Source organism: Neoluteolibacter marinus (genome assembly GCF_014904755.1).
Taxonomy (GTDB): domain Bacteria; phylum Verrucomicrobiota; class Verrucomicrobiia; order Verrucomicrobiales; family Akkermansiaceae; genus Haloferula; species Haloferula marina.
Window position 1 is genome coordinate 1 of record NZ_JACZFQ010000090.1, and the last position, 115,343, is coordinate 115,343.

General features: G+C 65.5%; 81 protein-coding genes and 1 pseudogene (1 of these 82 running past the window's edge). 49 read left to right on the forward strand and 33 right to left on the reverse strand.

The genetic code is table 11. The annotated features are described in order from the left end of the window. The 4 genes from IG178_RS16785 to IG178_RS16800 form a co-directional block, all read left to right on the forward strand. Positions 1 to 1,670, forward strand: a 1,670-nt coding sequence (locus IG178_RS16785) for a LamG-like jellyroll fold domain-containing protein (RefSeq protein WP_226895519.1), incomplete at its 5' end; no start/stop codon positions are given. 63 nt (positions 1,671 to 1,733) lie between these two features. Beyond that, a complete protein-coding gene (locus tag IG178_RS16790; protein WP_193213731.1) occupies positions 1,734 to 2,096 on the forward strand; it encodes a hypothetical protein in 363 nt (120 codons plus the stop codon). A 78-nt stretch (positions 2,097 to 2,174) separates the two neighbouring features. Then, positions 2,175 to 2,858 carry a tetratricopeptide repeat protein gene (locus IG178_RS16795; RefSeq protein ID WP_193213732.1) on the forward strand — a complete coding sequence of 228 codons (684 nt, stop codon included), beginning with the start codon at positions 2,175 to 2,177 and terminating at the stop codon, positions 2,856 to 2,858. Positions 2,859 to 2,862: 4 nt separating this feature from the next. Further along, positions 2,863 to 5,118, forward strand: a complete 2,256-nt coding sequence (locus tag IG178_RS16800; RefSeq protein ID WP_193213733.1) for a ComEC/Rec2 family competence protein — start codon at positions 2,863 to 2,865, stop codon at positions 5,116 to 5,118. Here IG178_RS16800 and trmB read toward each other — a convergent pair. Continuing rightward, positions 5,089 to 5,706, reverse strand: coding sequence for a tRNA (guanosine(46)-N7)-methyltransferase TrmB (gene trmB / locus IG178_RS16805; protein ID WP_193213734.1), 618 nt, complete (start codon positions 5,704 to 5,706; stop codon positions 5,089 to 5,091). The two genes, IG178_RS16800 and trmB, sit on opposite strands and share 30 nt — an antisense overlap. 174 nt (positions 5,707 to 5,880) lie before the next feature. Between trmB and accB the strand changes: the two genes are divergently transcribed. From accB to recA, 9 genes are all read left to right on the forward strand, one after another. After that, on the forward strand, positions 5,881 to 6,348 hold the full coding sequence (gene accB / locus IG178_RS16810; protein ID WP_193213735.1) for an acetyl-CoA carboxylase biotin carboxyl carrier protein: 468 nt from the start codon (positions 5,881 to 5,883) through the stop codon (positions 6,346 to 6,348). Positions 6,349 to 6,402: 54 nt separating this feature from the next. Continuing rightward, positions 6,403 to 7,755 (forward strand): acetyl-CoA carboxylase biotin carboxylase subunit, encoded by a 1,353-nt coding sequence (gene accC / locus IG178_RS16815; protein ID WP_193213736.1) that lies wholly within the window; start codon positions 6,403 to 6,405, stop codon positions 7,753 to 7,755. 49 nt (positions 7,756 to 7,804) lie between these two features. After that, a complete protein-coding gene (thiE, locus tag IG178_RS16820; protein ID WP_193213737.1) occupies positions 7,805 to 8,452 on the forward strand; it encodes a thiamine phosphate synthase in 648 nt (215 codons plus the stop codon). Between the two features lie 62 nt (positions 8,453 to 8,514). Next, a complete protein-coding gene (locus IG178_RS16825) occupies positions 8,515 to 9,450 on the forward strand; it encodes a PfkB family carbohydrate kinase (RefSeq protein ID WP_193213738.1) in 936 nt (311 codons plus the stop codon). Positions 9,451 to 9,492: 42 nt separating this feature from the next. After that, positions 9,493 to 9,876 carry a hypothetical protein gene (locus IG178_RS16830; RefSeq protein WP_193213739.1) on the forward strand — a complete coding sequence of 128 codons (384 nt, stop codon included), beginning with the start codon at positions 9,493 to 9,495 and terminating at the stop codon, positions 9,874 to 9,876. A gap of 228 nt (positions 9,877 to 10,104) precedes the next feature. After that, on the forward strand, positions 10,105 to 11,085 hold the full coding sequence (locus tag IG178_RS16835; RefSeq protein WP_193213740.1) for a hypothetical protein: 981 nt from the start codon (positions 10,105 to 10,107) through the stop codon (positions 11,083 to 11,085). 44 nt (positions 11,086 to 11,129) lie between these two features. Next, positions 11,130 to 11,735 (forward strand): PEP-CTERM sorting domain-containing protein, encoded by a 606-nt coding sequence (locus tag IG178_RS16840; protein ID WP_193213741.1) that lies wholly within the window; start codon positions 11,130 to 11,132, stop codon positions 11,733 to 11,735. A 345-nt stretch (positions 11,736 to 12,080) separates the two neighbouring features. Next, the gene (locus IG178_RS16845; protein ID WP_193213742.1) at positions 12,081 to 13,028 is read left to right on the forward strand and encodes a thioredoxin family protein; all 948 of its coding nucleotides are present in this window, start codon (positions 12,081 to 12,083) and stop codon (positions 13,026 to 13,028) included. Between the two features lie 245 nt (positions 13,029 to 13,273). Continuing rightward, entirely contained in the window at positions 13,274 to 14,308 is a 1,035-nt protein-coding gene (recA, locus tag IG178_RS16850) for a recombinase RecA (protein ID WP_193213743.1), read from the forward strand. Positions 14,309 to 14,475: 167 nt separating this feature from the next. On the opposite strand, the gene IG178_RS26445 is transcribed toward recA, so the two are convergent. The 6 genes from IG178_RS26445 to IG178_RS16885 are packed head-to-tail and all read right to left on the reverse strand — an operon-like array spanning position 14,476 to position 21,325. Beyond that, positions 14,476 to 15,309: an NUDIX domain-containing protein gene (locus tag IG178_RS26445; RefSeq protein WP_226895521.1), complete on the reverse strand. Its 834-nt coding sequence runs from the start codon at positions 15,307 to 15,309 to the stop codon at positions 14,476 to 14,478. 4 nt (positions 15,310 to 15,313) lie between these two features. Then, positions 15,314 to 16,306: a protease modulator HflC gene (gene hflC, locus IG178_RS16865; RefSeq protein WP_193213744.1), complete on the reverse strand. Its 993-nt coding sequence runs from the start codon at positions 16,304 to 16,306 to the stop codon at positions 15,314 to 15,316. Positions 16,307 to 16,313: 7 nt separating this feature from the next. Beyond that, the gene (gene hflK / locus IG178_RS16870) at positions 16,314 to 17,318 is read right to left on the reverse strand and encodes an FtsH protease activity modulator HflK (protein WP_193213745.1); all 1,005 of its coding nucleotides are present in this window, start codon (positions 17,316 to 17,318) and stop codon (positions 16,314 to 16,316) included. Positions 17,319 to 17,349: 31 nt separating this feature from the next. Continuing rightward, the gene (locus tag IG178_RS16875; protein ID WP_193213746.1) at positions 17,350 to 18,297 is read right to left on the reverse strand and encodes an AAA family ATPase; all 948 of its coding nucleotides are present in this window, start codon (positions 18,295 to 18,297) and stop codon (positions 17,350 to 17,352) included. Continuing rightward, a complete protein-coding gene (locus tag IG178_RS16880) occupies positions 18,294 to 20,252 on the reverse strand; it encodes a hypothetical protein (protein WP_193213747.1) in 1,959 nt (652 codons plus the stop codon). The genes IG178_RS16875 and IG178_RS16880 overlap by 4 nt, the downstream gene beginning before the upstream one ends. Then, positions 20,249 to 21,325, reverse strand: coding sequence for a M42 family metallopeptidase (locus IG178_RS16885; RefSeq protein WP_193213748.1), 1,077 nt, complete (start codon positions 21,323 to 21,325; stop codon positions 20,249 to 20,251). Before IG178_RS16885 ends, IG178_RS16880 begins: the two co-directional genes overlap by 4 nt. A gap of 244 nt (positions 21,326 to 21,569) precedes the next feature. Here IG178_RS16885 and IG178_RS16890 point away from each other — a divergent pair, with 244 nt between their 5' ends. Then, entirely contained in the window at positions 21,570 to 24,089 is a 2,520-nt protein-coding gene (locus IG178_RS16890; protein ID WP_193213749.1) for a PKD domain-containing protein, read from the forward strand. A 105-nt stretch (positions 24,090 to 24,194) separates the two neighbouring features. After that, positions 24,195 to 25,913 (forward strand): adenylate/guanylate cyclase domain-containing protein, encoded by a 1,719-nt coding sequence (locus tag IG178_RS16895; protein WP_193213750.1) that lies wholly within the window; start codon positions 24,195 to 24,197, stop codon positions 25,911 to 25,913. On the opposite strand, the pseudogene IG178_RS16900 reads toward IG178_RS16895, so the two are convergent. Further along, positions 25,910 to 26,359, reverse strand: a pseudogene (locus tag IG178_RS16900) (anthranilate synthase component II); the annotation flags it as partial. The gene IG178_RS16895 and the pseudogene IG178_RS16900 overlap by 4 nt on opposite strands. A 148-nt stretch (positions 26,360 to 26,507) precedes the next feature. Between IG178_RS16900 and IG178_RS16905 the strand changes: the two are divergent. Then, positions 26,508 to 29,984, forward strand: a complete 3,477-nt coding sequence (locus tag IG178_RS16905) for an NACHT domain-containing protein (protein WP_343225999.1) — start codon at positions 26,508 to 26,510, stop codon at positions 29,982 to 29,984. Between the two features lie 14 nt (positions 29,985 to 29,998). Here the strand turns inward: IG178_RS16905 and IG178_RS16910 are convergent, their stop codons facing one another. The 9 genes from IG178_RS16910 to IG178_RS16950 all read right to left on the reverse strand — a co-directional run bounded on the left by IG178_RS16910 (position 29,999) and on the right by IG178_RS16950 (position 46,226). Next, positions 29,999 to 30,562, reverse strand: a complete 564-nt coding sequence (locus IG178_RS16910; RefSeq protein WP_193213753.1) for an anthranilate synthase component II — start codon at positions 30,560 to 30,562, stop codon at positions 29,999 to 30,001. Positions 30,563 to 30,567: 5 nt separating this feature from the next. Beyond that, on the reverse strand, positions 30,568 to 32,067 hold the full coding sequence (trpE, locus tag IG178_RS16915; protein WP_193213754.1) for an anthranilate synthase component I: 1,500 nt from the start codon (positions 32,065 to 32,067) through the stop codon (positions 30,568 to 30,570). A gap of 96 nt (positions 32,068 to 32,163) precedes the next feature. Next, positions 32,164 to 32,985 carry an MOSC domain-containing protein gene (locus IG178_RS16920; RefSeq protein ID WP_226895522.1) on the reverse strand — a complete coding sequence of 274 codons (822 nt, stop codon included), beginning with the start codon at positions 32,983 to 32,985 and terminating at the stop codon, positions 32,164 to 32,166. A 39-nt stretch (positions 32,986 to 33,024) separates the two neighbouring features. Beyond that, positions 33,025 to 34,353, reverse strand: a complete 1,329-nt coding sequence (locus tag IG178_RS16925) for a BPL-N domain-containing protein (RefSeq protein ID WP_193213755.1) — start codon at positions 34,351 to 34,353, stop codon at positions 33,025 to 33,027. A gap of 132 nt (positions 34,354 to 34,485) precedes the next feature. Further along, a complete protein-coding gene (locus IG178_RS16930) occupies positions 34,486 to 35,709 on the reverse strand; it encodes a hypothetical protein (protein WP_193213756.1) in 1,224 nt (407 codons plus the stop codon). A gap of 84 nt (positions 35,710 to 35,793) precedes the next feature. Next, complete coding sequence (locus IG178_RS16935; protein ID WP_193213757.1) at positions 35,794 to 37,944, reverse strand: PQQ-dependent sugar dehydrogenase; 2,151 nt, start codon at positions 37,942 to 37,944, stop codon at positions 35,794 to 35,796. A gap of 105 nt (positions 37,945 to 38,049) precedes the next feature. Then, on the reverse strand, positions 38,050 to 41,109 hold the full coding sequence (locus IG178_RS16940; protein ID WP_193213758.1) for an alpha-amylase family protein: 3,060 nt from the start codon (positions 41,107 to 41,109) through the stop codon (positions 38,050 to 38,052). Then, positions 41,106 to 45,143 (reverse strand): alpha-amylase family glycosyl hydrolase, encoded by a 4,038-nt coding sequence (locus IG178_RS16945; protein ID WP_193213759.1) that lies wholly within the window; start codon positions 45,141 to 45,143, stop codon positions 41,106 to 41,108. Before IG178_RS16945 ends, IG178_RS16940 begins: the two co-directional genes overlap by 4 nt. A gap of 117 nt (positions 45,144 to 45,260) precedes the next feature. Further along, entirely contained in the window at positions 45,261 to 46,226 is a 966-nt protein-coding gene (locus IG178_RS16950; RefSeq protein WP_193213760.1) for an SRPBCC family protein, read from the reverse strand. A 137-nt stretch (positions 46,227 to 46,363) separates the two neighbouring features. Here IG178_RS16950 and IG178_RS16955 point away from each other — a divergent pair, with 137 nt between their 5' ends. The 5 genes from IG178_RS16955 (at position 46,364) to IG178_RS16975 (ending at position 59,653) form a co-directional block, all read left to right on the forward strand. Beyond that, the gene (locus IG178_RS16955; protein WP_193213761.1) at positions 46,364 to 48,628 is read left to right on the forward strand and encodes an MGH1-like glycoside hydrolase domain-containing protein; all 2,265 of its coding nucleotides are present in this window, start codon (positions 46,364 to 46,366) and stop codon (positions 48,626 to 48,628) included. Between the two features lie 23 nt (positions 48,629 to 48,651). Then, on the forward strand, positions 48,652 to 49,266 hold the full coding sequence (locus IG178_RS16960) for a sigma-70 family RNA polymerase sigma factor (RefSeq protein WP_193213762.1): 615 nt from the start codon (positions 48,652 to 48,654) through the stop codon (positions 49,264 to 49,266). Between the two features lie 48 nt (positions 49,267 to 49,314). After that, a complete protein-coding gene (locus IG178_RS16965; protein WP_193213763.1) occupies positions 49,315 to 51,582 on the forward strand; it encodes a serine/threonine protein kinase in 2,268 nt (755 codons plus the stop codon). Positions 51,583 to 51,777: 195 nt separating this feature from the next. Next, on the forward strand, positions 51,778 to 56,310 hold the full coding sequence (locus IG178_RS16970; protein ID WP_193213764.1) for a beta strand repeat-containing protein: 4,533 nt from the start codon (positions 51,778 to 51,780) through the stop codon (positions 56,308 to 56,310). Positions 56,311 to 56,404: 94 nt separating this feature from the next. Then, a complete protein-coding gene (locus IG178_RS16975) occupies positions 56,405 to 59,653 on the forward strand; it encodes a DUF7133 domain-containing protein (protein WP_193213765.1) in 3,249 nt (1,082 codons plus the stop codon). Here IG178_RS16975 and IG178_RS16980 read toward each other — a convergent pair. Beyond that, on the reverse strand, positions 59,626 to 60,654 hold the full coding sequence (locus tag IG178_RS16980) for an endonuclease/exonuclease/phosphatase family protein (protein WP_193213766.1): 1,029 nt from the start codon (positions 60,652 to 60,654) through the stop codon (positions 59,626 to 59,628). The two genes, IG178_RS16975 and IG178_RS16980, sit on opposite strands and share 28 nt — an antisense overlap. A 92-nt stretch (positions 60,655 to 60,746) precedes the next feature. Here IG178_RS16980 and IG178_RS16985 point away from each other — a divergent pair, with 92 nt between their 5' ends. Continuing rightward, positions 60,747 to 61,241, forward strand: a complete 495-nt coding sequence (locus IG178_RS16985) for a hypothetical protein (RefSeq protein WP_193213767.1) — start codon at positions 60,747 to 60,749, stop codon at positions 61,239 to 61,241. Between the two features lie 28 nt (positions 61,242 to 61,269). On the opposite strand, the gene IG178_RS16990 is transcribed toward IG178_RS16985, so the two are convergent. Then, positions 61,270 to 61,689, reverse strand: a complete 420-nt coding sequence (locus tag IG178_RS16990; protein ID WP_193213768.1) for a hypothetical protein — start codon at positions 61,687 to 61,689, stop codon at positions 61,270 to 61,272. A gap of 313 nt (positions 61,690 to 62,002) precedes the next feature. Here IG178_RS16990 and IG178_RS16995 point away from each other — a divergent pair, with 313 nt between their 5' ends. Beyond that, complete coding sequence (locus IG178_RS16995; protein WP_193213769.1) at positions 62,003 to 63,232, forward strand: aspartate kinase; 1,230 nt, start codon at positions 62,003 to 62,005, stop codon at positions 63,230 to 63,232. Between the two features lie 30 nt (positions 63,233 to 63,262). On the opposite strand, the gene IG178_RS17000 is transcribed toward IG178_RS16995, so the two are convergent. Beyond that, the gene (locus tag IG178_RS17000; protein WP_193213770.1) at positions 63,263 to 66,061 is read right to left on the reverse strand and encodes a DUF2339 domain-containing protein; all 2,799 of its coding nucleotides are present in this window, start codon (positions 66,059 to 66,061) and stop codon (positions 63,263 to 63,265) included. A gap of 169 nt (positions 66,062 to 66,230) precedes the next feature. Here IG178_RS17000 and IG178_RS17005 point away from each other — a divergent pair, with 169 nt between their 5' ends. Continuing rightward, a complete protein-coding gene (locus IG178_RS17005; RefSeq protein WP_193213771.1) occupies positions 66,231 to 66,737 on the forward strand; it encodes a TlpA family protein disulfide reductase in 507 nt (168 codons plus the stop codon). Positions 66,738 to 66,795: 58 nt separating this feature from the next. Here IG178_RS17005 and IG178_RS17010 read toward each other — a convergent pair whose 3' ends face one another. Further along, positions 66,796 to 67,656, reverse strand: coding sequence for a hypothetical protein (locus IG178_RS17010; protein WP_193213772.1), 861 nt, complete (start codon positions 67,654 to 67,656; stop codon positions 66,796 to 66,798). A gap of 163 nt (positions 67,657 to 67,819) precedes the next feature. Between IG178_RS17010 and kbl the strand changes: the two genes are divergently transcribed. The 4 genes from kbl to IG178_RS17030 all read left to right on the forward strand — a co-directional run bounded on the left by kbl (position 67,820) and on the right by IG178_RS17030 (position 75,848). After that, complete coding sequence (gene kbl / locus IG178_RS17015) at positions 67,820 to 69,016, forward strand: glycine C-acetyltransferase (RefSeq protein ID WP_193213773.1); 1,197 nt, start codon at positions 67,820 to 67,822, stop codon at positions 69,014 to 69,016. Between the two features lie 185 nt (positions 69,017 to 69,201). Beyond that, positions 69,202 to 69,954 (forward strand): PEP-CTERM sorting domain-containing protein, encoded by a 753-nt coding sequence (locus tag IG178_RS17020; protein WP_193213774.1) that lies wholly within the window; start codon positions 69,202 to 69,204, stop codon positions 69,952 to 69,954. Positions 69,955 to 70,075: 121 nt separating this feature from the next. Next, positions 70,076 to 74,959: a GDSL-type esterase/lipase family protein gene (locus IG178_RS17025; RefSeq protein ID WP_193213775.1), complete on the forward strand. Its 4,884-nt coding sequence runs from the start codon at positions 70,076 to 70,078 to the stop codon at positions 74,957 to 74,959. A gap of 67 nt (positions 74,960 to 75,026) precedes the next feature. Continuing rightward, positions 75,027 to 75,848 (forward strand): fructosamine kinase family protein, encoded by an 822-nt coding sequence (locus tag IG178_RS17030; RefSeq protein ID WP_193213776.1) that lies wholly within the window; start codon positions 75,027 to 75,029, stop codon positions 75,846 to 75,848. 3 nt (positions 75,849 to 75,851) lie between these two features. Here the strand turns inward: IG178_RS17030 and IG178_RS17035 are convergent, their stop codons facing one another. Beyond that, complete coding sequence (locus IG178_RS17035) at positions 75,852 to 77,105, reverse strand: NupC/NupG family nucleoside CNT transporter (protein ID WP_193213777.1); 1,254 nt, start codon at positions 77,103 to 77,105, stop codon at positions 75,852 to 75,854. A 107-nt stretch (positions 77,106 to 77,212) separates the two neighbouring features. Between IG178_RS17035 and rnhA the strand changes: the two genes are divergently transcribed. Then, positions 77,213 to 77,677 carry a ribonuclease HI gene (gene rnhA / locus IG178_RS17040; protein WP_193213778.1) on the forward strand — a complete coding sequence of 155 codons (465 nt, stop codon included), beginning with the start codon at positions 77,213 to 77,215 and terminating at the stop codon, positions 77,675 to 77,677. Positions 77,678 to 77,752: 75 nt separating this feature from the next. Here the strand turns inward: rnhA and IG178_RS17045 are convergent, their stop codons facing one another. Then, entirely contained in the window at positions 77,753 to 80,404 is a 2,652-nt protein-coding gene (locus IG178_RS17045; RefSeq protein WP_193213779.1) for a LamG-like jellyroll fold domain-containing protein, read from the reverse strand. A 299-nt stretch (positions 80,405 to 80,703) separates the two neighbouring features. Beyond that, positions 80,704 to 81,732, reverse strand: a complete 1,029-nt coding sequence (locus IG178_RS17050; RefSeq protein WP_193213780.1) for a hypothetical protein — start codon at positions 81,730 to 81,732, stop codon at positions 80,704 to 80,706. Between the two features lie 73 nt (positions 81,733 to 81,805). Between IG178_RS17050 and IG178_RS17055 the strand changes: the two genes are divergently transcribed. Then, a complete protein-coding gene (locus IG178_RS17055; protein ID WP_193213781.1) occupies positions 81,806 to 83,095 on the forward strand; it encodes a hypothetical protein in 1,290 nt (429 codons plus the stop codon). Between the two features lie 4 nt (positions 83,096 to 83,099). Here the strand turns inward: IG178_RS17055 and IG178_RS17060 are convergent, their stop codons facing one another. Then, entirely contained in the window at positions 83,100 to 84,248 is a 1,149-nt protein-coding gene (locus IG178_RS17060) for a hypothetical protein (RefSeq protein ID WP_193213782.1), read from the reverse strand. 206 nt (positions 84,249 to 84,454) lie between these two features. Between IG178_RS17060 and IG178_RS17065 the strand changes: the two genes are divergently transcribed. Beyond that, positions 84,455 to 86,548: a TonB-dependent receptor plug domain-containing protein gene (locus IG178_RS17065; RefSeq protein ID WP_193213783.1), complete on the forward strand. Its 2,094-nt coding sequence runs from the start codon at positions 84,455 to 84,457 to the stop codon at positions 86,546 to 86,548. A gap of 42 nt (positions 86,549 to 86,590) precedes the next feature. On the opposite strand, the gene tdh is transcribed toward IG178_RS17065, so the two are convergent. Beyond that, entirely contained in the window at positions 86,591 to 87,616 is a 1,026-nt protein-coding gene (gene tdh, locus IG178_RS17070) for an L-threonine 3-dehydrogenase (RefSeq protein ID WP_193213784.1), read from the reverse strand. A 314-nt stretch (positions 87,617 to 87,930) separates the two neighbouring features. Here tdh and IG178_RS17075 point away from each other — a divergent pair, with 314 nt between their 5' ends. The 9 genes from IG178_RS17075 to IG178_RS17115 all read left to right on the forward strand — a co-directional run bounded on the left by IG178_RS17075 (position 87,931) and on the right by IG178_RS17115 (position 96,216). Beyond that, positions 87,931 to 90,738 (forward strand): outer membrane protein assembly factor BamB family protein, encoded by a 2,808-nt coding sequence (locus IG178_RS17075; protein ID WP_193213785.1) that lies wholly within the window; start codon positions 87,931 to 87,933, stop codon positions 90,736 to 90,738. Between the two features lie 992 nt (positions 90,739 to 91,730). Continuing rightward, complete coding sequence (locus tag IG178_RS17080) at positions 91,731 to 92,147, forward strand: hypothetical protein (protein WP_193213786.1); 417 nt, start codon at positions 91,731 to 91,733, stop codon at positions 92,145 to 92,147. 9 nt (positions 92,148 to 92,156) lie between these two features. Next, a complete protein-coding gene (locus IG178_RS17085) occupies positions 92,157 to 92,498 on the forward strand; it encodes an immunity 53 family protein (RefSeq protein ID WP_193213787.1) in 342 nt (113 codons plus the stop codon). Between the two features lie 143 nt (positions 92,499 to 92,641). Further along, complete coding sequence (locus tag IG178_RS17090; protein WP_226895523.1) at positions 92,642 to 93,073, forward strand: hypothetical protein; 432 nt, start codon at positions 92,642 to 92,644, stop codon at positions 93,071 to 93,073. Positions 93,074 to 93,450: 377 nt separating this feature from the next. Continuing rightward, positions 93,451 to 94,023 (forward strand): TetR/AcrR family transcriptional regulator, encoded by a 573-nt coding sequence (locus tag IG178_RS17095; RefSeq protein WP_193213789.1) that lies wholly within the window; start codon positions 93,451 to 93,453, stop codon positions 94,021 to 94,023. Positions 94,024 to 94,151: 128 nt separating this feature from the next. Then, positions 94,152 to 94,745 (forward strand): carboxymuconolactone decarboxylase family protein, encoded by a 594-nt coding sequence (locus tag IG178_RS17100; RefSeq protein ID WP_193213790.1) that lies wholly within the window; start codon positions 94,152 to 94,154, stop codon positions 94,743 to 94,745. Positions 94,746 to 94,802: 57 nt separating this feature from the next. Beyond that, positions 94,803 to 95,237 carry a nuclear transport factor 2 family protein gene (locus tag IG178_RS17105; protein ID WP_193213791.1) on the forward strand — a complete coding sequence of 145 codons (435 nt, stop codon included), beginning with the start codon at positions 94,803 to 94,805 and terminating at the stop codon, positions 95,235 to 95,237. Next, positions 95,234 to 95,692 (forward strand): DUF5069 domain-containing protein, encoded by a 459-nt coding sequence (locus IG178_RS17110; RefSeq protein WP_193213792.1) that lies wholly within the window; start codon positions 95,234 to 95,236, stop codon positions 95,690 to 95,692. Before IG178_RS17105 ends, IG178_RS17110 begins: the two co-directional genes overlap by 4 nt. Before the next feature lie 59 nt (positions 95,693 to 95,751). Continuing rightward, on the forward strand, positions 95,752 to 96,216 hold the full coding sequence (locus IG178_RS17115; protein ID WP_193213793.1) for a hypothetical protein: 465 nt from the start codon (positions 95,752 to 95,754) through the stop codon (positions 96,214 to 96,216). Positions 96,217 to 96,297: 81 nt separating this feature from the next. Here the strand turns inward: IG178_RS17115 and IG178_RS17120 are convergent, their stop codons facing one another. Beyond that, positions 96,298 to 97,365, reverse strand: a complete 1,068-nt coding sequence (locus IG178_RS17120) for an acyltransferase family protein (RefSeq protein ID WP_193213794.1) — start codon at positions 97,363 to 97,365, stop codon at positions 96,298 to 96,300. A gap of 59 nt (positions 97,366 to 97,424) precedes the next feature. Next, on the reverse strand, positions 97,425 to 100,322 hold the full coding sequence (locus IG178_RS17125; protein ID WP_193213795.1) for a PVC-type heme-binding CxxCH protein: 2,898 nt from the start codon (positions 100,320 to 100,322) through the stop codon (positions 97,425 to 97,427). 377 nt (positions 100,323 to 100,699) lie between these two features. Here IG178_RS17125 and IG178_RS17130 point away from each other — a divergent pair, with 377 nt between their 5' ends. The 5 genes from IG178_RS17130 (at position 100,700) to IG178_RS17150 (ending at position 105,348) form a co-directional block, all read left to right on the forward strand. Beyond that, positions 100,700 to 101,560, forward strand: coding sequence for a LytTR family transcriptional regulator DNA-binding domain-containing protein (locus IG178_RS17130; protein ID WP_193213796.1), 861 nt, complete (start codon positions 100,700 to 100,702; stop codon positions 101,558 to 101,560). Between the two features lie 47 nt (positions 101,561 to 101,607). Next, positions 101,608 to 102,714 carry a ribosome small subunit-dependent GTPase A gene (rsgA, locus tag IG178_RS17135; protein WP_193213797.1) on the forward strand — a complete coding sequence of 369 codons (1,107 nt, stop codon included), beginning with the start codon at positions 101,608 to 101,610 and terminating at the stop codon, positions 102,712 to 102,714. Positions 102,715 to 102,775: 61 nt separating this feature from the next. Beyond that, a complete protein-coding gene (locus tag IG178_RS17140) occupies positions 102,776 to 103,165 on the forward strand; it encodes a rhodanese-like domain-containing protein (RefSeq protein WP_193213798.1) in 390 nt (129 codons plus the stop codon). Then, positions 103,162 to 103,881 (forward strand): SGNH/GDSL hydrolase family protein, encoded by a 720-nt coding sequence (locus IG178_RS17145; protein WP_193213799.1) that lies wholly within the window; start codon positions 103,162 to 103,164, stop codon positions 103,879 to 103,881. Before IG178_RS17140 ends, IG178_RS17145 begins: the two co-directional genes overlap by 4 nt. 573 nt (positions 103,882 to 104,454) lie before the next feature. Beyond that, positions 104,455 to 105,348: an alpha/beta hydrolase gene (locus tag IG178_RS17150; protein ID WP_193213800.1), complete on the forward strand. Its 894-nt coding sequence runs from the start codon at positions 104,455 to 104,457 to the stop codon at positions 105,346 to 105,348. Positions 105,349 to 105,358: 10 nt separating this feature from the next. Here the strand turns inward: IG178_RS17150 and IG178_RS17155 are convergent, their stop codons facing one another. From IG178_RS17155 to IG178_RS17175, 5 genes are all read right to left on the reverse strand, one after another. Beyond that, positions 105,359 to 107,710 carry an FG-GAP repeat domain-containing protein gene (locus IG178_RS17155; RefSeq protein ID WP_193213801.1) on the reverse strand — a complete coding sequence of 784 codons (2,352 nt, stop codon included), beginning with the start codon at positions 107,708 to 107,710 and terminating at the stop codon, positions 105,359 to 105,361. A 63-nt stretch (positions 107,711 to 107,773) separates the two neighbouring features. Beyond that, positions 107,774 to 108,670 carry an ornithine carbamoyltransferase gene (gene argF, locus IG178_RS17160; protein ID WP_193213802.1) on the reverse strand — a complete coding sequence of 299 codons (897 nt, stop codon included), beginning with the start codon at positions 108,668 to 108,670 and terminating at the stop codon, positions 107,774 to 107,776. Between the two features lie 17 nt (positions 108,671 to 108,687). Beyond that, positions 108,688 to 109,929, reverse strand: a complete 1,242-nt coding sequence (locus tag IG178_RS17165; RefSeq protein WP_193213803.1) for an acetylornithine transaminase — start codon at positions 109,927 to 109,929, stop codon at positions 108,688 to 108,690. A gap of 26 nt (positions 109,930 to 109,955) precedes the next feature. Further along, positions 109,956 to 110,879, reverse strand: coding sequence for a DMT family transporter (locus IG178_RS17170; protein WP_193213804.1), 924 nt, complete (start codon positions 110,877 to 110,879; stop codon positions 109,956 to 109,958). Positions 110,880 to 111,163: 284 nt separating this feature from the next. Continuing rightward, complete coding sequence (locus IG178_RS17175) at positions 111,164 to 112,093, reverse strand: YncE family protein (protein ID WP_193213805.1); 930 nt, start codon at positions 112,091 to 112,093, stop codon at positions 111,164 to 111,166. A 230-nt stretch (positions 112,094 to 112,323) separates the two neighbouring features. On the opposite strand from IG178_RS17175, the gene lepB reads away from it, so the two are divergent. The 4 genes from lepB to IG178_RS17195 all read left to right on the forward strand — a co-directional run. Further along, positions 112,324 to 113,538, forward strand: coding sequence for a signal peptidase I (lepB, locus tag IG178_RS17180; protein ID WP_226895525.1), 1,215 nt, complete (start codon positions 112,324 to 112,326; stop codon positions 113,536 to 113,538). A 64-nt stretch (positions 113,539 to 113,602) separates the two neighbouring features. Then, complete coding sequence (locus IG178_RS17185) at positions 113,603 to 114,442, forward strand: phytoene/squalene synthase family protein (protein ID WP_193213807.1); 840 nt, start codon at positions 113,603 to 113,605, stop codon at positions 114,440 to 114,442. 33 nt (positions 114,443 to 114,475) lie between these two features. Continuing rightward, positions 114,476 to 114,883 (forward strand): hypothetical protein, encoded by a 408-nt coding sequence (locus tag IG178_RS17190; protein ID WP_193213808.1) that lies wholly within the window; start codon positions 114,476 to 114,478, stop codon positions 114,881 to 114,883. A gap of 118 nt (positions 114,884 to 115,001) precedes the next feature. Then, positions 115,002 to 115,343 carry the 5' end (the start) of a c-type cytochrome gene (locus IG178_RS17195; RefSeq protein ID WP_193213809.1) on the forward strand. Its footprint extends 528 nt past the window's final position, so 342 of the gene's 870 nt are visible here — the first part of the coding sequence; it begins with the start codon at positions 115,002 to 115,004; its stop codon lies off the right edge, out of view.

Consider the following 115,343-nt stretch of genomic DNA (forward strand, 5'->3'; position numbering starts at 1 on the left):
AGGCGAAAAACATCGGCGACAGCAGCGCGAGCCTGGAAGAACGGGTGCGCTCGTATTTGGACTCGAACTGCGCGCAATGCCACCGGCCGGGAGGGGTGCGAGCGTTCTTCGACGCGCGCTTCACGACGCCGCTCAACGAGCAGCAGCTGATCCGCGGTGCGGTGGAGGCGCCGCTCAGCGGCCCCGGCGACCGGGTGATCGTGCCCGGGGACCTGGCGGGGTCGGTGCTGCGGGTTCGTCACGGGACGACGGGATCGGTGAAGATGCCGCCGGTGGCGAAGAACCAGGTGGACGAAGCGGCGGCGGGGGTGATCGCGGAGTGGATCCTGTCGCTGCCCGACGCGCCGGCGGTGAGCCTGGAAGCACCGCCATCGGCGGGCGGGCCGTTCGAGGTCGCCGTGCACTTCTCGGAGCCGGTCAGCGGCTTGAGCGCGGATGATTTCGTGGTGAGCGGGGGAACGGCGGAAAACCTGAGCGGCGGTGGTGCCGACTACACGTTCACCGTGGTCCCGGCGGGATTCGGAGAGGTCGTCATCCAGCTGCCGGCCGGCCGGGTGCAGGGTGCGGGTGAAGGCAACTTCGCGTCCGCGGAGCTGCGGGTGGGAGTGGTCGATCCGGATCTCCTGGCCTGGCTGAAGCTTGATGAAGGCAGCGGCAACTCGGCCAACGACAGTTCACCGCATGAGACTCATGGCACCCTGGTCGGGATGGAGCCGGAGGATTGGACGACGGGCCGGATCGGCGGCGGCCTGCATTTCGACGACAGCGACGAGCGGGTGACCTTGCCGAATGTCGCGCCCGGGGATTTCACCCTTTCGTTCTGGATGCGCACCAGCCGCCCCTTCACCACCACCGACACCCCGTCCGGCGGTCTCGCCATCGCGGCGGCGGACAGCCCGGGGGCCCGCAACGACTTCATGATCACCGGCACCCGCGGCGGCGGGGTGAACCGGATTTCCTTCCAGACCGGTCATGCCGACCAGTCCCCGAACACGGCCTTGCACGGCACCGTCGAGGTCAGCACCGGGGAGTGGGTCCATGTCGCCGTGACGCGGGCGCGGGCCACCGGAGAGATGCAGCTTTTCATCAACGGCCAGTTCGACGGATCGATCGCCGGCGGCAGCGATTTCCTCGATTCCAATCCGGTGCTGTCGCTCGGCGGCAATCCTGCCGGTGCCGCGGTCAGCTTCGAAGGGGACCTCGATCAGTTCCGCATCCACTCGCGGGTGCTGTCGGCGGGGGAGATCGAAGCCCTTTCCCAGGAGACCGGCGCGGTGGCGCCCTACCTCGCCTGGCTGGAGGAATGGCTGCCGGGCCTGAGCCACCTGCACGGGATGGATCTCGACATCGAGCACGACGGCCAGAGCAACTTCGCGGAGTTCGCCTTCGGCGGCGATCCCTTGCGCCCGAACGTCTTCCCGATGCCGCTCGAGCGGGCGGCGGACGGCCGGGTGACGCTGAGCTTCACCGCCCGCAAGGCGCCCGCCGGGGCGGTCTATCAGGTTCAGGTCGGCGACGACCTCAGCACCTGGGAGGACGCCGATCCGGGCATCACGGACGTGATCCGCGAGGACTACCCGGGGACGGACTACGAGAGGGTGACGGTGACCTACGAGCCGCCCACCGGGGCGGGCACGCGGTTCTTCCGGATCGAGGCGCTGCCGGAGTGAAATCCCCGCGAGGGCTTGCATTTGAGGTTTGGAATTTGGTCGACCCGGTTCCACGCTGCCCCCGTGTTCCAGATCGTTTTCAACGAAATCAGTGCGGCCGAGATTTCCCGCCTCGACACCCTCGAACAGCTCGAGCTGCTCGATGAGTTCAAGGTCACCGAAAAGGACCTGGAAGACTTCGACGGCGAGCGCTTCGGCCGGATCGAGCGCGACGGGCGGACTTTGTACCGCTTCCGGGCCAAGGACTGGCGCTTCTATTTCGAGGTCAAGGAGGGGGTGGTGATCGTTCACCGGGTGCTGCACAAGGGCACCTTCACCGACTTCGCCTTCCGTTCGAAGATCCCGATGGCCGAGGACGAGGAGCTGGCCAAGTCGAAGCACTTCTGGAAGCTCATCGACGAAGGCCGTGCGGCGCGGCGCCTTTGAGACGGGCCTTTCCGATCCGGCTCCTGTCCGATTTTGTGCTTCCCGCGGGGCGCGCCGCATTGATTAGTCTTTCGACATATGAAGTGGGGCATCTATGCGGTGATGGCGATCGTGGTGGCGTTCTCCTGGATGAAGTTCATCGATTCGGGGAAAAAGATCGAGGAGGACAAGGTGGCGCTTCAGGAAATGAAGTACGCCGACGAGCCGGAGGACGACATCAAGAGCTTTCAGGCCGACATCGAGGGACGTGAAGGGGAGAAGGTCTTCGTGGGGATCCTGCTGGCATTCCTGACCGCCGGCCTGGTGGGGATCGTTTTCGTCATCCACGTGCTGCCGGCAATCGCCCAGCGTTTCACCCACGCCGTCTACGACAGCGCCGAGATGGTCGAGCAGGACGCGATGCACAACGCCCGCGCCAAGGTCGCGCAAGGGGACTGGGAAGGGGCCATCGAGGAGTTCCGGGCCGCCGCCGCGGAGGATCCGCTCAACCGCGTCCCGTATGTCGAGATTTCGAAGATCCAGATCGAGCACCTGGAAGATGTCCAAGGAGCGGTGCAGACGCTGCGCCACGCGATCGAGGACCAGGAGTGGCAGGAGAACGATGCCGCCTACCTGATGTTCCGCCTGGCGGAGATCTACGAGACCCAGCTGGAAGACCACGCTTCGGCGGGGACGATCATGCAGCAGGTCATCGAGCAATTCCCGGAATCCCGTCACTCGGCCAACGCCCGCCACAAGCTCCGCGAGTGGGGCATGGCCTGATCCGATGAGGGCAGGGCTCCGCCAGACGGTGGAGCGCCACCCGCTGCTCTGGGCCGCGGTTCTGGCGGTCGCAGCGGTGGTGGCGGCCGACGGCAAGGTGATCGCGGGATCGCTGGCGGCTGCCATTGTCCTGGGACTGTTCCTGGTGGCCGGCCGGCCACGGGTGGCGATCTCGGCCATGCTCTGCGCGGCTGCGGCGGCCGGCTTGCATGGCTGGCGGACGATGCCGCAGGACGCCGCGCGGCGTTGGATCGAGGCCGATCGCAGCCATCCCGCGAAAGTGGTGGCGCAGGTGATTTCCGAGCCACGGTCGTCCGGCCACGGCTGGTCTGCGCTGGTGGTACTCCGCGATGGCGGCGTGCCCGGCAAGGTCTGGTGGCGGGGTGGCGGGCCGCCGGCGGCACGCGGCGAGACCATCGAGGCACGCGGCCGCTTCGTGCCGGTGCCACCGCCGCGGAATCCGGGCGAGTTCGACTTGGAAGATTGGCTCCACCGCCAGGGAGCCTGGGGCGTGTTCGAAGCGCAAGGCGTGGCGAGGTCCGTGGCGGCGCCGCCCTTTGTCGACCGGATGGCGCAGCGGTGGCGGGCGCGCTTTCGCCGCGCGGTGACGACAGGGCTGGATCCCGCAAGCCGCGAGGCGGCGGTGATCCGGGCGATGGTGCTGGGGGAGAATCCGGACGATGACGACGCCCTGATCGAATCCTACCGGTCGAGCGGGACCCTCCATGTGTTCTCGGTCAGCGGCATGCACGTGGCGATGGTCGGGGCGGTGGTGTGGCTGGTCCTGCGCTGCCTGAGGGTGCCGCGGCGGCCGGCGGTGGTGGTGATCCTGCTGGCGATGCTCGGCTACGCCTGGATCACCGGGATGAAGCCGCCGGCGACGCGGGCGGTGACCATGGCCGGGGTGCTCCTCGCCGCTTTCCTGGTGCGCCGGCGGCCGGACCTGCTCAATGCGCTGGGCCTGGCCCTGTTGATCACGCTGATGGCGGACGGGCACTTGATCTTCCGGGCCGGCGTCCAGCTTTCGTTCGGCGTGGTGCTGGCGATCGGACTGGGCATGAAGGCGGCCACCGGATGGTTTGCGGTGATCGAACGGAAGGAGCCCTACTTGCCGCTGTCCCTTTATGGCAGGTGGCGGGCGGCGTGGCTGGACCTGCGCCGCAAGGTGGCCGCGGGCTTGGGGGCGTCGTCCGCCGCGAGCATCGGGTCGCTGCCGCTGACGCTTTGGCACTTCGGTTTCGTCGCACCCATTTCGGTGCTGGCGAGCCCGCTGATCGGGCTGCCGGTCTTCATCTTGATGGCCCTGGCGTTGCTCGCGGCATTGCTGGCGCCGCTGTCGGCTGTTGGCCCGCGGATCAACCGGGTGAATGCCGGGGTCGCCTGGACCTGCACCGCCGTTGCCGAGGGTTTTGCCGCCGTGCCGGGTGGCAACTTCGCGATTCCTCTCGGGCGGCCGGCGGACGATTTCCTGATCGTCTACGACGTGGGCTACGGTGGCGGGGCGGCTTGCCTCCATGACGACGGATCCAGCGTGCTGTTCGATACCGGCAGCCAGCCGGGCTTCCGCAGGTCGGTGCTGCCCTCACTGCGGCGGATGGCCCTGCTCCCGGAGAGCCTGGTCCTGAGCCACCCGGAAAGCGGTCACGTGGGAGGTGCGGTCGAAGCGCTGGATGCGCTACCGCTGCGGCAGGTCTTGATGCCGGTGGAGCGATCGCGCAGTTCGACTTTCCGACGACTGGAAGCAGCGACGGCGGAGCGGCGGGTGGCGACAACGGTCGGGCGGGAAGGTGAGTTCTACCGCATCTCCGACGAGGCGCGCCTCGAGGTGATCCACGCGCCTGATCCGCGGGATTGGAGCGCGGTGGCCGATGAACGGGTAATGGTCGTGCGGCTTCACTGGCACGGCTGGCGGATCCTGTTCACCAGCGATGCCGGGCTGGCGACCGAGCGGGCGATGATGGAAAGCGGCCGCGACTTGCGGGCGGATGTCATCGTGGCCGGACGTCATCGGCACGACGGCTCGCTGGGCGATGACTTCCTGGCGGCGGTGAAGCCGCGGGCGATCGTCGTCACCCACGCAGATCACCCTCCGCAGGAACGCGTGCCGGACAACTGGGTCGAGGCGTGCGGGAGGGCCGGCATCCACGTCTTTCACCAGGGCCGTGCCGGCGCGGTGACGATCCTGCCGGGCGAGGACGGTGTGTTGGTGCTGCGTGGCTTTCTCGACGGCTCAAGCTTGAGCTTGCTTCCGCAACCGTAGTTGTTGGAGCGATTTGCCCTGGCTCTCCCACAGCAGTTGGAAGTCGGTCTTCGGGTAGAAGAAGGCATCCTCGGGCCATTCCAAGCGCTCGAACTTGCCGAAGGCGGCAATCTTCTCGCCGGCCCACTCGAAGTATTCGGGATGGTCGGTCTTGAACAGGAACTCGCCGCCCGGCTCAAGCGTGTCCCACACCGCCTGCAGGAAATCCTGTTGGATCAGGCGGCGGCGATGGTGGCGCAGTTTCGGCCACGGGTCCGGACAGAGCAAATGCAGGCGCGAGACCGATGCGCGCGGCAGCAACCATTCGACGGTGTAGCGGCTTTCCAGGCGCAACACGCGGGCGTTGGTCAGGCCGTGTTTGCCGATCTTCTTCGCCACCTTGCGGACCCGCCCGAGGAGGCGTTCGACGCCGAGGAAGTCGCGCTCCGGATGATGTCCCGCCATCCCCAGCAGGAACCGGCCGTCGCCGCAGCCGAGGTCGACTTCCAGCGGCCGGCCGGCGCGGACGATCTCGTCCTTCTCCAAGCGCCGGAAGAAGTCGTCGGGCATGAACTCATGGGGCTCCGGCGGGCGGGCGGGTCGTTGCATCCCTGCTTTGCAGCCCGCCGGCCGCCCGCGTGGCAAGTCCAATCCTCGGGAACTTCGCCGCCGACGACCGGGTTCCCGCTTGACGCTCTTTCGACCCCTTACCTAGCCTCCGCAATCGTAGCGGTCGCCGCGCCGGGCAGGCTGCTTTTCCCAATCGCACACTCTCGCACCATCGTGGACCTCAAGGAAATCCGCAAGATCGTCGAGCTCATGAACGAGCACGACCTCACCCTCTTCGACATGTCGAAGGAAGGCTTTCACCTGAAACTCCGCAAGGGGCCCGACCTCGACTCGATGCGCGGGCTGCTTGCCAGCATGCCCGCCCCGGCCGCCGCCTACGCCGCTCCAGCCGCTGCCCCGGCACCTGCCGCGGCAGCATCCGCGCCGGCGTCCCCGGCCGGCGAGGAAGGGGTGGCGATCACCTCGCCGATGGTTGGCACGTTCTACCGCAAGCCCGGCCCGGATTCACCGGAGTTCGTGAATGTCGGCGATGTGGTCAGCGAGGGCCAGGTCGTCTGCATCATCGAGGCGATGAAGGTGATGAACGAGATCAAGGCCGAGAAGTCGGGCACGATCACTTCCATCCTGGTGGACGACGGCACCCCGGTTCAATTCGGCGACGCCCTGTTCCGCATCAAGTGAGCTTGAGGTTTTCACTGCAGGAGCCCTCCCGCTGACAGCCCGCAACCAATTCCCATGTTCAAGCGCGTCCTTGTCGCCAACCGCGGCGAAATTGCCCTCCGGATCATTCGTGCCTGCCGCGAACTCGGGGTGGAATCCGTCGCCGTCTATTCCGAGGCGGATGTCGATTCCATGCACGTCCACCTCGCCGACGAGTCGGTCTGCATCGGCCCGGCATCGAGCAAGGAGAGCTACCTGAAGGCGGATCGCATCATTGCGGCGGCCGAAATCACCGAGGCGGAAGCGATTCATCCCGGCTACGGCTTCCTTTCCGAAAACGCCCGCTTCGCCGAGATCTGCGAGAGCTGCAATTTCCAATTCATCGGGCCCTCGGCCAAGGTGATCTCCACCATGGGTGACAAGGCCACGGCCCGCGCCACCGCCTTGGCCAACGGCGTGCCGGTCACGCCCGGGTCGGAGATCCTCTCCGATGCCAAGGAAGGCCTCGCCGAGGCCAAACGCATCGGCTTCCCGGTGATGATCAAGGCCACGGCGGGCGGCGGCGGCCGGGGCATGCGGCCCTGCTTCAAGGAGGAGGATTTCCTCGCCCAGTTCCAGGCGGCCTCCAACGAAGCCGCGGTCGCGTTCGGCAACGGCGAGTGCTACCTCGAAAAGCTGGTGCTCAACCCGCACCACGTCGAGTTCCAGGTGATTGCCGACCGCCACGGGAATTTCATCCAGCTTGGCGAGCGCGACTGCTCGATGCAGCGGCGCAACCAGAAGATCATCGAAGAGTGCCCGTCGCCTTTGCTGGGTCCCGACCTCCGCGCCCGCATGGCCGAGGCGTCGGTGAACCTGATCAAGAACATCGGCTACGAAAACGCCGGGACCATTGAGTATCTCGTCGATGAGAAGGGCGAGAACTTCTACTTCATGGAGATGAACACCCGCATCCAGGTGGAGCATCCCGTGACGGAAGAGGTGATGGGCTGCGAGCTGATCAAGGAGCAGATCCGCATCGCCGCCGGCGAGCCGCTGTCCGAGCACGTCCTCAATTCCACGCCCCGCGGCCACTCGATCGAGTGCCGGATCAACGCCGAGGATCCCTTCAACAATTTCTGCCCCAGCCCCGGCACCATCGACATGTGGTACGCCCCCGGCGGCAAGGGCGTCCGGGTCGACACCCACGTCTATTCGGGGTACTCGGTGCCACCGCATTACGACTCGATGATCGCCAAGCTGATCGTCACCGGCGCGACCCGCGACATCGCCATCTCCCGCATGCGGCGGGCCCTCGGTGAGTTCATGATCCGCGGGATCAAGACGACGATCCCGTTCCAGCAGGAAATCATCGATCATCCCGATTTCGCGGCCGGCACCTACGACATCGGCTGGGTTGCCCGCTATTTGGAAGAGCGGGGGGCATGAAGGAGTGGTTCCGGATGTGGCCAGCCGGCGAAGCGATCGCTTTCACCCGATGACCCTCGCTGGTCAGCTTTATGCCATTCTCGATCTGGGCTACGTCCCGGCCGAGGCTGCCGCGGAGGTAACCCGGGCCTTGCTTGCCGGTGGCGCCGGTCTCCTCCAGCTCCGCGCCAAGGGGCATCCGCCGGAAGAGATCGAAGCCCTCGCTTGCCAGCTGTTGCCGCTTTGCCGAGCCGCAGGGGTTCCCTTCATCGTCAACGATTACCCGGACATTGCTGCCCGCGTCGGGGCGGATGGGGTTCACATCGGCCAGGACGACGGCGCGCTGGCTCCGGTTCGCGAGGTGATGGGCCCCGGAAAGATCATCGGCCGCTCGACCCACTCGCCCATGCAGGCGCGAGCTGCGCTCGAAGAGGGATTCGACTACATCGGGTTCGGACCGCTTTTCCCGACGCCTACCAAATTGGGTCGACCCGGCATCGGTCTTTCCGACATCGCCGCGGTTCAGTCCGAGGTCGGCCGCGAGATCCCGGTCTTCTGCATCGGCGGTATCAAGCGCGATAACCTGCCCGAAGTTCTTTCCGCCGGAGCTCGCAACGTCGTCATCGTCTCCGACCTCCTCACCGCTCCGGACGTCCAGATCGCCACTCGTCAGGTATCGCAAGCCATCGCTGCCGCGTCACTGGCCGGGGATCGCTGATCAGTTGGCACTTTCCCTCCTTGGCGCTTGGCACCCGCCAACGGCGTCTTCAGCTTCGCTCCATGCCCGCCTCGCTTCCCATTGTCGTCGGAGGAACCATCGCCATCGACAACGTCAAGACGCCCTTTGCCGACGAGACCGAACTGCTCGGTGGTTCCGCGGCCTACGCCGCCCTCGCGGCTTCGTTTTATGCCGAAACCGTCCATTTGGTCGGCATCATCGGCAAGGACTTCCCGGCCCGCCATCTCGACATGCTGGAAGCACGGGGAATCTCGCTTGAAGGCGTCGAACGGTCCTCCGGTGATTCCTTCACCTGGTCCGGCGAGTATTTCAACAACATGAACGAGCGCACTACCCACCGTGTCGGCCTCAACGTCCTGGAGAGCTGGAAGGTGAAGGTTCACACGTCTTCCTCCGCCGCACCCATCGTGGTCTTGGCCAATATGTCGCCGGACAACCAGCTCGAGATGCTGGAGCAGTGCCAGGCAGCGGATCGCTTTGTCATTGCCGATACCATGGACCTGTGGATCGAGATCGCCAACGAACGGCTCCACGACGTCCTCAAGCAAATCGACCTGTTTGTCATCAACGACAGCGAGGCCCGGGAATTCACCGGCACCTCCAACTTGCTCGAAGCGGGTCGCATCCTCCTCGCAAAGGGCCCGAGGCACGTGGTCATCAAGCTCGGCGAATACGGATCGATGTTCTTTTCGGGGACCGCCGACGACCATGAGTTCTTCCGCGGGCACGCTTACCCGATCGAGACCCTGGCCGATCCCACCGGAGCGGGAGACACCTTTCTCGGGGCCCTCGCTGGGTTCCTCGCGGCCAAGGGCTCGACCCAGCCGGACTTTGACACCCTGCGTCGTGCGGTTGTCCACGGCTCCGTTGTGGCCTCATTCACCTGCGAGGCCTTCTCCACCCGTCGCCTGGAGGCCCTTGAACAAGCGGACTTGGACTCGCGCATGGAGCATTTCCGGGCGGTGACCGCCTGGTAGGTGCCTGGAGGGGGAATCGCTACGCCGTGAAGCGTCGGCGCGATGCTAGGAGACACCGGAAGCCCTGCTCTTGCGCGTGCCAGTCGCGTGAATGGCGAAGGTTTTTTCAAAATGGCGATCTATGCTCGCTGCTGGCCTGCAACGCCGGGAATCTCCGTTGCATCGGATTCCGAATTGGATGGTCGACAACGAAAGTCTTCAACGTGGGCATGTTTCCCCACGAGCGGGGAGAATTGGTCACCAGAAGCCTGGAATCCGGGCTCGAAACGACATGTTGGCAAACAATCCGGCGTGAATTCTGCGGCTGAGGCACTCCCAGACTGGACCTTCCTGTTTGATTTGGAGCGGGGCCGCAAAATCGGACATTTTGAAAAAACCAAGCCTCGATCGTCGGGTAAAATCCCGGATTCGAGCGATCAGGAATGAACCCAAGAATGATCTCATTCAATGCTTCCCCCAATCTCGCAAGTCCCTGAAAACCCGCGTTTAGTCCCCCGTCCAATAATTTCCTTGCGATCCCGACAAGAATCGTCGTCAATGTCTCTTGTGGATCAGAAATCCGGTGAAAAACGACGTGGCGTTACGAACGTGCCACCCGCCATCACGGTTTTTTGCTCGACGAAAACCAAAACCGTACCTAAACCCAACCTCGTCATGAAACCAATCATTCCCTTTGCGCTGCTCGGAGCGCTTCTTGCTGTCGGGGCAGCCAATGCTGCCGTCACGGATCCTGTGGGCTATATCTCGCACACAGTTGCCGGGAACGTTGCCGCCCTGCCAACGGGGGCGGACACCTACCTTGGCCCTGTTTTGACCAATTCGATCGATTTTGCAGGGCAGACGACTGTTGACCCCTCCGGTTTGACGACTCTTACCTTTGCCGGCGGAGTTCCGGAGGATCTGAACAGTGCATCGTATTTGGAAATCACTTCAGAAACTCAAGAAGGATGGTGGTCGCAGATCGTTAGCTCGACCGCCACCACCATTGTGATCAATGATGCAGTTCCAACAGTTGGAGGAAATGTAAGTGTAGCAATTCGTCGGATTACCACTATCCAAGATTTTCTTGGGGCCAATGCTCCCGGGTTGGCGGATGATTCCGGGACCCCAGATGAGGTCATTATTGTCGATCCAGTGACTCAAGCTGCTAAGACGGTGGTTTACACGCTCACGAACGGTCCTGTTGAGCCTGCTACATGGGTGGATTTCGTGACTTACGAAGATGAGTCAGATTACCCCCTATTTCCAGGGACGGGAGTTATCATTCGCAATTATTCTGCCGGCGAAAAGACTTTCACGTCTGTAGGTGACGTGAAAACGGGCAAGACTCAGGTCGATGTCCTGCTTGGGGATAATTTCATTGCTCCTCCTTACGCAGTTGGCAATAGCTTTAATCAGATGGATTTGGCTACACAGTTGCTCGATCAGTCCGACGAAGTGATTACGCTGAATGCAGCTCAAGCGGCGACCACATATTACTCGTATGACGATGGTTCTACGACGGAAATGGTTGACTTCGTGACATACGAGCCGAAGGGGACTGTTGAAATCAAGGAGGGTACCGGAATGATCGTTCGCAGGCCGGCCGGTAGTCCATCGACGATCACATTCCCTGCTCAGGTGATCGCTGAATAATAAGCCACTTCACTGAAAGCAAATCCGTTCCTGTTAATAAAGTCATGAAAAAACTAGTTATTACCCTACTGGCGGCGATGTCGTCGTTCGCCTTTGGTTCGACAGTTGCAATTGGAGGGCCGCCCGCCAACCGCTTGGGGGTGCAGGCAGCTGCTGGTGGTGAACTGCTCACTGGGACAAGTTCATATTACCTCACTGTGGGCACATATGGCACGGCTCCTGTTGTGAATGATTTGGCATCATTCATGGCGGCAGTGAGTGATTTTGTGCCGTTGACCGCAGTCGGTGGCGCTGTAGTCACACTCGGATCTGCTGACGCCGGGACGATCAGCGGAAGCTTCGTTGGTGTTGGGCCCGATGCGTTGAGTTCGGCTCCAATCTATATTTTCCTGTCGAATACAGCGGATTACACATTGGCGACGGAGATCGCTGTTCTCCGAGCATCGACTCAAGTGTTTGCGAATCCTGTCTCTGGTTCGGGATCTGTCACCGTTACCCCTTCGGTCTCTGGACTCGTTGGTGTTGTGGGGCAAATTACAGATGTCGCCACTGGCACTGATTATGTGACAATGGTCCAAGCTGTTCCTGAACCTTCGATTGCTCTTCTGGGTGCGTTGGGACTTTTTGGTCTGGTTCGCCGCCGTCGATAATTATTTCAGCGGTTTAGGATTTACTACACTGTCCAAGGGAGTCGGCGATTGCCGACTCCCTTTTTTTTGAACAATAGGCTCTCGATTCCTTTCGAGGTGATATCAGGAAATGGAGATATTACTTGGAGTTTCGTGTTCCTTTTGGGCGAAACCCGAAGGATGTACATTTAGCGCTATTCTGCTGCAAAGATGAGAGCTCGGAAATGGATACAGTTTTGAAGTTGCCCGAGACAGCAGCAAATCATCGAGCCAAGAGTTGATTGGAAGATTCTGGGCACATTTTTGGAGAAATCTGATGATCAGAATCGGTTTCTCTGGAGACTTGTCTCACCGACCCCAAGCAATATGAATGCAAAACATTTCCTGGCGGCCGCCTGCGTCGCTTCGCTCGGATTCTCCTCTGCCATCGCTGGTGGTGAAGGTTGGACCCACGACTATACCGCTGCCAAGAAGCAGGCGGCGGATGAAAGCAAGGACCTCCTCATGGATTTCACCGGCTCGGACTGGTGTGGCTGGTGCATCAAGCTGAACGAGGAAGTCTTCAGCCACGATCCCTTCAAGGAAGGGGTGAAGGACAAGTTCGTCCTGGTGGAACTCGACTACCCGCGCGACAAATCGCTCGTTTCCGAGGAAACCCAGAAGCAGAACAAGGAACTCCAGGCCAAGTATGCGATCAAGGGCTACCCGACGATCCTGCTGGCCGATCCGGACGGCAAGCCATATGCCCGGACGGGCTATCAAGCCGGTGGGCCGGAGAAGTATGTCTCTCATCTCGACGAACTTCGTGCCAAGAAAGACACCCGCGACCAGGCTTTCGCTGATGCCGCGAAGGCGAGTGGGGTGGAAAAGGCGAAGCTGCTGATTTCGGCCCTCGACGCCATGGGGCTCGAGGAAGCCGTCGTGGGCAACTTCTACTCCGAGGTGGTTGATCAGATCAAAACCGCCGATCCGGAGGACGAGACCGGCTACCTTGCCAAACTTGAGGCCAAGGAGAAGTTTGCGGCCTTCGAGCAGGAGCTCAACGGCTTCGCCGCCAAGCAGGACATGGACGGGGCGCTTGCCTTCGTCGAGAAGTCCGTGCAATCGGGTGATTTCGAGGGGGAAACCAAGCAGCAAATGATTGCCACCAAGGCGATGATTCTCGCCCGGATGGAGAAGTTCGATGAAGCGATTGCCGCCATCGACGAAGCCAAGGCCGTGGCTCCCGACAGCGAAACCGCCGGCCATCTCGATGGCTTCAAGGCGCAGTTGGAGAAGGCCAAGGACAAGGCGAAGGGGGAAGCAGCCGAGTAGGCACGACTCCAGAACCCGATGATCTTGGCGCTGTCCGGCTTGTGAAGCCGGACAGCGCTTTCTTCTTTTTGGGGGGCATGGAGGGCAGAGGTCTCAAGTTCTGTACGGGGATACCACCGATTCCGGTGGTCGGACCGACGTCGCCGGATCAATGCAGTCGGGTCGCATTTTTGTTCGAGTGAACATCTTTTTCTTTGACGCTTCAGGTTCTGCCTGCGACAAGCACCAGCGAACAAACGAACACCATGGCCAAGATCACCGAAGACCCCTCCAGCAAGCTCGCCGATGCCCGCAAACGGAACCTCGACCTCGCGATTTCCAGCATCCAGAAGGAGTTCGGCGAAGCCGCCATCATGCGAATGGGCGATGGCAACCGTGTCGATGTGGATGTAATTCCGACCGGTAACCTCCTGATCGACCGGGCACTCGGGGTCGGTGGTTTCCCGCGTGGCAGGATCATCGAGGTGTTCGGTCCGGAATCTTCCGGCAAGACGACCCTGACCCTGACGGCCATCGCCCAGGCCCAGAAAAAGGGGGGGCTGGCGGCTTTCATCGACGTCGAACACGCGCTGGATCCCCAGTACGCGAAGATGCTCGGGGTCAATCTGGACGATCTTCTGGTCTCCCAGCCGTCGTCGGGCGAAGAAGCCTTGCAGATTTGCGAGGCGCTCGTCCGCTCCAATGCCATTGACGTGGTCGTGCTCGACTCGGTGGCGGCTCTCGTCACCAAGCAAGAACTCGATGGCGAGATCGGCGATTCGACCGTGGGTGCCCAGGCCCGCCTGATGAGTGCGGCCATGCGGAAGCTGACGAGCTTCATCTCGAAGGCCCGCACGGTATGCATCTTCACCAACCAGATCCGGGAAAAGATCGGCGTGATGTTCGGCAACCCGGAAACAACGCCTGGTGGCCGGGCCTTGAAGTTCTTTGCCTCGGTGCGCATCGACATCCGCCGGATCGGCCAGATCAAGGCAACCGACGGGTCGGTTCAAGGCAACCGCACCAAGATCAAGATCGTGAAGAACAAGGTGGCCCCACCGTTCACCGACTGCGAGTTCGACATCATGTACAACGAGGGTATTTCCTCGGTGGGGTCGCTCCTCGATTTGGCCTTGGAGATGGACCTCATCCAGAAGCGCGGTTCGTGGTTCGCCTACAACGGTTCCCAATTGGCCCAAGGACGCGATGCTGCGAAGGAGGCACTCAAGGCCGACGAAGCGCTCTACAACGAGATCACCGAAAAGGTTCGCGAGAAGCTCGACGAGGCGAAGAAGAAGTAGTTCCGATTCGACGGGGGCGGGCTATCGGCCAGCCCCCCCGATCCGTCTTGGGACGATGCTCTGCCAAAGGGTCGGCTGCTTTGGCAGGCCGAACCATTCCACGACTTTGGCGCCCATTTGGGTCCCGCTGATGGGTCGTCCGTCCGCGGGATCGGTTCAAGGCGGCGTCAGGAATCGTAAGGTAGCTCGCCGGGAGGGACGCCGACAAAGTCGGGCGGTGGAAGTTCGGGCAAACGGCGTGCAGGGATCGTCGTCCAGCCGAGCTCCAGCGCTTTGCAAACCCGGTGCATGCCATCCATGACGCGCCCGGAGGGGTCGATGAGGATGGGATGGGCTAGGTCGGCGGCCTGGATCAAGCGGGCATGGGTGGCGACCTTCCTGCAGGTGGGAACTTCGTCCCCGGGTGTGAACCAGAACGATTCGTCGAGTTCGCGGATGGCAGCGAGAAGCAGGTCGAACGTCGGCAGGTTGGCTGATTTCTCAATCAGCTTCAGGATGTCCCAAGCGAGCAACCCGCGATCGGAATCCCGGAGGTGGTACTGCGGTCGGAGTCCTGGACTCCCGGCTTCGGAAAACAGCGATTCGACGGCGTAGGGCAACGCGAGTTCGGGCATTTCGCTCCGGTGGAAGAAGCGGAGGCTTTTGGTTTCGTCGTCCCGCCAAGCCCCAGGCTGCTGTTCAACCTGACAGCGGAAGAGCGTGATCGCATACTCCACCTGATCCCCGTTCCGATAGGTGTGGCGGAACGCCTGGCCGCCGAGGACATCAACGGGATGGCATTCGAGCACCCGATAACCGGTTTCCTCGAAAACTTCCCGGCGGACCGCTTCTTGCGGAGATTCGCCCGGCTCGATGGCTCCCGCAGGCAAGCTCCAGGAGCCGTCCTTCTTTTCCTGGAGCAGCAAGCGACCAAGACCATCGTGAATGACCGCCGCCACCGACGGGATGATCAAAAGGTCATTCCCGATCGCGGCCCTGAGCTTCCGGTAATACGGCGACATGCCATCACGGCTCTTCCGCCGTTTCGATGTGCTTGAGCAGGCGGAACAGGTCGCTGTTGGTCGTGAAGACGGCGGTGCTGTCCTTCGAAAGGGTGTCCTGGTAGGTCTCCAGGGTCTTGAGGAACTGGTAGAACTCCGCTGCCGACGGGCTGGAATTGTAGGCGGCGGCGTAGATCCCGGTCGCCTCGGCGTCGGCCTTGCCCTTGATCTCCTGCTCCTTGCGGTAGGCCTGCGATTGGATCGAAAGCAGGTCACGCTCCTTGCGGCCGAGGATCTTGGCCGCTTCACCGGCGCCCTCCGAGCGGAAGCGGTCGGCGATCTGCTGCCGCTCGGACGCCATGCGCGCGTAGATCTTCTGGATCACCCCGGTCTTGTAGTTGATGCGCTTGAAGCGGACGTCGATCAGCTCGATGCCCCAGGTCGCGACCTTAGGGGCGGCGGCTTTGAGGATCTGCTGGTCGAGCACGCCACGACCGTCGCGGATCGGCGGCAAACGCCCCAGGTTCGAGTCGGCAGCGGCCAAGGCCTCGTCGCGGACCGGCTTGCGATCCTTGTCGCTGCGGATGACCTCGATCAGGTCGTGGGAGGCGATGACGTTGCGGGTTTCACTACCAATGATGTCGTCGAGCCGGGACAGGGCGCTGCGGATGTCGCGGAGCTTCTCGAAGTAGGCCTTCGGGTCGGAAATCCGCCAGCGGGCGAAGGTATCGACGGTGATATAGAGCTTGTCGCGGGTCGGCATCTCGGTGCTGGGGCCGTCCCATTCGAGGATGCGCTTGTCGATCCGGTTGACCTGTTGGATGAAGGGCTTCTTGAAGTGCAGACCGGCTTCGCTGTTGGCCGGGTCGGGATCGTCATTGATCGGTTCTCCGACCGGTTTGCCGAACTCGGTGATGAAGACCTGCTCGGTTTCATCGATCGTGTAGGCGCTGCTGGCAAAGAGGATCAGGCCGACGACCGCGGCGAGGAGCCCGAGGACAAAGGAAAGTTGTTTCATGGCGGGCTTAGCGTTGGGCCGGTGGAGCGGCGGGGCCGATGCCTTGGTTGAGGTTCATCAGCGGCAAGAACTGTTTGGCGTCTTCATCAAGGATGATCTTGCCTCCCAGCCGTGGCAGCACTTCCTTCATGGTTTCGAAGTAGAGTCGCTTCTTGGTGATGGCGGGGGCCTTCTCGTACTGTTCGAGCATTTGCTGGAAACGGGTCACGTCCCCTTGAGCCTCGTTCACCCGCTGGACGGCGAAGCCTTCCGCGCCGGAGATCTTCTGTTCGGCGAGCCCCCGGGCCTTGGGGATGATCCGGTTGTACTCCCCGTTGGCCTCGTTGATCATCTGCTCGCGTTCCTGTTGGGCGCGGTTGACCTCGTCGAACGAACTTTGCACCGGTCCGGGCGGGTTGACGTTCTTCAACTGGATCTGTTCGACGCGGAGGCCCATGTTGATCTTGGCCATCAGCTGCTGGAGGCGGGCGAGCGTCTCGGTTTCGATCTCGGTCCGCCCGATGGTCAGAACCTCGTCGACGGTGCGATCCCCGACCACCTCGCGCATCACGCTCTCCGTGAGGTCACGGAGCGTCGGTCCGGGATTGCGGACATTGAAGAGAAAGTCCTTCGGGTCGGAAATCCCGTACTGGATGATCCACTCGACCTGGGCGGCGTTGAGATCACCGGTGACCATGTCGCGTTCCCGGTCGGGTTCCTCGCTGGCTTGGTCGGGATTGGTGGCGCCACGGGTGGCAAAGCCGAATTCCAGCTTCAGCTGGCGGCGGATCGGGACGAGGGTGGCGGTATCGATGCCGAAGGGAATTTTGAAGTGCAATCCGGGATCGGCGATGCCGGTGAATTTCCCGAAGCGCTGCACTACGGCGACCGCCTCCGGGCTGACGGTGTAGAATGACGAAAAAACACCGGAAATCAGCAGCACAATCACCGGGATCACGACCAACACGCGGAGGATCGGACCGATTTTCAACTGCGTGGAGCGGAACTGGGGAAGGGATGGCGGACTGGGCATGACGGGAAGCTGGGCTACTGGGCGGGTAGGCTTACACCGGCACTTCGATTTCCGCGAGGATATCCGCAACCACCTGCCGCCCGGTGACTCCGGAAAGCTTGGCCTCGGGGGTGATGACCATGCGGTGGGCGATCACATCCGCGGCGACGGCCTGGATGGTTTCCGGCACCACGAAGTCGCGTTCCTCGAACAGGGACAGCGCCTGCGCCATCTTCATCAGGGCGATCGAGGCCCGCGGGCTGGCGGCGAGCTGGACGTCGTCGCGGCCACGGGTGGATGATACGATGTCGACGATGTAGCCGCGAAGCTCGTCGGTGATGCGAACGTTGCGGGTGGCCTCGAGCAGGCCGATCAGGTCGTCGCGGTTCACGACCGGTTCCAGGGAGTCGACGGGGTGGCGGTTGATCTGGTCGGAAAGGATGGCGCGCTCTTCTTCGGGCGTCACGTAGCCCAAGCGGCTCTGGATCATGAAGCGGTCCATCTGCGCTTCCGGCAGCGGATAGGTGCCGCGGAATTCGACCGGGTTCTGGGTGGCGATGACGAAAAACAGCCCGTCGAGATCGTGACGTTCGCCGTCGATCGTCGCCTGCCGTTCCGCCATCGATTCCAACAAGGCGGACTGCGTTCGCGGCGAGGCGCGGTTGATTTCGTCGGCGAGCAGGATGTCGGCGAAGACCGGGCCGGGCCGGAAGCGGAACTCCTGGGTGCGCGGGTCGAAGATCGAGACGCCGAGGATGTCGCCGGGCAGCAGGTCGGGGGTGAACTGGACCCGCTTGAAGCCGGCGCCATCGACCGAGCGGGCAATTGCCTTGGCGAGCGTGGTTTTACCGGTTCCAGGGACATCCTCGACCAGTGCGTGGCCACCGCCGGCGAGGCAGGCGAGAATGTTCCTGAGAGCGGCGTCCTGGCCGCGCACCACGGTGCGGACGGCGTCTTCCAGGCGGCGGGCGGTTTGGCGGGCGGAGATGAGGTCGCTCATTCGTTGGAAATCGGGGCGTGCTCGCGGGCGCTGGCGGAAACCTCGCGATGCTTCTCGAAAATGGCTTCAAGCTCGGTGCGGGCGCCGTTGGGAAGCCGGTCGTCGATCCGGTCCCAGACGCGGCGGTTGAGGAACTCGCGGCTGCGGGTCAGTGGATCGAAGAGATCGAGCTCCGGCAGCACGCGGGGACCTTTTTCGGTCGTGACCACCAGGTAGAGGGGAAAGGAGTCGGCCGAGTCGTCGCCTTCCTCCGGGGGAACCCTCATCGAGACTGCCGCCCAGCGGCCCGAACGATGGACGCCGAGCACCTCGCCCGGCTGTCCGGCGAGCAGTTCGTAGCCGGTGTTCCGCAGGGCGCGCTTGGATCCGCTGTGGTCGTCGAAACATGCGGACAAGGCGAGCATGCGGGCTCCGTCACGGTCGGCGACCGCTTGCCGCCAATCTTCCACGACCTTTCTGGCCTCTTCCTCGGTTGGTGCCGAGTCGGCGGGGACGCCACCCACCCGTGTCAGCACACCGCTCGAAAAATCGTCGCCGTGTTCTTTGAGGGCGGTGCCGAGCCACTTCCCGGCCCCGGCGCTGTCATCGACGAAGGCCAAGGCACTTGCCCCGGAGAAGCCCCGGTTGGCCCGCCAGCCCTTGTCGTCCTTCTTGAAAAACAAGGCCTGCAGGGAGGGCTTCTCGGGATTCCGGGCCGAGAACTCCTGGATGATCGCGCAGGCATCGACACCGAACTCGTGGACCTCCAGCAATAGCGGGGAAACGATCTCGTCCGGATAGTGGAACGTCTGCCAAAGGCGTGCGGCGCGGCTGAGGGTTTCCAGCGCGTCTGCGGCTCCTGAAAGGTCGAGGCTGCGACCGAGCGGCTCCAGCGTGGGTGCCCGCAGGGCGGAAATCATCGACTCCGCGGCTGCCTGCGGGGTGCTCTTCCGCTCGCTGCCGAGAGTTTCCGCCAGCTTTTCGGGAAAACTCGAGATCAGGTTCGCGTCGATCGGGTCGATCTCGTCCTCGTCATCGCGGTCGCTCCCGGTCGTCGCCGGTGCCAGCAGTTCCACCGGCAGCACCACCCGCCAGAGACCTGCTTTCGAACGCGCGAACGGCAGGTGGATGGCCTTGGCCTGCGGGCGGTGGTCAAAATCCGCAGCCGGGTCGATGGCGACGATGCTCACATAGCCGTCATCGCCTTGTTGTTCGGTCAAGACGATCGCGCGGAGGGCTTCCGGGGCCGCGAGCAGGCGCCAGCCGGGGTGGCGGATCCGCTTGCTGCGGAACAAGCGTGAGACCGCCTGGAAGGTCTCGTCCCAGTCCGACGGACGCGGGCTCTCGAGACCGCCGGCCAGCGCGAGGGTGGCGGGCAGGTCGCGCGCCTTGAGGGCGGCCAGGAATTCGAGCGCCAGCTTTTCCGGGGTCGCTTCGTGGAGCTCGTCGGGGCTTTTGGCCTTCTTCATTTCGTCGGACAGCAGCGAGAAGATGTCGTTCTTCAGGCGGACGAGCTGCTGGCTGCGTGCGTTCAGCATCCAGCTTTCGAGCCCCTTCATGCGCTCGAGGAATCCCGGGCGGAAGCTCAGGCCGGTGCTGTTGAAGGACGAGGGCAGGGGTGCCGGCAGCCACTTGTTGTCGCTTTTCACCATGCCGACGGCGTGGACCTGGACGCTGTCCGAGTCGAAGTCGGTGACTTGGGAAATCAGTACCGCGGCAAGGTCGCCGTCCTGTTTCTCCTCCAGCACCCGCAGGTCGTCCGGCCGGATGTGACGGCCGAGGCGGCTGAGCCGGCTGGCAATGTCGGCCCGCCGGTCGGCGGGGATTTCGGGAGAGATCGCGGTGTCACCGACGGCGAACACGCCGTTCTCCCCGCTGAGTCCACGGAGGAAGGTGAGGGCCGCTTCCCCCGGGCTGCCGGCCGCCTGGGCAGCCGCGCTCAGGGCGAGCGAAACAGCGGCGGCAAGGGACTTCATAGCGATTGATGGAAGCGGTCGCCCGGCGTCAGCGACTGGACGAAACCGGTCAGGAGATCGATCGTCCGGGCGATGTCGTCCAGATGGGCGGTCTCCACCACCGAGTGCATGCAGCGGAGGGGCAAGGACACCAAAGCGCTGGGAACGCCTTCGCGCATGTGGAAAATCTTGTCGGTGTCGGTGCCGGTGTAGCGGCTGCTGGCTTCGTGCTGGACCGGGGTCTTGCCCTTTTCCGCGACTTCCATCAGCCGCTTCACCATCAGCGGATGGTTCGCGGTGCCGTGGGAGATCGTCGGGCCACCGCCGAGCTTCACCGCACCGTGCTTGCTGTTGTCGATGCCCGGGGTGTCGGTCGCGTGGGTGACGTCGAGGCAGATGCAGGCCTCGGGATTGTGCCGGTAGGTTGCCATCATCGCGCCGTTGCCGCCGATTTCCTCCTGCACCGCGTTCAGGCAGAGCAGCGAGAATGCCGGCTTCTTGCGGCTCTTGGCGATGCGCTTGAAGACCTGGGCGATGATGTAGCCGCCGATGCGGTTGTCGAGGGCCCGGCCGATGAGCCGCTTGTGGGCGAGTTCCGACGGTCCATCCTCGTAGACGGCCGGATGGCCGACCCGCAGGCCGAGGGCGGCGACCTCCTTGGCACTGGAGGCGCCGACGTCGACCCACAGCTCGTGGACCAGCGGGGCCTTCTCGTCGCCGTTGCTGTCGCGGCGCAGGTGGATCGCGGTGTTGCCGATGATGCCTTTGACCGGTCCCTTGTCGCCGGCGAAGGTCAGGCGGCGGCCGCGCGCCGTGGCGACATCGCTGCCGCCGACCCGGTCGAGGCGGATGAAGCCGTCGCTTTGGATCGTCTTGATCATGAAACCGATCTCGTCCGCGTGGGCGGCGAGCATCACGGTTTTCCCGGACTTGCCTTCGAGCCGGGCCCAGGTGGACCCGTAGGCGTCGCAGGCCACCTCGGAGGCGACGGGCCGGAGGTAATCCGCCCACACCCGTTGACCGGGCATTTCAAAGCCGGTCGGGCTCGGGGTCTGGAGAAGGGTGAAAAGGAACTCCCGGTCGTCTTTCGTCATCGCCGTCATTCAAGCAGGACGGGGCCGGAGGGCAACCGGCGAGTGCAGCGGATCTTGCGCCCGGTGCGACCGCTCCGGGAAGCAGCAGGATCACCGCGGAAATGTTAGTGCTTTTGCCTCGCGTGACCCGGATTCCGGCGGTATCCGGGGACCTCAGTTTTTCCCTGACGCTGTTTCCGGCCGAGTTGCCGCCCAGCGCCCGCCGGCTCGCCCCCCTTGTGCCCGGCGTCATCGCATTCCGATCATGTCATTCCATTTCACGTCGCCGTGGAAAGTCGTTGTCGCGCTTCTTTCCACCCATCTCGCCGGCCATTCCGCCACGGTCCCCCCCGGTTCGGTCTACCAGGAAACCTCGGGCATCGTGGTGATGGAGGCCGAGCGGACCCCCTCGTCGCTGGGCAGTGGTTCCGACCGCTGGGAAGTCTATCAGCCGGGTGACACGAACTATGTCCACGGGGCCACCCGGGAAGCCCACCTCGAGTTCCTCGGCAACAGCTCCAATGGCGGGTCGCCCGAGGCCCCGCTGACCTACACCTTCAAGATCCACGACGCCGGCTACTACCACCTCCATCTGAGGTGCCGCGCCCGGCTCGACGGAGCGGCCGGTGACAAGAACAACGACTGCTACGTGCGGATGGCGGGTCTCAACGGGGCGAGCTTCGGGCCCGGCCCGGACGCCGGCAATTCCCACATGGACGATGCCCCGCTCAGCATGCTGAGCCAGGACACCAAGATGTACGGCGGATCGCCGAACAGCTGGGGCTGGGCGAACCTGCTGGATGCCGGCGGGAGCTCGAACAAGCGCTGGCCGGTCTACCGTTTCGACGCCGGATCGACCTACCGGCTGACGATTTCCGGCCGCTCGATCAAATTCAACCTCGACCGCATCGTGCTGCGGAAATCCACCGTCACCGACACCAGCGCGAAGGCCGCGTCGATCCCCGAGTCCGCATTGGAGGCGAGTTCCGTCAGGGTGCCCGAGGTGGCCCGGATCATGGTGATCGAAGCCGGCACCGATACCGAGGCGGGCGAGTTGACCGACGGGGCAACGATCAATCTCGCCACCGGTGGCCCGCACCTCAACCTGCGGGTCGACACCTCGCCGCCGATCGTTGGTTCAGTGCAATTCGAGCTGGATGGCGACCCCGCCTACCGGACCGACGGAGCGGCGCCTTACAGCATCGGCGGCGACAACATCTGGGACGACTACCTGCCTTGGAGTCCGTCGCCGGGGAATCATGTCCTCACCGTGACCCCGCGCGCTGCCGACGGAACGGCCGGCACCCCGGTGACCGTAAACTTTTCGGTGATCGATCAGCTTCCCGCCGGCTCACCGGTGGCCGATGCCGGGGGCGACCGTGCCATCACCCTGCCGGTGGATTCGATCGCCCTGCCGGGGTCGGCCAGTGATGCGGATGGATCCGTCTCGAGTTATTGGTGGGACCAGGTGGCGGGTCCATCGATCGCGACCTGGTCCGGCCGTACCGGGACGAATCCGACCGTGTCGGATCTGACCTTCGGCGTTTACCGATTCCGCCTGACCGTCACCGACAACAGCGGGCTGAAGGGGTTCGACGAGGTGGAGGTGACCTTGAATCTAGCCCCCGGCTCACTCGCCGTGGACGCGGGGCCGGACCGGACGGTCGTGGCGCCCGCGACTTCCGTCACCCTGAACGGGTCGGCCGACGATCCGGGCAACGTGAGCGATTTCGAACTGTGGACCCAGCTATCCGGGCCGAGCAACGCCACCCGGACCGGTGAGACCACTCTCAACCTCACCCTTTCGGATCTGGTGGAGGGGACCTATGTTTTCCGGCTGCGGCTCTTCGATGGCAGCGACATGGTTGGCGCCGACGATGTCGCGATTACGGTCACCGGTGCCGGCTCCGCGGGCAACCCGGTGGCCAGCGCGGGACCGGACCGGGTCATCACGCTGCCGCAGTCATCGGTCGTGCTGAGCGGCTCCGGTTCCGATCCGGACGGTTCGATCGCCTCCCATGCCTGGACGCAAGTGTCCGGACCGGCGGCCGCGATCCTCAGTGGCGCCGGCACATCCACCCTCACCGCCTCCGGCTTGGTCCAAGGGTCGTATGGGTTCCGTCTCACGGTGACCGACAACAACGGCCTCACCGGGAGCGATGAAGTTCAGGTGACGGTCCAAGCGTCGGGTGGCAGCGGCCAGGCGGTCACCACCCTGACGCTGGTTAATGCCGACACCGACCAGGATATCGGCCCGATCCACGACGGCGACACCATCGATCTGGCGGTGATGGGGGCGGCGCTGAATATCCGGGCCGACACTTCGCCAGCCACCGTCGGTTCGGTGCGCTTTGCCTTCGACGGCGATGACAACTACATGACGCAGAGCGGCGCGCCCTACACGATCGGTGGCGACGCCTTGAACGACTATTACTCGTGGACACCGCCGCTCGGGGCCCATGTTCTCACGGCGACCCCCTTCACTGCATCGTCCGGTGGCGGGACAGCCGGCACGCCGATGACGGTCAGCTTCACGGTGATTGATAGCGGCACCTCCGACGGCATCAGCGGCTTCCCGCCTCCGACCATCGGGTGGCTGCCGGGCGACCAGGTGCAGCTGCGTTTCCAAGGCCTCGCCGGCCGCAGCTACGCCTTTCAGCGGTCCGCGACCCTGACCGGGTGGACCACGCTCCAGACGCTCGCTGCCGGGGACGACGGGAAGGTCGAGTTCATCGACCCCGATCCGCCGGAAGGTCGCGCCTACTACCGCCTCGCAACTCCCTGATCGTCCGCGGCGATTGTCCCCAAAACAGGCGGGACAGCCGGCCCGGGATGGTGTTGAAAGGGTGGCCTGAAGATTCGTTGGAAACTCTTCCTCGCCCTGTTCCTGATGGAGGGCGCGGTGACCGTCGGGGTGCTCTTCGTCGCTGAACGTGAGTTCAGGTCGTGGGTGGCTGCTCAGGTGATGGAGAGCTTCGAGCGGGGCGTCGACGGCCTGTTGGAGGCGCGCCGCAAGCGGCTCGCGGACACCAAGGTTCGGGCGGAAGCACTGGCGCAGGCACCCGAGGTCAAGGCAGCGATCCGGGGTGAGCTCGACGCCACCACGCGGCAGTCGCTGATCCGTCGCTACCGCGAGCTCGCCGGGCAAGCAGAGAACCCGGCGCCCGCGCGGCCGGGCATTCCCGGGGAGTCGACCCCGGCGGTCCCGGTCATGGGGGTGGCCGACATGGCCGGACAGATCCGTTTTTTCGGGCCGGCGGCACCGCGCCTGCGCCATGCAAAGGGCGGCCCGCGACCTGAAGAGCGCTTGCGCGATCCCGACCTCATGGGGGAGACCATCGTCGGCTACGGCGTGGTGGACGATCCGGGACCGGAGGGAACCGCCTTGAGGGAAGTGGTGCTGGTGCCGGTGCGCGACGGCGGCCGGGGGATCGGCTGGTTCTTCCTCGGCCGGAACGCCCTGACCGCCGAGGACCGGGCCTTCGAGAGGATGGGCGAAGCGAGCGGCCGCGACGTCAGGTCGGGACTGGTGATCGATGGCACCTGGTACGTGGGTGGGGTCGCGGCGGCCTTGGCCGAAGAGCTCGACCGCGGTCTCGACGACGATTTTTGGCAGGGCGGGAAGCCCCGAGTGGTCGAGGCGGAAGGCGCGGACTATCTGCTGATGGCGCGCGAGTTGAATCCCGGCTCACCTTTGGGAAAGGGCGTGCAGATCGGGGTCTTCCCCTTGGCTCGCCTGGCAGCGGCGATCCATGACCTGCGCACGGCGGTCGCCGCGGCGGGATTGTTCGCGCTTGGCATCACCGCACTGGTGGCATGGTGGCTCGCACGGCGCTTCAGCAGCCCGATCCACGCGCTGGTCGAAGCCACCGAGCGGGTCAGGGAAGGGGACTTCGAGGGACAGGTGATTGTCCGATCAAAGGACGAGCTCGGCCTGTTGGCCCGCGAGTTCAACGAGATGACTCGGGGGCTCGGGCTGAAGGAGAAGTATCACGACCTGTTAGGGAAAACCAGCGACCCCGCGGTGGCGCGGCGCTTGATGGACGGCTCGCTCGAACTCGGCGGTGAAGTCCGCGAGGCGGCGGTGATCTTCTGCGACATCCGCGGCTTCACGGCGATGACCGACGGTATGGCGCCGCCGCGGGTGATCGCGTTGCTGAACGAACACATGACCGCGATGAATCGGATCATCCATGCCCACGGCGGGGTGGTGGACAAGTTCGTCGGCGACCTGGTGATGGCGGTGTTCGGGGCACCGGTCGGGGCCGCGGACGATCTCGAACGCGCCGCCGCTTGTGCGGTCGCGATGATGCGGGAACGGCAGCGGCTGAACCGGGAGACGGGCAAGCCGGTTGAGATCGGCATCGGCCTGGCGGGTGGAGAGGTGGTCGCCGGGCTGATGGGTTCGGAGGAACGCCTCAACTACACGGTCCTCGGCGACCGGGTGAACCTGGCTTCGCGCCTTTGCTCGATGGCCGCCGCCGGCGACGTCCTGGTGGACGGCGCGAGTGCCGTCCGGCTCCGCGGGAAGATGGCGATGACCCGCCGCGGCACCGCCCCGGCCAAGGGCTTCCGCGACGAGATCGAGGTCTGGGAGCTCGGAGTCTAGAAGCCGAGGAAGTTCTCGAGGATCCGCTTGCCGTCCTGCGTCAGGATCGATTCCGGGTGGAACTGGACGCCGTGCACCGGGTGCTCCTTGTGCCGGAGGCCCATGATCACGCCATCGGCGGTCCAGGCGGTGATCTCGAGGCAATCGGGCAGGGTCTCGCGTTTCACCACCAGCGAGTGGTAGCGGGTCGCCTCGAAGGGGCTCGGCAGGCCGGCAAAGACGCTCTTGCCCTCGTGCAGGATCGGCGAGGTCTTGCCATGCATCAACTGGTCGGCGCGGACGACGTCGCCGCCATAGACCTGGCCGATCGACTGGTGGCCGAGGCAGACGCCGAGGATCGGCGTGGTCGGGCCGAGCTCGCGGATCAGGTCGCAGGAAATGCCGGCTTCATTCGGCGTGCAGGGGCCGGGGGAAATGCAGATCCGCTCCGGCTTGAGCATCTTCACATATCGGCGAGGAAGATCTTGACTCCCCATCTTGTCACCAGTCCTTGGGTCTGCTCTGATCCGGCTTGTGTCGAGCCAACCGCCCTCCCCCAAGCTCTCTCCCCGCGAGGTTAAGCTATATCACGTCTTTCTGGCGTCCCCCGGCGACGTGAATGGAGAACGGCAGATCGTTCGAAATTTCTTTGAGCGCTACAACCGCCAAACAGCACAACTTTGGAACGTACGGTTCGAGGTAATTGATTGGGAGAATCACTCGACGATCGGCGTCGGGCGCCCCCAAGAGCTCATCACTCAGCAAACGTTGGAAAAATTCCGTGGCTCGCTCGCACTCGTGATCGGAATTATGGGGCAAAGATTCGGATCTTCCACAGGCGTAGCAGAGTCTGGCACGGAGGAGGAATTCAACTGGGCGATGGAGTGCCATGAAGCTTCCGGATTTCCTGAGATCAAATGGTTCTTCCGAAGGATCGAGGAACTGAAGTTTCCTCCCGACCCGATTCAGGCACAAAAAGCCCTCGAGCAGTGGACCAAAGTTCGTGCTTTCCGTCAGCGCCTTGAGAAGCCCGGAAACTCCGTTTTTTATGCGGAGTATCCCGAGGCGACGGGTTTCCGGGACGTCTTGGAGAATGACCTGAACCGGTGGCTGGCCGACTCTTCGCGACCTTGGGTGTGCACAGATTCCTCCCAGGAAAGGGTGTCGAGAAGCACTTTGACTGCGCCGGACAAATACTACAAAAACATCGAGTCCGACTTCCACCGCCTCGACATTGCCGGGATCGACAATGACCGCGCCTTCGAGATTCCGCTCAGCGAGATCTACGTTCGGCTCCGCGTCATGTTTGACGAAGATGCGGTGGACGAATCGACCTACCAGGAAAGTGGGGCCATCGATATTCAGACGGCGCTCCATCGGTATCCCAAGTTGGCAATCGTCGGTGATCCGGGCAGCGGTAAATCCACCTTCCTCAAATACATTGCGCTGATGCTTTCCCGCTCGCACGTCTCGGGAAACTCAGCGCTGGCGCTTGAAAAGCTCTGTCTGCCGGAGCCTCTTCCCCTTCCCATTTTTCTGTCGTGTTGGGATCTCGCCGATTTTCTGAAGCGAAAGGAACAGGCGCGGCTTCCTGAGTTGGTGGAATTTATTGCGGACAGACTTGCCGCCTACGATTTTCCCGTTTCGTCACACGCTGTTGAGCAACTACTTCGTTCGGGAGGATGTTGCCTTTTATTCGACGGTCTAGATGAAGTTCCCACCGACCTCGGCCGCTCGACAGTGAGCCGCCTTTTGGAGGATTGCGTGAGGCACTTCGGGGACAATCGCTACGTCGTAACCTCGCGAGTCCGCGCCTATACCGGCGACGCGATTCTCAAGGGAGGCTTCACACGTTGCGATATCCAACCATTTGATGCCGACGATCGGCGTGATTTTGTGAGAAACTGGGTGGCATTGCTCTTCAGCATTCCTCCAGAGGAAGTGGATCGCGAAGGGAGCAAAGCACGTCCCGAGTTTGAGGGCCTTACCGAGGGAGTCGAAACCAACGACCGCATCCGGCCGTTGGCTGTCAATCCCCTGCTCCTGACGGTGATCGCCATCGTCCATTGGAATCGGAAGCGCCTGCCGGAGCAACGAGTCGATCTTTACGATGAATGCGTCGATGTGCTTCTTGGACAACGAAAGGAGGCGGAACGCATCCAACTTAGCCGAAGCGTGGAGGCAATGGATGTCGGAATCGAGGGGCGGACTCAAGAGGACCGGGCGTGGGTAAGGAAACGGTTTGCTGAAATTGCTCTTCACATCCTTTGCCAAGACGCGGATAGCGAAGAAGCCACCAAAGCAGAGCTCGTGAAACTTCTCGTCCCTCGATTCATTGATCAGGGTGCGGGAAGCCAAGAGCTCGCTTCCACGAGAGCCGAGCAATTCCTTGATAGGCAGGAGCTGAAAAGCGGTCTCCTCGTAAGTCGACGGGCTCACAGCTATCGTTTTGTCCACCTCACCTTCCAAGAATATCTGGCGGCATGGCACCTCTCGAACATGGATTTCGCGCAAGTGGCGGAGATCGTCGCAAGCCGCCTACGGCTCGCGAAATGGTTTGAAGCACTGCAGCTTCTCGGCAGTCAATGGGCGAAAGAGTCCGACGAGAAAGCTGACACTTATGTTAGCTGGCTTCTTGAAAGGCGTGGTTTTACTATTAATGAGCAAGCCCCATTAGTCGCTTTGTGTGCGAATATCGTGAGGGATATCAAAGGGGTTGCGGAAATAAGGCCGAAGACTAGGAATCTATTCCAGACAGTACTAAAAGATACTCTTGATGCCTTTGAGCCAGCATCTGGAGTGCCTGCCAAAACTCAGGTAGAAATACTTGAGGCTCTCGGTCAGCTTGGTTCGGCGGTTAAGTCTCACCTAATTGACGCGACCAAGGCGAGTCTTTTTCAGGTTCGAAGACGGGCGATTGAGATGCTCCTTCCGCACCTCGCTGACAACGATCTCTTTTCGTTGGAGCATATTCTATGTGACCGAAGTCAAGAGCCAGTATGCAAGTATGTCGAAGCGCTGATTGAACGTGATGGACCGCGAGCGTTAGATTTTTTTTCCAAGTCGAAGTGGTCCGGCGGCAAATTCTACGAAGGATCGCTGTTGGCGTGTGAAAGGAGCAAGGCTGATGTGGTTCGGCCATTTTTGACCCGAATCGCGGTTGATTCGCCATTTGGTTGGATCCGAATTCGGGCTATGGTCATATTGGCTCGTCGTTGGGAGGATTGCGTAACACGTGAATTCCTCGTCCGACGCTCCAATGAGGATGAAGACGACTTTGTCCGCTCAAGAGCACTCTATGCATTGGCTGACCGCGACGAATGGGCAGACGGCAACATGCGAGAATTGTTAGTTCAGTGTTCCGTAGATGATGACGGACATTGGACCCGCGCGAGCGCTCTTCACTTTTTGGGCACAAGAGCCGACTGGGCTGACGATGCCACCCGAGCTTTATTGAGTCGGCGCGTGATCGAGGACCCACATCCAGATCCACGATCGGAAGCTCTCAGATTGTTAGCGAGGAGAAAAGAATGGGCTGACCAAGCCACACTCGATTTAGTGCGGTCGCGCGCTACAGAGGATATCAACGAAGGGATTCGAGTCCAAGCCCTTAAATTGCTCACGGCGCGGAAGGAATGGGCAGACGAAGCTACGCGGGATCTGCTTTGCCATTGCGCGCTTGAAGACAGCGATATCGAAACACGGTGGGAAACCCTGAAGTTGCTGGCACAGCGGGAGAGTTGGGCTCTTGCTCGGCAAGAAGTCATCACTCATCTCAAGCTCCAAATCCGCGACGGCAAGACCCCGGAACTGCGTGGTTGGGCGGCTTGTGTTGCGTTTGGAACACACGGAAAACCTTCAATTGAAGGAGCTTCCATCGCTGATGCCAAGCGTCGCTTATTCTCCCGAGACGCCGACGCGCAGCCACCATATCGCGACCCATTAGAGCCGGTCTCAAAAGTACATCTCAAGAAGGTTGGGCGGCTTGCCCACCCCGAGGCGCTATCGGACGAAGAGCTGCATCAGGCGGTAAAGGAGGTTAATGCCGAGCTAGGTTGGGACATTCGAGAGGGTTGGAATTGCCCGGAGTAAGCCTATTCTCCCAGCTAAAATTCCAAGAAGTTCTCGAGGATCTTCTTCCCGTCCTGCGTGAGGATGGACTCGGGATGGAACTGCACGCCATGCACCGGGTGTTCCTTGTGCCGGAGACCCATGATCACGCCGTCGGCGGTCCAGGCGGTGATCTCGAGACAATCCGGCAAGGTCTCGCGTTTCACCACCAGCGAGTGGTAGCGGGTCGCCTCGAAGGGGCTCGGCAGGCCGGCAAAGACGCTCTTGCCCTCGTGGAGGATCGGCGAGGTTTTGCCGTGCATCAACTGGTCGGCACGAACGACGTCGCCGCCGTAAACCTGGCCGATCGACTGGTGGCCGAGGCAGACGCCGAGGATGGGCGTGGTCGGGCCGAGCTCGCGGATCAGGTCGCAGGAAATGCCGGCTTCGTTCGGCGTGCAGGGACCGGGGGAAATGCAGATCCGCTCCGGTTTGAGGGCCTTCACGTCTTCCACCGTCAACGCGTCGTTGCGGACGATCTTCATCTCCGACCCGAGTTCGCCGAAGTACTGGACGAGGTTGTAGGTGAAGGAGTCGTAGTTATCGATGATGAGCAACATGGTCGTCAGTCCTCCAGGGTTTTGGCGAGGGCGATGGCGCGCAGCAGCGCCTTCGCCTTGTTGACGGTCTCGTTGTATTCGTAGGTCGGATCGGAATCCGCGACCACGCCGGCGCCGGCCTGGACGTAGGCCTTGCCGTCCTTCAGCAGGCAGGTCCGCAGGGTGATGCAGGAGTCGTGGGCACCGTCGAAGCCGAAGTAGCCGACCGCGCCGGCGTAGGTGCAGCGCTTGCTCTTCTCGAGCTCGTTGATGATCTGCATGGCGCGGATCTTCGGCGCGCCGCTGACCGTGCCGGCCGGGAAGGTCGCGCGCAGCACGTCGTAACTACTATGACTGCCGTCGAGCTCGCCGGTGACGTTCGAGACGATGTGCATCACGTGGCTGTAGCGCTCGACGATCATGAAGTCGTCGACCTTGACGCTGCCGTGCTTCGCGATCCGGCCGACGTCGTTGCGGGCCAGGTCGATCAGCATCAGGTGCTCGGCGCGCTCCTTCGGGTCGTCGAGCAGCTCGCGGGCGAGGGCTTCGTCCTCCTCCGGCGTCTTGCCCCTCCAGCGGGTGCCGGCGATGGGCCGGATGTCGATGCGGCCGTCGATGGCGCGCACGTGGACCTCCGGTGACGAGCCGACGAGGGAGAAGTCGCCGAACTCGAGAATGAACATGTACGGCGACGGGTTGACGTGGCGCAGCGCGCGGTAGAGGTCGACCGGCGAGCGGTTGAAATCGGTGGCGAAACGCTGGCTGGGCACGAACTGGAAGACGTCGCCGGCGACGATGTATTCCTTGCCGCGGCGCACCATGTCCTCGTACTCGGCCTGGGTGGTGTTGCTTTCGGCCGGCTCCGGCTCGACCGGCGCGAGGCCGTTGAGGGCGGGAACGTGGAGCGGGCGGTTGAGCATCTCCACCAGCGCGGCGACCTTGGCGCGGGCGGCGGCGTAGGCTTCCTCGAGGCTCGCGTGGTCGCCGGTGAAGGCATTGGCGATGACCTGCAGGCGGCGCAGGCGCTGGTCGAAGATGATCAGCGTGTCGGCCAGCAGGAAGACCGCGTCCGGCACCCCGAGCTCGTCCTTCGGCGGGGCCGGGACGGTCGGTTCGAACTGGCGCACGGCATCGTAGGCGAGGTAGCCGACCAGACCGCCGCAGAAGGGCGGCAGGTTGCCGTGGAGGACCGGCTGGTAGCCGCCCATGTGGCGTTGCAAGGCGGCGAGGACGTCGTCGTCGACGGTGCTTGTCTCGACCGAGGATCCCTCGCGGACCGTGATTTCCTTGCCGCGGGCCTCGATCACCCGCCGCGGGCCGCTGCCGATGATCGACCATCGTCCGCTCTTGTCGGTGCTTTCAGCGCTTTCGAGCAGGAAGGAATGACGCGCGTCGCGCACCTTGAGGTACGCCGACAGCGGCGTCTCGAAGTCCGCGGCGAGCTGGGTGTAGACAGGGACGACATTGCCCTGTTCCGCCAGCTTGCAGAAGGCTTCGAACGACGGTTCGACCGGGATGGGATTCACAACGGGCGGGAGTGTGGACGCCAGCGGCCGGTGCGCAAGCCCTCAGCGGGGCTGTGGGAGAGGACCCGTCCTCCTGCGGGTGGGGATGCCCCGGGGTCAGGCGATGCGGACGGGGTCCCCGACCGCGATCTGGCCGGACTTGCTTTCCTGGATCAGATTGACCCCGAACAGGACGGAGGAGGGCGAATCCGGATCGCGCCGGAACTTCGCCAAAGTCGCCAGCGGTTCCTTCCCACGCTGACCGGTGAGGGGGTCGGCGGTGGTGACGACGCAGCGGTCGCAGGGCCCCGCAGACCGGAAGCGGACCCCGGCGATCTCCAGGGTGGACCAGTGGTCCTCGGCGAAGGGCTCGGTTCCCTCGAGGACCAGGTTGGGCCGGAAACGGTCCATCATCACCGGATCGCCGCCATTCCCGCGGATCCGGCGGTTCAGCTCGTCGAGCGACGCCATGGTGGTGACCAGCAAGGGGGCACCGTCCGCGAATGCCAGCAGGTCGCCGGGTCGGGCGTGGTCGCGGGTCACGGGACGCCGGAAGTCCGGCCCGATCCGCACCAGCCGGCAGGGGACGCCGAGCACGCCGCCAAGCCATGCCGCCGAGTCATCCCCGCAATCTTCAGCAAGCATCCCGGAATCGCGCCAGACGGTGACCGGTCGCAAATCCGCCCGGGTGTCGGGAGCCAGCGGCACCGTGATGGATCCGGCGTCCTGTTCGGAAAGATGGAGGAATTCTTCGCAGAGGGCCGTGGCCACCCGAGCCATCCGCGGGACTGTCCGCTGGGTCAGGAATTTCCCGGCGTCGTCGATCACCAGGAAGCGCCGGTCGCCCTCGAGGCCCAGGTCGTCCACGTTGGCGCGATCGACCGGGAAGCCGCGCAGCGATTTCACCGGGTGGAGGAACAGTCCGGAGACGCGGATCATGGTTCGGGAGCATGCCGGGGTGGCGGGATCCGGCAACCGTCATTCGGCGCGACCGGCCCAGCGGACCATGTCGGCGAAGCGGGTCGACGGGCTCGGCGGGCGCTCGCAGTGGGTGCTGGTGAGGACGACCCGGCCCTTGCCGAAGGTCCCTGCAATCACCGCCGGGGTCTCTTTCAGGGGGTAGGTTCCCTTCTTCGGGTGCTTCTCATCGCGCGTGAAGGTCGCCCACACCTGGACCCGCCCGGCGCCGGCGTCGGCAACCCGGAAAGTCGGCCCCCCGTGGAGGTCCGCCCTCTCGAGCCGCCCGGCCGCCAGCGGTCCGTCGTTCCACGAAAGCGGCGTCTCACAGGTCAGATCGGTGGCGCCGACTTCCACCGGCAACAAGTGCAGGTAGGGCGGCTCGCGACGGCTGCTGCTGCCCAGGTAGGCGCCCGCGCAGATGCCGAGGTAGCCGCCACCGTGCTCCACGAAGCGGATCACTTCCGCCCGTCCGGCCTTCCCCAGCGACGCCGATTCCAGGTTGGCCTTGCCGCCGCCCATCACCAGGACGTCGGCCCGTTGCAAGGCTCCGCCCAGGATCTCGGGCACGCCCACCAGTTCGACGATCAGGTCCGCGTTCCGCGCCAGCCGTTCGCGCAACCACGCCGGACCACGTCCGGTGCCGTTGCGGGCGCCGGTGTCATCGTAGACGGCGACGCGGAGTTTCTCCCCGCGGGGGGCGGGAAACAGCACGGAAGTCCGGGCCGCCTCGTCGCCCGTCATCTGCAAATTCGCGAGCAAGGCGAGGGCGGCGTTGCGGAATTCCCGCTCCTGCACGGCCGGGCGCAGGCCGGCTTCCATGTGCGGGCGGGCGTTCGTGGTGACGACGATCTCGCTTCCTTCCGGTCGGGCCGGCAGCATCTGCCATGCTTTTCCCGGGATGGAGGACTCCAGTTCCCGGAGTGCTGTCAGGACCGCCCGGGCCTCCTCGCCGTCCCCTTGCACGGTGTCTCCCCGGAACAGCGGATCGAAGGCGTGGGACTCGATGTCTTCCTCAAAGGTCAAGATGCGGGAGCCGGGAAAGCGTTGCGTCACCGCGGCGAATCCGGCGCTGATTTCCCACCCCTCCACGCCGCGGGGCGTGTCGCGGCCGGTCGCGGGACGGGATCGGGCGAGGATCACGAGCCCTCGCTGGGGTGGGCACTGCTGGAGTTGACGGAGGGCGTTTCCGCCGGCCCCCGCCCCGGTGGCGTGGATCACCACCGTGGGACCCGCCTGCTTGGAATCCAGGACCCGATAGTCGGTTTCGCCCCGGGCGACGTATGCGGCGGCGAAGACGAGAATCCCGATGGCGGGACCAAGGCGGCAAGGGAATGCGGAGGACGGCATGATTCGATGAAGGTAGGGGTGGACACCGGGGGCGATCCATCACCGGGGCAATGCAGGTCGTGTCACGAACCTGACCGAAAACCACCCCGCGGACCCGCGTGGATTCATCCCGGGCACCTCCGCGGTGTCGGGTCATTCCACCACCGCCTGGATCACGAAGAAGCAACGCGGATTGACTCCCGGGTCGATCGGGACCCGGAAGCGGCTGGCTCCCGGGACCGGCACGTTGAGGTAGCGGGGAACCACGAGCTGGGTCCAATCGTCGGGGAAATTACCCTGGAGGTCCTTCGAGCTCCAGATCACGTAGCCGTCCACGGCGACTCCGGTCTTCTCGGTGAAATCGATGACGTATTCGGGTCCGTCGATCTCCAGACCGAGGATCTCGATTTCCGGCGGGGAGGCCTCGAAGGTGGACTCGCTGCGGATGCTGAGCAGGACGCTGAGTTCATGGCTGGCCCCGTCCGCGAGATCAGGGAAATCGAAGGCCATGGCCCCGCTGACCCAGCGGCCCTGCGGGGGATCGAAGAAATCAGTGCCGTCGAGGGCGTCGGCTTCGACCGACAGGTGGACGCCCGCGCTCGGCTTGCCGACGACGTGATCGTCCACGCCGAGGATACCGTAGTAGCCGCACTCGAAGGCCGCGGGAGGATCCATCGCATGCATGCAGATGATGTCGTGGTGGGAGAACACCTCGCCGGTCAGATTGTGAAAGCTGCGCGAGTTCCCCTTCTGGGTGTTGTCATAGCGATAGGCGGCCATGGCGCCGGTGTAGGGCCGGTCGTCGTAGAGCGAGACGCCGCACTTCAAGCCGCGAAGGAATTGGAAGAAGCGCACGTCGGTCAGCGGGCCACCGGAGACGTTTTCCACGACATAGGTCTGCCTCAGCAGGTATCGGCCGCTGGTGGTGCTGCCGCCGGGAGGCCCGTTGCCGGCGGGGACATCGCCCTGGTCGATGCCGGTGACGGAGTCGACCATCTCGTAGTGGATGGTCACCTCGACGTCACCGTTGCTGATCCTCGACACCAGACGGATGAACTGGCCGTTGGTCGGCGGGTTATCGACCCCGATCTCGTCGAGGACGATGAAGTTCGAGTTGGTGGTCCAGCAAGGGTATCCCCACACTTCCCGGAACCAGACCGGTCCCGCGGGATTCCCGCCGCCGGTGTAGCTCAACGCGGCCGCCCACTCGCCGGAAAGGTATTCCCGTCCCTCGAAGCCCGGCCGTTGGTCGATCGCGACGTCGGAATAGCCTTCCGGCGTCATGACGATCGTCCACTCCGGGTTCACGATGCCCACGCCGGGCACCGAGGGGAGGGCGTCCGATGGGACGGGCAGCAGCTGGAGGGGAAGCCACATCCACCGCGCCGCCGAATGGATCCAGCGACACATGGGAGGTGACCCAACGCTTGGATCCGCCTCCCCGCAACTGGAATTGTCGCGCTATTTCGCCGGAATCCGGGTGCGGGCGGCGGTGAATCCCGGCGCTTCCGCGGTGATCTCCCAGGCGCCGCCGTTGCCTGCTCCGGCAGGTTGGTCGCAGAGCTGGATGGTGCCCTCGGCGCTTCCGCGCGTCTCCGCCATGCCGCCGGCGAGGTCGAGCACCGCGCGGATGATGGTTTCGCCCTCCGCATCGGAAACCGCGGCCTGGGGCGGCATCGGAATCTCTCCCCAGGCGCCCGCGCCGCCGGTTTTCAGCTTGGTCCGGAGGCGCTCCAGTGCGCCCGCGTCACCGCGGTTCTTCATCGCGACGTCGAGGTAGCTCGGCCCGACCACGGTCTTCTCGATCTGGTGGCAGGCGAAGCATTGCTTCGAGGTCAGCAGGTCGGTGATCGCCTGGCTGAACTGCGGGCCGCCGGCATCGTGGCCGGTCGGCGGGATGTAGCGGGCCCGAACCACGAGCTTGCCGGGATCGGCGGCACCCTTGACCGAGAAAGCGAGATCCTCGCCGAAGCCCGGGCGATCCGGCTTGCCGGTGAGTTCCAGCTGGAGCGCCGGCCCTGCGGTCTTTTCGACCAGCGGGACCCGGGCGACGCCGATCGCACCCTTGGCGTCGGTCGCCACGGCGCGCAGCTCGAGGCCGCCGCCGGTGTGGGTGATCGACGGGCCGCTGCCTATTTTCGACTCGTCCGCGCCTTCCGTCAGCCACCACTCGATGGTCAACGGGTCGCCGTCGGGATCCGACGCGGTGGCGGTGTAGGTGGTGCCCGCCGCCGCGACCTTGACGGCCGGAGGCCGGTTGCCATCGGCAGGGCGCAGGCGGCGGACGCGGCCGTCGGTGCCGAACCACCACTCGCTGCCGTATTCAAGCAGCCAGACGGTTCCGTCGGCGGCCATTTCCAGGTCCATCGGATGGTTGATGCGGTCGAGCAGGGGCTCGAGCGATTCGAGCTTCTCGTCCTTTCCGAGCTTGGCTTTCCAGATTTTGCCACGGGACCAGTCGTAGGTCAGCAGGGTGTGGTCGTCGTCCTTGCCGAGCAGGTTGTACTTACGATTGGCGTCGTAGTAGAAAACCGGGCCTGCCATCGCGTTGCGGCCGCCTTCGCCGACGGTCGGGAATTCCTCGCTCTTGGCATAGGGATACCAGATGAATGCCGGTTGGGATGCGGGCAGCACCTTGAGGCCGTTGCTGTGGACGGAAGGGTTTTCCGGCGCTTTGGGGTCGGTCATCTTGCCGGGCTTGCCGGTGGTGAAATCGACGATCGGATACGGCTTGTTGTCGGCGATCACGAAGGGCCAGCCGAAGTTCCCGGCCCGCTTCGCCTGGTTGACCTCGTCGTGGCCGCGAGGGCCCTTCTCCTTGGAATCGCCGGCGTCGGGGCCCACCTCGCCCCAGTAGAGGACGTTGGTTTTCGGGTCGATCGAAATGCGGAAGGGGTTCCGGCAGCCCATCACGTAGATCTCGGGGCGGGTGTTGGCGGTACCGGGAGGAAACAGGTTGCCGTCGGGGATCTCGTAGCCGTCCTCGGTCGGCCGGATGCGCAGGATCTTGCCGCGCAGGTCGTTGGTGTTGCCGGCACTGCGCATGGCGTTGGCGTGCTCGTGGCCGTCGCGGTCGTCGATCGGCGCGAAACCATCACTCTCGAAGGGGCAGGTGTTGTCGCCGAGACTGAGGTAGAGCAGGCCGTCCGGTCCGAACTGGATCGATCCGCCATGGTGGCAGACGCGGTCGCGGCGGTCGGTCGGGACGTCGAGGAGGACCTTTTCGGAAGCGGGGTCGAGCTTGCCGTCCTTCATTTCAAAGCGCGACAGGCGGTTCAGCATTTTCTCCGGATGGCTGTAGTAGAGGTAAAGCCGGTGGTTGGTGGCAAAGCCCGGGTCCAGCTCGATCCCCAGCAGGCCGTCCTCGCGGGCCCAGGGGCTGTCCTTGTCGGCCTTGCGGAGCGCGGTGACGGGGATTTGGCCGACTTCGAAGATCCCGCCGGTGGACGGGCGGATCCGGAGCATCCGGCCCTCGCGCTCGACCACGAAAAGATCGCCGTCCGGGGCGATCGCCAGCTCCATCGGATCATTGAGGTGATCGGCAATGAGGGAGTTCTCGATCTCAGCGGCGGAGGCGGTGGCGGCCAGGGCGAGAATTGCAGTAAATTTCATAAGCGGCGCCATCTTACGACAGCTGGCAAGCGGGGTTTTCAGAATGCGGTAGAATGCCCGCGAAACACGGGTTTTTCAGGGTAACGGAAGCCAGCGGGCGGCCCGCTAGTCGGCAAGGATACGCACCCGGTAAAAGCGCTTATCACCGGCGATGACAACGCCAATGACCGTCGTACTCGCGGTGGCCTCGACCGCCGCGCCGGCCTCGGCCCAGGATCCCTCCTCCATCGAGGGGCTGGTTTCGAGCTGATAGATGCGCCCGGGAACGCTCGCGAAGGTCACCTCCACGGTGTCGCCGCTGCGGGCGATGCCGGTGGCTTTGAAGACCGATCCGGGGTCGAAGGGGTTGGTGCCGACACTTTCCTCGTCGGCATTGGCCGCACCGTCGCCGTCCTCGTCGGCCGCACCGTCCAGCAGGGTCACGGCCACGCTGGCCGGGCTTGCGGGGCCGGCCTGGGCCGGGTCGTGCGGGTTGACGGCCGCGACTGAGAGGCTCACCTGGTCGCCGGGAACGAGGCCGGTGATTTCAATCCTGGCGAGACCGGTGAACAGGTCCGGCTGTGCGATGCCGTTGATGACCGGGGTGACCCGGTAGAGCGGGACGACGCCTTCCGCGTCGGCCGCGACGGGGGCCCAGGTGAACGCGGCGCTGGTTCCGATCGCGTAGCCGAAGCCGTTCGGGCCGGCGGGCTGGCCCGGTGCGAGGGTAGGAGCGGTGGTGTCGAGGAGCTTGAGGAATTGCGCCTCGTAGGGAGCGCCGCTCCAGCCGGCGGCATCGACCGGGACCTTCTTCAGCACGACGCCGATCCCGTCGGCGAGGAGCTGGCTGCCGCTGCGGCCGCCTCCCCAGAGCAGGGCCTGGTCGCGCGAGGCATCCAGGGAGGTGTAGGCGGCAAGGTTGCGGACGTTGTAGGTGCGGCCCGGCTTGATGCCGAAGAGATTGGTGCCGCCCTGGTCGATCGCCACCCGGAAGTCGCCGCCCTGGTCGGCGTCGCGGTCGAGGTTGACGAAGCCGAAGACCACGTCGCTGGTGGCGGGGGAGGCGTTGGCTGTCTCGTACTTGGCCACGGAGAAAATCCGCTGGTGGGTGCCGCCGCCGTCGAGGTCGAGGAAGTAGCGGTTCGGCGAGCGCAGCGCCGGGCTGGCGCGGCGGGCGCGGCCGATCGCCGCGTAAACCGGCTGAAGCTGGTCGAGGCCGAAGTCGCTGTTCGTCCACAGCGGCATCATCGAGTTCCAGGTTTTGAAGTGCGGGATGAACTTGCCGAGGTTCTTCTCTAACAAGTCGTAGCCGTAGAGCGTCGAGATGCCGAGTTCCTGGCCGGGAAAGATCATCGGCACGCCGTCGATGGTCGAGCAGGCGGCGTAGCGCAGCAGGGCCTGCCAGGGGTCGTTGTAGTTGTCCTCGTCGTGGGAAGTGGTGTTGAGCAGCACCAGGCCCTGGCCGTAGCTGCCGCGGCGCGATTCGAAAAGGCTGCGGAAGCCGCTGGTCATCGAGTTCGAGCCGACGTCCAGCGCCTTCATCCCGAACAGGATGTTTTCGTTGAGGATGTCGAAGCTCCGCGCCGAGCGGTAGGTGACGTTGCCGCCGTCGAGCGACTCGGCCATGAAGGCGAAGTTCCACTTCCGGCAGCGGGTGACGTTGACGATGTATTCCCAGCCTTGCGGCGGGATGCCCTGGGCGAAGTCGGCGCGCAGGCCGTCGATGCCTTTCCACGTCTGTTCCGCGGGCGGGGTGCCGGCGGTGCAGCCGGTCTGGTCGAGCCAGTGCAGGCAGTAGCCGGTGAAGTAGCGCCAGACGTTTTGGGTGATCGTGTCGAAGTGGCCGTTGCCATCGCCGCTGCCGCCCTCGCTGCCGGTCGAGTAGTCGAACCAGTCGCCCTCGCTGTCCTTGTTCCCGTTGCCGCCGGGGTTCACGTCGACCAGCGCGGCGTAGCGTCCCCAGTAGACATCGTAGGTGTCGATGAACTTGCCGAAGTCGCCGCGGTCGGGTGCCAGCGCGATGCTGCCGGCGTCGTAGGCGCGCTGGGCGTAGTTGCCGGCGCGCGAGAAGAAGCGCGCCTCGTGGTTGCGGATCTCGTCGCCGGCGTTGGCGGCGGGGGCGAAAAGCCCGACACCCGGGGTGCCGAGTTCACAGTCGAACGAGGTGTGGTTGAAGGGTGCGTCGAGCATCACGTTGACGCTGTCCGACCCGCCGTTGTCGGCGGCGGCGACGAAGTCCTGGAATTCCTGCATCGCCGCGGCGCGGGTGTTGGCCTTCGACATCCGCGGTTCCACCTCGAAGAAATTCTTCACCGCGTAGGGGCTGCCGATCGCGTACGGATAGTTGACGTCCTCGTAGGGCGCACCGCCGTTCCACCGCCAGGTGGTGGCGCCGGGATCGCCGTAGCCGAGGTTGATGTTGCGGGTGTTGATGTCCGCGGCGCTGAGGTGGCGGCCGGCGATGCCGACCGGGTGGATCGGCTGGAACCACAGCCAGTTCACGCCCAGCCCGCGGGCGTGGTCGAGGTTCCAGCGCGGGGTCCGGGTTGAGCCCGGGCCATCCCACAGGTCGACGAAGGTGCTGCGCAGGCTTTCGCCGATGCCTTCGGATTCGATGTTCAAGGTGTTGATCTCATACATCACCATGTCGCGCAGGGTGGCGGGTGAGACGACCAGGCAATGGTCGCGCTTGAATACCCCCGGGCTGGTCTCCTCGGCATTGTAGTAGCGGTAGGTCCCCGGGGCGTCGCCGTTCAGCCGGTAGCGGGCGGTCAGGCGGTAGGCGCCGGTTTTCTCCGCCTGCAAGGTGACCTGGTAGCCGCCGCTGACGCCGGTCATGGGCTGGGCCTTGAAGTAGTGGCCGTCGTCGCCGGCCGCGATGGTGTTGGCGTCCGGCGGCTTGATGCCGTCGTGGACACCGTCGCCGTTGGCATCGAGCGCGGCGCGGTCGCGGCGGTTGAGGTTGGTGAGCACTTCCGCGCTCTCCACGCCGAGGGTCTGGGGGTCGAAAAAGACGGTCACCGGCACGCTGTCGCCGGCCACCTCGTCGAGGAAGAGGTGGCTGGTGGTGTAGTTCGCCTCGATCTCGGCGGCCGGCAGGCGGACGGGCGAGCCGGCGGAGATCCGGAGCGTGCCAGCGGATAGGGTCGTGAGGCTTCCGGCCGCGATGAGCGCGAGGGTCTTCACGGCAGGAGAATGCTGACTCGGTAGAAACGCGGGCCGGCGACCGGGGCGGGGTCCGTCCAGAAATGCATCGGGTTGGCCTCCGTCACGCTGAAGCTCGCGCCGAGGTCCTCCCAGCTGCCGAGATCGTCGCAGGCTTCCACCTGATAGATCCGGTTCGGGATCACCGGGAACTGCAAGCGCCAGGTTCCGCCGTCCGGCGAGATGACCGGGGTCAGGAGGTGGCCGTCGGCCGGGTCGCCGGGGTCGAAGTCGGCGAGGAACTCGAGGATCGCGCTCAGCCCGTCGCCGTCCTTGTCGCTTTCCGCGCCCTCGTCGCCGTCGGGGTTGTTCGGGTCCAGGCCGTGCTGGATTTCCCAGTAGTCCGGCAGCCCGTCGCCGTCGCTGTCGAGGATGGCCCCCGGCGCGGCCTTCACCAGGCGGATGTCCGACAGGGTGATGTTCCCGCGCTGCCAGGTTGCCCGCAGTTCCGAGAGCTGGTCGGGATTGCCGGTGTAGAAATTGGGGAAGTGGAAGGCCAGGGCGCTCTCGCTGCCGGTCTCGTCGGCGATGAAGGTGTAGCCTTCGCGGGGGATCAACGCGCCGTCCAGGGTGATCTCGAATTCACCGGTCATCTGCGCCGCCGGAACCGGTTCGCCCGCGATGTAGCCGAGGCTCTTGTCGAAGTAGACCTTGGCCTGGTAGTTCATGTCGACCGTGGCGCCGTCGGTGGTCGGATACTCGATGCGGTAGTTGACCGGGTAGCCGGTGTCGATGTTGCGGGTGAGGGTGGTGAACCAGCCGCCGGCGTCGTCGAGGTTGTTGTCGGGCGAGGAGGATGCCTCGCGCAGCCGCACCTGGACGACCGCGGCACCGCTCGACGGGATCTGCTTGTAGTCGAAGCGCCACTCGCGGGCGAAGCCGCTGGTGCCGAGCTGGGTCGGGGTCACCTCGGTGGCGGCCGCCCACTGGCCGGCACCGTTGCCGTCGGCCGCGCCGTCGTTGCCGGCGTCGGTGTCCAGGATGTTGAACTGCACGCCGGTCACGCTGGCGTCGGTCAGCACCACGAAGCCGTAGCTCGATCCGCCGATGGTCGCGTTTTCGGCGGGAAAGGCCATCTCGCCGGAAGGCGGCTCGACGTCGTAGTAGAAGGTCCGGCTGCTGGTCTTGAACAGCGAGGCCGCCCCGCCGCGGTTGAGGAAGGCGCGGGTGCTCACGAAATGGAATCCTTCACGGAGCCCGGTGTGACGAATGCCGTTGTCGGCATTGGGAAAGACGGTGCAGGTCGTGGCGTCGAAATCCGCGATCTCGAAGATCGTCTCCATGTTCTGCTTGAGGGTGACGTCGTCCTTGCTGAAGGGGAAGCGGTCCGGCGCGTCGGTCTTGTGGACGCCGATCTTGTAGCGCAGCACCGTGCCGTCGGGCAGGGCGGGCAGCGTGGTCTTCCACCATTGCGGCGTCCCTCCGCCGTCGACGGTGCCATCGTGGTCGAAAGCCATCGCCGCGACCTGTGTGGCGCCCTTGCCGGCGCCCATGCTGCCCTCGGGATAGGTCGTGCCGTCGGTGGTGTAGTAGAGCCAGGCGTGGCTGATGCCGCTGGCGGCGTAACCGACCTTGGTCCAGACCGTCACCGGCTGGCCGGCGGCGTCCGCGGGTGCGGGGGAGAACTGGGGTCCGGCGACGCCGTTGATGTCGGCGTTCCCGGGGCCGTGGTAGACCCAGTCGGCGGTGCCGGTGTCGGTGCTGACGCCGCCGCCGTCGTTGCGGGTGAAGCCGGCGCTGCCGATGGTGCACTGCCAGGTTTCCGCGCCCGGTGAACCGATGATCTCGCGGCCGGTGTTGGTGGTCCGCGCGGCGAATTTCTCCACCGCCCGGGCGACGAAGCGCATTTGCTCGTAGCCGGCGACCATGTCGCGGGTGACCCCGGGCGGGTTGTCGCGGCCGGCGGTGAAGCCCATCTGCGAGTTCAGGTCGATCCCGGCGTCGAGCTTCATCAGCACGTTGTTCGCCGAGCCGTCGGTGCGGGCAATGAAGCGCAGGTTGGCGGGATCGGTGACCCGCGGGACCTGGACGGTGTGGGTGTAGGCGGGATCGCCGTTGGCGCCGTCCTTCCGCTCCACCGCGATGGTGGCGGCCGGGACGCCGTTCTCGAGGATCTGGATCGGCTCCACGCCGGTTCCCTGCCACAGGGCCGGCAGCTCGGGCACGTCGTAGGAAAAGGCGAAGTAACCGCCGGAGGGAATGATGACCGGGTCGAGGCTGCCGTCCGCGCGCAACTTGCCGTCGCCGCCGACCGAAGCATGGAAGGGGCCGCCGTGGGGCGAGTAGTTCTTCAACCGCGAGCCCGGGGCGAAGACCGTGCCGAAAGGCATCTGCTGGCCGCCGGTGTAGTTGCGGGCATGCATCACCACCAGCGTGGTCGCGTTGGCGTCGCTCATGCCGGGGCTCTCGGAGTAGTCGCGGAATTCCCAGCCGCACGCGTCCTGTCCCTGGTACTTCGGCCATTGGTCGCCGCGGATGAAGTCGCGCCGCACCCGCAGCGAGCCGGTGACATACTGCTGGCCGTATTGGCCCAGGAAGGGGATGTGGGCCTGCTTCGGGAAGTGGTCGGCGGAATGGTTGTAGCCGTCGGTGTAGACGATCGGCAGGCCGGCGCGGGTCAGCATGTACTGGTGGGCCGCCGGCCGCTCGCTGCCCGCCATGTAGTTGTTGTCGTGGCTCAGGCAGTACATCATGCCGCCGTTGACGCCGAAGGTGAACTTACCGGGTTCATCGTAGTTCGCCATGGTCGAACCGATCCCGGCGAATCCGCCGACATTGTTGAGGAAGTCGTCGTTCGCCACCCGCATGCCGGCGGCGAGGTAGTCGGCGGGGTTCGGCGGGGCGCCGAGGTGCTCGCCGTAGAGCATCAGGTCGTCGCGCGGCGCGTTGGTGGAGTAGCACGAGTTGCGGTGGTTCGACCAGTCGGCGAAGCCGCGGCTCAGGTTGAACTGCGCCTGGGCGCCGCCGAGGTAGCCGGCGCTCGACGGGTCCTTGTCGCCGCCCTGCAAGCCGAAGAAGTAGCTCGGCACGTGTTTCACCGCATCGAGGCGGAAGCCGTCGCAGGCGGTCTGGTCGATGGTCCAGCGGATCGAGCGGATCAGCATGCCATTGACGTCCTCTGCCACCGGGTTGCCCATGTTGTAGATGCCGTCGCCATGGCCCCACGCCGCGGTCTGGTGTTCCGGCACGGTCGGGTCGACGCCGGTGTCGGTGAAGGCTTCACCGGCTTCGCCGGCGTCGTGCTGGCCGTTGCCGTTGGTGTCGGTCCAGTCGAAGCGGCCGTTGCCGTTGGCGTCGACGAAGGGCTCCTTGTCGGCGAAAGGATGGAAGATCACGCCGTTGGCATCCGCCACGCCGGGCAGGTCGGTGTCCGGGTAGAGTTCGGTCCGGCCCGGATGGCGGATACCGCTCCACTTCGGATGGTCGGTGCCCTCGTTCTGGCCGGTGGCGTCGAAGCTGGTGTTGGGGTTTTCCTGGGCGATGTCCCACGCGAAGGGGTTGCGGTTGAGGACCTGCCACTCGTCGTTGTAGTCGAGGCTGTCGGTGGCCTTGCGCCAGCCGCCGCCTTCCCGTTTCACCAGGTGGAAATCCTCCGGCACGAAGCCGGGAATGCCGGGCAGCAGGGTCCCGGGCGGCACGTCGTCGAGTGGCCCGGCGCTGTGCGCCATCACGTTGTCGAAGTAGACGCGGAGGCCGAAGCGGTGCGCCGTTTCCACCAGCCGCAGCAGCTCCGCCTTGGTCCCGTAGCGGGTCGCCACCGTCCCCGCCTGGTTCTTGTCACCGAGGTCGAAGCGGTCGAGCGGGTCGTAGCCGACCGAGTACGCGCCCGAGCCGCACTTGGCCGGCTGCGGCAGCCACAGCGCGGTGTAGCCCGCTTCGGCGAGTTCCGGCATGCGGCGCGTGATCTCGGTCCAGCGGGTGTTGAAGTACTGCAGGATCACCTCGCCGCGCAGGGCGGGCGAGACCAGCAGCGACAAGAGCGCGGCCCATCGGCAGGTTCGGCGGGGACAAATCATCGGGGTTTTCGTCAGTGAACGCCACGACGTGCCGGGTTTCAAAGGGTTTCGGCGGGACCGGGGTCCACGCTCCGGGCACGGCGGGCACCCATGGAATGTCCGCAACGGCCGCGGGGTTTAATCAATCGCGGCCGGGATTTGTCCGGCTCCCTCGGCGTGGCGCTTGATGTGACCGAGGACCCGCAGGTGAATGCGGTGGATGATTTCATCGGAGACCACGCCCCAGTAGAAAGCCGGGGCGATGCGGTGGGTGTACCAGGTCGTGCCCTCCAGCAGGACACGCCCGTCCTTCTCGGAGAGCCGGAACTGCCCCTTTTTGGAAGTCATGTAGCCGTGCAAATGGGGGGCGTGCAGGTCGTCGTAGAGGGAGAACTCCTTCATCGCCGGCGGGTTCTCGGTGACGTCGAACGAAAGCCTCCGGGGAGCGTCCCACTCGGTCACCGGTTCCACGAAACTGCCGGTGGAAAAGGTGCAGTAGCGGATGGCTCCCACGCCGTGGCCTTCGATGCTGGCTTTCACCGGGTAGGCGATGCCGAGCCGGAAGATCGCCTCCGGCGTGCCGTGGATTTCCGGGAAGGCGATGACGGTGTCCCAGACATCCTCGATGCGGGCGTCGACCAGGACCGAGGTGGTGACCTCCCGCAGTTCCGGCTCCGGTGCGGTGGCGTGTTCGAAGCCGACCAGCAGGGGAAAGGCGAGGCACAGCAGGGAAAGGATCGTCGATCGCCCGGCGGCTCCGATCGACGACCCGACAAAACGACCGGCCGCCGCGCCGACCAGGCCCAGCGCCATTGCCAGCGGCAGGGCCATCAACAGGCAGATCAGCCCGTCCAACGCGAAGATCATGATCAGTCCGCCGAGCGCCAGGATGCTCAGCGAGGCGACCCCGTAGGCGCTGCCGAACGACATCGGCCGCCGGTAGCTCCAGCAGAAGGCGGAGAGGAAACTCACGGCGACCGGCAGGCCGACAAACAGGCTCCAGCCGTATTCCTCGAAACCCTTGATGGAAAGCGCCGCGCCTCCCATTCCGATCAGGGCGGGCAGGAATATCGCGGTGAGCTTGTGATTGAGGAGGCGTTGCATGACGGTCGGGCGTCCGGCGCGGGCGAAGTTCCGGAAAGCCTCAGGGCCGCTTCGCAATCGTGCAAGTTTGGTCGATTCTTGTGACGCAATTTTACAAGCCAAACGGGTTTGAAGTGGGGAGAGTAGGAGTCTAACCCATGATGACCCGGGCTCTGCTCTCCTTTCTCCTGCTTACCTTGCCCGCCGTGGCGCGGCATCCGGTCGGCAACGTCAACCGCTTCCTGTCCAACTCCTCGCGCACCGATTTGATCGGCCGCGACCTGTGGACGACCGGCAAGGAGGTCAACGACGAGCGCGTGTCGAAGCCCGACTTGTCCGGGCGCCCGCAGGTGCCGGAGCAAAACTGGACCCCGCCCGCCTTGGGCATGAACGGGGTCTTCGCTGCCGGCCACCAGACCCCGCTGGCCGATGTCATCCGGATCAAAGTCCGCCAGCATGTCGGCGGGGAGGTCGTGCCGCTCGACCTGGTGGTCACCCGCCACCAGTGGACGCCGGCCTGGAGCATCACCCACTACCGGCCCTTGCCGTCGGGGAAGCCTGGCAGCTACCCGTTTTCCGGCACGATCGCGATCAAGGAAACCAAATGCGTCACCGGCGACGACGTCTTTGTCACGCGGCTGGAAATCCTCAACGACAGCCGCGGCGACACCACCGTCGACTTGCTACTGGAAACACCGGAGTTCACCCGTAGCGACGACGGCAAGGTCCGCTTCGATGCCGAGACCAACGTCGGCGGGATCTCCGGCGGCGCGCCGGGCAAGCGCGGCGGCTGGCCGATCAACCCCACCGGCTTTCTTTCCACCTCCGGCGACCTGGCCTTTGGCGAAGGCATCGTGCTGCCGCCGCAGAAAACGAAAACCCTGCGGCTCGCCTTCGCGGTCGACGAAACCGGCACTACCAACGCGGCGGACCGCGTCGCCGCGACGCTGGCCGATCCCGATCCCTTCAAGCGCCATGAACAGGATTTCAACGCCTGGTTCGACGCCAAGGTGCCCGCCTTCACCACCGACGATCCCGACCTCGCGAAGCTCTACTACTATCGCTGGTTTCTGGTGAAGCGGAACATCCACGACCCCAAGCGCTTCATCGCGAACCATCCCTACAAGCGGCCGGCGATCTACGAGAGCCCGATCGGCGACTGGTTCTGCGCGGTCATCGGCCTGCCGATCCCGGTCCAGGTCCAGGAGGTCCGCTGGTGCCGCGACATCACCCCGGGCAAGGACCACATCCTCAACTGGGCGGAAAACGTCCACTACCAGTACCGCGACTATCTCCAGTTCACCCCGGCGGCCTTGTGGAACTTTTACAAGATCAACCCCGACCCGGAGATCCGCGCCGCCGTCGCCCAGCCGGCCACCGACTACGCCTGGAAAGACGTGCCCGTCCACGGCCAGCCTCAGCTCCCGGTCCAGGAAGGCAGCTGGCCGACCGGCGCGGAGTACCAGCCGAACTTCTACCAGTTCACCAAGCCCGAGCCGTGGGACTGGCGCCACGACGTCGAGGGTCACAAGCAGGGCTTACCCTACGCGAAGTCGGTCCGCCTCGACAAAGCCGCGTTCACGATCGCCAACCTCTACGGCGCGGCGCACTTCATGGAGGAGCTCGGCAACACCAGGAGCTTCACCGATTCCCGCGCCCAGGCCGACCGGATGCTGGAAACCGTGAAGCAAAAGCACTGGAAAGACGGCTTCTTCTATTCCGCCGACCCGGAAACCGGTGCCCTCGCCGACCAGGCCGCCGGCTACGACGGCTTCCTGCCCTTCCTCTTCGGCATGATACGGGATCCGCAGTATTTCACCGCCTTCGACCGGTTCTTCGACCCGGACTGGTTCTGGTCGGAGTACCCGATCACCACCGTCGCGAAGAACTCGCCGATGTACTGGAGCGGCAACTGCCTGACCGGGCCGACCGCCGCCAGCGTCGCCGAACCGCACGTCTACCACTGCTGCTGGAACGGCCCAATGTGGAACTACAACAACAGCGCCATGTGCAACGCGCTGGGATCGGTCGCCGCCACCCCCGGCGGCGCCAAGTACCGCGACGGCTGGCTCGAGTTCTACCGCCGCTGGTCGGACAGCCACTTCATCTACGGCGACCGCTCGGTGCCCTGCGCGCTGGAGCATCTGCGGCCGACCGACGGCGCGAACTTCCGCCGCCAGGTCGTCGACTACTTCCACAGTGCCTGGCTCGATCCGCTGTATTCGTTCTGGGCCGGCATCTCGGTCCCCGACTCGCGCGACCGGGTCCGGTTCGATCCTTTCACCGACGAGGACTTCCGGTTGGAAAACGTCCCCGCGGGCGGCCGGGAGCTGACCTTCGTCCAGCAAGACGGCCGGCGTTCGGTCCTCGACGCCGACGGCAAGCTCCTCGCCGAGGGGGCGGGAGCTCTGGAGGTGAAATAACCCGCAAGCCCTCCCGTATCGCGATGATCGACAACCACCACCCATCCCTCGAGCAGCACGGCGGGACTTCCGCGGAGGCGGTGACGCTTGTCCTCGAGTCGGTGCGGCGCGGCGATGGCGGGGCGTCGAAGGACCTGCTGCCGGTGGTCTACGAGGAGCTGCGGCGGCTGGCGATCTCGCGGATGGCCCACGAGCTGGCGGGGCAGACCTTGCAGGCCACCGCGTTGGTGCACGAGGCGTGGCTGCGCCTGGTCAACAACGGCGACCGCACCTGGCAGAACCGCGCCCATTTCTTCGGCGCCGCGGCCGAGGCGATGCGCCGGATCCTGATCGAGAACGCCCGCCGCAAGTCGCGCCTCAAGCGGGGCGGCCATTGCACCCGGGTCGACCTGGTGGACGTGGAACTCGCCGACACCACCTCGGACCAGAAGATCCTGCTGATCGACGAGGCGTTGGAAGAACTGGAGGCCAGCGACCCCGACAAGGCGCGGGTGGTGGTGCTGAAGTTCTTCGGCGGCATGACCAACCAGGAGGTCGCCGAAAACCTGGCGGTCAACGAGCGCACGGTCGAGCGGCACTGGGCCTTTGCCAAGGCGTGGCTGTTCCAATCCATCCGCGGCCGGACGCGCTGCGAATGACCTGCCGGGTTTTGCCGGTGCGATGGCGCATGAAGGAGTGAAGCACCGATGACCGGACGGAACCCAGGCGAGGAAACCCTCTTCGATGCCGCGCGGCAGATCGGTCGCGGGGCGGAGCGCCGCGCCTTCCTCGATGCCCGCTGCGCCGGGGAGGCCGCGAAGCGATCGCGGGTCGAGGCGCTGCTGGCGGCGGAAGACGAGGCGGAACGGTTCTTCGAACATACCCTCGCCGGGTTCCGGGCGCTGGTCGATGGCGCCGCGGCGGAACCTTTTGGCGGAACGGTTGCTTGCGCCGAGGAAAAATCCGGGTCGCGCATCGGCCGCTACGAGGTGCTCGAGAAGATCGGCGAGGGGGGCTGCGGGGTCGTTTACATGGCCGAGCAGCTCCATCCGGTGCGCCGGCGGGTGGCGCTGAAGATCATCAAGCTGGGGATGGACACCAAGTCGGTGATCCGCCGCTTCGAGGCCGAACGCCAGGCGCTGGCGATGATGGATCACCCGAACATCGCGATGGTGCTCGACGCCGGGGCCACGGAGTCGGGGCGGCCATACTTCGTGATGGAGCTGGTGAAGGGTCTCAAGATCACCGATTACTGCGACCGGAACCGGCTCGGGACCCGCGAGCGGCTGGGTCTTTTCATCCAGGTCTGCCAGGCGATCCAGCACGCCCATCAGAAAGGCGTGATCCATCGCGACATCAAGCCGTCCAACATCCTCATCACCCTCCATGACGGGGTGCCGGTACCGAAGGTCATCGACTTCGGCATCGCCAAGGCCACGGAGACGATGCTCACCGACAAGACCCTGTTCACCGCCTACTGGCAGATCATGGGCACGCCCGCCTACATGAGTCCGGAGCAGGCGGAGATGAGCGGGATGGATGTCGACACCCGCAGCGACATCTACAGCCTCGGCGTGCTGCTTTACGAGCTGCTGACCGGCCGCACCCCCTTCGACGCGGCGACGCTGCTGAAGTCGGGAGTCGACGAGCTGCGCCGCACGCTGCGCGCGACCGATCCGCCGCGGCCATCGAGGATGCTGCTCAGCTTGGCCGGCGAGGAGCTGGCCCGGACGGCCGGCTGCCGCCGTGCCGAGGTTCCCAGGCTGGTCTCGCAGGTTTCCGGCGACCTCGACTGGGTCGTCATGAAGGCGCTGGAGAAGGACCGCTCGCGGCGCTACGAGACGGCCAACGGGCTGGCGCTGGATGTCCAGCGACACCTCGCCCACCTGCCGGTCACCGCCCGCCCGCCGACCGCGGTCTACCAGTTCCGCAAGCTCGTCCGGCGGAACAAGGCGGCCTTCGTCGCCGCCAGTGCGGTGACCGTCACGCTGTTGATGGGACTGGCGGCCTCGTCGTGGCTCTACCTGCGCGAGCGCGATGCCCGGCGCCGCGCGGTGGTGGCGGAGCGCCGGCAGGTGGAACTTCGCAAGGAAGCTGAAGCGGGTCGTGCCGGCGAGGCCCTGTTGCGGGAGCAGGCGGAGACGCGTGAAAAGATCACCCAGGCGGTCGTTTCCGTGCGCTACGGCAACCATCCCGCCGCGGATGCGATCGTGAAGGACCTCAAGGTGAGTCGCGCGACGCTGGAAGGGGCGGAGGTCTACCGCACGCTCGGCGAGTGGCACGCCTATGCCGGCCGCTGGAAAGAAGCGGCGGAGCGCTTTTCTTCGTTGCTGCAGGTCAACCAGCTGGAGTGGAAGGACCAGCCGTCGCTCGACTATGTGCGGGCGAGCGCGGCCTGGATCGAACTCGGCGACCTCGCGGGCTACGAGGAGTTTCGTAAGTCGATGCTCGGGCGCTACTGGCACTCGTCCGACCCGATCTCCGCGGAGCGCACGATCAAGTGCTGCCTGGTCTTGCCCGCGGACGCCGAGATGATGGCGAGGCTGGCCCCGCTCGCGGAAGTCTCGGTCCGCTCCTTCGACGGCAAGAGCGAGGATCTGGTGAACGAGGACCAGGCGACGCGGATGACCTGGCGGATGCTTTCGATCGCGTTGATGGAATACCGCTTGGGCCGCTTCGAGCACTCGGCCTTGTGGTCGCGGCGTTGCCTCGCCTACCGCGAGGAACTTCCGGCCCGGGTGGCCTTGGGCAAGACCCTGCTGGCGATGGCGCTGTTCGAACTCCACCAGGGAGACCAGTCGGCCTCCGAGCTGGCGGCGGCGCGGGAGATCATCGACGCGAGGTTCGCCGAGGTCGCCGAAGTCGGTTGGGAAGAGGATTACCACTGGTTCGACTGGGTGATGGCCCGCGTTCACCTGCGGGAAGCGATGGAACTCTTCGCCCGCGGTCCATCGTCGGCTGCCGGGGCGGACTGAGCGTCGGGAGCGCGGCCGCCGGATGAGCCGGCGGATTTTTTTCGCGGGCGTGTCGGATTCGCGCGGGCCCTTGGCGCATTGGAGGAGACCCCAGAAACCGCTGCCGGGGGCATCCCCGGTATCGACCCGCCGCTGCGTCGCCGACTCCCGGGCGCCATCCGGCCGGAAAACCTAACCAAAATCCTGACGAAACCCATGAGAACCCCTTGCCTGACACCGATCACCCGGGCCTCGTTGCTGGCCACCGCCTCGCAGCACTCCCGTTGGTTCGCCTGCCTTGTTGCCGGAGCCTCGGCCTTCAGCGCCGCCCCGGTGTTCGCCGTCGATTGGAACGGCGCCGGTCCCGACTGGAACAATCCCGCGAACTGGACGCCCGCCGGGGTGCCGAGCGGTGCCAATGCCGTGATCAACGTCACCGCGCCGAGCATCGCCACCATCAACGCGACCATCTCCGTCACCCCGGTGGATATCATCATTGGCGACGGGGCGACAGGCCAGCTCGACCACCTTGCAGGGGACGCCGGCACCGGGCCGGGGAACTGGATGTTCGCGGGCCGCAACGGCGGGACAGGCGTCTACAACCTGGGAGATCCGGAAGACGGCGACGGCACCTACAGCGGCCTCGCGACCGGCACCGGCAACCTGAACGTCGGCGGCCGCCTCTACGTCGGTGGCAACGCCGGCACCGGCAGCACCGGCACGGTCAACGTCAACACCGCGGGCACGCTGGCGATCGGCGCACATCTGGAAATCGCCACCAACTCCAGCACCGGCACTTTCAACCTCGACGCCGGGTCGGTGACCGTCGGCGACTGGATGGAGGTCGGCAACGGCGGCGGTAGCACCGGCTATCTCAACATGTCGGGCGGCACCATCACCAAGGGCGGCAACAACGGCTTCATCATCGGTGCCAACGGCGCGACCGGCGTCGCCACCGTCACCGGCGGCACCATCGTCACCACCTCCGGCGGCAACGGCCAGTTCCGGGTCGGCAACAACTCGGGCTCCAACGGCACGCTCTATTTCTCCGATGCCAGCCTGAGCGTCTCCAACGAGATCTGGATCGGCAACAACACCGGCGCCGGCGGCACCGGCACGCTGCTGATGTCCGGCGGCACCTGGACCAAGACCGGTGTCAGCAATTTCATCATCGGCGCCAGCGGCAACGGCACCATGGAGATGAGCGGGGGAATCGTCGACGTGGCGCCGAGCACCACCGCCGACCGCGGCATCACCTGGATCGGTGAACAGAACAACTGCACCGGCGCCCTGACCCTTTCCGGCAGCTCGGAGTTCCGCACCGCGAGGTTCACGCTGGGCGTGACTGGCGGGACCACCGGCACGCTCGACCTGGACGGCGGTACGGCCAGGACCGGCCAGATCACCGGCGGCGGCGGCACCTCGACGGTGAACTTCAACGGCACCCAGATCGTCGCGACGGCGAACCAGGCGAACTTCGTCGCCAATCTCACCGGTGCCGTGGTCGAGGCCGGCGGCCTGAAGGTGGATACCAATGGTTTCAACGTCACGATTCCCCAGGGCCTCACGGCGGGCACCCCGTCCGGCGGGGTGGTGAAGACCGGCTCCGGGTCGCTCACGCTTTCCGGGCTGAATTCCTACACCGGTGATCACCAGGTGAATGCCGGCCGGCTGGCGGTCACTTCCGACTCGACCGGCGGCGGCAGCTTCACCGTCGCCGACGCCGCGACCTTGGGCGTGATCCAGACCAGTGACATCAACTCGCTTAATGCCGCGAATGTCACCCTCGGCAGCTCCGCGGCGACCGCGCTGGACATCGACCTCGGCGACATCGCCGGCAATCCCGAGGCCGCGCCGCTCAACGTCACCGGCACGCTGACCCTGAACGGTGAGGTCACCGTCAACCTGGCCGACCTCCGGCCCGCGGTCGGCGTGGTTCCGCTGGTCGCCTACCAGGGCGCGGCGGCCGGCGGTGGATCCTACACCCTTGGCTCCCTGCCGAACGGGGTGGTGGTCAGCGCCGCCGGGATCATCGACGACCCGGACTACTACGGGGCGGGCCAGGGACTGGTCTACGTCGAAGTGGAAAGCGTTTCGCTACCGTCGTGGACGGGCTCCGACAGTTCGGTGTGGGACACCACGACCGAGAACTGGTTCGACCTCGTCAGTTACCTTGACTCCACATACAGCGACCCGGCTCCGGTTCTGTTCGACGACTTCGCCGAAGAGACCGCCCAGGACATCACCCTCGACGAAACGGTGGCGCCGAGCAGCGTGGTCTTCGAGAACTCGACCCTGGTATTCAGCCTTTCCGGCACCGGCAAGATCACCGGTGGCACCGGCTTGACCAAGAAGGGCACCTCGTCGGTGACAGTGAGCACGGCCAACGACTACCTGGGCGTGACGTCCGTGTCCGGCGGCACCCTCGAGGCGATCAGCCTCGCCGACGGCGGAGCCCCGAGTTCGATCGGCGCCTCGTCCTCCGACCCGGGGAACCTGGTCCTCAACGGCGGCACCCTGAGCTACACCGGGGCTCCGGTGACCATCGATCGCGGCCTGACCGTCGCCGCCTCCGGCAGCACCATCGCCGTGGCAGACGCCCTGACCTTGGCCGGGCCGATCGTCACCGCCGGCGGCGACTTGACCAAGGCCGGCGCCGGTAACCTGATCCTGGCAAACGACGGGCCGAGCGTGATCGGCGCGGTGAGCCCGGGCTGCAAGGTGCAGGAGGGGACCCTCACGCTGAGTGGCGCGGGGGCCCAGGCCATCACCGTGATCGGCGAGATGCAAGTGGCCAACACGCCCGACGTTTCCGCCGACCTGGTGTTGGAAAACAGCTCGCTGACCACCACCAACTTCCTCGCGATCGGCCGCGGCAACGGGGACAACGGCGTGTGCCACCTGACCGCCACGGATTCCACGCTTTTGACCGCGAACTTCAGCACCGGCTACAACAACGGCCTGGCCAACAACGCCAGCGAGCAGTTCGTGGTGCTGAACGACACGGTGTGGACCAACACCGGGGTGACCTATCTGGCCGAAAGCACCGGGTCGTTGGCGACGATGACGCTCAACGGCACCTCGCAGTACAATGCGGCCGGGACCATCCTGGTGGGCCGCTTCGGGGGCACCGACGCCACCTTGACCCTCGCGGACGACAGCAGCGTGACCAAGACCGCCGGTTATCTCGGCATCGGTGCCGGCGGCACCGGCGTGCTCAACGTGCAGGGCAACGCGTCGTTCACTTCCAACGTCGATGACTTCAATGTCGGCGACGGCGGCACGGGTACGATCCACCTCGGTGGCAACGGCGAGGTGAACGCCTCGCAGGTTTACGTCGGCAAGGGCGCCACCGGGATCGGCCTGATCGACCAGACCGGCGGGTCCTTCGAAAGCAGCACCTTTGTCACCGTCGGCCGTTTCACCGGCGGCAACGGCGAGGTCAAGGTCTCCGGCGGAACCTTCACCCAGAACGGTGCGGCGCAGACGCTCCTGCTGGGGCAGGAAGGCAACGGCTCTTTGTGGGTCTCCGGAACCGGCGAGGTGCTCGTCAACGGCACCGCGCTCCAGCTCGGGACGGCCGGAACCTCCAGTGGCACCGTTCACCTCGACGGAGGCACGTTGACGGTCCGGCAGGTCATCCAGGGCGCCGAGGGCAACAGCGAGTTCTACTTCAACGGCGGCGTCCTCAAGGCCAACACCGGCGCGGCCTTCAACTTCCTCGCGGGCCTCGATGCCGCCTACGTGAACGGTGGTGGCGCGGTGATCGACTCGAACGGCCAGACCATCGCGATCGGCCAGAATCTCGTCGACAGCGGCGCTGCGGGCGGCTTGACCAAGACCGGGGCCGGGACCTTGTTGCTGAACGGCAGCAACAGCTACACCGGCACGACCACGGTCGCGGCGGGCACGCTCGGCGGCACCGGCTTGATCGCGGGTCCGCTCGCGGTCCCGGCCGGCAGCACCATCGCCCCGGGAGCCTCGGCGGGAACCTTCACCGCCGGTGCCACCACGATCGACGGCACCTATGCCTGCGAGATCGACGGCGCCACCGCGGACAAGCTGGTGGTGAACGGGGCGCTGGTCATCAATCCGGGCGCGGTGCTCGACTTCGACGTGCTCGCGGCACCCACGGTGCCGATGCTGGTGATCGCCAGCTACGGCGGCCTTAGTGGAACCTTCACCGTGCAGGACCTGCCGGACGGCTACGAGGTCGACTACCACTACAACAACGGCGTCAACTCGAACAACATCGCGCTGGTTTCCACCGCCGGCACGCCGTTCGACTCGTGGATCGCCAGCCACTTCCCCGGCGAGACCGATCCGCTGGTGATCGGCGCAGGCGCGGATCCGGACAAGGATGGCAGCCCGAACTTCCTCGAGTTCGCGCTCGGCGGATCGCCCGGTGATGCCGCCGACGGGCCGAAGGCCTTCCAGTTCGCCGCCGACGGGGGTGACGCCGGCAGCGAGAAGGAACTGCTGATGACCATCGCGGTCCGCGGCAACCCGACCTTCAGCGCCGATCCGCAACCGACCGCCACGGTCGACGGCTACACCTATGCCGTCGCCGGCAGCCTCGACCTCGGCACCTTCGCCAGCCCGGTCACGGCGGAGGCGAGCGCGGTGGTCCCGCCGTCGCCGGACGACCTGCCGCCGGCGGGCTATGTCTGGCGCACCTTCAGCCTCGACGGATCGAACAACCTCCCCGGCAAGGGCTTCATGAGGGTGGCGGTCGAGCAAGCTCCCTGATGTTTGGGTTCATCGGGATTTGAAACCGGGAGGCGTGCCAATTGGGTTTTGGCACGCCTCCCACTTTCTTGCCATGGTCGGCAGGACCTGCTTCATGAGATTCCACGCGCTGCTTCTCCTTTTCCTCGCGATCCCCGCCCGCGGCGACATCGCCCGCTGGGCCGACGGCCGCATCCCGGTGACGGACGGGCTGGAGCTGTGGCTCGACGCGACCCGCGAGAACGAGGCCCGCGAGGCCCACTACATGAACCGCCTGGAGAACGGGCAGGGGATGGAGATCTGGCACGACTCGTCCGGCCGCTCGCGCCATCTGGTCCAGTGGAGCGCGGAAGCGAGGCCGTCCTTCCGCGATGGCAGCGCGGCCTTCGACGGCGGCGACTACCTTGCCGCGCTTCTAACAGAACCGGTGGCGGGCAAGGGCTTCACGGCCTTCCTCGTCACCGCACCGGATCGAGCGGGCGGCGACTTCCCGGCAATCCTCAGCGCGGCAAAGCGCGGAGAAAACGACTACACCAGCGGACTCAACATCGATCTCGGCCGTGCCGCGTCTGGCGACGGGACCGCCCCTTTCCTCAATGTCGAGGGCGCCGGCCAGAGCGGTGAAAGCAACCTGCTGCTGGCGCCGCTCGCCTTGCCGCAAGGCCACCTGCTGACCGTGACCGGGGCACCGGGCGGCACCCGCTTGCGGGCCGACGGGGTCGCGCAGGGCCGCCGCGACCGGGGCGACGTTTCGATGGTGCTCGATCGCGTGGCCGTCGGTGCCCGCTTCGTGGAACCGGAGATGCATCATTTCTTCCAGGGGCGGATCGCGGAGGTCCTGCTGTTCAGCCGCAGCCTTGGCGACGACGAGATCGCGGCGGTGGAGGGCTGGTTGCAGGGAAAGCATGCCGCGTTCCTGCGTCCAGCCGATCCCGATGCCCCGCGTGAGGTGCCGTTGGAACCGGCGAAGGACGCCCCGGTGGTGCAGATGTTCGTGCCCGGATTCACCGTCGAGGAGCTGCCGGTCGAACTGAGCAACCTCAACAACATCGAGTACGCGCCCGACGGCCGGCTTTTCGCCGCGGGTTACGACGGCCGCTTCCACGTCTTGCGCGACACCGATGGCGACGGCCTCGAGGACCGGGCCGATACCTTTTCCACCGCCACCACCGACAACTATCCGCTGGGCCTGGTGGTCAAGGACGGCATGCCGCATGCCTTGCTCGCCGACGAGCTGGTGCGTTTCCGCGACACCGATGGCGATGGCATTCCGGAAAAACGGGAGACCGTCCTCAAAGGCTGGGACGATCCCGCGCTGCAGGACGACCCGAACCTGATGCACCGCCGCGTCGACAGCGCGATGGCCCTGGCGGCCGGTCCCGACGGCTCGTGGTACCTGACGATGGGCAGCGCGAATCCGGGCAACGGTTACTGGCAGAAGGCCGAGGGCGACGTGTGGTCGCCCGACGCCGTGAAGACCGGCAAGCCCGGCTATGCGCCGGACAAGCGCCGCGGTTGCCTGCTGCGCATCTCGCCGGACGGCCAGGTCGAACAGCTGGCGAGCGGCTTGCGCTACATCATGTCGCTGCAATGGGACCAGCACGGCGAGCTCTTCGCCACCGACCAGGAAGGGGCGACCTGGCTGCCGAACGGCAATCCTTTCGACGAGCTGCTCCATCTCCAGACCGGGCGACATTACGGCTTCCCGCCGCGGCACCCGGAACTGCTGCCCGATGTGGTCGACGAGCCCAGTGTTTGGGACTACGCGCCCCAGCACCAGAGCACCTGCGGCTTCCGTTTCAATGGGCCGGCGCAAAACCGCCCGCGCTTCGGCCCGGAGTTCTGGGCCCACGACGCGATCGTCACCGGGGAATCCCGCGGCAAGCTCTGGCGCACGACGTTGGCAAAGACCCCGGCCGGTTATGTCGCCGCCAACCAGCTGATCGCCCGGGTCGGCATGTTGCTGATGGATTGTGCCATCTCCCCGCAGGGTGACCTGGTCCTCTGCTGCCACAGCGGACCTCCCGACTGGGGCAGTGGTCCTTCGGGCATGGGCCGGCTTTTCAAGATCCGCTACGCCGGCTCCGATGCACCCCAGCCGGTTCTCGCCTGGGCGGCGGACGAGACGACCACGGTGGTCGAATTCGACCGACCGCTCCCGCGCCACACTTGGGCCGACCTTGCCGGCCGCGTGCATCTTGAAACCGGGCGCTTTGTCGACGCCGCGGATCGCTTCGAGACGATGCGACCCGGCTATGCGGTTGTCCGCGCCCAGCAGAACGCTCCGCGTTTCCGCCTGCCGGTGAAGTCGGCGGCCCTCGGGGATGACGGCCGCAGCCTGGTGATCACCAGCCCGCCGCGTATCATCGCGGATCCGTATGCGATCACCCTGGAGGTGCCGCGCGGGGAGGCCGGCATTCCCCAGGCCGGGGCGATCGATCTGGTACACACCCTCGGCGGGCTTGCCGCCAGCTGGCAGGGAGAGGATGGCTGTTCCTGGAGCGGCTGGTTGCCCCATCCCGACCCGCGGGTTTCGGAGGTCCTGACCCGCGGCAGTGCTTTCCACGCCGAAGCACGGAAGCTTTTCGCCAAGCCGGGAACCCTGAAGCTGCGTTGCCAGCTTGACCTCAGCCATCTGCTCCAGCCGTCGGTGCAACCCGGATCGAAGCTCGACTACACTCCGGAACCGGAGGTCGCGACCCTGTCCTTCGACAGTGATGGCCGCCTCAAGATCAACGGCGGGGACGAAGGGAGCATCACGCTCACCGGGGATGGCCTGCATCCGCTGGAGATCGAGGTCACCACGCCGCTGACGCAGCTCGAGGCGACCTTTGTCACCGCCATCAGCAGGGTGCCCCGGCCGCTCGGGACCGGCAGGTTCTTGCTGCCCTTCGCCCGGCCCGGCGATGCCGCGCTGCGCGAGGCGACGATCCCGGAGATCGCCGGCGGCGACCGCGGGAACGGCCGCGCGCTGTTTCATGGCAAGGCGACCTGCTTCACCTGCCACACGATGAACGGCGAGGGCCACGCCGTCGGTCCCGACCTCAGCAACACCGTCCACCGCGACTACGCCAGCGTGCTGCGGGACATCGAGGATCCGAGCGCCACGATCAACCCCGATGCCATCGCCTATCAGGTTTCGCTGGTCGATGGTCGCTCGATCGTCGGCGTCCGCGTCGGTGAAACCCCCGACGAACTCAGGTTCGCCGCGCCCGGCGGGGCCGTCACTACGGTGAAGAAGTCCGATCTTTCTAGTAGCACGGCGCTGCCGGTCTCCCTCATGCCTCCCGGCTTGTTGGGCACGCTCAGCCCGCAGGAGGTGAAGGACCTGATGAGCTACCTGCTTACCCCGTCGGAGCCTTGATCACCCGCCTTCGGTTCCCCTTCCGTTGAGACGGCATAGGTCACCAGCACCGCGGCGTGGTCGGACGGCCAGGTGTTGCCTTCCACCGGGGACTTGTCGGTGCCCCAGGCCCCGACGGTAATTTCAACCGTGGTGGTGAAAGTCCGCGCCTCGAGCACCCGGAGCGAGCGGCCCATGTGGTAGACGAAGTCGATCCGGTCCTGTGGCTCGTCGCCCTTGTGAATCGCCGACCAGGTGGTGCCGGGGAGCACCAGCGGGTCCGGGTGGCAGGCCCGGAAGGAATCGGTCATGCCGCTCGCCGCGACCTGCCGGCTTTCCGGCCAGGTCACCGGGCCCAGCCCGCCGTGGGAGGAAGCCGTGGCCACGGTCCAGTCGAGATGGGAGGGCACGTTGAAGTCGCCGGTTAGGAAGACCGGCGTGGTGTCGGCGGAAGCGAGCGCGGCCTTCATCGATGCCAGCACCGCGGTGATCTGCGCGACGCGCTCCGAACGGTTGTTTTCCGCGAGGACACCCGCCGCCGTGGCTCCTTCCGCGCGGGCGGCGTAGGGCCCGTAGTGCAGGTAGTCGAGATGGGTGTTATAGATCACCACCTCGCGCGGCGTGTCTCCCGCCAGCTGGACCCGCGCGCCGATGAGGCGGTCGCGGCCGATGCCGCTGCCGGAGTAGGTTTCCAGGATTGGATGACGGCTGAGAATCTGCACCGAGCCGGTGCCCCCCGCGGCACAATGCCAGCCGAGGGACCTTGCCATCCGCCGGGCGCTTTCCGGCGACGATTCCTGCAGGCCGACCAGATCCGCGCCCGAGGCCCGGATCGCCTTTTCGGCCTTGGCAAAGCCGTCGTCGACCTGGCTCCAGTCATGCCACGTGTTGAAGCTCATGACCGTCACCTTGGTTCCGGCGGCACCGGCCGGACGGCACAGCAAGGCCGCCAGGAGGCCGAGACAAAGAATTCCCCCGGCTCCGGAGGGAGAGCGGTGAACGGCCGGTGAGGCGGATTTCATGGAGCTGATGCTTGGCGATCCGCCGGGTTTGTCGAGCGGCGGATCCAATGCTTCCTTTCCAATCCCGCGTCATCGGTTAACATCCCCGGATCATGATGCCGGAAAACGCGGAAACCATTGCCAGAGGCATCATCTGGGCGGCCATCGTGGGGTGGCCGGTGGCGCTGGTGGTGGCGTGGGGACTCAAGCGCCGCTGGGGCTTGCGCTACGACCGGCTCGGCGAGTCGAGCTCCGAGGAAATGATCGATGAGCTCAACCGTGCCTACGCCACGCGGCGCAGCACCGTCATCCGGACCTCCACCGAGTACCTGCCCTTCGTCTTTGAATGGATCCGCGAGGTGGTGGACGGCGGCTTCGACGACGTGCAGATGCGCTCGCTGCTGGACCGCATCGACTTCCACCGTCCGGGGGACCACCGCCAGGCGGTCTTTCCCGTCGAGGTGAAGGGGCGGACCGTCGATCTCTTGTTCCAGTGGTCGCGCGATTCCGGGGACCGGGTGCGGCTGCGGGTCACCGCCGCGCCGACCATCATCCGGGCGCTGCGGGAGCAGAAGCGGAAGATCCCGAAGGTGGCGGCGGTGAAGTGACCCTCGCGGCCCGTGCCGGCTGCAACCGCTAGCCCGGGGACTTGAAGTAGGTGGCGACCTGCTTGTCGAAAGTCAGGGTCCAGGCAACCCAGGCGAAGAAGATTCCCATCAGGACCATCCACACGCACAACACGGTGACGATCCCCGAAGCGTCGGCGTACCCGTTCTCCACGGTTCCGGGGACCATCATGGCGATCCGGCGGAACAGCATCGGAACCGCGCCGATCACGGAGGCAAGGACGCCAAGGGTGCACAGCCCGGCGACGACCCCGCGGGCCCAGGGAGCCCCGCGGAACAAGAAGAGCGACAGGATGCAGGTCAGCGTGAAGCGGATGCCCCGGGCGACCAGCTGCTCATTGGCCGAGACCGAGGCAAGGAGGCCGATGTTGGCGAGGGAGACCAGCACGAGGGCGACGGCAATGATCCGGGTCTTTCGTCGGCCTGGCATGTTGCGGGGAAGCTGCCGGAATCGAGAAGATCACGGCAAATTGATTCTCGCCATCCAGGCAAAGAAAAGGGGTCGCACACCCGTGCGACCCCGATAATTTCGTCATGAAATTTATTTCATCCCCGGGGATTGCTCCCTTCGGATGAGAGGAACTTGGCAGAATGGAGGGATTCTGTCTTGTCCCTAAGATTTGGGACAGGGGGAGCTGGGCTGGAAATGTCCGGGATTTCCTCTTTTCCCGGCCCGGCCGCTGCCCCACCGCGGGCTTGCCATTGGCGGACTCGTCCTCTTCACTCCCGCCCCGTTCCCGGCCATGGCCCTCATCGTGCAAAAATACGGCGGCACTTCCGTCGGCTCCATCGATCGCATGCGCAACGTCGCCGCGCGCCTGAAACGCACCCGCGACGAAGGCAACCAGGTCGTCGCCGTGGTCTCCGCCATGTCCGGTGTAACCGACAAGCTGATTGGCATGGCCAAGGAGTTCGGCGAACACCCGGCGGAACGCGAGATGGACGTCCTGCTGGCCACCGGCGAGCAGCAGTCGATCGCGCTGGTCACTCTCGCCCTGCACGAAATCGGCGTCGACGCGGTGTCGGTCACCGGCCGCCAGGCCGGGATCTCCACCACCGGCTCGCACACCCGCGGCCGCATCCAGGACATCGAGCCGGAGTTCATGAAGCGCTCGCTGGAGGAAGGGAAGACGCTCGTCGTCGCCGGCTTCCAGGGCGTCACGCCGGAGGGCATGATCCACACCCTCGGCCGCGGCGGATCCGACCTCACCGCCATCGCCATTTCCGCCGCGCTGGGTGCCAACGTCTGCCAGATCCTCACCGACGTCGACGGCGTCTACACCTGCGACCCGCGGGTGGTGCCGAACGCCCGCAAGCTGCCGGAAATCTCTTACGACGAGATGCTGGAAATGGCCTCGTCCGGCTCGAAGGTCATGCAATCGCGGTCGGTCGAGTTCGCGAAGAAATTCGGCGTTGTTTTCGAAGTCCGCTCATCCCTCAATGACAATCCGGGCACACTGGTGCTCGAAGAACATCCTGCCATGGAAAACGTCGTCATCCGCGGAGTCTCCATCGAGCGCTCCCAAGCCCGCGTCACCATCACCGGCATCCCCGACGTCCCCGGCATGTCCGGCAAGATCCTCGGCGCGCTCGGCGACGCGGAGATCAACCTCGACATGATCGTGTCGAACATCGCCCACGACGGGATGGCGCGGCACTCGTTCACCATGCACTCGAACGACCTCGGCCGTGCCCAGGCCGCGCTCAAGCCGGTGCTCGCCGACATCAGCGGCGAAGCGGCGATCGAGACCGAAGGCGGGATCGCGAAACTCTCCGCCGTGGGCATCGGCATGCGCTCCCACTCGGGGGTCGCATCGAGGATGTTCAAGGCGCTCGGCGACGCCGGGATCAACATCGGCATGATCTCCACCTCCGAGATCAAGATCGCCGTGACCGTCGACGAGACCCGCATCGAAGACGCCGCCCGTGCGGTGCACGATGCCTTTGAGCTCGACAAGGAGCCGGTGAAGTAACCCGGCGTTCCGAGAGGCAGGTGCGGGGCGTTAGGATTCCGCCGCATCGCCTTCGAACAGCTTCTTCAGCACCTCCGCGAAGCGGTTGTAAAAGAAGCCCAGCACCACCAGTGCGACGCCCAAGGCGATGAAGGCGGCGACCCGGGTGAAGGCGGCGAAGTCCCAGACGTCGACGCAGAACAATTTCACCAGCGCCATCGCCAGCAGCGCGAATCCGGCGTGGCGGAGGGCGGCGATCTTCCCCCACAAGCCCCCGCTCACCAGGCCGAAGCCGAGCATGGTCCACAGGATCGCCACCGGTTTCCAGTCGAAGTGCCAGACCAGCACCTGGCTTGACCAGGCCGCGAGCAGGGCACAAGCGGTGTAGAGGATGCCTTGGCGGAGCGCTTGCTGGTTGACGTCGGCCGGGCGTAGCAGGATGCCGCAGGCCATTGCCGCGGCGACGACCGCCCAGCCGTGGGCAGCGGGGGAAGGTTCCAGCGGCTCCCAGGGCCGGCCGGTGAGAAGCATCAGCAGCTGGAAGGCCGACCAGCCGAGAAAGACCCAGCTTTCAGGCAGGGCCCGGGAACGCTTCCAGGCAGTCCAGGCGCCGAGGCCCAAGGCGCTGGCCGCCACGATGTCGGCGGCCGATTCCGGCGCGATCCGGTGCCAAGCGATCAACCACGAGATCACCGCCGCGACACGCGCCAGGATCCCGGCCAACGATCTCGGGCCCGCCATCGCGAGCAGACCGAAGGCCGCGGCTGCGGGAAGGAAATGAAGCAAGTTGGAAGCGCCGGGGATGATGGCTTGATGGCCGGCGGCGCGTAGAAGGATCAACGATGCGACAACCAGCAGCGGCGGCGACGGCAGCAGGCGCCAGCCGAGGAAGGCCAGCGCCAAGGCCGCGCCGACATGGCAAGCCAAGGAGCCGGATGCTTCCCATCGGAAGGCATCGATCATCGCGATCAATGCCACTCCGGCAACAACCGCGGTGGCCCAGACCAGAAACTTGAGAGGCGGATGGACCCCGGAGGGATCGTCGTCCGGGCCAAGGCGTGTCCACAGCGCGTGGGCAGCCAGCAGGAGTCCCGCGGCGATTCCGGGGGACCAGGTGGGCGGGACATGTTCCGGCGGGTGGAGCATCGGCACCACCGAGACGGCGAACACCAGCGCCAACCATCCCCACTCGAACCAGCGCCGGCCGGGATTGAAGCGGAGGACCAACCCGGAAAATGCCAGCGCGACCACGGCGCAGGCCGGTGCCCGTTCGTCGACCCCGAGGTGGTGGCAGCAAACGACCCACGCCAGGATGCCGCCCCCGACCAGGACAAATGAAGAGGCGGTGAGGGCGAGATCCGCGAGTCCCGACTTCACTCCGCCGCCGCGGAGCGGAACCGCGGCCGCCATCGGCAGCAGGGCCACCAGCGAGCGGCTCCACAACGGAACATCGGCATTCAGACCGGACGGGATCAGCGACAGATACATCGCGCCGGCCGTCGCCAGCACCGCGAAGCCGAGCTCGCTCCTTCCCCCGAAGCGGCGGAACGCCAAGGACAGGGCCAGGGCTTCCATCGCAAATCCGAGGGGAAGGTGATAGCCCTCCAGCTTGAGCGCCATCGCCAGGGACAGCGCCCCCAGCCCTTGGGCCACATGCACCCCGCCGGCAGTGTTCCTGGAGCGACCGGCAATGCCCAGGCCGAGCAGCACCGCGCCGAAAACCGCGGGGATTCGCCAGTAGTGGGCGTCGCCCCGCTGCATCAGCCAGACGAGGGAAAACAGAAGGAAGAAGGCCGCATTGTTGGCCCCCGCGAACCACGCCTTGCCACGATCGGTCAGGCTGTCGAAACGCCGCGAGATCCCCAGCACCCCGGGTAGGGCGAAAATGGCCCACACCGGCGGCAGGTACCAGAGCGCCGCCGGATCTTCCGGACGGCTGCCGGACCCGCCGGCCAGTTGCCACCACAGGAAGGCCACGTAGGTGCCGGCCATCGAGGCAATCCCCGGGGTCGCCCAGCCGGGCCGCAGCATCAGGGCCGTGCCGGCCCCGGCGAGCAGTACATTCGACAGCGCCGACAGCCAGCCGAGCGGCTGGAGGACGGTCGCATACGAGGCGAGCAGGATTCCCATCACCGCCGTCGCCCGCGAGTCACGGCGCAGCGAGATCCCCGCGATTCCCACGGCGGCGGCCAGCAGCAAGACCCCGGCGAGCACCGGTGAGTCGACGACTTTCAGCCGCGGCACATGATGGGCGGCGAAGGTGCACCAGTAGAAAAAGGCCAGCCCGCCGGCGACCAGCACCTCGCCGAAGCGCAGCAGGTTCTCCCGTTTTGCCAGTTGGGTGCCGGTGCCGAAGATCAACCCGGAGCCCAGGTAGAGGGCTGCCAGCCGCACCCCGGCCGGCAGGTCGCGGATCCAGTTCTGGTAGGCGTAGTTCCCGAGCAGCACCAGGCCGGTGACCAGCAGGCCGATCCCCAGCCGCACCAGCCAGATTCGCCCGAAGCGGAGTTCAAAGGAGCCTTTCGGCTCCGCGACGGCGTCCGGCATCCGGCCTTCCGCGGTGGTCTTATCCGGGAGAGGGGTCGGGACGGGGATGGATTGAGGCTGCCCTTCCTTCGGGACCTCCGCGTGCACCTCGATGCGCGGGTGCGCATGTCGCGGCACTTCGGCAGGGGCCACCGCGGGCGGTGGCGCTTCTTCCGCGAACGGAGCATCGAAACGGTCCTCCAGACGCCGGATGGCCTCCCGGAGATTGCCGATCTCCTTGGCATGGGCCGCGGTCAGGAAATCGAGCCGCTCGCGCATGCGCTCCAGTTCCTCGCGGTAGGCTTGTTCCTGCGATGGGTCCACGGTGGCGTTCTATCATGTCGAAACGCGGCGCCACAACAGGCTGCTTCATTGATTCTCCGGAGCCCAAGATCGGCAAAACCGATGTTCGTGAATGGAAAGCGCAAATTATTGCACAAATTCCTAAACCTAGGACGCTTCTCGTCGGTTCGTTCCGAACACTCCCATTCCTATGAAAGCCATTCCAACGCTTCTCGCCGCTTTCGTGGCGCTCGCCCTTCCCGCCATGGCGGGCAAGAAAGACAAGCCGGCCGTGCCGGATGCTTCCGTCGATCAGGTCCGCTGGGCCGAAGTCGTCAATGATGCCGCCTTCAACAAGGACGAACTCGAAGGCAAGGTCGTCGTCGTCGAAGAGTGGGGCGTGAATTGCGGTCCCTGCATCGCCAGCCTTCCCGAAATGGCCAAGATGGCCAAGCGCTATCAGAAGAAGGGCCTGGTGGTGGTCGGACTCGAGCGCCAGAACAGCACCAAGGAAGACATCCTCAAGGCGATCAAGCCTGCCCGCGTCGCCTATCCGGTGATGGCCGGCGGTTCCGGTCCGGTGAAGAGCGACGGCATCCCGCACGCCATGGTTTTCGGCACCGACGGCAAGCTGGTCTGGCACGGTCATCCGGCCGACGGCGAGTTCGAAAAGTCGGTCAAGACCGCCCTCAAGGGTGTGGCCAAGACCACCCGCTGATCCCGGGATCTTTCCCCACGCCGCTCCGGAATGCCGGGGCGGCGTTTTTTTGTTCCGGCTATCGCACCCGGTCGACCTGCACCAGCGTCAGCCAGCTGCGGGTCCCGGCTCCGGCCTCGAGCTTCTTCCGGGGCGCTTCCAAGGCGGAGAAGATCCGCCATTCGCCTTCGGTAAGGCGAACGATGCCGCGCCCACGGGCCGAGGTGAAAGCCGGCATTCCGATCAGGAGCTCGTCGGCCCCGAAATGTTCCATCCCGGGGAGATCGACGACGCTGAGGCTGATGCTGGCGTCCCACGATCCCGGCTCCGCGCGGACCGGCTGGACCACCGCCTCGATCGTTTGGCCCGTGTTGCGGGTTTCGAAGCTGGTGGGCACCGCATGCTTTCCCGCGGCCGCCAGCCAACGTTCCCAGGCGCTGTTTCCCGGCTTGGCGTCCTTGGGGTCGAGGTTCGACGGCGGCAGTTCCGGCGGTTCGTATTCGGTGGGATAGATCCTCTCGAAAATCGATTCCGCGATCATTCCCGTGCGCTCGTCGAGACCGAGAACCGGGGCGTGGACCAATTTGGCGGTGACGTCGGCGAGGAGCTCCTTGCGCCACGAAGCGAGGTCGCCGGGGCCGTGGATTTCATCGAGTTTCAGGGCGATCGCCTTGGTCTCGAGTTCCCAGATTTCGAGACGGAACCGGAGGCGGGTCCGCTGCTCATCGCCCCGCTGCGCGGGGATTTTCGCCCGTGATGCGACCCCGGTGTATGCCGGCGAGAACGGGTCGTCGTTGACGCTCTCCGGTGCGCTCGTGTCTTCCGGAGCGTATGGGGTTTTCGCCGGCTCCCCGCTGGCCGCCGGCTTTTCATCCGCCAGGCCGGCACACGCCATGGCCATGCTCCAACAGAGGACCCATCCCGATCGCAGAAGTTTCATCACGTTCCATGCTCGGACCGTCGGGGAACCGGTTCCATTCAAAAAAGGTGTGGAGCCACGCGACGGGTGCCGGCCGCCTTCCCGGTTCCGGTGCCCGAATCCGCAAATCTCCGGCGCAAATTCCTCGTCCTCTTCCGCTGTTTCCCCGTTAAACAAGCGCGCCATGTTCTCCGACTCCCTCGCCTCCCACCTTCGCGGCACCCTCGCCGAAATCGACTCCGCCGGACTCTACAAGCGCGAGCGCCTGATCGACTCGACGCAGAACTCCACCGTCCGCCTCAAGGACGGCCGCGAGGTGATCAACATGTGCGCCAACAACTACCTCGGCCTGGCCGACCACCCGGAAGTGGTCGCCGCTGCCAAGGGGGCGCTCGACCGCTGGGGCTTCGGCATGGCCAGCGTGCGCTTCATCTGCGGCACCCAGACGCTGCACAAGCACCTCGAGGAAACCATCAGCCGCTTCCTCGGCACCGAGGACACCATCCTTTACCCGTCCTGCTTCGACGCCAACGGCGGCCTCTTCGAAGTCCTGCTCGGCCCCGAGGACGCGGTCATTTCAGATTCGCTCAACCACGCCTCGATCATCGACGGCGTCCGCCTCTGCAAGGCCAAGCGCTTCCGCTACAACAACAACGACATGGCCGACCTCGAGGCCAAGCTGCAGGAGGCCGATGCGGCCGGCGCGCGCTTCAAGCTGATCACCACCGACGGGGTGTTCTCGATGGACGGCATCATCTGCGACCTCGACCAGGTCCATGCGCTGGCCGACAAGTACAACGCCCTCGTCCACTTCGACGACTGCCACTCGACCGGCTTCCTGGGTGCCCGCGGCCGCGGCACCCACGAGCACTGCGGGCTCTTCGGCAAGATCGACCTCACCACCGGCACCCTCGGCAAGGCCCTCGGCGGCGCATCCGGCGGCTACACCTCCGGCAAGAAGGAGATCATCGACCTGCTGCGCCAGCGCTCGCGTCCCTACCTCTTCTCCAACACCATCGCGCCGCCGATCGTGGCTGCCTCGGTGAAGGTCTTCGAAATGCTCGAGGCCTCGACCGAACTCGCCGACAAGGTGAAGGCGAACACCGACTACTTCCGCACCGCGATGGCGACCACCGGCTTCACCATCGCCGGCAAGGACCACCCGATCTCGCCGGTGATGCTGGGCGACGCCGCCTTGTCCCAGAAGTTCGCCGACAAGCTGCTGGAGCACGGCGTCTACGCGATCGGCTTCTTCTTCCCGGTGGTGCCCCAGGGCAAGGCCCGGATCCGCACCCAAATCAGCGCCGCGCACACCCGCGAGCAGCTCGACAAGGGCATCGAGGCCTTCGTCAAGACCGGCAAGGAACTCGGGGTGATCTGATCCCCCGGATCCCTCCCCGCAATCGGCAACGGCTTTCGCGGGGATTCCCGCCGGGGAAACGCATCAGGTCACAGCAGCCGGCCGCGCCGGGGCGGGAGATATTGGCACGGAATTGGAATCGAAATCCATCGTCTCGACGGTGCTTTCGGTTACTCCTCCACTTTGGCTCCCGCCGTTTGTCCCAAATGAAAGCCCCATCGCCGACCCGTTGCCATCCCGCCTTGAAGTGGATCCCCTTGCTGGTCGCCGTGGCGCAGGGGAACGCCGCGGTGGTCTCGTCCAACCTGGTCAATGACGATCCCCTGTTCTTCGATGGCGGCATTGCTCCCAGCCTGGTCACCACCGGCCAGTCGTCGTTGGTCTCGGTTACCGGGACCACCCCGTCCAACGGCTTTCCCCTGGGTGGGGTGAACGACGGGACGGCCGTCGGCTTCAGCTTGCCGACCACCGACATCAACTCGCTGACCTTCTTCGACGGTCTCAACGGCGGCCCGGCGACCATCACCTTCCAGTTCGACCAAGGCTACGACCTCACCAGCATCTCGTCGCTGTGCGGCTGGGGCGACACCTATTTCGGCTCCCAGCTGTTCAGCGTGCTGATCGAAACCGGATCGTCGGGGGTCTTCAACCTGCTCGGCAACTACGGCGAAACACCCTACACGCCGCCGGCCCCTCTCGGCTTTCCCGAGGTGGTGGACCACGGGTTCGCGGTGCTGACCACGGTGACCGACAGCTCCCCCGGCGCGGTATTCGCGAGCAACGTGACCGGGATCCGCTTCGTCTACAGCGACCCTTATCCCGGCATCGGTTCACTCAATGGCACCGTGATCCGCGAGATTTCCGTCAACGGCATCGCCTCGGTTCCTGAACCGGCTTCCGCCGTGTTGCTTCTCTTCGGCGGCATGGCGGCGTGTTCGCGCCGGCGCCGGCGATCCTGATCCCTCCCGATCGGCTCCGGAACGAGCGGCCGGCGGAGTCACGACGCATCCGGTGGATGATTCCTTGTTCCGGATCGTGCCATGCCAGAAGGTCCTACCATTCCATAAACCCGAAACCCTGATGAAATTCCTCCGGCTTCCGCCCGCGGGCCTTGCTTTGCTTGGCTCGCTCTTGTCCTCCGGCATTGGCCACGGCCAGGCTCCCGTCCGCATCCTGCCCTTGGGAGACTCGATCACCGACGGCTCGGCCTTTGACAGCCCCGACGGCAGCGGCGGCTACCGCGGCCCCCTCTACAACCTGCTTTCCGGAGCCGGTTACAACGTCGACTACATCGGCAGCCACACCGTCAACAGCGGCCTGCTGGTGGAGAAGGAGCACGAAGGCCACAGCGGCTGGCGGATCGACCAGCTCGACACCAACATGGCCGGCTGGCTGGAAAGCTACGCCGACCCGGACGTGGTGCTGATGCACATCGGGACCAACGACTTCGGCCAGAATTTCAACACCACCACGGCCATCGACCGGCTGGACGCGCTGATCCTGAAAATCGCGACACTTCGGCCCTACGCGCACATCATCGTCACCAACCTGATGGAGCGCGAGGAGCCGAGGAACTCGAACATCCAGGCCCAGTTCAATCCCTTCGTCGAAGCGGTGGTCGATGCCCATGCCGCCGCGGGCCGGCGGGTGACCTTCCTCGACATGCGCGCCGCGGTGCCGCTGTCGGACATGCCCGACCAGTTGCATCCGGACCAGACCGGCTACGACAAGATGGCCGGCGCCTGGTTGCCGGCGATCCAGGAGGTGATCGGTGTGGACGGTGACGATGCGGTGCCGGAAGTCGTCAGCGCCACCGGCAGCACCGACCACACCCATGTCACGGTGAAGTTCAGCAAGCCGGTCGCGGACAGCGCGGCAAACCTGGCGAATTTCTCGATCGACGGCGGCCTGACGATCTCCGCCGCGGAGCTCGATGACTCCAAGCGCCTGGTCACGCTCACCACCAGCGAGCAGACGCTTTCGACGACCTACACCGTCAGCGTGAACGGGGTGGAGGATCGTCTCACGCCGGTGCCGAACAGCATCGCCGCGAACAGCACGGCGACCTTCGAACCGGCGATTCCGCGCGGCTATCACAACCACGTTCCGGAAGCCGCCGACTACACGCTGGTGCAATCGGTCGACCTGCCGGCCGTCGCGAACTTCCGTCTGATCGGCGTGCCCTATCAGATCGACAACCGCGCGGCGATCGGGCCTTTCGACCGCGTCGCCTACTACCTCGAACTGCAGTCCGCCAACGGCCAGCTGAAGTATTTGTGGGCCTCGATGGACGCCTTCACCGACAACGTGAACCAGATCGGCGTGCCGACCCATGCGTCGGGCGCTGTATTCCAGGAAAGCGTGGCCAACCTGAACGTCGTCTCGAATGTTGCCGGCGTCACCACCGGCAGCGGGCTGACCGGCAACCTGGAATTCTGGCCGACCAACTACCAGGAGCCGAACGGCGCGGGCGTGCCCGGCGCGGACGGCGGCACCTTTGATTTCGGCGACACGCCGACTCCCGGCGACTACGGCTCGATGCAGCTCCACAACGCCGCCGCCGGCGAAACCTTGTTCGCCTTCAACCACTGGGGATCCGAGACCTTCATGACCGGGATCGACCTGGGCATCGGCAACCAGCCCGGCGGCAGCCCGGACTGGACCTTCTCCAACAACGGCGGCAACTACACGGTCAAAACCCTGCAGGTCCTGGTCCGCGCCAGCGGCGACGTGACCCCGCCCACCGCGGTGGCGGCCACCGCCACCTTCAGCCGCACGAGGGTCATCGTGACGTTCTCCGAGCCGATCGTCCCGTCGTCGGTGCTGGCCACCAACTTTTCGCTCGATCAAGGCGTCACGGTCCTCAATGCCACCCTTTCCGACAACCGCCGGGACCTGATCCTGGCAACCACCCCGCAGCCGGTGGGTCCGGCGCTGACGCTCACGCTCGGCGGCGTCCGCGACGCCTCGCCGAACGCCAACCCGATCGCCCCCGGCTCGACCATCGCGGTCACCGGCCCTGCGCTGCCGCCGGAGATTGTCGCCAATGTCGGCGCGGCGGCAGACGGCTACCAGCTTGTCTCCTCGATCGAGCTCCCCGACACCGGCAACTTCAACGCGGGCTCGGCCGCCTACCGCTACGACGACCGCGACGCCACCGGAGCGTTCAACCGCATTGCCTACTACCTCGAGCTCCAGAAGCCCGGCCAGCCGTCGCAGTTCATCTGGACGGCGATGGACGCGTTCACGGTGAACCGCCGCAAGCTCGGCCCGCCGACCATCGCCACCGGCGCGGTGTTCCAGCGCACCGTCGGCAACCTCGATGTCATCTCGAACGTCGCCGGGGTCATCAACGGCACCGGCATCGCCACCGGCAACATCGAGTTCTGGCCGAACGACTACGGCGGGGGGAACGCGGCGGCCGTCCCCGGAGCCAACGGCGGCACCCTCGACTTCGGCGACACCCGCAACACCACTGGCAACAACTACGGCTCGATGCAGGTCCACAACCACGGCGCCGGCCAGACGCTGTTTGCGATCAACCACGCCGGGGCCGACAACCTGACTCTCGACATCGGCATCGGCAACCAGCCGTCCGGCCAGCCCGACTGGACCTTCGCGGGCAACTCCGGCTCGTACTCGAAACGGATCCTCCACGCCCTCGTCCTGCCCGGCTCCACCACCCCGGCCGGAGTCGCCTCGAAGGTCCCGGAGTCGGCCGGCTACCAGCTGCTCGCCACGGTGAACCTGCCGGGCAACGGCAACCTCAGCGGCGGCGCCGGGGCCCCCGGTTACGCGGTGGACAACCGCACCGAGATCACCTCGTTCAGCCGCGTCGCCTACTACCTCGAGCTGAAAAAGACCACCGATCCGGTGGCGAACTACATCTGGACCTCGATGGACGCCTTCTCGGCGGAAGCCGGCAAGGTCTGCGTGCCGAACACCAACTCGGGCGCGTTCTTCCAGCAGAACGTCGCCAACCTGAACGTCGTCTCCAATGTCGCGGGCATTGTCACCGGCAACGGCATCACCACCGGCAACATCGAGTTCTGGCCGAGCAACTACAATGGCAGCAATGCCGCGGGAGTCCCGGGGGCGAGCGGCACGGCCTTCGATTTCGGCGACGGCGGCGCCGGCACGGGGTCCGGCTACGGCTCGATGCAGGTCCACAACCACGGCGCCGGGCAGACCTTGTTCGCCATCAACAACTGGGGAGCCTCCAACAACACCACCAACGCGCTGTGCATGGGCATCGGCAACAACCCGACGCCCGTGAACAACGGCATCGACTGGACCTTCGCCGAGAACGGACCGACGATCAACGAGACCCGGCTGCTGCACATTTTCGTGCTGCCGGGCAACGGTGACAGCATTGCGCCGACGATCAGCCGGGCGGTCCCGTCGACGACCCTCGACCGCTTCAGCGTGATCTTCAGCGAACCGGTCGCCGACAGTTCGGCCGATCCCGCGAACTTCACCGTCGACGGCGGCGTGACAGTCACCGGCGCGACCTTGCTGCCGGGCAATCTTGAGATCGCCCTCGCCACCACCGCCCAAGCTCCGGGCACGCTCTACAACGTGACCGTCAGCGGCGTCCGCGACCGCTCGACCGCGGGCAATCCCATCGCCCCGGCATCCGCCACCTCGTTCACCTCCTACGCGCCGCCGGCGGTGTTCGGGAACGTCTCGGAAATCGGCGGCTACGACCTGGTCTATCAGCTCGCGATTCCCGGCGCCTCGCCGCGCTGGAACTTCAACGCCATCCCGTATGGCATCGACGAGGCGAAGTTCGGCCCGCGCAGCTTCGACCGGATCGCCTACCTGATGGAGCTGGACGGAACCTGGATCTACACCTCCTTCGACGGCTTCACCGGCGATGTCGCCAAGACCGGCGTGCCCTCGACGCGGGTCACCGCCACGCCGTTCCAGCAGGATGTCAGCAACCTGAACGTGGCCACCAACGTCACCTCGATCTATCCCGACACGGCACTCCGCGAGGGACTCGGCGGCGGCAACATCGAATTCTGGGGCGGCAATTACACCGCCACCAACGGACTCGGCGTCCCGGGCGCCAGCAACAGCGCCTTCGACTTCGGTGACACCATGACGTCCGGCGGTCATGGCTCGATGCAGGTCCATGACCACGATGCCGGCCGGGTCTTGTTCGCCTACAACAACTGGGGGGCCAATGCCGGCCAAGTCAGCGACCTCGGCATCGGCAACAGGCCGTCCGGAGAACCGGACTGGACCTTCGGCAGCAACGCCACTTCCTACACGACGAAGAACCTCTACGTGCTGGTCCGCCCGGCGGCCGCGGGCTCCTCGGAGGCGGGGCCGGTGCTGCTTTCCCAGCCGTCGTCGCGGAGCCTGGCCAGCGGTGCCAGCACCACCTTGTCGGTCCAGGTGGCGGGTTCGGGACCCTTCTACTACCAATGGCGTTTCGAGGGCGTCGCGATCCCCGGCGAGACCCGCTCGTGGCTGGAGATCACCGGATTCGGTTCCGCGCAGGCCGGAGGGTACGATGTCGTGGTCACCTCCGCCGGCGGGGCGTCCACCATCAGCCGGACCGCGACCCTGGTGCTGGATGAACCTTTCTTGGGCTGGCTTGACCTGAACGGGATCGCCGATGCCGGCGACGACGGCGACCAGGACGGGATCAGTGCCTTGCTTGAATGGTTCCTCGGCGGCGATCCCGCGGTTCCCGATTCCGCGATCCTGCCGGCGGGAAGCTACGACGCGGGGGTTTTCACCTACACCTTCCAGATGCCGGCCGAGCTGGGATCCGTGACCTGGCACGCCGAGTCGGGCGGCGGGCTCGTCGGCTGGGACATCGCGGTCGACGGTGAAGACGGGGTGGCAATCGCCACGGGGACGGAGTCCGGCGGCTACATCCCGGTCACCGTCACTTTCACCGGCGTCGCTCCGCCGCTGTTCGTCCGGATCGTGGTGAACTCCCCGTCGTGACAGGCTGACGGCGGCGGGGCGATGCGCCTTGCCGCCGTGCTCCGCAGAGGCGAGGAATGGGCGGCTCATGTCTGACTTGGATTCCGTCATCGCCGCCTCCTTCGGGTCGGTCGTCACCCGCGCGCAGCCGGTGGGCGGCGGCAACATCCACGATGCCCGGCGGCTCGATCTGGCGGACGGCCGGGTGATTTTCGCCAAGTCCGCCGGCAGGGCGATGGCGCCCTTGCTGGAGGCCGAGGCGCGGGGGCTGGAGTTGCTGGCACCGCATCTTCGCGTGCCACGGGTGCTCGGCCGGGGCGAGGGCTGGCTGGCGCTGGAGTGGCTCGACCTTCATCCGCCCGATGCCGCCGGCTGGGAAAGCCTCGGCCGCCAGCTGGCCGCGCTGCATGCGGTCCGCGGCGATCACCACGGGCTCGACCACGACAACTTCATCGGCAGCACGCCGCAGCTGAACCGCCCGGCCGAGTCATGGCGCGAGTTCTACCTCGAGCGCCGCCTGCGGCCGCAAGTGCAGCTCGCCCACGGGCAAGGCCACCGGCTCGACGAGGACGCGATCCTTGCCGCGGCGGAGGCCTGCCTCGGTGATCACGAACCCGCACCGTCGTTGCTCCACGGCGACCTCTGGAGCGGCAATGTCGCCGCGCTCGCCGATGGTTCCGGGGTGATCTTCGATCCCGCGCCCTATTTCGGCGACCCGGAGACCGACCTCGCGATGCTGGAAATGTTCGGCGGACCGCTGCCGGCACCTTTTCTAACAAGCTACGGCGCCTTGCCTCCGGATCGTAGCCGGCGACAGCCGCTCTACAACCTTTACCACGCCCTCAACCACCTGAATCTCTTCGGCGCCTCCTACCTTCCGATGGTGGGCCAATGCGTGGCGCGGCTCTGAAGATCAGCCGGCGACCCAGCGGTAGAGGGCACCGGCAAGGGTCGCGGTGATCAGGGTGGTCACCGTGCCACCGAGCACCGCCTTGAATCCCAGCGCCGCGAGGGTCGGGCGCTGGTTGGGTGCCAGGCTGCCGGTGCCGCCGAGCTGGATGCCGATCGACGAGAAGTTGGCGAAACCGCAGAGCGCGAAGGTGGCGAGGTAGATCGACTTCGGATCGAGCCCCGCCGCCTTCATTTCGCCGAGCTTGGTGTAGGCGACGAACTCGTTGAACACGACCTTGGTCCCTAGCAGCGAGCCGACCTTGGTCGCGTCGCCGCCGTTCACGCCGATCAGCCAGGCGAAGGGGGCGAAGACCCAGCCGAGCAGCTTGTCGAGCGAGAGTCCGGGATGGACCAGGGTCAGGCCGGCGTTGACCAGCGCGGCGAAGGCGATGAAGGCGATCAGCATCGCGCCGACGTTGAGCGCCAGCTTCAGCCCGTCGCCGGTGCCGTTGGCGAGGGCATCGAGGAAGTTCGCGCCCAGCCGCTCCTTCGACACGTGCAGCGCGGCATCGGGATTGCCGGTTTCCGGGATCAGGATCTTCGCGACCACCAGCGAGGCGGGCGCGGCCATGAACGAGGCGCACAGCAGGAACTTCGCGAAGGCCTGCTGCTGGGCCGGATCGGTCCCGCCGAGGATCATGATGTAGGCCACCAGCACGCCGCCGGCGATGGTGCCCATGCCGCTGGTCATCAGTGCGTAGATCTCGCTGCGGGTCATCCGTTCGATGTACGGTTTCACCATCAGCGGCGACTCGGTCTGGCCGAGAAAGACGGACGCGGCGGCGGCCAGCGACTCGGCGCCGGACAGTTTCATGAACTTCTTGGTCACCCAGGCGAAGGCCCACACAACCTTCTGCAGGATGCCCCAGTAGTAGAGCAGCGAGCAGATCGCGGAGAAGAAGATGATGGTCGGCAGCACCTGGAAGGCGAACACGAAGCCGATCCCGCCTTCCGCCGCGGGATCGGCCAGCGGGCCGAACACGAACACCGCACCCTCGCGGGAGAAGCCGGTCAGCCAGACGAAGAAGCGGGCCAGCGCGTCGAAGGCCTGGCTGCCGCCGGGGACCACCAGGAACAACAGCGCCAGGATCAGCTGCAGCGACATCCCGCCGGCGACCAGCCTCCAGTTGATCGCCTTGCGGTTCTCCGAAAGCAGGGCGCAGCCGCCGATCAGGACGGCGATGCCAAGGAGCGCACGGAGGAGGTCTGTTAGCATGGATCCCCTTCTATCAGCAGGGGCCGCGCCGGAAAGGGAGAAGAAAGCCGGCGGCAAGTCTTGCATCCCGGTAGCGCAACGGCCTACCCCCGGTCCGCGCTTTTCCAATGAAACGAGTCGTCATCCATACCGACGGGGCCTGCAAGGGCAACCCGGGCCCCGGCGGCTACGGGGTGGTGATGGTCTGCGGCAAGCACCGCCTGGAGCTTTCCAAGGGCTTCGCGCGGACCACCAACAACCGGATGGAGCTGCTCGCCACCATCGTGGCGCTCGAGACCCTCAAGGAGGCCTGCGAGATCGAGCTGCTGTCGGACTCGCGCTACGTCATCGACGCGATGACCAAGAACTGGCTCAAGGGCTGGAAGGCGAAGGGCTGGAAGACCGCGTCCAACCAGCCGGTGAAAAACCGCGACCTGTGGGAGCGGCTCGCCGCCGCCACCACGGGCCACAAGATCACCTGGAAGTGGCTGCGCGGCCACGCCGGCCACAAGGAGAACGAACGCTGCGATACCCTCGCGGTGGCGGCCGCGACCGGCCGCAATCTGGCGCCGGACAGCGGATTCGAGGCCTGATCCGGGCCCGAAAAAAAAACGGGCACCCGGTTTCCCGGATGCCCGCTCGAACGATTCAAAGAACCATGAAGGGTCCTACTCGGTCGCGAGGTCGACCCGGTAGAAGGCCGCGCCGGCCGGCGGGGCCGGATCGCTCCAGCTGGCAGTGCCTCCGGTAGACACCACGGTGCCGACATTGCTCCAGGAACCCGCTTGCAGGGTGGTGCTGCGCTGGATGGTGAAGCTCAGGCCGTCGGCGGCCGGCCAGGACAGTTCCGAGCCGTCCATGACCGCGGCGAAGAACGAGGAGCCGTCCATCGGATCGAGGCCGAGCAGGAACTCGACGATGTTGGTGGTGCCGTCACCGTCGGCATCGTCGTTCTCGCCGCGCAGGGCCGGGTCGGTGATGTTGGTGTCGGCCCATTCGGAGTAAGGCGTCGAGATTCCCTCCTCGTGGAAGAGGAAGAGCGAGTTGTCGAGCACTTCGGGCGTGATCCGCACCTCGTCGATGCTGCCGCCGAAGGGATCGGCATCCGCCCCGTTCCACTTCCCGAGACCGATCACCCACGGCGCGTCGAGGCCCGCGTAGTTGTAGAAGGCACCCTGGATCGCCATGCTGCCCTCGAGCACGTAGGCGCCGTCGCCGGGTGCCTTGACCCACAGCTTGAGCTCGCTGTCCGAGGCGGTGGCGGCCACCGAGTACCACGCCCCGGCTTCGACCAGCCGCGTCCCGATCACCTCGCGGGCCGTACCCGAGCCGTCGACGATGCCGACGCTGAGGTAGTTGTCGTTGCGCAGCTTGATCGAGAAGGGAGGCTGACCGCCCACCGGGTTGCCGCTCTTGCCGATCACCACCTGCCAGTTGTTGATCTGAGAGGCGTTGAAGCTGGCCTCGATGGTGAACTCGTCGAACAGGTAGGTCCGCAGGGCGGTCCCGGGCGAGCTGTAGATGTTGTCGGTAATGAAGAGGTTCCCGCCATCCCGGGCGAAGCCGAGCGAGGCGGTGTTCGACTCGCCGGTCGCCGGCACCGTCGCGGACGGCAGGACGGTCTGGTAGTACGGCGAGGTGTAGTCGCGCCAGGTCATCAGGTGGTTGCCCCAACCCGAGGAGTCGATGACCGTGTTCGCCTGGTTGCCGCCGGAGTTGTCGCCGACGGGCACCACGCCCGCGGTTCGCTCCTCGAAGCGCCAGTAGGCGAGCGCCGACGGATGTGAGGCGGCATCGGCCGGGTCGGTGCCGGCACCCAACTCGGCGAAGTTCGGGGAGCCGTCGTTGTCCGGGTCGTCGTTCGGGCCCCACTTGGCGATGACCGTTTCGAGGTCCTCGTTGCCGGTCCGGAAGTACTTCACCTCCCAGCCGTCCGGCAGGCCGTCGCCGGCGAAGAAATCGTCGGTGTCGGGCGACGAGGTTTGCTCGGTGGGATCGGTGTCCGCCCAGAACTCGTCGATGTTGCTGAAGAGGTCGCCGTCGCTGTCGGCGTCCGGATTGCAGGCGGCGATGGAGCCGAAGTAGTGGATCTCCCAGCCGTCGTTGATGCCGTCACCGGAACCGAGATTGTCCTCGTCCGGATAGTCGAAGGTGGCGGTGGGATCGGTGCCTTTGGTGTATTCGACCAGGTTGCTGTTCCAGTCGGTGTCGTAGTCGCCGTCCGGTCCTTCGGCCAGGTTGCCGAAGAAGGTGAACTCCCAGCCGTCGGGCAGGGTATCGCTGTCGCTGTCCGGGAATGAGGCCGCCTGCACCGGGTCGGTGTCCGACAGGTATTCGAGGTAGCTGCTGCACCAGTCGCCGTCGGGGTCGCCGCTGCCGTCGTTGCTGGACGTCGCGATGCCGAAGTTCGCCTGTTCCCAGCTGTCCGGGAGCCCGTCCTGGTCGGAATCCGTCGCGACGCGGCGGAGTATGCCGGTGGTTTGGTCGAACTGGTAGTCGCCGGTCGGCGAGACCCACACCGACCAGGCCGGGGTGACCTCGACCCGGGTCCACGGATCGCTGCCGCTGACCACCATGAAGCCGGTCCCGTAGCTGTCGGCCAGGGTGTCGGCCGCGACCAGGGTCCAGGTGTCGCCGACCGTGGTGCCCGCGCCGCTCAGGTCGATGTCGAACATGCCGTTGAAGGTGGCGCCCGCGGTGCCGGTGACGCTGTTGTTCACGCCGGACGCGCCGATTTCAAAAAGCAGCGAGCCGGTCTCGGAGAGCACGAAGGCTCCGTTCACGATCAGGTCACCGGTGAAGGTGTTTTCCGCCGCGAAGGTGACCCCGAGGTTGCCGAGGACCGTCAGGTCGCTGCTGCCCCCGACCGTGGCCGTCACGATGATCGGTCCCTGGGTGGCGGAGATCCGCGACCCGGTGCCGTTGACCGTCACGGCACCGGCCAGCGTGAAGATCTGGTCGAAGGCGTTGATGTGGTCGATGATACCGCCGTCGAGGATCAGGTCGGGCACGGTGATGGTGCTGCTGCCGTTGACCTTGTAGGAAAGCTTCCCGGTAGCGGTGGAGACCGCCAGCGAATCGCCGGCAAAGGTGTAGTCGGCGACATCGGTCGGAGTCCGCAGGCGTTCGATGGCGACGACGTAGTCGTTGCCGGCAACCGGCGCGGCCGCATTGGACCATCCGCCGGCGGCGTTGAACGAGGTGGCTCCGAAGCCATCGGCCGTGCTGAGGTTCACGGTCTCGGCGACCAAGTGGCCCGTGGCCGCCAGGGTCAGGGCCGCGGCGAGCGGTGGGCAGTGGTGAAAAGATACAGGTTTCATGGGGTCGGTTTCGGTTCGCAATCCCTCCCGGATCCGACGACGGGTCCCTGCGCCGGCGGGAGAAGTTGCATGCAATAAAAAAGCACCGGAAATACCACCCCAAGCCGATTCCGACGCGCCACTTGCGAATCCGCACAAAACCGCGGTTTTAGGCGGAATTTGTAGCCGGCTCTCCCGGATGGATCAAAGCGAGGGCGCGGATTTGCGAGGGAAAGTGTCGCAAAAATACCAATGAAATGACAATTGCAGCCCTGTCTCGCCCACCACCGCTCGACGAGTGGCGGCGCGTGCCAGCCCGGTCAGGGTTCGATGACCTTGAGGCGGACGAAGCGTCGGTCGTTGCCATCCGCGGTCACCTGCACCGTGCCACTGGTGCCGGCCGGGAGGGGATTCAGCGCGGGGCTGAGGTCTTCCGCGGCGACCGGCAGCCACTCGTCCAGGTCGTCCGAGCTTTCGACCACGATCGGTCCGGCGGAGCCGCCGGGCGGGAGCGTGATTGCGAAGCCGCCGCTTGCCGACGGATCCGGCATCGGCAGATGGGGCAGGGGATTGTCCGCGGCCCCGAGTCCCAGCGCCCACACCACGCCGTAGGGCACGCTGCCGCCCGCCGGGACGGCGTCGAATTCCGCGCCGGGGATGCCTTCGTCGACGGTCCAGGCCACGTAGGCACTGAGCGGAACTTGCACGGTGCCGGCGGCTTTGATGGTGCCGGTGGCGACCACGGCTACGGGGGTGCCGTCGGCGTCGAAGGTGTCATCGATGGCCACGGGAAAAGTCACCACCACATTGAAGTTCCGGTAGCCGTCCAGGTCACCGGCGGGCGTGAGGGTCACCGTGCCGGTTCCCGTCCCGGCACCGCCGGCGGGGCTCTCCGGGGTGAAACCTGTGCTCACCGGGTTGCCGAGGGCCGTTCCAGTCACGGAGCCCTGGTCGATCACGAACTGATGCTCTTCCGCCGGGAATTGGCCGTTGGCCGGATTCACCGAGCCGGGCGGCGCGATCGTCGAGATCGCCGCCGAGAGACCGGTCATGTTGATGTTGTAGCCAAAGGACCCGAATCCCCCGGAAAAATTCATCGCCGTGCCGTTTACCCGGCCATTCGACAGGGTCAGCTCATCGGTCGTGCCGGCCTGGGGATCGATGTCGAAGGCGGCATCGACGGACCCGGTGAGGGTCGTGGTGTCGGTGTCCGGGAATGCGCCTGGATCAACCGTCACCGTGATGCGGTTGACGTCCGGCTCGCTGACGAGGGTCAGGGTGGTGCTCGCGGGAATGGCGGCGAGGGGGGTGGCAGCGACGAGCCAGAGGGGGAACAGGGCTTTTTTCATCGGGGAGGCCAAGCTAACCAAGTCCCGTTGGTGGAACAGGACGAAGTTCGCCGCTGCCGGACCGCGCTCCCGAATGACCTTGCTCCCGGCGGCCGGCCGGTCACTGTCGGCGATCATGAGGAAATGGCGGATCTTGATGGCCATCGGGTTGCTGGCGCTGCTGGCGATCTGGATCGCCGCGCGTCCGTCTGAGCCTGATCCCGCGGAAGTGTCGGGTGCGTCAACCCGGATGATGCCGGGTGGTGAGCCCCAGAGCGTGGAGGAAGCTGCCGGCGGGCTGCCGACCAAGTTCTCAAGCCGTCATTCCGTGATCACCCGCCCCACCCACAGCCCGGCGCGGCTGCGGGAGTTCTACCTTCCCGCGGTGGAAATCGACGGGCTCCCCCTGGCGGCGGCGCTGGAAAAGCTCCGCGGGGCGTACGAGGACGCCTGCCTGCAGGCCGGGGAGGTCCCGGTTCCGCTGGTGTTCGTGGTTCCGCCCGGCGTGGATGGGGTGCTCCATGTGAAGTTGCCGCCCGCGACTTTCACGGCTTCCCTTCGCCTGCTCGCCGCCGTGGCGGGGATGAAGGTCGTGCGCGAGGATGCCGAGTTCCGTTTCGAGCCGCCGTCCACGATGGCCCTGCCGTCCCAGGTGGTGCCCCCTGATTTCCTTTCGCGGCTGGCGGCACTGAGCGGGAGCCCGCAAGGCACCGATCTCGCGGGGAGCTTGAAGGCGCTGGGTCTGGAACTCGACGATCCGGGGAGCGTGTCGTTTCTCGCCCACGGCCACATCGTCTTCACCGGTTCGACGCCGGCGGACCGGGCGCGGGTTTCGGAGTTAATCTTCAATCTCTGCCAAGGGCGGCCGCTTCAGCACAAGTTGGAGTCCAAGCTCGTGCAGATCCCTGCCGGTCTGGAATGGACTGTCCCGGACAAGTCGGCGATGAGCGACGATGACCTGCAGAACCTGGTTCACGTGCTTTCCCAGATAAAAGGCGTGGAGGTGATGACACTGCAATCGGTCACTGCACGGGGTGGGGAAGAGGCGACGATCGAGGTGGTCCGGGAAATCATCGAGCCTGTCCCCGGTACCCCCAACGAGTTCGAAGAGCACAAGGTCGGAGTGGTCTACCGTGCCACCCCCCATGTCCTGGCATTCGGCCACACCCTCGACATGGACCTGAGCGTCACTGGAGGTGATTTCGATCCCACGAGCATGCGTTTTGTGGTCGAAGAGGAGGTTAGGATCGAAGGGCGCGGCTACGCTGCCGACGGGAGTTCCCGCTTGCAGGTCCAGACGCACCCGGACGGTTCGCGCACCCTGCTGGTGGTATCCCCGGTCCTGGTCGACGCGACCGGGCGGCCGGTGAATCGGGCCGAGTGAGGGCCTAGTGCTTGAAGACGATCTCCACGCCCTTCTTCCGCCAGGCGTCCGCGACTTCCTTTTCCAGCTGACGGAAGCTGCTGCCTCCCAACAGTGGCACGAGGGCCTCCTTGTACGATGCGCCGTCGGTCAGCTTCTGCAGGTAGGCGGTGATGCGGCGGGCCTGGCCGTTGCCTTCCATGTGCAGGAAGTAGTGGGTCAGCAGCAGGGCGAAGCCGTAGTTGAAGTTCGCTTTTGGACCGGAGAACTCGCGGTACTCCATGCTCATGAAGTTCTGCAGTTTCGGCGCGACGATCTTGGTCCCCAGCGCCCGGCCGGTGGTTTCGTCCTCGCCATAGGCGGTGACGTAGGCCCGGGCCGCATTGCCGTGGGGGTCGGGCCGGAAGTATCCCCAGCTGTAGGGGGTCGTGGAGACATACTCGGCCAGTCCTTCGACGAACCAGCCGTTGCGCAGTTCGTCCCGCATGTAGTTCGCCGGCGTCAATTGGTGGGCCAGCTCGTGGATGAGCACGTCGTTCTTGCCCTTGGTGTCGAGCGAGAATCCGGTCGGGGTCTTTTCCAAGCCGAGGCTCACCAGCGGGGCCATCACCACCCCGGTCGACGGCCGGAAGCACGCCGCCGTTCCCGGCCCGCCGCCGGCACCGACGTAGCCTTGCATCGACTCGAACAGGAGGATCTCCAGGCGGCCCTTCTTCTCCCACCCGCCGGTCAGCGACAGTGGCAGCGCGGTGGTATATTTGTAGGTGGTCTCGAACATCATCGCGAAGTTCCGCAGGACGTCCGGGGTCAGCCTAACGTCGCAGGTGAAGCGGTAATGGGGGCTTTCGTAGACGAAGCGCTTCTGCTCCGGGTCTTCCGAGATCACCCTCGATTGCGAAGGCCCGTCCATGCGGATTTCCCGCGGCCACGGGTGGCCGAAATTCAGCTTCTTCGGCGCCGCGACCGGCCGCGGGGCGCTCGCGCCGAGGCGTCGCAGCTTCAGCTGGTCCGCCGCGCTCAGTTCGCCGAGCTGGGTCAGGAACTGGCGGCCGTTCTCGAAGGCGAAAATCACCCGCTCGCCATCCAGCCGGACGAAATTCGCCTCGAAGCTCTGGCCGTGCGCGTTGGTCCAGACCTCCGCGGAGGCTGGATCTCCGGCTACGGCTGCTGCCATGAGCAGGGCCAACAAGCGGGGTTTCCGCTGGCAACCGTGAATCACTCCACCGCGAGAAATCATGAACGCACTAATAGTAAGCCATTCCGAATCATCGAGTAAAATCGGCCTTTCGACGCCGCCGGGGGGGGATGCGGGAGGTGGGCCTGGAATCCCCGGAGTTTTTCCCCAAGAGAACTCGCGTTGGCCCGTTTACGGACCCGCACATGCGCCTTATCCATCTCCTGCCCGTCGTCCCCTTGGCCCTCCAGGCTCAGGATTTCCTCGATCCCCTCGTGCTCACCGCCTCGCGGATCGAAACCGCGGAGAGCGACGTCCCCTACACCGTCAACCAGGTCGACAAGACCTACATCGAGCAGAATACCCGGCGAACCCTGCCGGAGGCGCTTCAATTTACCCCCGGAGTGCTGGTGCAGAAAACCGCCTACGGCCACGGATCCCCCTTTGTCCGTGGCTTCACCGGCCGTCAGAACCTGCTGATGGTCGATGGCGTTCGCGTCAACAATTCCACTTGGCGTGGCGGTCCGGTGCAGTACTGGAACACGATCGACTCCTACTCGATCGACCGCCTCGAACTGGTGAAGAGCCAGGGTTCGGTGCTTTACGGATCCGACGCCATCGGCGGCACGGCCAACGTCTTCACCAAGTCCTCCGGCTTCCGCGACGAGGAAGACGGCGCCTGTTTCACCCACGGCGCGGCCTACTATGAGTACCGTGGAAACGGCGACGACTCGCACATCGGGCGGATCGAGAGCTCGTTCGGCGTCGGCGGCCAGTACGGCGTGATGTTCGGCGTGACCGCCAAGGACTACGGCGACATCCGCGACTCGGCGGTCGGCCTGATGCGCGGCACCGGCTACCCGGAGCAGGACCTCGATTTCCGCTTCGACTTCGCGCTCAACGACCAGACCACGCTGACGGTGGTCCACCAGCAGGTGAACCAGGATGCGGTTTCGCGTTGGCACGCCACCGCCTTCAACCCCGGCTGGCAGCACTCCGGCCACGTCGCCGCGCCCGGCAGCTATGTTTCGCGGGTCTATGACCAGGAGCGCTCGCTGACCTATGTCCGGGTGGAGCAGGAGAACGAGGATTCCGCCTTCATCAAGCGCTGGAACGCCACGGTGTCCTACCAGACCGGCCGCGACTCCGAGGCGCAGTACCGGTCGGCCACCGACCGCCGCTACCAGATCGCGGAAGTCGATACCCTCGGCTTCGACGTCTCCTTCGAATCGCCGCTCGGCGACGGTTCGCTCGTCTACGGCCTCGACTACTACCGCGACACCGTGGAGTCGGAAGGCTACCGCAAGCGTGGTGCCAACCCCTTCCTCTACGATGCTTCCAACCGCCCGGTCGCGGACGATTCGAGCTATGAGCTCTTCGGCGCCTTCGCCCAGTATGTCTGGCAGCCGGTCGAACAATTCGAGCTCACCGCCGGCACCCGCTACACCTACGCCGCCGCCGAGCTCGGCCGATATTGGGACGCCACCGCCGGTGCCGATGCCTACGGCGCCAAGCGCGACTGGGACAACCTGGTCGGCTCGATCCGCGCGATCTACCGTTTCAACGACTGCTGGAGCACCTACGGCGGCGTTTCCCAGGCCTTCCGCGCGCCGAACCTGGACGATCTCTCCGGTAACCTGACCTCGCGCTCCGGCACCGCATCGACCGGATCGGTGGACGTCGATCCCGAGGAATACGTGACCTATGAGCTGGGCCTCCGGCACCAGACCGAGACGACCTCACTGAACCTGGCCGCCTTCTACACCGACATCGACGACCTGATCGTCGGCGTGCCGATCACTTCCGGCAGCAACACCACCGTGGCGACCAACGGCCGCGACGGCTACGTCTACGGGGTGGAGCTCGAAGGCGCCTGGCGTTTCCACCCGCAGTGGACGCTTTCCGGCTTCGCCGCCTGGCAGGACGGCCGCACCGAGACCACCGCCTTCCTCGGCGGTCCGGTGGTGGACGAACCCGGCTCGCGCTTGCTGCCGCTGACCGGCTCGCTGGCGCTGCGCTGGACCTCGGAATCGGAGAAATTCTGGGTCGAGGGCCGCGTGCTCGCGGCGGCCGAGGAAAATCGCCTGACCGCCTCCGACCGCGGTGACAACCAGCGGATCCCGTCCGGCGGAACCCCGGGCTACACGGTCTACATGCTGCACGGCGGCTGGCGGGCGACCGACCACCTGGAGCTGACCTGCGGCCTCGAGAACGTCAGCGACGAGGACTACCGCAGCCACGGCTCCGGTCAGAACGAGCCCGGCTTCAACGCCATCGTGGGCGCGAAACTTTTCTGGTAATTGGTATTCCCGGGGGAGCGCGGTCCCGCGTGGCCGCGCTCCTCAGGACCAGTCCAGGACGACCTTGCCCGACTGGCCGGACATCATCGTCTCGAAGCCCTTCTTGAACTCGTCCACCGGGAAGCGGTGGGTGATGACCGGCGAGATATCGAGGCCCGCGCGGATCATGCTGCTCATCTTGTACCAGGTCTCGAACATCTCGCGGCCGTAAATTCCCTTCAGGACCAGGCCCTTGAAGATGACCTTGTCCCAGTCGATCGCCACCTTGTCGGGGAAAATCCCGAGCAGCGAGACCTTCGCGCCATTGGAAGTGTGATTGAGGATGTCGGTGAGGCCGGACGGGTGGCCGGACATTTCCATCGCCACGTCGAAGCCTTCCTTCATGCCGAGCGACTTCATCGCGTCGCCCAGCGATTCCTCGGCGACGTTCACCGTGCGGGTCGCGCCGAGCTTCTTCGCCAGGTCGAGGCGCCAGGGATTCACGTCGGTCACCACCACGTGGCGGGCTCCGGCGAAACGCGCGACGGCCGCAGCCATGCAGCCGATCGGGCCGGCGCCGGTGATCAGGACATCCTCGGCGACCAGGTCCCAGGACAGCGCGGTGTGGACCGCATTGCCGAGCGGGTCGAAGCAGGAGATGACTTCCTCGGGGATCGCCGGGTCGACCTTGTAGACGTTGCGGTAGGGGATCGAGAGGTATTCCGCGAAGGCGCCCGGGCGGTTGACGCCCACGCCGAGGGTCTCCGGGCACAGGTGGCGGCGGCCGGCCAGGCAGTTGCGGCAGCGGCCGCAGACGATGTGGCCTTCACCGGAAACCAGCTCGCCGGGGACGATGTCGGTCACCCCGGCGCCCACCGACTCGACCACCCCGCAGAACTCGTGGCCAACGTGCATCGGCACCGGGATCGTGCGCTCGGCCCAGGCGTCCCACTTCCAGATGTGGACGTCGGTGCCGCAGATCGAGGTCTTCTTGATCTTGATCAGCACATCCATCGGCCCGACCTCGGGCATCGGGACGTCCATCATTTCGAGACCGGGGCCGGCGGTGGCTTTGACGAGAGCTTTCATCGGGAAACGTTTTGCCGATGCTGCATGGCCTCCGGGGTCGAACGAGGGAAAATTCCCGGTCCCGGAAAAAGTGACCCGGCCGTGCGCTGGAACTGCCGGAATCGGTCCAAAAGGGCGGCAGGTGGATTTCGCGTCCGCCGGATCGGCTCCGATCGCCCCTTGCGGATTCGTCCTATCCTGGGGGCGCGTCCCGGATTCCCGGGATGATAACCAAGGTGTTGAGTCGATGTCGCAGAAAAAGTTGAGTCCTGGGTGGGGGAATTATCTCGATCTGTTCCCGACCCATCGCTACCCAAGCCGCTGGAAGCTAGCCCATGAAATTCACCCTCCGATTTCTCCTCCCGTCCACCTTGGCGCTCTGCGCATGTTTGCCATCGCTCGCCGGGGACACCCTCGAGGTCACCAGTCCGGCCGGTGAGGTCCACCGCACCCGATCGACCGGCGGCCAGATCTCAACGGAGTTCCCCCCGGGCGCCGAGCCGGCGTCGCGGGCTCCCCGGACGGCGGCTGCCGAACCCGGCGTCGAGCTGAGAGAGTTCGTCGACCCGGAAACGGGACGCCGGGTCGATTCCGAAGGGAACATCAGCGGCAAGGCCGGGGCAGCTCCGGAGGCGACTCCCGCCGTCGCCACCCGGGGCGTCGAGAAGATCACCATCGACCGGATGACGGTGGGAAACACCTATTCCAGCACCTATTCTCCGGCATCGGGATTCATCATCCTTGGCACGGCCAAGACCTATTTCCTGAGCGACGGGAGCAACTGGCAGAGCGGCGCGGGCAGTGCATCGACCGGCTACGCCGGATTCCACCATGCCGAGGTCGACGGCCCGTTGATCCGCTACCACTTCAATGCACCCGGCCAAGGCTACCTGTACCGCCAGACCGACTACAATGCCGGCAATCACTCGTCCAACGGCACCCTTGGCGCCGGTGGGCCGATCATCCTCGAGGCGGCCGCCGGCTCCACCACCGGGACTTTGAAAGGCGTGGCGATCATCACGGCCAACATCCCGGCAAACTACCCCGAACCGCGATTCAACTACTGGAGTTCGCCCCTCGGGTCAGCCGTTCCCTTCGAGATGACGGTCTCGCTGAAAAACGGTGCCACCTTCACCGAAGCGACCTTCTCGCAGTCCTTTACCTACACCACGACCGGTTCAGTTGATTTGGCCAATCCCGTCTCACTGCCCGGCCTCACCGGAATCGGGATCGAGGGGCCGGCCCAGGTCCTGCCGGGCTCGGCGATCCAGTTCCACGCGATCGCCAGCTTCGAAAGCGGGGCCTTGCAGGACGTCTCCGGCGACGCGACGTGGACTGTCAGCCCCGCCGAGGCCGCCACGATTGCCAATGGCCTGCTGACCACCCAGTCCGTCACGGAGGACACGCCGCTCGACCTCACGGTCACCTACACCTCGGACGGGACCACGAAGACGGCGGCCCGGCGCGTGGTTTGCAGGACGGTCAGCCAGGAGGAACTTGCCGCCTCCTGGCCCACCTACCAGGGGAACGAACGGCACGACGGCCACATCCCGATCTCGCTGGAGCCGGACAAATTCAGCCTGCGCTGGCAGAGGAACATCGCTCCGGGCATGGTGCTCAACCCGGTGACCGCGGCAGACGGCAAGGTCTTCGTTTCGCTGCGCACCTACTTCCAAGGCGGCGATTCCCTGTTTGCCCTGGACGCGCGGGATGGCGAGACCCTCTGGTCGGCGGATTTCGGCTCCGTGTTTTCCGTCAACCCGCCGGCCTACGGCTATGGAAACCTCTACATCCAGACGGGGAACCACGGCGGTGACACCCACCTCTGGGCCTTCGACGCCGACAACGGCACCCTTGTCTTCAAGTCACCCCATGGCGCCCAGTGGGAACGCTACTACGCGCCTACGATATACGACGGGAAGGTGTATGTGAACGGCGGGTCCTACGGCGGGATGTACGCCTTCAATGCCTTTACCGGGGCCAACCTCTGGTTCGCGGGGCTGCCCCAGTACGACGAGTTCACCCCGGCGGTCGACCAGAACCACGTCTATGCCTATGTCGGCAGCTACTCGCCCGCGCTTTACGTGGTGGATCGCGAAACCGGCGCCGCCGCCTATCAGATCGACGATCCCAACTTCGACTGGAACGGCTGGAGCATGAACCTCGCCCCGGTGCTGGGCGGCCGGCAGGATGTCATCGCGGTCCACGGCGGGCGCCTGATCCGCTTCGACCTCGAGAACCGCAACATCGCCTACGAGATAACCGGCAGCTTCGCGGGCCAACCCTCGGTCGCCAAGGGCGTGATCTATGTGATCAATGGCGGCTCGGTCGAGGCGCGCCGGCAGTCGGACGGAGGTTACCTCTGGGGCTGGACGCCGGCCAGCGGCTCGGCCTCGGAGCACCTCATTGTCACCGACACCCACGTCATCGCCAGGACGCAGTCCGAGACGCACGCCATCGAGATCCTCTCCGGCGAAGGGGATTGGTCCTACCCTGCAGCGGGCAGCATGGCGATCGGCGAGGAAACACTCTACATCGCCTCCGCCACCGGCACGCTCACCGCGATCTCGATCCCCGAGTTCAACCGCGCGCTGCCGGTCGCCATGGAGATCGAGGGTCCCGCGGAGGCGGGCGAGTTCGCCACTTCCGGCTACACCGCCTGGGTCCGCTACGACGACGGACGCGTCCGCGATCGCACCCGGCTTTGCAGTTGGAGCGTGAGCCCCGCGGGTGGGGCATCGATGGATGAGCCGGGGCAGCTCGTCGTCGGCGAACTGATGGCCCCGTCCCGCACCGTCGGGCTGACCGCCACCTATGCGGAGGAAGGCGAGGAACTCTCGGCGGAATTCCAGGTGGATCTCAAGATCGGAGTCTCCCGTGAATCCTTCATCGACCGCAATCTCCAGGAGGCGCGCTCTCTCACCGAACAGGCGCTTTTGCTCCTCCAGGAAGCCGAGCGGCGGGAGAATGAGGTCGCGGCCGTCCTGAAGGAGGACATCAAGGGCAAGGGTCGCACGGGCATCCTGGCGAAGAAGCAACTGGACCAGGTACGTTTCGCCACCCGGTGGGGTATCAAGGGGCAGAACGACCTCGTGAACGGCGTCCGGATCCTCCGCGCGATTCCCCCACGGGAGAAGGATTGAGGTCCGGCAACGGGGAGAATTCCGGGTCGTTCGGAGAAGCCGTCGGCGGAGGGTCGGGGAGTGAATCGCTCCCCGGACTTGCCCGGGAAGGTTCTTCATTTCTGCGGTCGCTTTGCTCACCCGCTAGCAGCTTGCGAAGGGCCGGGACTTCGCCAAGCTCGCCGTAGCACAGATCGCGGGACACGATGCAATGCCAGTCATGCCTGACACTCTGCTCGATCGGACCTGCCGCCGCCACGGGTCGTCGAAAAGCCCCTGACTCCCGCATTGCGCCTGACCACAAAAGCGACATGATCTAAACCAACCAACATCCGAGGACCGGCGTCGCACGGGCAGCGCGTCCACCGATGAGCCCGGTGCCGGGATCTGCGACGGGGCGCCGGGCAACCGGCGTCCCTACCTCAATCGACTAGAATTGGTAATCATGCATCCAGTCCGAGTCGCCGTGGTTGTGACCGCGATCAGCGCCGCCAGTTGGTTGCTTCCGATCTACCGCGTCGTAGAGTACCTGATGAGCTTGCCCAGTCTCATGTCGGGGAAATCGATCGGCGACTCGAATGATCTCCACTACGGATACGAGCTTTTATTCTCGTATCTCTTTTGTCTGCTTACACCGGTGCTCTTGGGATACCTCTACATCCTTCGACCTAAGCTACTGGTGATTGTTCCGTGCCTACTCGTCGTGGCGATGGCTCTTCGGGTTATCGCATTGCGCCCAGAGGAGGTGATTGTGTTATTCCCCTCGATTCGGCCCTTTCAGCCGGCGCAAGTTGGACTCGTGGCAGCTCTTGTCGGGCTCTATTTTTTCCAGAGCAACAGTCGGCCAGAATTCGATCAGTCGTAACCATAATTGTCGTACACTGCCGAAGCAGGGCGACCCCGTACAGCGGCCTTGTTGCGTAGCGGTCTCGGTGATTCAATCCGGCAACGAGGATCGGAGCGCCGCCATGCGGGTCGGGGCCGCCTGTTCTCTGACGTTGGGCAAAAATACGATGCGCCATTTCCTCCAAGCCGTATTGCTGTTCTTATTGGTGGGCTGTTCAAATACGACGGTCACCCGGGTGAGAGAGAGCAACCAAGCATTATACCCCGATGGCAGGGTGCATGTCGGCTGGAGTGACGATCGAATCCCGTTTAACCTGATGATCCATGCGGACGTCGCATTGCCGCCGGTTGGTGCGTCGATTCCGGCACGGAAGGCATTCAGGGACATCTCGATACTGAATTGTAGATCCGACGACACGGAGTATCCAAGGGGAGGCAAAGATGCTTGGTTGCGAGAGATGAGAGGCAGCCTGCATCTGATTTCTGAGGATCAGATTGTGATCGATGCCTATTTTTTGGATGGTGCTGGCAAGCGACAACCTTACCCCTTTTCAGGGGAGCACCATATTGACTCAGATGCATAGAAGCATGCCATGAGCCGTGATCCGACAGTTCAAGCCGCGACGGTCGACCTCGGACCATTGATCGATTGGTATGAGGCTCAAGTTGATGGGGCGTGGGAGCACCGGCATGGATTGAAGCTCGAGTCTCTCGACAATCCCGGGTGGCTTCTCACCGTGGATTTGATGCACACCGACCTCAACGGGCAGACGATGGCCGACTTGTCCGAAGGCTGTTCCCCGGACGGCCATCCCGTAGCACCGAACTGGATTCACTGCCGGATTGCCGATGGCCGGTTTCTGGGCGCATGTGATCCGCGGCAACTGCCCCGACTACTCCGCGTGTTCATCGACCTATCCGGCGAGAGCGGCTGATCCAACAAGCCGAACAAGATGCGGCTGCACGACTCTCGCCAGCTGCCTTGTCGCGCACGGTCCGAGATGGTAGAGAGTTTGCTCCGAATCGCGCTGGCCGCCATGAGGGTCGGGCTGGTAGCGCCTCGATGTTCTCTCTCAAAATGAAGAGTCTTGCGGCCCTCCTGATCCTAGCCATCGCTGGTTGCAAGAGCAGAGGCACGCCATTCACTGCCCCGACAGAGTCGGAGATTTCTTCGATCAGCGCGCGGCTTCTCAACCGTCCAGATCGAGGTGCGGATATTGAACAATTTGAGGTTCCGAAGGCCAATTGGCAGGAAATCCTCACAGCCCTGGATGGAGCCGAACACGATCCTAACCCGATGAAGTGGCAGGTTTTGGGCGATGTCGTAATCCATCAAACCACGGGAACCACTGGTGTGAGCCTGTTTTGGACGGGGGAGGAGATCGGGGCATTTCGAGCTGGCGGTGCCTACTACCGAGGTAGCTCTGATGAAGAACTCATTCAGGTAATTGCCGCTGCAAAGAAGCAACAAAGCGAACAAGAGGCTGATCTTGCTCCCGGAGGGCGCTGATTCCTGGTTCGACACCGCAAGAAACTCAACGGGATAACGAGACCGTCGGATAACCCCGATTGAGCCCGTCGTTCCGTTGCCTTCCGATCGTGCCGAGTGATGGACGTCGTTCCCGATTTCCGGGCGGGCATTTGAGCTCCGGGGTCATGGCACTTCGTGATGGGCTTCTGTGACGGACTGGCATTTGGCAAGGATTCCAGCTGCTTCCGCATCGGCCATGCGAGTGAGCTGACCCACGATCAGGCTGCGGTGGATGGGCGGTGGAGCCAGACAGATGGCTTTGGCCTGGACCGGCCTTTGAGAAGGATTTGCGGATCCTCAAAAATTGGATCGAGAAAAACATTGACCGACCAGTCGGTCGGAATATGGTCATCGGCATGAACACGAGCACGCGGAGCGCCACGAAACGCGCCGAGATCCTCCAGGTCGCGTCGCGGCTATTCTATGAGCAGGGTTACCACCAGACCGGCGTCCAGCAGATCATCGCCGAGGCGGGTGCGGCCAAGGGCACTTTCTACACCCATTTCAAATCGAAGGAGGAACTCGGGCTGGCTTGGCTCAGTGCCCGGCACACGACGTGGAACGGCTGGCTGCAGGACGCGATCCGGGACCAGCCGACGGCCCGCGGGAAGATCCTCGGCATCTTCGAATTCCTCGGCACGTGGATGGAGGACTGCCACTACCGCGGCTGCGCCTTCCTCAACACTCTCTGCGAAATGCCGGACTGCGACCCGGCCATCCGGGCGGAAATCGCGAACCACAAGCGGGAGCTCAAGGAGCTCTTCCAGTCGCTCGTCGCCCAGCACCAGCCGGAAGCGTCCCAAGCCGACTCCCAGCAGTTGGGAACCGTCCTCTTCCTGCTTTTCGAGGGCACGCTGATCGAACTGCAGAACTTCCGCGAGCCCTGGCCCCTCGATGGCGCCCGGCAACACGTGGAATCCCTCCTCTGAGCCAACCAGCATCCCCGGGGAATGCCCCATCAGGCATTCCCCTCCTTTTCAAACTTTTGATGACCGACCGGTCGGTCGTTCATCGGAAACCAAGAACGAAACAAGACAAACCACAACCCCACAGAACAATGAACCGACTGAATATCGTCCCAACCGAAGGTGCCCCCGAGGAAATCGCAACCCTCTACGGTGCCGTGAAGCAGAAGCTCGGCCTCGTGCCGAACATGGTGAAGGCCCTCGGCAATAGCCGTGCCGCCCTCGAGGGCTACCTCTCCCTCAGCGGTGCCCTCTCAGGGGGCCGGCTTCCCGCCGCGACCCGCGAGAAGATCGCGCTGCGGGTGGCTGAGCTGAACCGTTGCGGCTACTGCCTCAGTGCCCACACCGCCATCGGCGGGCTCCTGAAGATCCCGGCAAGCGCCCTGACCGGTGCCCGCGCCGGCTATTCCGCCGATGCCCGCGAGCAGGCGATCCTCGACCTGGTCGAAGCGATCGTCGAGACGCGGGGAAATGTCGCGGACGCCGCCTACCGCGCGGCCGTCGGGGCGGGATTGGATGAAGAGGCGATCACCGAGGTGGCGGCCAACGTCGCCCTCAACGTGTTCACCAACTACTTCAACCGCCTGGCCGCCACCGAGATCGACTTCCCGGAAGTCGGCCCTCTCGAGACCGGGGGCGAGTGCGACGACGCTGCGTGTGCCTGCCAGACGGCGGCCGCCGTGTGAACCCGAACCCCGGGGTGGCGGGGACGCCCTGTTCCCGCCGCCCCCTTTCATTTCATCATGAGCACCAACGCATCAAGACCGCCGCTGCCTCCCTTCACCGAGGAGAGCGCGCGCCTCAAGGTCCAACTCGCCGAGGACGCTTGGAACACCCGGGATCCCGAGCGCGTGGCATTGGCCTATTCCGAGGACTCGGAGTGGCGCAACCGCTCCGAGTTTCTCAAGGGCCGGAAGGCCATCGTCGGGTTCCTCCGCCGCAAGTGGCAGCGGGAACTCGACTACCGTCTCCGCAAGTCGCTGTGGGCCTTCCACGGGCACCGGATCGCCGTCCGCTTCGAGTACGAGTGGCGCGATGACTTCGGCCAGTGGTTCCGGTCCCATGGCAACGAGAACTGGGAGTTCGATCCAAGCGGCCTGATGACCCGCCGCTATGCCTCGATCAACGACCAGTCGATCACCGCCGGCGAACGCCGGCTCATCCCGCGCGCGTCATGAAACCGCTGCTCCCGCACGATCTCACCCGGCGCCCGCCGCGCAGCGCCCGCGCCCGGCTCGGTGGCTTCGCCCACCTGCCCCGCTTGCTCGACAAGGCGAGGGCCGCCCATGCCGCGACGCTTGGGAACTACGTCTATGGCGACGAAAGCCTGCTGGACCGCGAGTTCTTCCGCTTCACCAGCATCACCGCCGAATCCCTGCTGCGGCGGGTGGCCGGCGGGGACGGCGACCTGGCGATCCTCGAGTGGATCCTGTCCAGCTCCGGGCATCCTCCGCGTCCTCACGAAATCGAGGCCTGGAGCCGGTGGATCGAAAACGTCCCCGGCCTCAGCCGCGAGGCCCGCGCGTGGTTCGCGGACTACTCGGGACAGCTCGATCCGCCCCGGCCCGACGTCTCGACCCTCTTCGAGTATCTCGATCTCGACGACCACCTCAGCTTCGGCGGACGTGCCTGACCGCATCCCGCCTTCCTTGATCCAACAAACTCCACTCAAACCTCAGAACCAAAGACATCATGAAAAACACATCCTCAAACATCGATTGGCAAAAGGCCGGTATCGCCGGCATCATCGGAACCGTCCTCTTCGACCTGGTCGGTCTCGCCTTCACGGGAACCTGGTGGGACATCCCCGGGGTGCTCGCCTCGGCGGTCGGCGTGCCGTTTCCCATCGCGCTGCTCATGCACTACGGCAACGGGGTGGCCCTGGCCGTGATCTACGCGGCGCTCGCGCCCTCGCTGTTCGGCCCGGCCTGGTTCCGTGCCATCGCCTTCACCACCTTGGAAACGGTGATGCTGGTCTGGTTCCTCCTGTTCCCCTTGCTCGGCCTGGGCATCGCGGGCCTCAAGGGCGGATGGCTCTTTCCGATCCTGTCGATGACCCGTCACTGGGCCTACGCGATCCCGCTTCTCCTGATGGTTTGGCCGGCGGCGGGAAGGGTCCCCGCGACGTCCGGAGCAACCCTTCTGGACCGCGGGTGAAGCTGCTCCCACCGTGGCTTTCCGAAACACGCCAATCCCCCCGGGCTCGATTTCCGGGGAGGATTGGCCCCATGCCCGCTCTCAAGCGGGCCTCTTCGCCTGCCGGAAGCGGTCCATCGGTTGTTCCAGGTAGCGCCAGCACAGCCAGGCGATCCCCCAGGATCCGAGGCCGAGGACGATGAGCCGGACCGCCAACAGCGGACCGTCGAAGACGGGGTGCCAGAGGAAAGGCAGCACACAACCCATCGCCAGCGGCATGCTGGTGTGGAAGAGGTAGAGGCCGTAGCTGATCTTGCCGATGTGCTGGATCGCAGGGTGATCGAGAATCTTCCCGAGCAGGCCGCCGAAGCCGCGCAGGGTGGCCGAGATCAGGCCGGCGAAGACCACGGATACGAGCGTCTGCTGGAAGTGCCGCAGCCCGGCGACGGGGCGGCCGGCCTCATCGAACACGTAGAGCACCGCATAGAGGACGAAGGCGACCCAAGCGGCCCGGCCGAGCCGCCGGTCGCCGGCTTTCAGGCCGCGGCTCATGGCCACGGCGAGCAAGGCACCGGCGCCAAAGTAATCGGCCGCGGCGGTCGAGATCGCGCCGGGGTGCTCGACTTGCGGGAAGTGGTGCAAGGTCAACCAGCGGGTCAGTGGGGCGAGGGCGGCGAAGACCACCAGCACCGGGACCAGCGCGCGCCGCGGGACGAAGTAGATGACCAGCGGCCACAGCAGGTAGAATTGGATCTGGATCGCCAGTGTCCAGTAGTGGGCGGTCCCGGACGGCCATTCGGGCAGCATCGCGATGTGGAAATTCGCCACGTGGAGCAGGTAGACGAACGGGTGCGCACGGATGTCGGGAGCGCCGAAGATCCAGGCGAAAAGCATCGCCGCATAGCACGGGATCAGGATGCGGATGGCGCGCTTCTTGAGGAAAAACCTCAGCGCAGGCCGCCGCCACGGGCCGCCGCTCGCCTCGCCCTGGTCACGGTCGCGCAGCAGCACCCGGGTGATCAGGAAGCCGGTCAGGGTGAGGAAGAAATAGAGGCCGATCTCGAACGGCAGCGGGCCGCGCCAGGCGTAAGGCGCCCAGTGCAGCCAGATCACCCCCAGCACGGCGAAGGCACGCCAGCCATCGAGTTGGGTATTTCGCGGGGCGGACAAGACGCGGGGACGGTGGAAGTCCCGCCCGCGGCTTCACAGCAAAATCCGCGGGCCGGGGATCACTTGAGGTCGAGCAGCCAGGCGACCAGCTGCTGGAAGTCGGCTTCCGGGATCGCATGGGCGAAGGCCGGCGGCATCAGGGAAAGGCCGGTTTCCTCGTTGGCCGCGATGTCGCCGCGGCGCAGACGGTGCTCCGTGCCGGCGGCATCGACGCAGACCAGCGTCTCGCCGACCGTCCCGCGCTCGAGGCCGGCGAAGGTGCTGCCGTCCTTCATGGTGATCAGGTGCAGGCGGAAATGGGCATCGACGTTGCGGCCCGGGTCGAGGATGTCCTCCATCAGGCGGGCGGCGCCGCGATTGCCGATGCCGTCGAGTTGCGGGCCGATCAGCGCGCCCTTGCCCCCGATCGCGTGACAGGCGGCACAGTGGGTCGCGAAGGTCGCGGCACCTTTTGCCGGATCCGGAGTGACCGCGGGCAAGGCGGCGACCCGGGCGGCGATCAGGCGATCCGTCTCGGCCTGCATTTCCGCGGAAACCGGCGACGGCGGGGGAGGCGGAGGTGCGGGCAGGTAGGCTGCGAGCTGGTCGCGCAGCCCGGCCGGGGCCGCGAACTTCAGCAGCAGTGCCAGCCGGCCGAGCCGGTCCCCGGCCGCGGTGAAACTCGCCGCGGTGAGAAGGGGCGGATCGAATTCCCCCGCGGCCAGCCAGGCATAGGCGGGGCCGTCGTCGCCGTCGGTGATCTCGAATCGCACCCGCCGGCCGGCACCGGTTTCCCAGCGGATGGCGTGGGCGGTGTCATCGCGCGGCGGCAGGGCGCGGTGGAGTTCCTCGCCGCTTTCGTCGTCGACCAGCCGCACGAAGTTCCGGTCGTGGCCCTCTTGGCCGGGCGCTCCCGAGTGCCCGCAGAGGACAAAGCTCAGCACGGGCGGCGCGGCGAACGGAGCCGAGCGCAGCGTGCCGGTGCGGCGTTCGGGCTCCTCGCCGGCACCGTCGAGGCTGGAGATCAGCCGCACCTCGCGGCCGTCGCCGAGCTTGCGGTCCTGGAGCGTCCACGGCGCGGACTTCGAGCGGGGATCGGCCACCGCGGTCCAGACTCCCTGTTCCTTGCGGGCGAGCAGTTCCGTGGCAATCGCATTGCCCCAGCCGGTGAGCTCCGGGCCGGGAAGTTCGCCGCGTTGCTGCAAGCCGTCGGCGATGGCGAGAAGCAGGTCGGCCTGTTGGCCGGGGTCCGCGAAGTTGGCGCGGGAAAACTCCGCCAGTTCGGCCGCGGGCAGCTTCCCGGCCAGTGAGGGCAACGACTTCACGACCTCGTCGCAAGCCGGCGGACTGGACTTCAGGTCGTCGAACAAGAAGCGCGCCGCCTCGACGGAGTTCACCGAGCGGGCAAGATCGCGGATCTCATGGCGGAGGGATTCCGGAACCTCAAGCGGTCCGAAGCCGCCGGGCAGCTTCAGGTGCTCGCGGATCACGATCCGCAGCTGGTGGCGGAGCGCGGGGTCGGTGGGCGGGGTGTTCCCGAGGGCCGCCAGCAGCGCGGGCAGCCAATCGACCGACTGCGGCCGGATCAGGGCTTCGGCGGCGACCCGTTTCTCTGCCGGTGATCCGGATTCCAACCAACGGCGGGTCTTTTCCAAGGACGCGGGCGTCAGCCCTCCGGCCCGCGCCTCGAAGCGCAGCGCCGCGATCTCACCGGGCGCTTCTTCATTTTCCGCGGGCAGTTCACGTTTCACGATCCGCCAGATCCGGCCGCGCTCGCGGTCGCGCCCGGGGTGGTCCAGCGGCACCTCGTAGTGGCCGATGATCCGGTTGTAGAAATCGGCCACATAGAGCGCGCGGTCCGGCCCGATGCGCAGGTCGACCGGGCGGAACCACGGGTCCTCGCTGACGAGGAAATCGGGCTCCTCGGCTGCCGCCGGGGTGCTGCCGGTGAAGCTCACCCGGTCGAGGTTGATCCGCGAGGTGACCACGTTGCCGATCAGGATGCGATCCTGCCAGGACTCGCCCCAGGTGCCGCGGTCGAGGTAAGTGATCCCGCAGATGCCGGTGGAGGCGTGGGTGTGGTGCATCATCACCGGGCCGAAGCCGAGGCCGTCGTCGGGCTTGCCGAAGCTGGGATAGACGGCGCCGGGGATCAGCTGGTAGATCGGCGCGCTGTGGCAGTCGGCGCTGTAGAGATTGCCATCGCGGTCCCACGCCAGGCCGAAGGGATTGACCTGGCCGGCGGTGAAGAGCTCGACCCGGCTGCCGTCCGGCTTGAAACGGAACACGTTGCCCGAGTTCAGCACCAGCTCGGTGCCCGGGTCGCCAGGTTGCGCGCCGCGCAGGTTTTCCGGCCGGACCTTGAAATGACTGTCGTTGCTGAAGCCGTGGGTCGCATAGACCCAGCCGTCCGGGGCGAGGCGGAAACTGGAGCAATTGCCGTGGACATCGCGCTCCCAGCCGAGGGGGCCGAAGAGGATCTTGCGCTCGTCGCAGACGCCGTCGCCGTCGGTGTCGTCGAAGAACCAGAGGTTGGGGATGCTCCAAGCGATGCAGCCGGTCTTGTACGGCAGCACCCCGGTCGGGATGTTGAGTCCGTCGGCAAAGACGGTGCGCTTGTCGGCTCGGCCGTCCTTGTCAGTGTCCTCGAGGATGATGATGGCGTCGCGGCTGTCGCGGACGCGGCTGCCCTGCGGGTCCGCCCAGCGATCGCGCGGCGCCGGATGGGGATACTCGCGGGTGCTGGTGACCCACAGGCGGCCCTGGTCGTCGAAGGCGATGTTGATCGGCTTGTCGATCTGCGGCTCCGCGGCGAAGAGTTGGACTTCAAAGCCCTCGGGGACCTGGAATCCGGCGAGTTCTTCTTCCGGAACCCGCGGGCCGGACTCGCGGACCAGCGAGGTATCGACGGCCGCTGGTGCGGGACTCCACGACAGGGGCAGCAAGAGGGCGCAAAGGCGGGGCAGCGAGGGTTTCATCCGCGGTTTCCCCCATACTACCCGGCAGGCGACGATTCCTTTCGCTGCGGAAGAAGGGTGGCAGGAGCGGGCGGCCTATCCACCCGCCCGCTCCAGCACCGGTCGTACGGGACCTTGCGATCGGGCGGGGGGCAGACCGATCGAAAAGCGCCGGACCGCGCGCACCGGGTCATGAGCACGCGTCGCGGCCGGGACGGTCCCACGGGGCCGTCCCCTCGGGCAATGCGGATGCGATGAACGACCCTATCGGTCGATGAACGACCGCTGTTTGAATGATACAAAACTCTGCAGATCCGCCGATCGTTTTGACAATCATGGCATTGGTCGCACGGTGCCGGGGGAGGGGCGGAGCAGCGGACGGGAGGGAGAAGATGGAGATGACAGCTGATTGGAAATCGGTGGCAGGATGGCTGCTGCAGGCCGACGTCGATGACGGCGTTTCGCACGTGCTCGCCCATTTCGGCCGTCTCCACGGGGCGGACCGGGCCTGGGTGATTCGCTACGACGAGGCGTTCACCCACTTGTGGAACACCCATGAATGGACCGCGCCCGGGATCCGGGGTCACGTGGAGGATGTCCAGGGCGTTCCGGTGGAGGCCGGGGTCTGGCTGCACGAGGAAATGAAGCGACAGGGCCACCTGATGATCGCGGACGTTGCCACCATGCCGAAACGCGCCCGCGGCCTGCAGGCGGAATTCCAGCGGCAGGGGATCCAATCGCTGCTCGCGCTGCCGGTCTACCGGGAGGACCGGCTGGCTTTTCAGGTCGGCTACGATGCGGTCAGGCAGCCGCGGGTTTGGCCGGAGGCGGAAATCGCCGAACTGAAGGACGCCGCGGAATTGATCGCCAAGGCCTTGCGGGCCCGGGGCAGCGGCGGGCGAATGGGATTTCCGACCTTCGCCCCGGAAGATCGCCTGGTCCACCTGCGGGTCGGCGTGGGCACGGTGGCGATCCCGCTTTCCGACATCCGCCGGATCGAGGCGGACGGCGACTACACCGTGGTCCATGCCAAGGGCGGGCGGCGCAACACCGAGCGGCGGAGCGTTCGCGACTGGGAAGGCATTCTGCCCAAGGACCAGTTCATCCGCATCCACCGCGGCATGATCGTCCGCGCGGACGCCATCCAGAAGCTCGACCGCGGCGGCGGCCGCTGGCGGGTGACCCTGGTCGACGGCGAGCACCCGATCCCGGTCGGCCGTGTCTACCGGGCCGCGGTACGGATTCACCTGGGGATCTGAAAGCGCGGATCGACAGCGCCCCCGGCCTTCCCTAGGCTGCCGCGCGAATGACGTTGGCTGAGCTCGGGTGGGACGACTTTTTCGCCAAGGCCTTTGCGCCGTTGGAAGCGAAGGGCTGGGTGCCCGCGCGCCTGATCCGCGAGAGTCCGATCAACTACGGCGCCTTCCTGGGCGACGGCGAGGAGATCGACGTGGTTCTCGGCGGCAAGGTCTGGCATGACGCCGCCTGCGACGCCGAACTGCCCGCGGTCGGAGACTGGGTCGCGGTTGAAATGGGTGGCGAGAACGAGGACCACATGATCCGCGCGCGCTTGCCGCGGAAGTCGTGTTTTTCCCGCAAGATGCCGGGCAAGAGCACCCAGGAGCAGGTGATCGGCGCGAACGTCGACGTCGTCGCGGTGGTCACCGATTCCGGTCCCGACCACAATCCGCGGCGGATGGAACGCTACTTCGCCTTGATCGGCCGCAGCGGCGCGAAGCCGGTGGTGCTGGTCAACAAGTCGGACCTGTTCCCGGCGGAACACAACCAGGCTTGCGCCGACGAACTCCGCGCCTTGTGCCCGGACGCCGACGTCCACGTCACCAGTGCACTGACCGGCGACGGTCTCGAGGTGCTGAAATCCTACCTCGGCGAGGGCGTCACGATGTGCGTCGTGGGATCGTCGGGGGTCGGCAAGTCGACCTTGGTCAACCAGCTCTACGGCGAGGAGTGGCAATGGACCAGCGAGGTCAACGATGTCACCGGCAAGGGCCGCCACACCACCACCTCGCGCGAGCTCGTCCCGCTGTCCGGCGGTGGCATGTTGATCGACAACCCGGGGATGCGCGAAATCCAGATGTGGACCGACGAGCAGACCCTGCGGGAAAGCTTCGCCGACCTCGAGGAGATGGCCGCGGAGTGCCGCTTCGCCGATTGCAAGCACGGCCACGACAAGGGCTGCGCGATCCGGGCCGCCGTGGCGGAAGGGACGGTCGATCTTCACCGGCTGGAGAGTTTCCTGCGGCTCGACGAGGAGATCGAAAAGATCCGCCATCTGGCGAAGAAGCGGCAGATGACCGTCGAGCGCTGGGCCAAGCGCAACCACCGGGTCAAGGCCCGCAATCTCAACGACCGCATCCAGCTCGAGGAAGACGAGCGCGGCGAGTGGCGTTGAGGCGTCGCCCGCTTCTCAGGAAAAGGTTGTCCGGGCGGGGGAATGCGGTAGGGGTCTTGGGATGAGAAACTTGCTCGCCCTCGCCATGGCCGGCCTGATGACCGCTGCTGCTCCCGCCGCCGATGAACCGGCCAAGGACAAGCCGGCGACCATCGAGCAGGTGGAGAAACAACTGGAAAAAGGGGCCCAGCTGCTGGATGTCCGGACCAAGTCGGAGTGGGACAAGGGCCACCTCAAGGGCGCGACCCGGGTGGATATTTTCAAGGACGGATTCCTGGAGAAGGTGAAGGCCAAGATGGATCCGAAGAAGCCGCTGGTGGTCTACTGCCATTCGGGCGGCCGCAGCGCCGATGCGACGGAACAGCTGCGCGAGGCGGGATTCACCACGGTCTACGATCTGGATGGCGGGATCACCGCCTGGAAGAAGGCCGGCAAGCCGGTGGAGAAATGAAGGCCGCGCTGGGAGCCTGCCCGTGGTTGCTGGTTTGCCTGGTGCTTTCAGGGTGCAGCGTGGTGCCCGCGGCCCAGCCGGTGGTGCCGCCGGCATTGGTCACCGAACTCAACAAATCGTGGCCGGACAACCGCACCATCCATCTGGTGTTCCACGGCCACAGCGTGCCGTCAGGGTATCACAAGACGCCGGAGGTGAAGCCCTTCGACTCCTACCCGCTGATGGCGATGGAGAAGATCCAGAAGGCTTATCCCCACGCGGTGATCAACGCCATCGTCACCTCGATCGGCGGCGAGGACAGCGTCAAGGGCGCGGCCCGCTTCGAGAAGGATGCCCTGTCGATGCGGCCCGACGTGGTGTTCATCGACTATGCGCTCAATGACCGCCGCGTGCCCGAGGCGGAGGTGGAGAAGGCCTGGCGCACGATGGTCCGCGCCGCCAAGGCGAAGGGGGTGCCGGTGGTCCTGGTGACGCCGACCGGGGCGCGCGGCGTGAAGTTCGACGACCCGGCCGAACCGCTGGAAGTCCGCGCCGCGATCATCCGCAAGGTGGCGGCGGAAGAAGGCGTGTTGCTCGCCGACGTGTGGGCGGCTTGGAAGGCGGAGGTGAAGGGCGGCACCAACCAGGACCGCTTGCTGGCCCAGGCGAACCACCCCAACCGCAAGGGCCACGAGATCGCCGCGAAGGTGATCGCCGGGCTGTTCGGTGCACGGTGAGCGGAGTCAAAAACCTTGGAGTGCGGTGGCAGAGCCCCGTGGGGGCGGCGACACCGCTTTCGAAGGAACGTGAGCGGTCGCGATGCATGTTCGAGCTGTCCAATCCCAACGGGTTCGTCCGTGGATTCCATAAGGTCGCAGGGAATGCGTCAGGGTGAGGGGTCACAGAATAAAGGGCCGTCGCCGGTCGTGCCTCCCTCTGCCGGCGCACTCCAAAGGGTGATTTGATCGCCGCGAAGGTGATCGGCCGGGCTGTTCGGTGCATGGTGAGTGGAGTCAAAAACCTTGGAGTGCGGTGGCAGAGCCCCGTCGGGGCGGCGACACCGCTTTCGAAGGAACGTGAGCGGTCGCGATGCATGTTCGAGCTATCCAATCCCAACGTGTTCGTCCGCGGATTCCTTGAGGTCGCAGGAAATGCGTCAGGGTGAGGGGTCACCGAACAAAGCGCCGTCGCCGGTCGTGCCTTCCTCTGCCGGCGCACTCCAAAGGGTGATTTGCCGCGATCCCGATCCGGTGATGTCCCGCTTTCAACTGGCCGAAACAAGCCGCCGGCGGCAACGGTAAGAGGTCACCATGAAAACCCTCATTGCCGCCTGTTGCCTCATGACCGCCGTTGCCTCCGCCGATTGGGAACCCTTGTGGCAGGGCGAAGCCCCCGGGGCCAAGCGTCCTCCCGCCGGATCGGAAACGATCGGCGACGGCTGGCGCTACACCGACATCGAGGTGCCGCAGTACTTCGCCTACCCCGCGCCGGCCGGCAACAACACCGGCAAGGCGGTGGTGATCTTTCCCGGCGGCGGCTACGGCATCCTGGCGATGAACCACGAGGGCCACGACTACGCGAAGTGGCTCAACGAACGCGGCATCACCGGCGTGGTCGTAAAGTACCGCGTCAGCGGCAAGGCGGAGTTCGGCTACCAGTACCCGGTGCCCCTGCTCGATGCCCGCCGCGCCATCCGCACGGTGCGGGCGCGGGCCAAGGAGTGGGGCGTGGATCCCGCGAAGGTCGGGGTGATGGGGTCTTCCGCGGGGGGATCCCTGGCCAGCCTGTGTTCGACCCTTTACGGCGAGACCTTCGCGGAGGAAGGCAAGGACGAGATCGACGCCCGGAGCTGCAAGCCCGACTTCTCGATCCTGATCTACCCGGTCATCACCATGGGCGAGGTGACCCACGGCGGCTCCCGCCACAACCTGTTAGGCGATCATCCCGAGCCGGCGCTGGTCGAGAAGTGCTCCGGTGAAAAGCAGGTCACCAAGGACACTCCGCCGGCCTTCCTCCTCACCACCGCCGACGACGGCGTCGACTGCCGCAACAGCCTCGACTACGCCGCCGCCTGCAAGGCCCACGGCGTGCCGGTGAGCCTCCACCTGTTCGAGAAAGGCGGCCACGGCTACGGGATGAACGTGCAAGACAAGGGCGACCTCGCGGCCTGGCCGTCGTTGCTGGACGCGTGGTTGAAGCGCTGAGCGCGCTCCTTCAATCCCCGGCTTCCGGCTGATAGATCAGCAGCAAGGGCAAGCCGTTTCCACCGACCACGAAATCCGCCAGGCCGTCGCCGTCGAGGTCCGCCGCAGCGCGCAGGGGACTTGCCGAGAGATCGGCATCCCCGGTGAAATGGAAGCCGTCCACCGCCACCGGTCCTCCGTCCGCGGCTTTCAGGTAGCCGTTCGGGCTCACCCATTCCGGAGAGCCGTTGCCATCAAAGTCCGCGAGAGGTGAACCGGGAAACACATCGCCCGCGATGGGCAGCGACCGCCACGACGAGGGATCGCGTGATCCGTCGCCGGGGTTCTCCAGCCAGTGGGAACGGATCAGGGGATTTCCGAGCAGGTCGCTACCATCGATCTCCCGCAGGCAGAGATCGAGGTCGCCATCGAGATCCATATCGGCAAGCGCCAGATTGCCGGGCATGGTGGGATTTCCGAGGAAGTCGGTGCCGGCGATCACGAGGGGGATCTCGACGATCTGCCCGATTCCCCCGTGGCCGTCGTTGAAGCCGATACCGGCCCGGTTCGGGAATGTGCTTCCGAACGGAAAATCGGGCAGCTGTGTGACATCGCCGTAGATCGCGGAAACGATGTCAGGAGCACCGTCGCCATCCAGATCCCCGGTGCGGGTGAAGCCGATCGTGACCGGATTGCCCAGGAAGTCCAACGCGTTGCACAGGTCGATCAGGTGCCGGGGTGGCGTGTTGAACTTGCCGCGGGTATTCTCCTGGAGTTGCCCGGCTCCCACCAGGTCCGGATCCCCGTCGAGGTCCCAGTCGATCCATTCGCCGCCGAAGGCGGATGCGGACGGCGCGCCCCGCGGACGAAGCGGTCGTCCAAACTTGCCGGTGCCACGACCTTTGGCCACCGCGAGAACCGCCTCGTAGCCATCCGATTTCAACGAGACGCTGCGGCAGACCAGATCAAGGTGGCCGTCACCGTTCGGATCACCGGTTTGCACGATCTCCAGGAAGTGGCGCCGCTGATTGAGCGTCTTGATTTTCTCCGGATTGCCCAAGCCTGTTTTCCCGCGGTTGCGTCGCAGCCAGAAGGTTCCGTCACCATCGGGGCCGATGACCAGGTCGGTCTTGCCATCTTCATCGAAGTCGCCGGTGTGCACCGACTGGAAACGGGACGGCGCGGTGAAAATCCGGGCGGCTTTCTTCACGGGTTTCGACGATCCCCACACGACATCGAGTGCCGCGCTGCCGTTGTCGGTTTGAGCCCGGAGCAACAGGTCCGGGCGTCCATCGCCGTCGAGGTCTTCGAAGAGGAAAAACCAGGGAAAAGAGGTGGCGGGCACCGGCAACGGAACTTCCGCTTCCGGCACTGCCGAGTTGGCGCTGAAATTGGCGAAAACCAGGGCTTCTTCCGGTCCGGCGAGCACCGCGTGGAAGGCCGCCTCCTGTCCCGGCCGTGGGACCACGCTGTACCACAAGGCGGGAAGGACTTGCTGCCACGCTTCCAATTCGGGCTGCTCCGCGAAAGCCAGGCCGCCCAGGTTCTGCAGCCAATCGCCGTCTGACATCAACAGGTCCGGCAACCCGTCACCATCGATATCGGTCCAGCGATCGCCGGTGCGGTATGAAACGACCCTGGTGGCGGACCCAAAGGACCGCGGGCCGGTCCTCTCCAGTATCTGGAAAATCCCGCTGTCATCCACGAGGGAAAGATCCAGGTCCCCGTCCTGGTCCATGTCCACGGCCGTGACTTCCGCCCAAGGACTAACACCGGCCCTGGAGGGGACCAGCCGGGTTACGGTTTCCTCATAGTTTCCCCCGATCTGGCGCTCCAGCACGTGCAGGGTCACCGGTGCTCCTTCTTCGGAGGTGAAATGAAGCAACTCCGCCGGCCCGTCGCCATCCAGATCGAGGGCCGTCCACGGCCCGGTGCTGGGAGCGGCAAGTGGGACGCCGACCGCAGGGGCCACGCCATCCAGCGATGGTGTCAGTGCGAGCGGTTCACACCTTCCGGGAAGCGTTGCGTTCCAACGGGATACGAAGATTTCGGAAGCGGAGTCCCCGGTGAGATCCGCGAAGGTCGCGCGCTCCAGCCATTGATCTTGCGCTACGGGCGCGACGTGGCACAGCCGTGGCGGCGCAAACCGGCGTCGTCCGACGTTCTCCATCCACTGGGCGTGGGGATCGAAGCCCCCGCTGGTGCTGTTTGCCGGGAGTTGAACCAAGTCCAGGTCGCCGTCGCCGTCCAGATCGCGGGCGACGAGATTCGTCGGCTCCAACGGGAATTGTGACGCCGGTGCCAGCATCTCGATCCGGACTGTCTGTGCCCACAAGCTTGCGGGAAGAACGGTCGATACCAGGAGAAGTGAGACGGAGTTCAATGGTTGGGGGGATGGAAGTTTGGATCCCGGGACTCGAGTCCCGGGGGATTTGTTCTGGAAGCATCACGTCGCCAAGGCCGCCATCACCGCCTTCTGGGCGTGGAGGCGGTTTTCGGCTTCCTGGAAGATCGTGTCGGCGTGGAGTTCCAGCACGTCCTCGGTGATCTCCTTGCCGCGATAGGCGGGCAGGCAGTGGAGGACGATGTGGTCGGCTGCGGCGCCGGCGAGCAGGTCGGCGTTGACCTGGAAGGGGCCGAAGGCCGATTCCTTGTCCTTCTGGTCTTCCTGGCCCATCGACAGCCAGACGTCGGTGTTGATGACGTGGGCGCCCGCCACCGCGGCCGCCGGATCGCTGGTGACCGTGACGTTCGAGGCGTCGAGCTTGGCGAGGAAGTCGGGCGACGGCTGGTATTCGGGCGGGGCACCGACCGCGAGTTCGAAGCCGAGCCGCTTGGCCGCCCACATCCACGAGATCGTCATGTTGGAGAAGCCGTCGCCGATGAAGGCGATCTTCTTGCCCTCCCAGCTGCCGAGGAGTTCCTGCACCGTCAGGAGATCGGCGAGGATCTGGCAGGGGTGTTCGTCGTCGGTCAGGGCGTTGATCGTCGGGATGCCGGAGTAGGCGGCGAAATCGACCACGTCCTCCTGGGCGAAGGTCCGGATGATGGCCCCGTGGACCATCCGGCCGAGCACCCGCGCGGTGTCCTTGATCGGTTCGCCCCGGCCGAGCTGGATCTCGTTCTTGGAAAGGAAGATCGCCTTGCCGCCGAGCTCACGGATGCCGACTTCAAAGGAGACCCGGGTCCGGGTCGAGGACTTGGTGAAGATCATCGCCCAGGTCTGGCCGGCGAGCGGCTGTTCGGCGTGGTGGCCACGCTCCGCCTTGAGCCGTGCGGCGTCTGCCAGCAGGCCGGTGATCTGGGCGGCGGTGAGTTCTTCGATGGAAAGGAGGTGTTTCATGGGAAAGTACCGAGTGGTCAGTGAGAAGTGAGAAGTGATTCCAGCGTGCTGCGCACGACGGTGAGAGCCTCGTCCACTTCGGCGGACGAGACGTTGAGCGGCGGAAGAAGGCGGACGGTCTCGGGACCCGCGGGCGGGACGAGGAGGCCGGCTTTCAGGAGCTCGCCGCAGACGAACGCGGCGGGGAGCTTGCCATCGGGGACGGCGAGTTGGGAGGCATCGAGGCCGAGGCCTAACAACAGGCCGAGGCCGCGGACTTCGGTGATGACCGGCAGCTTCCAGGAGGCGATGGTTTCGCGGATGTGCTGTTCCTGCTGGAGGACGTTGGCCTCGATGCCGGCGTCGGCGATTTCCGCGAGCACGGCGAGCGAGGCGGCGCAGGCCAGCGGGTTGCCGCCGTAGGTGGTGCCGTGGCTGCCGGGACCCAGCAACGACGACAGGCAGGTGCCGGCGTCGTCGATGGCCCGGTCGGACAACCAGAAGGCGCCGATCGGGAAGCCGCCGCCCATGCCCTTGGCCCAGGAAATGGCGTCGGGCTCGATTTCCGGAGCGATCGCGCGCCAGGCCATCGCCGGGCCGCAGCGGTTGAATCCGGCCTGGACCTCGTCGAGCAGCAGCAGCAGGTCGTGCTTCTTGCACAAGGCCGCGACGCCCCGCAGGAACTCGGGCGTGGCGACGTTGACCCCGCCCTCGCCTTGTACCGGTTCCAGCAGGATGGCGGCGGTTTCGGGCGCGATCGCCGCCTCGAGGGCGGCGAGATCATTGAAGGGCAGATGGCGGAAGCCGGTGGGCAGCGGGTCGAAGCCCTCCTTCACCTTGTCCTGGCCGGTGGCGCTGATGCCGCCGAGGGTCCGGCCGTGGAACGACTTGGTGAATGAAAGCACCTCGAAGCGCGGCGAGCCGTCGGGCTGCGGCCGGGCGTGGCCGAACTTGCGGGCGGTCTTGATCAGGCCGTCGTTCGACTCCGCGCCGGAGTTTGCGAAGAAGACCTTGCCGGGGAGTTTCACCTGTTCCTCGACAATGACCCGCGCGAGTTCTTCCTGCTGCGGGATGCCGTAGAGGTTGGAGACATGCATCAGGGTGCCGGCCTGTTCGCGGATGGCATCGACCAGCCGCGGCGGGCAGTGGCCGAGCGAGCAGACGGCGATGCCGGTGCAGAAATCGAGGTAGGACTTGCCGGCATCGTCCCACACCCGGGCACCCTCGCCGCGGACGAGCGTGACGGGGAAACGGGCGTAGGTGGAAAGGACGTGACTCATGGAAAAGGGGCGGAGGCTAGCGGTCTTCATGGTTTTGGCAAATCGGGAATTGCGACTGTCGGTGACGGTTCCGGCGCAGGGACGCGGCGGGCGGAGGCGACCCGCCAGGTGGCGAAGAGGGTCAACGCCGCGCCGGCGAGTTCGATGGCGGTGAATCGTTCGTGGAACAGGAAATAGGCGCCGGCTGCGGTGACCAGCGGCAGCAGCATCTGGATCGACGAGCCGCGCGACACGGGCAGGGTGCGGTAGGCATTGGTCATCACCAGCTGCGAGATGCCGACGATCACCGCGGCCGCGACCAGCCACAGGTGCCCGGCGCCCGGCAGGGAAGCGACCTTGCCGCCGCTGACCGGCAGGGCGAGGGCGATGCTGTAGAAGCACTGCGACGCGTAGATCGTCCCGGCGTGCTCGGTTTCCCGCAGCTTGCGGATCAGCACCACGACGATGCCCGCGCCGAAGGCCCCGGCGAGGCCGACCAGGTCCCAGCCGGAAATGCCGCGGGAGGCATCGCCGCCGACGAAGACCGCAAGTCCCGCGAAGCCGGCGAACATCCACAGCAGCGCGGCCCGCGAGACGTGCTCCTTGAGCCACCACGCCGCGATCAGGGTGCCGAAGATCGGGTAGGTGAGGTTCAGCACCACCGCCCGCGAGGCGCCGAGCTCGGCGATGGTCAGATAGAAGGCGGCGATCGAGAACGCGCCGACGATCCCCCGCAGCGCGACGAGCTTGGTGCCGACCAGCGCTTTCAGCGACAGTCCCCGGCCGAAGCCGTAGAGCGCGGCGACCATCAGCATGCCGACGATGCCCCGGTAGAGCGCGGCCATCCAGCCGTCGGCGGCGGGAAAGTGCAGGCCGAGGGCACGCAGCAGCAGGGTGTTCGCGGCAAATAGGAACACGGAAAGCAGCATCAGCAGGAAGCCGCGCGGGTCGTTGGTATCGGGTGGTTTCATCGGATCGGTCGGATCCGGAAACGGCGGGCCAGCGGCAGGGATTCAAGGTTCCTCCGGATGGCCGTGGGCCGGTTCCGGAGGTGGTGGTTTGCCATCAAGCCCCGGAAGCGCCAGCGCGCCAAATGGCGCGGGCGACAAGTCGGAGGTCTTTGCGATGGATCGCGGGCACGGCGGGGGATTGGCAGTTTCGGCCGGGAAAGTCAAGCGGCCGTCCCCGGCAATCGCCGCCCGCCCGTGCACCGCGGTGGTCGATGCCCGTCGACCGGGCGGAAATGCCATCCACTCTAAACGGATCTCCTGCGGTGGCCCAGAAGCAGCAAGGCGCCGGTGATCCCTAACAGAAGCGTGCCCGGTTCGGGGATGGTTTCCAGATAGAGGCTCCCGATCAATGATTCCGAGACGAGGATGAGCTCGATGTTTTCCCCGTTGAGATCGCTCCGCAGGAGGTTGGTGTTGTTGGCCCAATAGAGGTAGTCGTCGTCGACCACCAGGCCGCGGGCCCACGTCGAGGACACGACTACCTGCAGGTTCTGCCCGCTGAAGTCACTTCGGTAGATATTCCGGTCCATGCTATCGAACCAGAAGAGATTGAAGGAATTGGAGCTGAGGTAGCGAGGCTCGCCCAGCGACTCCAGGATCGGGGCCGCCGTTGCCGGGTCCGAGTAGTCGAGCGTCCAGATCCCGGAGCTCCCCCGCGACGAAACGGCGAACTGGAGCCAGAACAGTTGATCCGGAGTTCCGGTCATGTAGGCGGGCGAAGGAGAGGCGCCGGATTCGAAAATAAACTCCATGTGCCCTCCTGCCAGGTCCGTGCGGCGGATCGTGTCGTAGAGGGAGTCGCTCAGGTAGAGGTGATCCCCGGTGACGACGAATCCCCAGGTTGTGGCCCTCCGGTCGATCTCATACAGCGGTGTCCTGTTGCCGCCCTGGATGTCGGTCGTGAAGATACTCGATCCATCGTAGTCGGGATGGGACTGCGCATAGTAGACCGTTCCTTCGTGGACGGTCATGCTCTGGGTGCGGGCGGGAAGTTCCAGGAAAGCCCCCGGTCCGCTTCCATCCAGCGGGATCGAGTGGAGTCCGAAGCGCGTATCACCGGCCGTGCCCTGTCCGATCCAGCTCAGGCGCATCGAGGCGGCCCGGCAGACGGGAAGAGCTGATAGGGCCGAGAGAAGAAAAAGGGTCGCGAGTGTCAACCGGCGGGGGCGGGGCATGATGATCGGGGGGAGGTGGGAGCCGGCACCCGGCACCCGTCATGGGGATCAAGTGAACCGCCTTTCGGCTTGTCAATTCCAATGGAACCAGGGCGGTTGTTGCGGGAACCCGCCGGAAGAGGCGCCTGAAGCGGCGTCCCGATGCTTGTGCCCGCGGCCCGTTTCTCCGATTTCGCGTCCCCGTTCGGCCGGACTTGCATGCAAGGGGATCCGTGCCGACACTCCGCGGCATGTTCACGCCGAAATGGAAGAAGGAGGCGAAGCTGCTCCACAAGGGCGCGAAGAAGTTCCTCCACTACAAGCGGGATCTCCTCCCGGAGGACCGCATCGACGAGATCGAGTCGCGGCGTGCCGACCTGATGGACGCGGTGAAGTCCGGCGACCGCGCGAAGGTGGAAGAGGCTTCCAAGCAACTGCGCGCGACCTGTGAGCAAGCCCTGCCGAATTTCCCGGTGCAGAGCGGCTGGGAGGAGAACGTCGAGGTGATCTTCGTGGCGCTGGTGGTGGCGCTCGGCCTGCGCGCCTATGTGATCCAGCCGTTCCGGATCCCGACCGGTTCGATGCAGCCGACGCTCAACGGCATCACCATCCACAACAGCAAGGATCCGGAATACAAGAAGCCGTGGCTCGGCCAGCAGCTCTATGAAATGGTCACGCGCGGCAGGAGCTATCGCACGATCCTGGCGAAGAACGACGTCCAGGTCACCGGGTTGCACGACCGGTCGTGGTTCCTGTTCACCCGCACCGAGGTGATGTTCAACGACGGCACCAGCATCAAGATTCCGGCAGCCATCGGTGAAACCGCCAAACACGTGGAGGCCCGCACGATCGAGGACCCGCGGACCCACAAGCGCTACATGGTCGGCAAGAGCTACCGTCGCGGCGAGCCGATCCTGACCGGCTGGGTGGATACCGGCGATCTGGTGCTGGTCGACAAGGTCTCGTATCATTTCCGGCGGCCGAAGCGCGGCGAGGTGTTCGTGTTCGACACCCGCGGCATCCCGACCGAGCGGGAGGACCCGAAGCAAGTCGGGATGGGGGGGCAGGCGGGTGGTACCCATTACATCAAGCGGCTCAGCGGCGTGCCCGGGGACACCCTGGAGATCCGCCCGCCCGACCTTTTCGTCAACGGCACCATTTCCAAGGAGCCCGGCAACCTGCGGGTGATGCATGCGCAGGGCGAGTATGGCGTGTTGAACCAAGGCTACGTCCTCGCCAATGCCGGGGAGACCGGCTACCCGCTGCCGCTGCAGCGACCGGGGTCGAAGTTCCATCTCAAGGACAAGGCCGCCCCGGGCATGCGCGAATACGCCGCACTGGGTGACAATACCGGCAACTCGCTCGATTCGCGCTACTGGGGGAGTGTCAAGGAGTTCAACCTCGCGGGGCCCGCGCTGTTCTCCCTGTGGCCGATCACCACCGGACACTGGGGTTTCATCAAGTGATCCGTGCGCAAATGCACGCATGGTCAGGCTGGCACCGGAAGTGCATCGTTTTCTGCCCCTCTTCATGACCGATTCCGCTGAAATCACGAAGCAAGCGAAGTCCAACCTCGCCTTCGCGCTGCAGATCCTGCCCAAGGAACGGCGCGAGGGGATGGTGACATTCTACGCGTTTTGCCGCGTTGTGGACGATCTGGCGGACGATCTCGACCGCCCGATCGAGGAGCGCGAGTCGGGCTTGGCGGCGTGGCAGGAGGGGCTCGAGCACGGCTTCGTCGATCCGGATCCGCTGCAGCGGGAAGTGGTCGAGCTGATGGGGCAGTACGACATTCCCAGCCATCTCCTGACCGCCATCGTCGAAGGGTGCCGGATGGACCTGCGGCCGCAGCGTTTCGGCACCTGGGAGGATCTCTCGCAGTACACCTACAAGGTCGCCTGTGCGGTCGGCCTGGCGTCGCTGAAGGTTTTCGGTGCCAACGATCCGGCATCCGAACGCTACGCGGTCGCCCTCGGTCACGGCCTCCAGCTGACCAACATTTTGCGCGACGTTGGCGAGGATCTCGGCAACGGCTGCCGCATCTACCTGCCGCTGGCCGACCTCGCCCGCTTCCAATACACCGAGCGCGACCTGGTCGGCCGCGTCTACGACGGGCGCTTCGTGGCGATGATGGCCTACCAGGCGGACCGCGCAGACGCGCTCTACCGCGAGGCGATCGAGGTAATGCCGAAGTCCGATGCCAAGGCACTGGTGCCGGCGGAAATCATGCGCTCGACCTACCAGGCGCTGTTGGAAAAGATGCGCGGCGACGCATTCAAGGTCTTCAACCAGCGCTACCGGCTTTCCAAAGCCCGCAAGATGGCGATCTTCTCGAAACATTTCCTGCTTCGCGGCGGCTCGGCCGCCTGAATAATCCCGCCATCGATTCGTCCGATCGCCGACATGAAACCCCTGCTTGTTCTTCCGATCACCCTTTTGGTGGCCGCCTGCATCCCGCCACCACCGCCGCCGGTACCTTATCACCTGCAGCAGCCTCCGACCCGCGATGGCGAGCCCTACTATCCCTATGCCCGCGATGGCAGGGGGCCGGCCTCGGAGACCGGTGAATACGAGCAGATCCCGAATGGGAACCCGCCGGCACCGCGTGAAACGGGGCCGCGGGCGGATGACTATGATCCGGCACCGCCGGAACCCAAGCCGCGCGAGACCTATCCTTCGGCGAAGAAGACCAACAACCCGAACCAGGTGATCAGCCCGTATGCGCCTTACAACGTCATCGACGTTGAGGGCTTCAAGAGCGGGGCGCTGGCAAAGGACCCGTCGAACGGGAAGATCTTCCGGGTGCCCTGAGGGAATCCTCCGGTCAGGTCTGCGGAAGGCCGGGGCCCTGATTTTTCCCCGACGCGGGGGACGGTTCTTTTGGTTGTCCGGCGGGCGTCGGAACGTAGTGTCGGGATCACGGCACCGCATGAAGTACCCGATTCTCACGCTCTCCGCCGCGTTGATGGCGTCCCCGCTGGTTGCGGCGGATCCGCCCGCGCAGGTTTTCCAAATCAATTGTTCGGCCTGCCACGCGGTGGACCACATGGTGGTCGGCCCCTCGCTGGTGGAGATCGCCGGCATCTACCGCGACAATCCGGACGGCTTCGTCAAGTGGTGCGTCAAGCCGGAGCACAAGCGCGAGGGTGTCATCGAGATGCCGTCCATGGCCCACCTCGGCGAGCCGGTTCTCCGCGAGCTGCACGGATTCATCCTCAAGGCCGCGGCGGGGAAAACGGAACTCAAGAAGGGCAACGGTGATCCCTACAGC

Bases quoted from the DNA above. Each gene is read 5' to 3' on its own strand.
- IG178_RS16795 (WP_193213732.1), top strand. From the start codon at position 2,175: ATGAAGTGGGGCATCTATGCGGTGATGGCGATCGTGGTGGCGTTCTCC.
- IG178_RS16800 (WP_193213733.1), top strand. From the start codon at position 2,863: ATGAGGGCAGGGCTCCGCCAGACGGTGGAGCGCCACCCGCTGCTCTGG.
- trmB (WP_193213734.1), bottom strand. From the start codon at position 5,706: ATGCAACGACCCGCCCGCCCGCCGGAGCCCCATGAGTTCATGCCCGAC.
- accC (WP_193213736.1), top strand. From the start codon at position 6,403: ATGTTCAAGCGCGTCCTTGTCGCCAACCGCGGCGAAATTGCCCTCCGG.
- thiE (WP_193213737.1), top strand. From the start codon at position 7,805: ATGACCCTCGCTGGTCAGCTTTATGCCATTCTCGATCTGGGCTACGTC.
- IG178_RS16825 (WP_193213738.1), top strand. From the start codon at position 8,515: ATGCCCGCCTCGCTTCCCATTGTCGTCGGAGGAACCATCGCCATCGAC.
- IG178_RS16830 (WP_193213739.1), top strand. From the start codon at position 9,493: ATGCTAGGAGACACCGGAAGCCCTGCTCTTGCGCGTGCCAGTCGCGTG.
- IG178_RS16835 (WP_193213740.1), top strand. From the start codon at position 10,105: ATGAAACCAATCATTCCCTTTGCGCTGCTCGGAGCGCTTCTTGCTGTC.
- IG178_RS16840 (WP_193213741.1), top strand. From the start codon at position 11,130: ATGAAAAAACTAGTTATTACCCTACTGGCGGCGATGTCGTCGTTCGCC.
- IG178_RS16845 (WP_193213742.1), top strand. From the start codon at position 12,081: ATGAATGCAAAACATTTCCTGGCGGCCGCCTGCGTCGCTTCGCTCGGA.
- recA (WP_193213743.1), top strand. From the start codon at position 13,274: ATGGCCAAGATCACCGAAGACCCCTCCAGCAAGCTCGCCGATGCCCGC.
- IG178_RS26445 (WP_226895521.1), bottom strand. From the start codon at position 15,309: ATGTCGCCGTATTACCGGAAGCTCAGGGCCGCGATCGGGAATGACCTT.
- hflC (WP_193213744.1), bottom strand. From the start codon at position 16,306: ATGAAACAACTTTCCTTTGTCCTCGGGCTCCTCGCCGCGGTCGTCGGC.
- hflK (WP_193213745.1), bottom strand. From the start codon at position 17,318: ATGCCCAGTCCGCCATCCCTTCCCCAGTTCCGCTCCACGCAGTTGAAA.
- IG178_RS16875 (WP_193213746.1), bottom strand. From the start codon at position 18,297: ATGAGCGACCTCATCTCCGCCCGCCAAACCGCCCGCCGCCTGGAAGAC.
- IG178_RS16880 (WP_193213747.1), bottom strand. From the start codon at position 20,252: ATGAAGTCCCTTGCCGCCGCTGTTTCGCTCGCCCTGAGCGCGGCTGCC.
- IG178_RS16885 (WP_193213748.1), bottom strand. From the start codon at position 21,325: ATGACGAAAGACGACCGGGAGTTCCTTTTCACCCTTCTCCAGACCCCG.
- IG178_RS16890 (WP_193213749.1), top strand. From the start codon at position 21,570: ATGTCATTCCATTTCACGTCGCCGTGGAAAGTCGTTGTCGCGCTTCTT.
- IG178_RS16895 (WP_193213750.1), top strand. From the start codon at position 24,195: ATGGAGGGCGCGGTGACCGTCGGGGTGCTCTTCGTCGCTGAACGTGAG.
- IG178_RS16910 (WP_193213753.1), bottom strand. From the start codon at position 30,562: ATGTTGCTCATCATCGATAACTACGACTCCTTCACCTACAACCTCGTC.
- IG178_RS16920 (WP_226895522.1), bottom strand. From the start codon at position 32,985: ATGATCCGCGTCTCCGGACTGTTCCTCCACCCGGTGAAATCGCTGCGC.
- IG178_RS16925 (WP_193213755.1), bottom strand. From the start codon at position 34,353: ATGCCGTCCTCCGCATTCCCTTGCCGCCTTGGTCCCGCCATCGGGATT.
- IG178_RS16930 (WP_193213756.1), bottom strand. From the start codon at position 35,709: ATGTGGCTTCCCCTCCAGCTGCTGCCCGTCCCATCGGACGCCCTCCCC.
- IG178_RS16935 (WP_193213757.1), bottom strand. From the start codon at position 37,944: ATGAAATTTACTGCAATTCTCGCCCTGGCCGCCACCGCCTCCGCCGCT.
- IG178_RS16945 (WP_193213759.1), bottom strand. From the start codon at position 45,143: ATGATTTGTCCCCGCCGAACCTGCCGATGGGCCGCGCTCTTGTCGCTG.
- IG178_RS16950 (WP_193213760.1), bottom strand. From the start codon at position 46,226: ATGCAACGCCTCCTCAATCACAAGCTCACCGCGATATTCCTGCCCGCC.
- IG178_RS16955 (WP_193213761.1), top strand. From the start codon at position 46,364: ATGATGACCCGGGCTCTGCTCTCCTTTCTCCTGCTTACCTTGCCCGCC.
- IG178_RS16960 (WP_193213762.1), top strand. From the start codon at position 48,652: ATGATCGACAACCACCACCCATCCCTCGAGCAGCACGGCGGGACTTCC.
- IG178_RS16965 (WP_193213763.1), top strand. From the start codon at position 49,315: ATGACCGGACGGAACCCAGGCGAGGAAACCCTCTTCGATGCCGCGCGG.
- IG178_RS16970 (WP_193213764.1), top strand. From the start codon at position 51,778: ATGAGAACCCCTTGCCTGACACCGATCACCCGGGCCTCGTTGCTGGCC.
- IG178_RS16975 (WP_193213765.1), top strand. From the start codon at position 56,405: ATGAGATTCCACGCGCTGCTTCTCCTTTTCCTCGCGATCCCCGCCCGC.
- IG178_RS16980 (WP_193213766.1), bottom strand. From the start codon at position 60,654: ATGAAATCCGCCTCACCGGCCGTTCACCGCTCTCCCTCCGGAGCCGGG.
- IG178_RS16985 (WP_193213767.1), top strand. From the start codon at position 60,747: ATGATGCCGGAAAACGCGGAAACCATTGCCAGAGGCATCATCTGGGCG.
- IG178_RS16990 (WP_193213768.1), bottom strand. From the start codon at position 61,689: ATGCCAGGCCGACGAAAGACCCGGATCATTGCCGTCGCCCTCGTGCTG.
- IG178_RS16995 (WP_193213769.1), top strand. From the start codon at position 62,003: ATGGCCCTCATCGTGCAAAAATACGGCGGCACTTCCGTCGGCTCCATC.
- IG178_RS17005 (WP_193213771.1), top strand. From the start codon at position 66,231: ATGAAAGCCATTCCAACGCTTCTCGCCGCTTTCGTGGCGCTCGCCCTT.
- IG178_RS17010 (WP_193213772.1), bottom strand. From the start codon at position 67,656: ATGAAACTTCTGCGATCGGGATGGGTCCTCTGTTGGAGCATGGCCATG.
- kbl (WP_193213773.1), top strand. From the start codon at position 67,820: ATGTTCTCCGACTCCCTCGCCTCCCACCTTCGCGGCACCCTCGCCGAA.
- IG178_RS17020 (WP_193213774.1), top strand. From the start codon at position 69,202: ATGAAAGCCCCATCGCCGACCCGTTGCCATCCCGCCTTGAAGTGGATC.
- IG178_RS17025 (WP_193213775.1), top strand. From the start codon at position 70,076: ATGAAATTCCTCCGGCTTCCGCCCGCGGGCCTTGCTTTGCTTGGCTCG.
- IG178_RS17030 (WP_193213776.1), top strand. From the start codon at position 75,027: ATGTCTGACTTGGATTCCGTCATCGCCGCCTCCTTCGGGTCGGTCGTC.
- IG178_RS17035 (WP_193213777.1), bottom strand. From the start codon at position 77,105: ATGCTAACAGACCTCCTCCGTGCGCTCCTTGGCATCGCCGTCCTGATC.
- rnhA (WP_193213778.1), top strand. From the start codon at position 77,213: ATGAAACGAGTCGTCATCCATACCGACGGGGCCTGCAAGGGCAACCCG.
- IG178_RS17045 (WP_193213779.1), bottom strand. From the start codon at position 80,404: ATGAAACCTGTATCTTTTCACCACTGCCCACCGCTCGCCGCGGCCCTG.
- IG178_RS17050 (WP_193213780.1), bottom strand. From the start codon at position 81,732: ATGAAAAAAGCCCTGTTCCCCCTCTGGCTCGTCGCTGCCACCCCCCTC.
- IG178_RS17055 (WP_193213781.1), top strand. From the start codon at position 81,806: ATGACCTTGCTCCCGGCGGCCGGCCGGTCACTGTCGGCGATCATGAGG.
- IG178_RS17060 (WP_193213782.1), bottom strand. From the start codon at position 84,248: ATGGCAGCAGCCGTAGCCGGAGATCCAGCCTCCGCGGAGGTCTGGACC.
- IG178_RS17065 (WP_193213783.1), top strand. From the start codon at position 84,455: ATGCGCCTTATCCATCTCCTGCCCGTCGTCCCCTTGGCCCTCCAGGCT.
- tdh (WP_193213784.1), bottom strand. From the start codon at position 87,616: ATGAAAGCTCTCGTCAAAGCCACCGCCGGCCCCGGTCTCGAAATGATG.
- IG178_RS17075 (WP_193213785.1), top strand. From the start codon at position 87,931: ATGAAATTCACCCTCCGATTTCTCCTCCCGTCCACCTTGGCGCTCTGC.
- IG178_RS17080 (WP_193213786.1), top strand. From the start codon at position 91,731: ATGCGCCATTTCCTCCAAGCCGTATTGCTGTTCTTATTGGTGGGCTGT.
- IG178_RS17085 (WP_193213787.1), top strand. From the start codon at position 92,157: ATGAGCCGTGATCCGACAGTTCAAGCCGCGACGGTCGACCTCGGACCA.
- IG178_RS17090 (WP_226895523.1), top strand. From the start codon at position 92,642: ATGAAGAGTCTTGCGGCCCTCCTGATCCTAGCCATCGCTGGTTGCAAG.
- IG178_RS17095 (WP_193213789.1), top strand. From the start codon at position 93,451: ATGAACACGAGCACGCGGAGCGCCACGAAACGCGCCGAGATCCTCCAG.
- IG178_RS17100 (WP_193213790.1), top strand. From the start codon at position 94,152: ATGAACCGACTGAATATCGTCCCAACCGAAGGTGCCCCCGAGGAAATC.
- IG178_RS17105 (WP_193213791.1), top strand. From the start codon at position 94,803: ATGAGCACCAACGCATCAAGACCGCCGCTGCCTCCCTTCACCGAGGAG.
- IG178_RS17110 (WP_193213792.1), top strand. From the start codon at position 95,234: ATGAAACCGCTGCTCCCGCACGATCTCACCCGGCGCCCGCCGCGCAGC.
- IG178_RS17115 (WP_193213793.1), top strand. From the start codon at position 95,752: ATGAAAAACACATCCTCAAACATCGATTGGCAAAAGGCCGGTATCGCC.
- IG178_RS17125 (WP_193213795.1), bottom strand. From the start codon at position 100,322: ATGAAACCCTCGCTGCCCCGCCTTTGCGCCCTCTTGCTGCCCCTGTCG.
- IG178_RS17130 (WP_193213796.1), top strand. From the start codon at position 100,700: ATGACAGCTGATTGGAAATCGGTGGCAGGATGGCTGCTGCAGGCCGAC.
- rsgA (WP_193213797.1), top strand. From the start codon at position 101,608: ATGACGTTGGCTGAGCTCGGGTGGGACGACTTTTTCGCCAAGGCCTTT.
- IG178_RS17140 (WP_193213798.1), top strand. From the start codon at position 102,776: ATGAGAAACTTGCTCGCCCTCGCCATGGCCGGCCTGATGACCGCTGCT.
- IG178_RS17145 (WP_193213799.1), top strand. From the start codon at position 103,162: ATGAAGGCCGCGCTGGGAGCCTGCCCGTGGTTGCTGGTTTGCCTGGTG.
- IG178_RS17150 (WP_193213800.1), top strand. From the start codon at position 104,455: ATGAAAACCCTCATTGCCGCCTGTTGCCTCATGACCGCCGTTGCCTCC.
- argF (WP_193213802.1), bottom strand. From the start codon at position 108,670: ATGAAACACCTCCTTTCCATCGAAGAACTCACCGCCGCCCAGATCACC.
- IG178_RS17165 (WP_193213803.1), bottom strand. From the start codon at position 109,929: ATGAGTCACGTCCTTTCCACCTACGCCCGTTTCCCCGTCACGCTCGTC.
- IG178_RS17170 (WP_193213804.1), bottom strand. From the start codon at position 110,879: ATGAAACCACCCGATACCAACGACCCGCGCGGCTTCCTGCTGATGCTG.
- IG178_RS17175 (WP_193213805.1), bottom strand. From the start codon at position 112,093: ATGCCCCGCCCCCGCCGGTTGACACTCGCGACCCTTTTTCTTCTCTCG.
- lepB (WP_226895525.1), top strand. From the start codon at position 112,324: ATGTTCACGCCGAAATGGAAGAAGGAGGCGAAGCTGCTCCACAAGGGC.
- IG178_RS17185 (WP_193213807.1), top strand. From the start codon at position 113,603: ATGACCGATTCCGCTGAAATCACGAAGCAAGCGAAGTCCAACCTCGCC.
- IG178_RS17190 (WP_193213808.1), top strand. From the start codon at position 114,476: ATGAAACCCCTGCTTGTTCTTCCGATCACCCTTTTGGTGGCCGCCTGC.